At 66.1% G+C, this 110450-nt stretch carries 110 protein-coding genes and 1 tRNA gene (2 of these 111 only partly in view); 57 read left to right on the forward strand and 54 right to left on the reverse strand.

The genetic code is table 11. The features are described from left to right. The 4 genes from alaS to GU927_RS10990 form a co-directional block, all read left to right on the forward strand. Nucleotides 1-1271, forward strand: the 3' end of a protein-coding gene (alaS, locus tag GU927_RS10975) for an alanine--tRNA ligase (RefSeq protein WP_161762497.1). 1387 nt of this gene lie to the left of the window's left edge; only the last 1271 of its 2658 coding nucleotides appear in the window; its start codon lies off the left edge, out of view; it ends in the stop codon at nt 1269-1271. Between the two features lies 1 nt (nt 1272). Next, a complete protein-coding gene (locus GU927_RS10980; protein ID WP_161762498.1) occupies nt 1273-1563 on the forward strand; it encodes a DUF1330 domain-containing protein in 291 nt (96 codons plus the stop codon). A gap of 132 nt (nt 1564-1695) precedes the next feature. Further along, complete coding sequence (locus GU927_RS10985) at nt 1696-2490, forward strand: class II glutamine amidotransferase (RefSeq protein ID WP_161762499.1); 795 nt, start codon at nt 1696-1698, stop codon at nt 2488-2490. Nucleotides 2491-2632: 142 nt separating this feature from the next. Continuing rightward, entirely contained in the window at nt 2633-3517 is an 885-nt protein-coding gene (locus tag GU927_RS10990) for a LysR family transcriptional regulator (protein WP_161762500.1), read from the forward strand. Here the strand turns inward: GU927_RS10990 and typA are convergent. The 3 genes from typA to GU927_RS11005 form a co-directional block, all read right to left on the reverse strand. Further along, a complete protein-coding gene (typA, locus tag GU927_RS10995) occupies nt 3514-5331 on the reverse strand; it encodes a translational GTPase TypA (RefSeq protein WP_161762501.1) in 1818 nt (605 codons plus the stop codon). The genes GU927_RS10990 and typA overlap by 4 nt on opposite strands. Nucleotides 5332-5405: 74 nt before the next feature. Further along, nucleotides 5406-5945 (reverse strand): YitT family protein, encoded by a 540-nt coding sequence (locus GU927_RS11000; RefSeq protein WP_394357672.1) that lies wholly within the window; start codon nt 5943-5945, stop codon nt 5406-5408. A 320-nt stretch (nt 5946-6265) separates the two neighbouring features. Further along, nucleotides 6266-7480, reverse strand: coding sequence for an NADP-dependent isocitrate dehydrogenase (locus GU927_RS11005; RefSeq protein ID WP_161762503.1), 1215 nt, complete (start codon nt 7478-7480; stop codon nt 6266-6268). A 93-nt stretch (nt 7481-7573) separates the two neighbouring features. Here GU927_RS11005 and GU927_RS11010 point away from each other — a divergent pair, with 93 nt between their 5' ends. Beyond that, nucleotides 7574-8113 (forward strand): hypothetical protein, encoded by a 540-nt coding sequence (locus GU927_RS11010; protein WP_161762504.1) that lies wholly within the window; start codon nt 7574-7576, stop codon nt 8111-8113. Here GU927_RS11010 and GU927_RS11015 read toward each other — a convergent pair. From GU927_RS11015 to GU927_RS11025, 3 genes are read right to left on the reverse strand one after another with little or no spacing between them, the layout of a single operon-like run. Beyond that, complete coding sequence (locus GU927_RS11015) at nt 8101-8691, reverse strand: HD domain-containing protein (RefSeq protein ID WP_161762505.1); 591 nt, start codon at nt 8689-8691, stop codon at nt 8101-8103. The two genes, GU927_RS11010 and GU927_RS11015, sit on opposite strands and share 13 nt — an antisense overlap. Then, entirely contained in the window at nt 8691-8954 is a 264-nt protein-coding gene (locus GU927_RS11020; protein ID WP_161762506.1) for a hypothetical protein, read from the reverse strand. Before GU927_RS11020 ends, GU927_RS11015 begins: the two co-directional genes overlap by 1 nt. Continuing rightward, nucleotides 8954-9613 carry an alpha/beta hydrolase gene (locus tag GU927_RS11025; protein ID WP_161762507.1) on the reverse strand — a complete coding sequence of 220 codons (660 nt, stop codon included), beginning with the start codon at nt 9611-9613 and terminating at the stop codon, nt 8954-8956. Before GU927_RS11025 ends, GU927_RS11020 begins: the two co-directional genes overlap by 1 nt. A 153-nt stretch (nt 9614-9766) precedes the next feature. Between GU927_RS11025 and GU927_RS11030 the strand changes: the two genes are divergently transcribed. The 10 genes from GU927_RS11030 (at nt 9767) to GU927_RS11075 (ending at nt 17871) form a co-directional block, all read left to right on the forward strand. Next, on the forward strand, nt 9767-10255 hold the full coding sequence (locus GU927_RS11030; RefSeq protein WP_161762508.1) for a Fe-S cluster assembly transcriptional regulator IscR: 489 nt from the start codon (nt 9767-9769) through the stop codon (nt 10253-10255). Between the two features lie 105 nt (nt 10256-10360). Beyond that, nucleotides 10361-11392, forward strand: coding sequence for a cysteine desulfurase family protein (locus tag GU927_RS11035; protein WP_161762509.1), 1032 nt, complete (start codon nt 10361-10363; stop codon nt 11390-11392). A 43-nt stretch (nt 11393-11435) separates the two neighbouring features. Further along, nucleotides 11436-12953 (forward strand): Fe-S cluster assembly protein SufB, encoded by a 1518-nt coding sequence (gene sufB, locus GU927_RS11040; protein ID WP_161762510.1) that lies wholly within the window; start codon nt 11436-11438, stop codon nt 12951-12953. A gap of 60 nt (nt 12954-13013) precedes the next feature. Continuing rightward, a complete protein-coding gene (locus GU927_RS11045; protein WP_161762511.1) occupies nt 13014-13325 on the forward strand; it encodes a heavy metal-binding domain-containing protein in 312 nt (103 codons plus the stop codon). Nucleotides 13326-13366: 41 nt separating this feature from the next. Continuing rightward, the gene (gene sufC / locus GU927_RS11050) at nt 13367-14122 is read left to right on the forward strand and encodes a Fe-S cluster assembly ATPase SufC (protein ID WP_161762512.1); all 756 of its coding nucleotides are present in this window, start codon (nt 13367-13369) and stop codon (nt 14120-14122) included. Continuing rightward, the gene (gene sufD / locus GU927_RS11055; protein ID WP_161762513.1) at nt 14122-15408 is read left to right on the forward strand and encodes a Fe-S cluster assembly protein SufD; all 1287 of its coding nucleotides are present in this window, start codon (nt 14122-14124) and stop codon (nt 15406-15408) included. Before sufC ends, sufD begins: the two co-directional genes overlap by 1 nt. A 3-nt stretch (nt 15409-15411) precedes the next feature. Beyond that, nucleotides 15412-15945, forward strand: a complete 534-nt coding sequence (locus GU927_RS11060; protein WP_161762514.1) for a YIP1 family protein — start codon at nt 15412-15414, stop codon at nt 15943-15945. Beyond that, the gene (locus GU927_RS11065; protein ID WP_161762515.1) at nt 15926-16510 is read left to right on the forward strand and encodes a YIP1 family protein; all 585 of its coding nucleotides are present in this window, start codon (nt 15926-15928) and stop codon (nt 16508-16510) included. The genes GU927_RS11060 and GU927_RS11065 overlap by 20 nt, the downstream gene beginning before the upstream one ends. Further along, nucleotides 16507-17730, forward strand: coding sequence for a cysteine desulfurase (locus GU927_RS11070; protein WP_161762516.1), 1224 nt, complete (start codon nt 16507-16509; stop codon nt 17728-17730). The genes GU927_RS11065 and GU927_RS11070 overlap by 4 nt, the downstream gene beginning before the upstream one ends. Nucleotides 17731-17794: 64 nt before the next feature. After that, nucleotides 17795-17871: transfer RNA gene (locus tag GU927_RS11075), tRNA-Arg, on the forward strand. A gap of 9 nt (nt 17872-17880) precedes the next feature. On the opposite strand, the gene GU927_RS11080 is transcribed toward GU927_RS11075, so the two are convergent. Continuing rightward, nucleotides 17881-18891: a LacI family DNA-binding transcriptional regulator gene (locus GU927_RS11080; RefSeq protein WP_161762517.1), complete on the reverse strand. Its 1011-nt coding sequence runs from the start codon at nt 18889-18891 to the stop codon at nt 17881-17883. Nucleotides 18892-19117: 226 nt separating this feature from the next. Between GU927_RS11080 and rpe the strand changes: the two genes are divergently transcribed. Next, nucleotides 19118-19807, forward strand: coding sequence for a ribulose-phosphate 3-epimerase (gene rpe, locus GU927_RS11085; RefSeq protein ID WP_161762518.1), 690 nt, complete (start codon nt 19118-19120; stop codon nt 19805-19807). Between the two features lie 22 nt (nt 19808-19829). Here the strand turns inward: rpe and GU927_RS11090 are convergent, their stop codons facing one another. After that, nucleotides 19830-21002: an NAD(P)/FAD-dependent oxidoreductase gene (locus GU927_RS11090; RefSeq protein ID WP_161762519.1), complete on the reverse strand. Its 1173-nt coding sequence runs from the start codon at nt 21000-21002 to the stop codon at nt 19830-19832. Between the two features lie 128 nt (nt 21003-21130). On the opposite strand from GU927_RS11090, the gene GU927_RS11095 reads away from it, so the two are divergent. Next, the gene (locus GU927_RS11095; protein ID WP_161762520.1) at nt 21131-21928 is read left to right on the forward strand and encodes a helix-turn-helix transcriptional regulator; all 798 of its coding nucleotides are present in this window, start codon (nt 21131-21133) and stop codon (nt 21926-21928) included. 365 nt (nt 21929-22293) lie between these two features. Here GU927_RS11095 and tsf read toward each other — a convergent pair whose 3' ends face one another. The 3 genes from tsf to GU927_RS11110 form a co-directional block, all read right to left on the reverse strand. Next, nucleotides 22294-23190 carry a translation elongation factor Ts gene (gene tsf, locus GU927_RS11100; protein ID WP_161762521.1) on the reverse strand — a complete coding sequence of 299 codons (897 nt, stop codon included), beginning with the start codon at nt 23188-23190 and terminating at the stop codon, nt 22294-22296. A gap of 71 nt (nt 23191-23261) precedes the next feature. Next, nucleotides 23262-24020, reverse strand: a complete 759-nt coding sequence (rpsB, locus tag GU927_RS11105) for a 30S ribosomal protein S2 (protein WP_161762522.1) — start codon at nt 24018-24020, stop codon at nt 23262-23264. Between the two features lie 235 nt (nt 24021-24255). Continuing rightward, nucleotides 24256-24807 (reverse strand): GNAT family N-acetyltransferase, encoded by a 552-nt coding sequence (locus GU927_RS11110; RefSeq protein WP_161762523.1) that lies wholly within the window; start codon nt 24805-24807, stop codon nt 24256-24258. A 66-nt stretch (nt 24808-24873) separates the two neighbouring features. Between GU927_RS11110 and GU927_RS11115 the strand changes: the two genes are divergently transcribed. The 4 genes from GU927_RS11115 (at nt 24874) to GU927_RS11130 (ending at nt 28007) form a co-directional block, all read left to right on the forward strand. Next, the gene (locus tag GU927_RS11115) at nt 24874-25770 is read left to right on the forward strand and encodes a PfkB family carbohydrate kinase (protein ID WP_161762524.1); all 897 of its coding nucleotides are present in this window, start codon (nt 24874-24876) and stop codon (nt 25768-25770) included. After that, the gene (locus GU927_RS11120; protein WP_161762525.1) at nt 25767-26351 is read left to right on the forward strand and encodes a DUF1349 domain-containing protein; all 585 of its coding nucleotides are present in this window, start codon (nt 25767-25769) and stop codon (nt 26349-26351) included. The genes GU927_RS11115 and GU927_RS11120 overlap by 4 nt, the downstream gene beginning before the upstream one ends. A gap of 1 nt (nt 26352) precedes the next feature. Then, a complete protein-coding gene (locus GU927_RS11125) occupies nt 26353-27264 on the forward strand; it encodes a pseudouridine-5'-phosphate glycosidase (RefSeq protein ID WP_217765597.1) in 912 nt (303 codons plus the stop codon). Nucleotides 27265-27326: 62 nt separating this feature from the next. Continuing rightward, the gene (locus GU927_RS11130) at nt 27327-28007 is read left to right on the forward strand and encodes a DUF502 domain-containing protein (RefSeq protein WP_161762526.1); all 681 of its coding nucleotides are present in this window, start codon (nt 27327-27329) and stop codon (nt 28005-28007) included. Nucleotides 28008-28019: 12 nt separating this feature from the next. Here GU927_RS11130 and GU927_RS11135 read toward each other — a convergent pair whose 3' ends face one another. From GU927_RS11135 to GU927_RS11145, 3 genes are all read right to left on the reverse strand, one after another. Then, complete coding sequence (locus GU927_RS11135) at nt 28020-28214, reverse strand: hypothetical protein (RefSeq protein ID WP_161762527.1); 195 nt, start codon at nt 28212-28214, stop codon at nt 28020-28022. Between the two features lie 59 nt (nt 28215-28273). After that, complete coding sequence (locus GU927_RS11140; RefSeq protein ID WP_161762528.1) at nt 28274-28804, reverse strand: hypothetical protein; 531 nt, start codon at nt 28802-28804, stop codon at nt 28274-28276. Between the two features lie 97 nt (nt 28805-28901). Continuing rightward, a complete protein-coding gene (locus tag GU927_RS11145; protein ID WP_161762529.1) occupies nt 28902-29675 on the reverse strand; it encodes a 3-hydroxybutyrate dehydrogenase in 774 nt (257 codons plus the stop codon). Nucleotides 29676-29939: 264 nt separating this feature from the next. Here GU927_RS11145 and GU927_RS11150 point away from each other — a divergent pair, with 264 nt between their 5' ends. From GU927_RS11150 to GU927_RS11160, 3 genes are read left to right on the forward strand one after another with little or no spacing between them, the layout of a single operon-like run. After that, nucleotides 29940-31751: an extracellular solute-binding protein gene (locus tag GU927_RS11150; RefSeq protein ID WP_161762530.1), complete on the forward strand. Its 1812-nt coding sequence runs from the start codon at nt 29940-29942 to the stop codon at nt 31749-31751. An 8-nt stretch (nt 31752-31759) separates the two neighbouring features. Next, complete coding sequence (locus tag GU927_RS11155; RefSeq protein WP_161762531.1) at nt 31760-31879, forward strand: entericidin EcnA/B family protein; 120 nt, start codon at nt 31760-31762, stop codon at nt 31877-31879. A 55-nt stretch (nt 31880-31934) separates the two neighbouring features. Continuing rightward, nucleotides 31935-32399, forward strand: coding sequence for a four-helix bundle copper-binding protein (locus tag GU927_RS11160; protein ID WP_217765598.1), 465 nt, complete (start codon nt 31935-31937; stop codon nt 32397-32399). 102 nt (nt 32400-32501) lie between these two features. On the opposite strand, the gene GU927_RS11165 is transcribed toward GU927_RS11160, so the two are convergent. After that, on the reverse strand, nt 32502-33125 hold the full coding sequence (locus tag GU927_RS11165; protein ID WP_161762532.1) for a helix-turn-helix domain-containing protein: 624 nt from the start codon (nt 33123-33125) through the stop codon (nt 32502-32504). Nucleotides 33126-33188: 63 nt separating this feature from the next. Between GU927_RS11165 and GU927_RS11170 the strand changes: the two genes are divergently transcribed. From GU927_RS11170 to GU927_RS11180, 3 genes are all read left to right on the forward strand, one after another. Then, entirely contained in the window at nt 33189-34709 is a 1521-nt protein-coding gene (locus GU927_RS11170; protein WP_161762533.1) for a class I adenylate-forming enzyme family protein, read from the forward strand. 3 nt (nt 34710-34712) lie between these two features. Further along, a complete protein-coding gene (locus GU927_RS11175) occupies nt 34713-35381 on the forward strand; it encodes a DsbA family oxidoreductase (protein WP_161762534.1) in 669 nt (222 codons plus the stop codon). A 169-nt stretch (nt 35382-35550) separates the two neighbouring features. Further along, nucleotides 35551-36765 (forward strand): multidrug effflux MFS transporter, encoded by a 1215-nt coding sequence (locus tag GU927_RS11180; protein ID WP_232489195.1) that lies wholly within the window; start codon nt 35551-35553, stop codon nt 36763-36765. A gap of 20 nt (nt 36766-36785) precedes the next feature. Here the strand turns inward: GU927_RS11180 and mfd are convergent, their stop codons facing one another. Together mfd and GU927_RS11190 are read right to left on the reverse strand one after the other, a co-directional pair. Further along, on the reverse strand, nt 36786-40229 hold the full coding sequence (mfd, locus tag GU927_RS11185; RefSeq protein ID WP_161762535.1) for a transcription-repair coupling factor: 3444 nt from the start codon (nt 40227-40229) through the stop codon (nt 36786-36788). A 61-nt stretch (nt 40230-40290) separates the two neighbouring features. Continuing rightward, on the reverse strand, nt 40291-40800 hold the full coding sequence (locus GU927_RS11190; RefSeq protein ID WP_232489196.1) for a component of SufBCD complex: 510 nt from the start codon (nt 40798-40800) through the stop codon (nt 40291-40293). A gap of 140 nt (nt 40801-40940) precedes the next feature. Between GU927_RS11190 and hemB the strand changes: the two genes are divergently transcribed. Together hemB and GU927_RS11200 are read left to right on the forward strand one after the other, a co-directional pair. Next, nucleotides 40941-41954 carry a porphobilinogen synthase gene (gene hemB, locus GU927_RS11195; protein WP_161762537.1) on the forward strand — a complete coding sequence of 338 codons (1014 nt, stop codon included), beginning with the start codon at nt 40941-40943 and terminating at the stop codon, nt 41952-41954. A gap of 139 nt (nt 41955-42093) precedes the next feature. After that, entirely contained in the window at nt 42094-42648 is a 555-nt protein-coding gene (locus tag GU927_RS11200) for a lipid-binding SYLF domain-containing protein (protein ID WP_161762538.1), read from the forward strand. A gap of 30 nt (nt 42649-42678) precedes the next feature. On the opposite strand, the gene GU927_RS11205 is transcribed toward GU927_RS11200, so the two are convergent. Continuing rightward, entirely contained in the window at nt 42679-43542 is an 864-nt protein-coding gene (locus GU927_RS11205; RefSeq protein ID WP_161762539.1) for an NAD(P)-dependent oxidoreductase, read from the reverse strand. Nucleotides 43543-43624: 82 nt separating this feature from the next. Between GU927_RS11205 and GU927_RS11210 the strand changes: the two genes are divergently transcribed. The 3 genes from GU927_RS11210 (at nt 43625) to GU927_RS11220 (ending at nt 48243) form a co-directional block, all read left to right on the forward strand. Further along, a complete protein-coding gene (locus GU927_RS11210; protein ID WP_161762540.1) occupies nt 43625-46093 on the forward strand; it encodes a penicillin acylase family protein in 2469 nt (822 codons plus the stop codon). An 89-nt stretch (nt 46094-46182) separates the two neighbouring features. After that, the gene (locus tag GU927_RS11215) at nt 46183-47004 is read left to right on the forward strand and encodes an FAS1-like dehydratase domain-containing protein (RefSeq protein WP_232489197.1); all 822 of its coding nucleotides are present in this window, start codon (nt 46183-46185) and stop codon (nt 47002-47004) included. Between the two features lie 3 nt (nt 47005-47007). Beyond that, nucleotides 47008-48243: a CoA transferase gene (locus GU927_RS11220; protein WP_161762542.1), complete on the forward strand. Its 1236-nt coding sequence runs from the start codon at nt 47008-47010 to the stop codon at nt 48241-48243. Nucleotides 48244-48308: 65 nt separating this feature from the next. Here the strand turns inward: GU927_RS11220 and hflX are convergent, their stop codons facing one another. Further along, on the reverse strand, nt 48309-49511 hold the full coding sequence (gene hflX, locus GU927_RS11225; RefSeq protein WP_232489205.1) for a GTPase HflX: 1203 nt from the start codon (nt 49509-49511) through the stop codon (nt 48309-48311). Here hflX and GU927_RS11230 point away from each other — a divergent pair. Continuing rightward, nucleotides 49413-49667, forward strand: a complete 255-nt coding sequence (locus tag GU927_RS11230) for a hypothetical protein (RefSeq protein ID WP_232489198.1) — start codon at nt 49413-49415, stop codon at nt 49665-49667. The genes hflX and GU927_RS11230 overlap by 99 nt on opposite strands. Here the strand turns inward: GU927_RS11230 and hfq are convergent. The 3 genes from hfq to trkA all read right to left on the reverse strand — a co-directional run bounded on the left by hfq (nt 49649) and on the right by trkA (nt 52934). After that, the gene (gene hfq / locus GU927_RS11235) at nt 49649-49882 is read right to left on the reverse strand and encodes an RNA chaperone Hfq (protein ID WP_023664101.1); all 234 of its coding nucleotides are present in this window, start codon (nt 49880-49882) and stop codon (nt 49649-49651) included. The two genes, GU927_RS11230 and hfq, sit on opposite strands and share 19 nt — an antisense overlap. Before the next feature lie 161 nt (nt 49883-50043). Then, nucleotides 50044-51558 carry a potassium transporter TrkG gene (locus GU927_RS11240; RefSeq protein ID WP_217765599.1) on the reverse strand — a complete coding sequence of 505 codons (1515 nt, stop codon included), beginning with the start codon at nt 51556-51558 and terminating at the stop codon, nt 50044-50046. Further along, a complete protein-coding gene (trkA, locus tag GU927_RS11245; RefSeq protein WP_161762543.1) occupies nt 51558-52934 on the reverse strand; it encodes a Trk system potassium transporter TrkA in 1377 nt (458 codons plus the stop codon). The genes GU927_RS11240 and trkA overlap by 1 nt, the downstream gene beginning before the upstream one ends. Nucleotides 52935-53040: 106 nt before the next feature. Here trkA and GU927_RS11250 point away from each other — a divergent pair, with 106 nt between their 5' ends. Beyond that, entirely contained in the window at nt 53041-53442 is a 402-nt protein-coding gene (locus GU927_RS11250) for a nuclear transport factor 2 family protein (RefSeq protein ID WP_161762544.1), read from the forward strand. A gap of 7 nt (nt 53443-53449) precedes the next feature. Here the strand turns inward: GU927_RS11250 and GU927_RS11255 are convergent, their stop codons facing one another. From GU927_RS11255 to dusB, 6 genes are all read right to left on the reverse strand, one after another. Then, on the reverse strand, nt 53450-53881 hold the full coding sequence (locus GU927_RS11255) for a nuclear transport factor 2 family protein (protein WP_161762545.1): 432 nt from the start codon (nt 53879-53881) through the stop codon (nt 53450-53452). A 239-nt stretch (nt 53882-54120) separates the two neighbouring features. Continuing rightward, on the reverse strand, nt 54121-55545 hold the full coding sequence (ntrX, locus tag GU927_RS11260; RefSeq protein WP_161762546.1) for a nitrogen assimilation response regulator NtrX: 1425 nt from the start codon (nt 55543-55545) through the stop codon (nt 54121-54123). Further along, a complete protein-coding gene (locus GU927_RS11265; protein ID WP_161762547.1) occupies nt 55545-57803 on the reverse strand; it encodes a sensor histidine kinase NtrY-like in 2259 nt (752 codons plus the stop codon). The genes ntrX and GU927_RS11265 overlap by 1 nt, the downstream gene beginning before the upstream one ends. Before the next feature lie 103 nt (nt 57804-57906). Further along, nucleotides 57907-59271, reverse strand: coding sequence for a response regulator (locus GU927_RS11270; RefSeq protein WP_161762548.1), 1365 nt, complete (start codon nt 59269-59271; stop codon nt 57907-57909). Further along, a complete protein-coding gene (locus GU927_RS11275; protein WP_161762549.1) occupies nt 59271-60374 on the reverse strand; it encodes a two-component system sensor histidine kinase NtrB in 1104 nt (367 codons plus the stop codon). Before GU927_RS11275 ends, GU927_RS11270 begins: the two co-directional genes overlap by 1 nt. Next, nucleotides 60371-61357, reverse strand: a complete 987-nt coding sequence (gene dusB / locus GU927_RS11280) for a tRNA dihydrouridine synthase DusB (RefSeq protein WP_161762550.1) — start codon at nt 61355-61357, stop codon at nt 60371-60373. The genes GU927_RS11275 and dusB overlap by 4 nt, the downstream gene beginning before the upstream one ends. Before the next feature lie 190 nt (nt 61358-61547). On the opposite strand from dusB, the gene GU927_RS11285 reads away from it, so the two are divergent. From GU927_RS11285 to GU927_RS11295, 3 genes are read left to right on the forward strand one after another with little or no spacing between them, the layout of a single operon-like run. Beyond that, nucleotides 61548-62678: a bifunctional 2-C-methyl-D-erythritol 4-phosphate cytidylyltransferase/2-C-methyl-D-erythritol 2,4-cyclodiphosphate synthase gene (locus GU927_RS11285; RefSeq protein WP_161762551.1), complete on the forward strand. Its 1131-nt coding sequence runs from the start codon at nt 61548-61550 to the stop codon at nt 62676-62678. After that, complete coding sequence (locus GU927_RS11290) at nt 62675-63160, forward strand: phosphatidylglycerophosphatase A family protein (RefSeq protein ID WP_232489199.1); 486 nt, start codon at nt 62675-62677, stop codon at nt 63158-63160. Before GU927_RS11285 ends, GU927_RS11290 begins: the two co-directional genes overlap by 4 nt. A gap of 7 nt (nt 63161-63167) precedes the next feature. Continuing rightward, on the forward strand, nt 63168-63638 hold the full coding sequence (locus GU927_RS11295) for a CinA family protein (RefSeq protein ID WP_161762552.1): 471 nt from the start codon (nt 63168-63170) through the stop codon (nt 63636-63638). Nucleotides 63639-63665: 27 nt separating this feature from the next. Here the strand turns inward: GU927_RS11295 and GU927_RS11300 are convergent, their stop codons facing one another. Next, nucleotides 63666-64121 (reverse strand): type II toxin-antitoxin system RatA family toxin, encoded by a 456-nt coding sequence (locus GU927_RS11300; protein WP_161762553.1) that lies wholly within the window; start codon nt 64119-64121, stop codon nt 63666-63668. A gap of 73 nt (nt 64122-64194) precedes the next feature. On the opposite strand from GU927_RS11300, the gene hpt reads away from it, so the two are divergent. From hpt to GU927_RS11320, 4 genes are all read left to right on the forward strand, one after another. Next, the gene (hpt, locus tag GU927_RS11305) at nt 64195-64734 is read left to right on the forward strand and encodes a hypoxanthine phosphoribosyltransferase (RefSeq protein ID WP_161762554.1); all 540 of its coding nucleotides are present in this window, start codon (nt 64195-64197) and stop codon (nt 64732-64734) included. Nucleotides 64735-64737: 3 nt separating this feature from the next. After that, nucleotides 64738-64905 (forward strand): hypothetical protein, encoded by a 168-nt coding sequence (locus tag GU927_RS11310; RefSeq protein ID WP_217765600.1) that lies wholly within the window; start codon nt 64738-64740, stop codon nt 64903-64905. 77 nt (nt 64906-64982) lie between these two features. Then, complete coding sequence (locus tag GU927_RS11315; RefSeq protein ID WP_161762555.1) at nt 64983-65867, forward strand: c-type cytochrome; 885 nt, start codon at nt 64983-64985, stop codon at nt 65865-65867. A 91-nt stretch (nt 65868-65958) separates the two neighbouring features. Then, nucleotides 65959-66840 (forward strand): hypothetical protein, encoded by an 882-nt coding sequence (locus GU927_RS11320; protein ID WP_161762556.1) that lies wholly within the window; start codon nt 65959-65961, stop codon nt 66838-66840. Nucleotides 66841-66911: 71 nt separating this feature from the next. Here the strand turns inward: GU927_RS11320 and lipA are convergent, their stop codons facing one another. Continuing rightward, nucleotides 66912-67862: a lipoyl synthase gene (gene lipA, locus GU927_RS11325; protein ID WP_161762557.1), complete on the reverse strand. Its 951-nt coding sequence runs from the start codon at nt 67860-67862 to the stop codon at nt 66912-66914. Between the two features lie 177 nt (nt 67863-68039). Between lipA and GU927_RS11330 the strand changes: the two genes are divergently transcribed. Continuing rightward, nucleotides 68040-68609 (forward strand): hypothetical protein, encoded by a 570-nt coding sequence (locus tag GU927_RS11330; protein ID WP_161762558.1) that lies wholly within the window; start codon nt 68040-68042, stop codon nt 68607-68609. 3 nt (nt 68610-68612) lie between these two features. Here the strand turns inward: GU927_RS11330 and GU927_RS11335 are convergent, their stop codons facing one another. Beyond that, nucleotides 68613-69737: a DUF6456 domain-containing protein gene (locus GU927_RS11335; RefSeq protein ID WP_161762559.1), complete on the reverse strand. Its 1125-nt coding sequence runs from the start codon at nt 69735-69737 to the stop codon at nt 68613-68615. Between the two features lie 208 nt (nt 69738-69945). Here GU927_RS11335 and GU927_RS11340 point away from each other — a divergent pair, with 208 nt between their 5' ends. Next, on the forward strand, nt 69946-70248 hold the full coding sequence (locus tag GU927_RS11340) for a DUF6477 family protein (RefSeq protein WP_232489200.1): 303 nt from the start codon (nt 69946-69948) through the stop codon (nt 70246-70248). 40 nt (nt 70249-70288) lie between these two features. Here the strand turns inward: GU927_RS11340 and GU927_RS11345 are convergent, their stop codons facing one another. From GU927_RS11345 to GU927_RS11355, 3 genes are all read right to left on the reverse strand, one after another. Beyond that, entirely contained in the window at nt 70289-71836 is a 1548-nt protein-coding gene (locus GU927_RS11345) for a trimethylamine methyltransferase family protein (RefSeq protein WP_161762680.1), read from the reverse strand. A gap of 208 nt (nt 71837-72044) precedes the next feature. Beyond that, nucleotides 72045-72653, reverse strand: coding sequence for a peptidylprolyl isomerase (locus GU927_RS11350; RefSeq protein ID WP_161762560.1), 609 nt, complete (start codon nt 72651-72653; stop codon nt 72045-72047). Beyond that, complete coding sequence (locus GU927_RS11355; RefSeq protein WP_161762561.1) at nt 72643-73152, reverse strand: peptidylprolyl isomerase; 510 nt, start codon at nt 73150-73152, stop codon at nt 72643-72645. The genes GU927_RS11350 and GU927_RS11355 overlap by 11 nt, the downstream gene beginning before the upstream one ends. Before the next feature lie 140 nt (nt 73153-73292). Between GU927_RS11355 and GU927_RS11360 the strand changes: the two genes are divergently transcribed. The 5 genes from GU927_RS11360 to GU927_RS11380 all read left to right on the forward strand — a co-directional run bounded on the left by GU927_RS11360 (nt 73293) and on the right by GU927_RS11380 (nt 76786). Next, on the forward strand, nt 73293-74483 hold the full coding sequence (locus tag GU927_RS11360) for a phosphoglycerate kinase (protein WP_161762682.1): 1191 nt from the start codon (nt 73293-73295) through the stop codon (nt 74481-74483). Nucleotides 74484-74540: 57 nt separating this feature from the next. After that, complete coding sequence (locus tag GU927_RS11365) at nt 74541-74771, forward strand: BON domain-containing protein (protein ID WP_161762562.1); 231 nt, start codon at nt 74541-74543, stop codon at nt 74769-74771. 139 nt (nt 74772-74910) lie between these two features. Further along, complete coding sequence (locus GU927_RS11370) at nt 74911-75840, forward strand: class I fructose-bisphosphate aldolase (RefSeq protein WP_161762563.1); 930 nt, start codon at nt 74911-74913, stop codon at nt 75838-75840. Nucleotides 75841-75940: 100 nt separating this feature from the next. After that, a complete protein-coding gene (locus GU927_RS11375) occupies nt 75941-76333 on the forward strand; it encodes a phospholipid-binding protein (protein WP_161762564.1) in 393 nt (130 codons plus the stop codon). 150 nt (nt 76334-76483) lie between these two features. Next, nucleotides 76484-76786 (forward strand): FtsB family cell division protein, encoded by a 303-nt coding sequence (locus GU927_RS11380; protein WP_161762565.1) that lies wholly within the window; start codon nt 76484-76486, stop codon nt 76784-76786. A 27-nt stretch (nt 76787-76813) separates the two neighbouring features. Here GU927_RS11380 and phoB read toward each other — a convergent pair whose 3' ends face one another. The 7 genes from phoB to GU927_RS11415 all read right to left on the reverse strand — a co-directional run bounded on the left by phoB (nt 76814) and on the right by GU927_RS11415 (nt 84026). Then, a complete protein-coding gene (gene phoB / locus GU927_RS11385; protein WP_161762566.1) occupies nt 76814-77497 on the reverse strand; it encodes a phosphate regulon transcriptional regulator PhoB in 684 nt (227 codons plus the stop codon). Further along, complete coding sequence (gene phoU, locus GU927_RS11390; protein WP_217765601.1) at nt 77494-78204, reverse strand: phosphate signaling complex protein PhoU; 711 nt, start codon at nt 78202-78204, stop codon at nt 77494-77496. The genes phoB and phoU overlap by 4 nt, the downstream gene beginning before the upstream one ends. Before the next feature lie 12 nt (nt 78205-78216). Next, nucleotides 78217-79011 carry a phosphate ABC transporter ATP-binding protein PstB gene (gene pstB / locus GU927_RS11395; protein ID WP_161762567.1) on the reverse strand — a complete coding sequence of 265 codons (795 nt, stop codon included), beginning with the start codon at nt 79009-79011 and terminating at the stop codon, nt 78217-78219. Between the two features lie 11 nt (nt 79012-79022). Then, the gene (gene pstA / locus GU927_RS11400) at nt 79023-80348 is read right to left on the reverse strand and encodes a phosphate ABC transporter permease PstA (RefSeq protein ID WP_161762568.1); all 1326 of its coding nucleotides are present in this window, start codon (nt 80346-80348) and stop codon (nt 79023-79025) included. After that, nucleotides 80345-81805 carry a phosphate ABC transporter permease subunit PstC gene (gene pstC, locus GU927_RS11405; protein WP_161762569.1) on the reverse strand — a complete coding sequence of 487 codons (1461 nt, stop codon included), beginning with the start codon at nt 81803-81805 and terminating at the stop codon, nt 80345-80347. Before pstC ends, pstA begins: the two co-directional genes overlap by 4 nt. 25 nt (nt 81806-81830) lie before the next feature. Then, on the reverse strand, nt 81831-82883 hold the full coding sequence (locus tag GU927_RS11410; protein WP_161762570.1) for a PstS family phosphate ABC transporter substrate-binding protein: 1053 nt from the start codon (nt 82881-82883) through the stop codon (nt 81831-81833). Nucleotides 82884-83003: 120 nt separating this feature from the next. After that, nucleotides 83004-84026 carry a sensor histidine kinase gene (locus GU927_RS11415; protein WP_161762571.1) on the reverse strand — a complete coding sequence of 341 codons (1023 nt, stop codon included), beginning with the start codon at nt 84024-84026 and terminating at the stop codon, nt 83004-83006. A 73-nt stretch (nt 84027-84099) separates the two neighbouring features. Between GU927_RS11415 and GU927_RS11420 the strand changes: the two genes are divergently transcribed. Then, nucleotides 84100-84486, forward strand: a complete 387-nt coding sequence (locus GU927_RS11420) for a hypothetical protein (RefSeq protein WP_161762572.1) — start codon at nt 84100-84102, stop codon at nt 84484-84486. 1 nt (nt 84487) lies between these two features. Here GU927_RS11420 and iolB read toward each other — a convergent pair whose 3' ends face one another. The 8 genes from iolB to GU927_RS11460 form a co-directional block, all read right to left on the reverse strand. Continuing rightward, the gene (gene iolB, locus GU927_RS11425) at nt 84488-85303 is read right to left on the reverse strand and encodes a 5-deoxy-glucuronate isomerase (protein ID WP_161762573.1); all 816 of its coding nucleotides are present in this window, start codon (nt 85301-85303) and stop codon (nt 84488-84490) included. Nucleotides 85304-85373: 70 nt separating this feature from the next. After that, on the reverse strand, nt 85374-86270 hold the full coding sequence (iolE, locus tag GU927_RS11430) for a myo-inosose-2 dehydratase (protein ID WP_161762574.1): 897 nt from the start codon (nt 86268-86270) through the stop codon (nt 85374-85376). Nucleotides 86271-86284: 14 nt separating this feature from the next. Further along, on the reverse strand, nt 86285-88114 hold the full coding sequence (gene iolD / locus GU927_RS11435) for a 3D-(3,5/4)-trihydroxycyclohexane-1,2-dione acylhydrolase (decyclizing) (RefSeq protein ID WP_161762575.1): 1830 nt from the start codon (nt 88112-88114) through the stop codon (nt 86285-86287). Then, the gene (locus tag GU927_RS11440) at nt 88111-90030 is read right to left on the reverse strand and encodes a bifunctional 5-dehydro-2-deoxygluconokinase/5-dehydro-2-deoxyphosphogluconate aldolase (RefSeq protein ID WP_232489201.1); all 1920 of its coding nucleotides are present in this window, start codon (nt 90028-90030) and stop codon (nt 88111-88113) included. Before GU927_RS11440 ends, iolD begins: the two co-directional genes overlap by 4 nt. Nucleotides 90031-90142: 112 nt before the next feature. Next, a complete protein-coding gene (locus GU927_RS11445) occupies nt 90143-90952 on the reverse strand; it encodes a MurR/RpiR family transcriptional regulator (protein ID WP_161762577.1) in 810 nt (269 codons plus the stop codon). Nucleotides 90953-91116: 164 nt separating this feature from the next. Next, complete coding sequence (locus GU927_RS11450; RefSeq protein ID WP_161762578.1) at nt 91117-91641, reverse strand: gamma carbonic anhydrase family protein; 525 nt, start codon at nt 91639-91641, stop codon at nt 91117-91119. Next, nucleotides 91638-92273, reverse strand: coding sequence for a guanylate kinase (gmk, locus tag GU927_RS11455; protein WP_161762684.1), 636 nt, complete (start codon nt 92271-92273; stop codon nt 91638-91640). Before gmk ends, GU927_RS11450 begins: the two co-directional genes overlap by 4 nt. Before the next feature lie 2 nt (nt 92274-92275). Then, nucleotides 92276-93175: a YicC/YloC family endoribonuclease gene (locus GU927_RS11460; RefSeq protein ID WP_161762579.1), complete on the reverse strand. Its 900-nt coding sequence runs from the start codon at nt 93173-93175 to the stop codon at nt 92276-92278. A 191-nt stretch (nt 93176-93366) separates the two neighbouring features. On the opposite strand from GU927_RS11460, the gene GU927_RS11465 reads away from it, so the two are divergent. After that, the gene (locus tag GU927_RS11465; protein WP_161762580.1) at nt 93367-93969 is read left to right on the forward strand and encodes a PAS domain-containing protein; all 603 of its coding nucleotides are present in this window, start codon (nt 93367-93369) and stop codon (nt 93967-93969) included. Between the two features lie 54 nt (nt 93970-94023). Here the strand turns inward: GU927_RS11465 and GU927_RS11470 are convergent, their stop codons facing one another. After that, the gene (locus GU927_RS11470; protein ID WP_161762581.1) at nt 94024-95394 is read right to left on the reverse strand and encodes a class II 3-deoxy-7-phosphoheptulonate synthase; all 1371 of its coding nucleotides are present in this window, start codon (nt 95392-95394) and stop codon (nt 94024-94026) included. Nucleotides 95395-95552: 158 nt separating this feature from the next. Here GU927_RS11470 and GU927_RS11475 point away from each other — a divergent pair, with 158 nt between their 5' ends. Continuing rightward, a complete protein-coding gene (locus GU927_RS11475) occupies nt 95553-96569 on the forward strand; it encodes a GlxA family transcriptional regulator (RefSeq protein WP_161762582.1) in 1017 nt (338 codons plus the stop codon). A gap of 39 nt (nt 96570-96608) precedes the next feature. On the opposite strand, the gene GU927_RS11480 is transcribed toward GU927_RS11475, so the two are convergent. Then, complete coding sequence (locus GU927_RS11480) at nt 96609-97721, reverse strand: PQQ-dependent sugar dehydrogenase (protein ID WP_161762583.1); 1113 nt, start codon at nt 97719-97721, stop codon at nt 96609-96611. 175 nt (nt 97722-97896) lie between these two features. On the opposite strand from GU927_RS11480, the gene GU927_RS11485 reads away from it, so the two are divergent. The 6 genes from GU927_RS11485 (at nt 97897) to GU927_RS11510 (ending at nt 105739) form a co-directional block, all read left to right on the forward strand. Further along, nucleotides 97897-99078: an ABC transporter substrate-binding protein gene (locus tag GU927_RS11485; protein ID WP_161762584.1), complete on the forward strand. Its 1182-nt coding sequence runs from the start codon at nt 97897-97899 to the stop codon at nt 99076-99078. Nucleotides 99079-99209: 131 nt separating this feature from the next. Beyond that, the gene (locus GU927_RS11490; protein ID WP_161762585.1) at nt 99210-100001 is read left to right on the forward strand and encodes an ABC transporter ATP-binding protein; all 792 of its coding nucleotides are present in this window, start codon (nt 99210-99212) and stop codon (nt 99999-100001) included. Then, complete coding sequence (locus GU927_RS11495; RefSeq protein ID WP_161762586.1) at nt 99994-100704, forward strand: ABC transporter ATP-binding protein; 711 nt, start codon at nt 99994-99996, stop codon at nt 100702-100704. The genes GU927_RS11490 and GU927_RS11495 overlap by 8 nt, the downstream gene beginning before the upstream one ends. 3 nt (nt 100705-100707) lie before the next feature. Next, on the forward strand, nt 100708-101718 hold the full coding sequence (locus GU927_RS11500; protein ID WP_161762587.1) for a branched-chain amino acid ABC transporter permease: 1011 nt from the start codon (nt 100708-100710) through the stop codon (nt 101716-101718). Next, nucleotides 101715-103013 (forward strand): branched-chain amino acid ABC transporter permease, encoded by a 1299-nt coding sequence (locus GU927_RS11505; RefSeq protein ID WP_161762588.1) that lies wholly within the window; start codon nt 101715-101717, stop codon nt 103011-103013. Before GU927_RS11500 ends, GU927_RS11505 begins: the two co-directional genes overlap by 4 nt. A 299-nt stretch (nt 103014-103312) precedes the next feature. Continuing rightward, the gene (locus GU927_RS11510; protein ID WP_161762589.1) at nt 103313-105739 is read left to right on the forward strand and encodes a GcvT family protein; all 2427 of its coding nucleotides are present in this window, start codon (nt 103313-103315) and stop codon (nt 105737-105739) included. Nucleotides 105740-105782: 43 nt separating this feature from the next. On the opposite strand, the gene GU927_RS11515 is transcribed toward GU927_RS11510, so the two are convergent. The 3 genes from GU927_RS11515 to GU927_RS11525 all read right to left on the reverse strand — a co-directional run. Beyond that, nucleotides 105783-106925: a Coenzyme F420 hydrogenase/dehydrogenase, beta subunit C-terminal domain gene (locus tag GU927_RS11515; protein ID WP_332838502.1), complete on the reverse strand. Its 1143-nt coding sequence runs from the start codon at nt 106923-106925 to the stop codon at nt 105783-105785. A gap of 198 nt (nt 106926-107123) precedes the next feature. After that, nucleotides 107124-107612, reverse strand: a complete 489-nt coding sequence (locus tag GU927_RS11520) for a hypothetical protein (RefSeq protein WP_161762591.1) — start codon at nt 107610-107612, stop codon at nt 107124-107126. A gap of 183 nt (nt 107613-107795) precedes the next feature. Next, on the reverse strand, nt 107796-110450 hold the 3' portion of the coding sequence (locus GU927_RS11525) for a vitamin B12-dependent ribonucleotide reductase (RefSeq protein WP_161762592.1). 1005 nt of this gene lie beyond the right edge of the window; only the last 2655 of its 3660 coding nucleotides appear in the window; the start codon falls outside the window, past its right edge; the stop codon is at nt 107796-107798.

The following is a 110450-nucleotide window of genomic DNA, read 5'->3' on the forward strand; positions in this document are numbered from 1 at the left end:
AGACGGCCGAGGGCGTGGTTCTGGCGCTGGTCAAGGACGGCGCGGGGATCGGGTCGGCCGAGACGGGAAGCACGGTTCAGATCGTGGTGAACCAGACGCCGTTCTATGGCGAGTCGGGCGGTCAGGTCGGTGATGCGGGCTGGGTGCGGACCCAGACGGGGCTGGCGCATGTGACCGACACCAAGAAGGCGGCGGGGGTGTTCATCCACGTGGCCGAGGTGGTGGAAGGCACCATCGTCAAGGGCCAGCCTGCCAAGCTGGAGGTGGAGCACAAGCGGCGCGGGGCGATCCGCGCGAACCATTCGGCCACCCACCTGCTGCACGAGGCGCTGCGCCGCGCGCTGGGGGATCATGTGGCGCAGAAGGGCAGCCTGAACGCGCCGGATCGTCTGCGGTTCGACTTCAGCCATTCGGCGGCGCTGTCGGCGGCGGAACTGGCGCAGGTCGAGGCCGAGGTCAACGACTTCATCCGCCAGAACAGCCCCGTCGAGACGCGGATCATGACGCCGGATGACGCGCGGGCTTTGGGCGCGCAGGCGCTGTTCGGCGAGAAATATGGCGAGGAAGTGCGCGTCGTGTCGATGGGCTGGCTGGACGGGTCGGGCAAGGGCGCGGACGGGCGGACCTATTCGCTGGAGCTCTGCGGCGGCACGCATGTGGGGCGGACGGGGGATATCGGGGCGTTTGTTCTGCTGGGTGACTCGGCCTCTTCGGCGGGTGTGCGGCGGATCGAGGCGCTGACCGGTCCGGCGGCATTGGAATATCTGCGGGTGCAGGATGCGCGGCTGGCCGATGTGGCAAGCGTGCTGAAGGCGCCGGTTGCCGAAGTGGTGGACCGTGTGAAGGCGCTGGCCGACGAACGCCGTGCGCTGCAGAACGAGGTTGCGCAGCTGCGGCGTGAGCTGGCGATGGGCGGCGGGGCCAAGGGTGGACCCGAGGCCAAGGATGTGGGGGGCGTGAAGTTCCTTGCACAAGTCCTGTCGGGCGTGTCGGGCAAGGATCTGCCCGCGCTGATCGACGAGATGAAGGCGCGGATCGGGTCGGGGGCGGTGCTTCTGATCGCGGATACGGGGGCGAAGCCTGCGGTCGCGGCAGGGGTCACGGCGGACCTGACGGGGCGGCTTTCGGCGGTGACGCTGGTCAAGGCGGCGGCCGAGGCGATGGGCGGCAAGGGCGGCGGTGGCCGTCCGGACATGGCGCAGGCGGGGGGCGCGGATATCGCGCTGGCCGATGCGGCGATTGCAGCGGCGGAAGCCGCGATCGGGGGTTGAGATGGCGACCGCGCTCTGGATTGCCCATGTGCATGTGACCGATACCGAGGCCTATGCGAAATACGCCAAGGGCGCGACCGAGGCGATTGCGGCGCATGGCGGCGTGTTTCTGGCCCGTGGCGGGCGCTATGTGCAGCTGGAAGGCAACGACCGGCCGCGCAATGTGGTGGCGCGGTTTCCCAGCCTTGAGCGGGCAGTAGAATGCTACAACTCGCCTGCCTATCAGGCCGCGCTGGCCTTTGCCAAAGGGGCCAGCGTGCGCGACCTGATGGTGGTCGAGGAGATCGAGTGAGCACCTTGCGCGGTTCGTCGCGACGTGTGGATAAAATGGCCCCTGCGGGGGCCGTTTTCGTGTTACGGTGCCGGAAAACAAGAATCCGAGGCGGAGCATGTTCGTTTTCCTGATCGTCCGGGGGTGCAGCTGATGTGCCGCTGGGCTGCCTATGTGGGGGCGCCGATCTTTCTGGAAGAGATCGTCAGCCGTCCCGGACATTCCCTGATCCATCAGAGCCATTGCGCCACGCAGTGCCACACGGCCATCAATGCCGACGGTTTCGGCGTGGCATGGTATGGCGAGCGGCCGGAGCCGGGGTTGTATCGCGACGTGATGCCCGCCTGGTCAGACCCGAACCTGCGCAGCCTGACGGCGCAGGTGAAATCGGGGCTGTTTCTGGCGCATGTGCGGGCATCCACCGGCACGGCGACGAGCCGGAACAACTGCCATCCCTTCACGGTGGGGCGGTGGTCCTTCATGCATAATGGCCAGATCGGCGGGTATGAGGCGTTCCGGCGCGATGCGGACATGATGATCCGCGATGATCTGTATCCCCATCGCAAGGGCGCGACGGATAGCGAGGCGCTGTTCCTGATCGCGCTGGCCGAGGGGTTGGAGGACGACCCGCAGGGTGCGCTGGAACGGGCGGCGGCGCGGGTGATCGCGCTGGCGCGGGCCAAGGGTGCGGCACCCCATCTGCGGCTGACGGCGGCGCTGTCGGATGGCGCGCGGCTTTACGCGGTGCGCTATTCCACCGATGCGCTGGCGCCGACGCTCTATCACCGCTGGTCGGACCGGCGGCAGGGGCGGGCCGTGGTGAGCGAGCCGCTGGAGCAGGACGAGGGCGACTGGACCGAGGTTCCAGCGGGGTCGTTCTGCACCTTCGAGGGGCGGGATGTGCAGGTCAGCGCCTTTCTTCCCGAAGCGGTGAGCGCGGCGGCCTGAGCCTGCGTGGCGTTTACGAAGGTTGACGGAACGGTCAAACTTACTAATCTCGGCCAATCCGCGCGGATTTGCGGGCGCGGCATAGCGAGTTCTGCCTTGTGCGAGTGAAAAAGTCCTTTCTCGCCCAAGGGGGTTCTCTGGCATGGCCGCGCCTTTTCCGGACTGGAATGACCTGCATGACATCCTGTTGATCACCGATGCCGGAAGCCTGTCGGGCGCGGCACGCATCGCGGGGATCAGCCAGTCCACCATGTCGCGCCGGTTGGCCGCGATCGAGGCCAACGGGCAGCCGGTCTTCCTGCGCGACGAGATGGGGCGGATGAAGCCCAATGCGCGGGGGCGGGAACTGGTGGCGGCAGCGCGCGAGATGGCGGCGGCCTATGATCGCGTCAAGGCGCGGCTGACGCAGGCGGCGCCACCGCTGCGGGTGGCGAGCTGCGCGATGCTGGCGGATGTGTTCCTGTCGGCGTGTCTGCCGGTCTGGGCGGCGCGGTCCGACAGCGCGGCGGAACTGTCGGTGCATGACGACCTGATGGCCCTGCCCGAGGACAGCTATGATGTGCTGGTGGCCCCGATGGCGGCCGCGCCCGAGCGGAGCACGGGCCAGATGCTGGGGCGGCTGGCGATGGCGCTTTATGCCGCGCCATCCTATGTGGCGCAGTATCGCATCCGCGGGCGGCTGGACACGCTGGAAGGCCAAGGTGTGATCCGCGCGTCCAAGGCGTTGGCCGATGCCGAGAGTTTCCGCTGGCTGGCGCGGCAGGGCGGCAATGTGACGATGCTGTCCCCGAACATTCCCACCATGGCCGAAGCCTGTGCAGCGGGTCTGGGAATCGCGCTGTTGCCGGTCGAGACGGCGGGGCAGGATGCGCGGCTCTTGCCGATCGACGGGCCGAAGTCGCCGTCCTGCGAGATCTGGGCGGTGGCGGATGCGGCAGGGGCGAATGACCCGCGCATCGCGGGCTTTCTGAAATGGGCGCGCGGGGAATTCCGCGCGTCCCATGCCGGTATGCAGGCGGCCGGTTAGGCCGATTTCGCCGCGCGCTTGCGCTCGTGCGGGTCGAGGACGCGCTTGCGCAGGCGGATGATCTTGGGCGTGACTTCCACCAGTTCGTCATCGTCGATATAGGCGATGGCCTCTTCGAGGCTGAACTTGATGTGGGGCGTCAGGCGCACCGCCTCGTCCGTGCCGGAGGCGCGGACGTTGGTGAGCTTCTTGCCCTTGAGCGGGTTCACCTCGAGGTCGTTGTCGCGCGAGTGTTCGCCGATGATCATGCCCTCATAGACGTTTTCCTGCGGGCCGATGAACATGCGGCCGCGGTCTTCGAGGTTCCAGAGCGCATAGGCGACAGAGACGCCGTTTTCCATCGAGATCAGCACACCCTGACGGCGGCCCTGGATCGGGCCCTTGTGCGGGACCCAGCCGTGGAAGATGCGGTTCAGCACGCCCGTGCCGCGCGTGTCGGTCAGGAACTGGCCGTGATAGCCGATAAGGCCGCGCGACGGGACATGGGCGATGATGCGGGTCTTGCCTGCGCCTGCGGGTTTCATCTCCACAAGGTCGCCCTTGCGTTCGCCGGTCAGCTTGTCGATCACAGCGCCGGAATATTCGTCATCCACGTCGACGATGACTTCTTCCACCGGTTCCATCCGCACGCCGTTCTCTTCCTTGAAGATCACGCGGGGGCGGGAGATCGAAAGTTCAAAGCCTTCGCGGCGCATGTTCTCGATCAGGACGCCCATCTGGAGTTCGCCGCGGCCCGAGACTTCGAACGCCTCGCCGCCGGGGGTGTCGGCGACCTTGATGGCGACGTTGGTTTCCGCCTCTTTCATCAGGCGGTCGCGGATGACGCGGGATTGGACCTTGTTGCCGTCGCGGCCAGCAAGGGGGCTGTCATTGATGCCGAAGGTGACGGTAATCGTAGGCGGATCAATGGGTTGCGCCGGAAGGGCGGTGTCGATTTCCAGCGCGCAGAGCGTGTCGGCCACGGTGGCCTTGGTCATGCCGGCAAGGGTGACGATGTCGCCCGCGACGGCCTCGTCTATGGCGGTCTGGGTCAGGCCGCGGAAGGCGAGGACCTTGGTGACGCGGAACTGTTCGATCCGGTCGCCGGTGCGCGACAGGGCCTTCAGCGTTTCGCCAACCTTCAGCGTGCCGGACTCGACGCGGCCCGTCAGGATGCGGCCGATGAAGGGATCGGCGGACAGTGTGGTGGCGAGCATCGAGAAGGGTTCGGTCTTGCGGGCGATCTGCTTTGGCTCGGGCACGTGGCGGACGATCAGGTTGAACAGGGCGTTCAGATCCTTGCGCGGACCATCAAGGCTTTCATCCGCCCAGCCGGCGCGGCCCGAGGCGTAGAGATAGGGGAAGTCGAGTTGTTCGTCATTCGCGCCGAGATTGGCGAAAAGATCAAACACTTCGTTAAGGGCGCGGTCGGGTTCGGCGTCCGGCTTGTCGACCTTGTTGAGCACCACGATCGGGCGCAGGCCAAGGGCGAGGGCCTTGGAGGTGACGAATTTCGTCTGGGGCATCGGGCCTTCTGCGGCGTCGACCAGCAGGACGACACCGTCGACCATGTTCAGGATGCGTTCGACCTCGCCCCCGAAATCGGCGTGGCCGGGGGTGTCGACGATGTTGATCCGCATCCCGTCATGTTCGACGCTGGTGCATTTGGCGAGGATGGTGATCCCGCGTTCGCGTTCGATGTCATTGCTGTCCATCGCGCGTTCGGTCACGGCCTGATTGTCGCGGAAGGAGCCGGACTGTTTCAGCAGCTCGTCGACGAGGGTGGTCTTGCCATGGTCGACATGCGCGATGATGGCGATGTTGCGAAGCTCCATCGGGGAGATCTCTTTCAGCTTTTTCTGCGGTTGCGAGGGGCCATACAGGGTTTGGGACCGCTTGGCGAGTCCCGTCACGCGGCGATGTAGCGGTCGCGGCGATGGTTGATGGCGAGGAAGAGGGAATAGGTGGCCGCGCCGAGGAAGGACCAGAGCAGCGTGGCAGGCGGCAGGATCAGGGCGGCGGCGGAGAAAAGGACAATGTCCACAGCGAGTTGGCTGTATCCGGCGGGGATGGCGAAGCGGTCCTGGAGGATCAGCGCGGGGATGGAGAAACCGCCGAAGCTGCCACCGTGGCGGACCACGGCGAGGGCGGCGATGCCGAAGAGGATGCCGAAGAGGAGGGCAGCGAAGGCGGGCTCCATCGGACCCAGCACCATCCAGCGCGGAAGGATGTCGGTGAGGACCGAGAGCGCGGCGGTGGAGATGAGCGTCCTGAGCGCGAAGCGGCGGCCGAAATGCCACCAGCCGAGCGCGAGGAAGGGCAGGTTGAGGGTGAAATAGACCTGCGAAAACGGGAGGTTGCCGGTATAGGCGAGCAGGACGGCAAGGCCCGTCGTCTGGCCCGTGGCAAAGCCCATATGGGTGAGGATGTGGATGCCCAAGGCCGCCATGACAATGCCGAAGGCAATGCCCTGGGCGTCTTCGAGAAGGGTGTGGCGGCGGGGATCGGTCATGGAATGGGTCATATACATTGACGCATTATAAGTCAATCCATCTGACCCAAATGCCCGCGAAAGCGACGGGGCCGGATCTGGCGATCCGGCCCCGTTTGTCCCGTGCCGATTGTTGTGCCGATGGCTGTACCGCATCCTGTCAGCACGCAGCGGGCGGCGCGGTCACGGGTTGGAAAGCCCCGCCCCGGGCTTGATCCGGGGCCTGCGCCGCAGCGGGGGGGAGGCCCCGGGTCAAGCCCGGGGCGCGGTGTCCGCCGTCAGCCTGCCAGCGCCTTGTTGAGGTATTCGTCAACCTTTTCCAGATAGCCCATGGTGGTGAGCCATTTCTGGTCCGGTCCGACGAGCAGGGCGAGGTCCTTGGTCATCCAGCCATCCTCGACCGTCTGGACGGTCACCTTTTCCAGCGTGGTCGCAAAGGTCATCAGCGCGTCGTTGCCGTCGAGTTTCGCGCGGTGCTTGAGCCCGCCGGTCCAGGCGTAGATCGAGGCGATGGAGTTCGTGGAGGTCTGCTTGCCCTTCTGGTGTTCGCGGAAATGGCGGGTGACGGTGCCGTGCGCCGCCTCGGCCTCGACCACCTTGCCGTCGGGGGTGAGCAGGACGGAGGTCATCAGGCCGAGGCTGCCGAAGCCCTGTGCCACGGTGTCGGACTGCACGTCGCCGTCATAGTTCTTGCAGGCCCAGATATAGCCCCCCGACCATTTCAGCGCCGAGGCCACCATGTCGTCGATCAGGCGGTGTTCGTAATGGATGCCGGCGGCCTTGAAGCGGTCCTCGAATTCTTCGGCATAGACCTTGGCGAAGAGGTCTTTGAAGCGGCCGTCATAGGCCTTGAGGATGGTGTTCTTGGTGGAGAGATAGACGGGCCAGCCCTTCATCAGGCCGTAGTTGAAGGAGGAGCGGGCGAAGTCGATGATGGAGTCGTCGAGGTTGTACATCCCCATCACCACACCGGCGGAGGGGGCGTTGTAGACCTCGCGCTCGATCACCTCGCCATCCTCGCCCACGAATTTCAGGGTGAGCTTGCCCTTGCCCGGAAAGCGGAAGTCGGTGGCGCGGTACTGGTCGCCAAAGGCGTGACGGCCAACCACGACGGGTTTCGTCCAGCCCGGGACAAGGCGGGGGACGTTGCGGCAGATGATCGGTTCGCGGAAGATCACGCCGCCGAGGATGTTGCGGATCGTCCCGTTGGGGGATTTCCACATCTGTTTCAGGCCGAACTCCTCCACCCGCTGTTCGTCGGGGGTGATGGTGGCGCATTTCACGCCGACGCCGTGCTGGCGGATCGCATGGGCGGCGTCGACGGTGATCTGGTCCGAGGTGCGGTCGCGCTCTTCGATGCCGAGGTCGTAGTAGAGCAGGTCGATGTCCAGATAGGGCAGGATCAGCTTCTTCTTGATGAAGTCCCAGATGATGCGGGTCATCTCGTCGCCGTCGAGTTCGACGACGGGGTTTGCCACCTTGATCTTGGTCATGGGTTGCCCTTTCACTTTGCAGGAATGGCCGCGCCGGTCGGGTGACCGGAGTGCATGCGGGTTCGGTATGCAACGGTATACAGTGAGGGGTCAATGGGTGATTTGTCGCAGATCGAGGCGGAGATGGCGCGGTATCGGGCGGAGTCAGCCGAGCATGTGGCCCAGTTGGCGGCGGCGCGCCGGGTGCGGGTGATGTGCGATTATTCGGCGGATGGTGTCTGGTCGAAGGGTGGGGGAAGTTTCGACTGCACCGCGCTGCCGATCACGCCGCAACTGGTGTGGCGGATCCGGCAGTGGCAGGTGGACTATGAGCGCTCCGGTTACTGGACGGGGGAGTTCGGGCTCGAGGGCGGGTTGGAGGCGTTCGCGGAAACGGGCCTGCACATCGCGATCGAGATGAAGCGGCAGTTGCCCGACTGGACGATTGTCTATTCGGATGCACGGCGGCGCGCGCCAGAGGCGTCTGCGACGGAGTTGGCTGACATCCGTGCCACGTTGACCGAGGGAGACGATCTCGAGCGGGCTCTTGAGGCCGCGCAGCTTTACACCGACAGGTTTCGCGCGTGGTTCGAATATGAAATAACGTCCGACGTTGTGGAAAGCGGGACGCCACCAGACAATTACCCGAAATAGGGCCGCACCCTTTCGCGGACCCATGCCCAGAGGCGGGGGGCGCCGCGTTCGATCTTCGTTCCCACCCTGTTCTGCAATTGGTCGAAGGTGACGTCGTAGGTCACCCATGTGCCGCCGCCGGATTGCAGGTTGGCCATGACGGGCTGCACGCGGTCTAGCGATTTGGCGAAGCGGGCGTCGGGGGTTTCGGCGGCCTCGAATTCGTCCCAGAGGGCGCGGAAGTCGCGGGCGAGGTCGGGGGGGAGGAGGCCGAAGATGCGGTCGGCGGCGCGTTGTTCGGCGGCCTGCGTTTCCGGCGCGGCATGGGCGGTGCCGTTGGCGGAATGGATCGGCACGTCGCCCACGTCGATTTCCACGAGGTCGTGGAGGAGGAGCATGCGGATGACGCGGTTGATGTCGACGCCCGCCTCGGCCTGATCGGCAAGGGTGAGGGCGTAGAGCGCGAGGTGCCAGCTGTGTTCGCCCGAGTTCTCCGGACGCGAGCCGTCGACAAGCGTGGTGGCGCGCAGGACGGATTTGAGGCGGTCGGCCTCGTTCAGGAAGGCGAATTGGGCGGTCAGGCGGTCGTCGGGCGTCATCAATGGCCGCTGTCGGGGCCGCGCGGGGCCTGCGGGGCCGCCCCGCCGGAGCGTTTGGCGGCCAGCATGCGGGCGAGGAAGTCGCGCCCGCGCTTTTCGGCCAGGCGGACGCGGACCGAGGTCATGAAGGCCTCTTGCGTGGTGGGCGAAAGCTCGCCCAGCACCTTGGACATCTTTTCGTAGAACCGGTCGTCGCCCAGTTCCGCCTGCGCCTCGAGCACATCGCGGGCGAGGGCGTCGGCCAGATCCTCGATCACGCCCATCAGCGCGAGCCTTCCGTCAGGCGGCGGCGGACATAGTCGGACACCGTGTCGATCATCGGCTTCATATGCGCCTCTTCATCCTTGAAGAAGTGGTCGGCGCCGTCGATTTCGGTGTGGGTGATGGTGATGCCCTTCTGTTCATGCAGTTTGGAGACCAGTTGCTTGGTGTCCTTGGGCGGGGCGACGCGGTCGGCCGAGCCGTTGATGATGAGGCCCGAGGAGGGGCAGGGGGCGAGGAAGGAGAAGTCGTAGAGGTTCGCGGGCGGGGCGACCGAGACGAAGCCGGTGATTTCGGGGCGGCGCATCAGGAGCTGCATCCCGATCCACGCGCCGAAGGAGAAGCCCGCGACCCAGCAGTGTTTCGCGTTCTGGTTCATCGATTGCAGGTAGTCGAGCGCCGAGGCCGCGTCGGAGAGTTCCCCGATGCCCTGATCGTATTCGCCCTGCGACCGGCCCACGCCGCGGAAGTTGAAGCGCAGGACGGTGAAGCCCAGATTGTAGAAGGCGTAATGGAGGTTGTAGACCACCTTGTTGTTCATCGTCCCGCCATATTGCGGGTGGGGATGCAGCACGATGGCGATGGGGGCGTCACGGTCCTTTTGCGGGTGGTAGCGTCCTTCGAGCCGGCCTTCGGGGCCTGCGAAAATCACTTCGGGCATTCGTGTCGCCTGTCTTTCCTGGAGCGATTTGTTGACGAATTCGCTCGGATTATTTAGAACGGTTCCAAGACGCGTCCTGAGGGGCGCGGTCCGGGGTCGGTTTCAGGTAATGGGCCGATGTTCCCGCGTCAATGTTTTTGGAAGGTTTGGCCCATGAAACTGTCGACGAAGGGGCGCTATGCGATGGTGGCGCTGGCCGATCTGGCGCTGGTGGAGGCGCAGAGGGCGGGCAAGGCGGGCGGGGATGATCTGGTGTCGCTGGCCGAGGTGGCCAAGCGGCAGGATATCAGCCTGCCCTATCTGGAACAGCTGTTCGTGAAGCTGCGCCGCGCGGGGCTGGTCGAGGCGGTGCGCGGGCCGGGGGGTGGCTACAAGCTGGCGCGCAGTCCGGATGCGATCCGCGTGTCGGATGTGCTGGAGGCGGTGGAGGAGACGGTCGATGCGCTGCATACCGGCGCGGGCGTGTCGGGCGGCGTGTCGGGGACGCGGGCGCAGAGCCTGACCAACCGGCTGTGGGAGGGGTTGAGCGCGCATGTCTATGTCTTCCTGCACCAGACGCGGCTGTCGGATGTGATCCGCAACCAGATGACGCCGTGCCCCGCGGTGCCGGCGCTGTTCCGCGTGGTGGACGAGGATGCGTGACGGGCGCGTCTTGGGCGGGCGTCGGCACGGGGGGCTGTCTGCCCCCCGCGGCGCGTGCCGCGCCTCCCCCCGAGGATATTTGAGAACGGCTGAAGGAGCAGGGGCGTGAGGTCTCGAGTCTATCTGGACTGGAACGCGACGGCGCCTTTGCGGGATGAGGCGCGGGCGGCCATGATTGCGGCCATGGATGTGGTGGGCAATCCGTCCTCCGTCCATGCCGAGGGGCGGGCGGCGCGGGCGCTGGTGGAGAAGGCGCGGGCGCAGGTGGCGGCGGCGGTGGGGTGCAAGCCCGCCGAGGTGGTCTTTACCAGCGGCGCGACGGAGGCGGCGGCGGTGCTGGGGCGGTTGCCGGTGGGGATGGTCGAGGTGGAGCCTACGGCGCATGACTGCCTGTGGTCGCAGCGGCGCGCGGGGCAGGGGAGCCGTGCCATAGGCTGGGGCTATGCCAATAACGAGACGGGATTGATCGTGGAGCCGCCCGCGCGGGCGGAGGGCGAGATCCTGATGCTGGACATCGTGCAGGCGGTGGGGAAGGTGCCTTTCTCCTTTGCCTGGAGCGGGGCCGAGATGGCGATCGTGTCGGCGCACAAGTTCGGCGGGCCGAAGGGGGTGGGCGCGCTGATCATCCGCGACGGGGTGGAGACGCAGCCCGTGCTGACGGGGGGCGGGCAGGAGATGGGCCGCCGTGCGGGGACCGAGAACATAATCGGCATCGCGGGCATGGGTGCCGCCGCCGAGGCCGCGCAGCGCGATCTGGAGGCGGGGGTCTGGGAGCGTGTGGCGGAACTTAGAAATATTCTAGAATCCACATTGTCCTTGGCTGGAAACAATACTATTTCCGTCGGGAAAGGCCGCGCGCGCCTGCCCAACACGCTGTGCCTGATCGCGCCCGGGTGGAAGGGCGAGACGCAGGTCATGGCGATGGATCTGGCCGGGTTCGCGATTTCGGCCGGATCGGCCTGTTCGTCGGGCAAGGTGCGGGAAAGCCGCGTGTTGCGGGCGATGGGATATGAGGGGGCTGAGGCGGCATCCGCGATACGCGTGTCGCTTGGGCCGGAGACGACGGAGGAGGCTGTGCTGCGTTTTGCCGAGGTGTGGAGCGCGCAGTATGCCAAGGCCCTGAACAGGGCCGCGTGAAGCTGGAATGCGGGGTGCGAGCCCCAGCCGTGGAGATGGACCGATGACCGAAGCCGCGCTGAAGGAAGCCGAGATCCGTGACGGGGTCGATCGCGAGACGATCGAGACCGTGCAGGCGATGGCGGGCAAGTACAAATACGGCTGGGAAACCGAGATCGAGACGGAATATGCGCCCAAGGGTCTGTCCGAGGATATCGTCCGGCTGATTTCGGAAAAGAACGGCGAGCCGGAGTGGATGCTGGACTGGCGTCTGGCGGCCTATCGGCGCTGGGAGAAGATGGAAGAGCCGCGTTGGGCGATGCTCAACTATCCCGAGATCGACTATCAGGACCAGTATTACTATGCCAAGCCGAAGAGCATGGCGGTGAAGCCCAAGAGCCTTGACGAGGTGGACCCGAAGCTTCTGGCGACCTATGCCAAGCTGGGCATCCCGTTGAAGGAGCAGGCGCTGCTGGCCGGTGTCGAGGCGCCGGAGGGCGAGCGGAAGGTGGCGGTGGATGCCGTGTTTGATTCCGTGTCGGTGGGCACGACCTTCAAGGCCGAGCTGGCCAAGGCGGGGGTGATCTTCTGTTCCATCAGCGAGGCGGTGCGCGAGCATCCGGAGCTGGTGAAGAAATATCTCGGCTCGGTCGTGCCGCAGTCGGACAACTTCTTTGCGACGCTGAACAGCGCCGTGTTTTCGGACGGGTCCTTCGTCTACATCCCCGAGGGCGTGCGCTGCCCGATGGAGTTGAGCACCTATTTCCGCATCAATGCCGAGAATACGGGGCAGTTCGAGCGGACGCTGATCATCGCGGACAAGGGGAGCTATGTGAGCTACCTTGAGGGCTGCACGGCGCCGAAGCGCGATACGCACCAGCTGCACGCGGCGGTGGTGGAGATCGTGGTGCTGGACGATGCCGAGGTGAAGTATTCCACCGTCCAGAACTGGTATCCGGGCGACGAGAACGGCAAGGGCGGCATCTACAACTTTGTCACCAAGCGGGCGGATTGCCGGGGGGACCGGTCCAAGGTGATGTGGACGCAAGTTGAGACGGGGTCGGCGATCACGTGGAAATATCCGTCCTGCATCCTGCGGGGGAATGACAGCCAGGGCGAGTTCTATTCCATCGCCATCGCCAACAATGCCCAGCAGGCGGATACGGGGACCAAGATGGTGCATCTTGGGAAGAACACGAAGTCGCGGATCGTGTCGAAGGGCATCAGCGCGGGGCGGGCGCAGAATACCTATCGGGGGCTGGTGTCGATGCACCCGAAGGCCACGAATTCCCGCAACTATACCCAGTGCGACAGCCTGCTGATCGGCGACAAGTGCGGGGCGCATACGGTGCCCTATATCGAGGTCAAGAACAACTCGTCCCGCGTGGAGCATGAGGCGACCACGTCCAAGGTGGACGAGGACCAGCTGTTCTATTGCCGGTCGCGGGGCATGGACGAGGAAGAGGCGGTGGCGCTGGTGGTCAACGGCTTCTGCAAGGAAGTGCTGCAGGCGCTGCCGATGGAGTTTGCCATGGAGGCGCAGAGCCTTGTGGCGATTTCGCTGGAAGGCTCGGTGGGGTGAGCAAAAATCTTTGAAGATTTTTGCAAATTTCTTCGAAGAAATTTGCGGGGAGCGTGAGCGATGATCGTGACGACGACGCCTTCGGTCGAGGGCTACCAGATTGCGGACTACCTTGGCATCGTGACGGGCGAGGCGATCATGGGCGCGAATATCGTGCGCGATCTGTTCGCGGGAATCACCGACATCATCGGGGGCCGATCGGGCGCCTATGAGGCGAAGCTGGCCGATGCGCGGGAAACCGCGCTGCGCGAGATGCAGGACAAGGCGCGGGCGCTGGGGGCCAATGCGGTGGTCGGCGTCGATCTGGATTACGAGGTCATCGGCCAGATGCTGATGGTGTCGTCGAGCGGCACGGCCGTGCGGTTGGGATAAGGCGCCCTGCGGGGCCATGGCGGATAGAGACGGGACAGAAGATGCTGAATATCAAGAACCTGCACGTGAAGCTGGAAGAAGAGGACAAGCAGATCCTGAAGGGCGTGGACCTGACGGTGAAGGCGGGCGAGGTCCATGCGATCATGGGGCCGAACGGATCGGGCAAGTCGACGCTGTCCTATGTGCTGGCGGGGCGCGAGGGCTATGAGGTGACGGAGGGCAGCGCCACGCTGGAGGGCGAGGAACTGCTGGAGATGGAGCCCGAGGAGCGGGCGGCGGCGGGGCTGTTCCTGGCGTTCCAGTATCCGGTGGAAATTCCGGGGGTGGGCAACATGACCTTCCTTCGCACGGCGGTGAACGCACAGCGCAAGGCGCGCGGCGAGGAGGAGATGTCTGCGGGCGATTTCCTGAAGGTCGTGCGCGAGAAGGCGAAGAAGCTGAAGATCGACGCCGACATGCTGAAGCGGCCCGTCAATGTGGGCTTTTCGGGCGGCGAGAAGAAGCGCAACGAGATCCTCCAGATGGCGATGCTGGAGCCGAAGATGTGCATCCTCGACGAGACCGACTCGGGTCTGGACGTCGATGCGATGAAGCTGGTGTCGGATGGCGTGAACGCGCTGCGTGACGAGGGGCGGGCGTTTCTGGTGATCACGCATTACCAGCGGCTTCTGGACCATATCAAGCCGGACGTGGTGCATATCATGGCGGCGGGCCGGATCATCAAGACCGGCGGGCCGGAGCTGGCGCTGGAGGTGGAGCATAACGGCTATGCCGACCTGCTGGCGGGGGTGCAGTGATGGCGCTGCCGCAGGCAAAGCAGGACGCGCTTGCCGCGCGGATCGCGGGGCTGTCCTTTGCACGCGAGGGCTGGCTGGGCGCGGCGCGGGCCGAGGCTCTGGCACGGCTTTCGGCGATGGGGCTGCCGGGCAAGCGGGACGAATACTGGCGCTATACCGATCCGGCGGGGCTGACCGTGGCCGAGGCGCCGCGGGCGGCGGTCTTTGACGCAAGCGACGAGCGTCCGCTGTTCGACGGGATCGACCGGCTGAAGATCGTCTTCGTGGACGGGGTCTTTGATCCGGCGGCGTCGGATGACCTTCGTCTGGCGGGGGTGGAGATCGAGCGTCTGGCCACTGCGGGTGGCGCGGATATCCATTGGGCGCGCGATCTCTATGGCGTGTTGGAGGGGCGGGGGCAGGTGCCGGTGCAGCGGCCCTTGGCGGTGCTGAACACGGCCTTTGCGACGGATGGTCTGCTGATCCGCGTGACGGGGAAGGCGGCAAGGCCTGTTTCTCTGATTTATGTCCATAATTCCGATACTTCGGATGCGATCCTGCATCATTGCGTGAAGGTCGAGGCGGGGGCGGAGATCACCATTCTGGAGAACGGGCCGGCGGCGGCGCGGTTTTCCAAGGTGATGGAGGTCGAGGTCGCCGAAGGCGCGCGCTTCCACCACATCCGCGCGCAGGGGCGCGATCACGAGCGGCGCGCGGTCACGCATATCTTTGCGCGGCTGGGGGCGGGGGCGCTGTTCAAGTCGTTCACGCTGACGGCCAATGGCGTGCTGACGCGCAACGAGGCGATCATCGAGCTCAACGGCGACGAGGCGGTGGCCCATGTCGCGGGGGCGGCGGTGGGGGATGGCAATTTCCACCATGACGACACAGTCTTTGTCACCCATGCGGCGGAACGTTGCGAGAGCCGTCAGGTCTTCAAGAAGGTGCTGAAGAACGGCGCGGTGGGGGTGTTCCAGGGCAAGATCCTTGTGAAGCCCGGTGCGCAGAAGACGGATGGCTATCAGATCAGCCAATCGCTGCTGCTGGACGAGGACAGCCAGTTCCTTGCCAAGCCGGAGCTGGAAATCTATGCCGATGACGTGAAGTGTTCGCACGGGTCGACATCGGGGGCGATCGACGAGGTGGCGCTGTTCTACCTGCGGTCGCGCGGGGTGCCGGAAAAGGTGGCGCAGTCGCTGCTGGTGCTGGCCTTTCTGGCCGAGTCCATTGCCGAGATCGAGGACGAGGCGATTGCCGAGGATATCCGGTCGCGGCTGGAGGGGTGGCTGGCCCGCCACGAGCACTAGGGGATGCCCGTCGTTCCGGACATTCTGGCGTCCTGGCGCAGGCCGCGCGCGGTGATCGCGCGCAAGCTGGCCGACGGGGTGCGCGAGGATCGGGCGATTGCCACCGTGATGGGGGCGTGCGGGCTGATCTTCGTGGCGCAATGGCCCGGACTGGCGCGCGAGGCGCATCTGACGCGCATCGCGGCCGAGATGGCGGGAACGCCGCTGGATCAGGTGCCGAGCCTGCAGGCGCTGATGGGGGCGCGGCTGCTGGCGCTGGTCTTCATCGCGCCCTTGGTCTTTTACGCGCTGGCGGCGGCGAGCCATCTGGTGGCACGGCTGTTCGGGGGCAGGGGGACCGGCTTTGGCGCGCGAATGGCGCTGTTCTGGGCGCTGTTCTGCACCACGCCTGCGATCCTGTTGCAGGGGCTGGTCGGCGGGTTTCTGGGCGCGGGGGCGGCGGCCACGGTGGTGGGGCTGATGGTGCTGGCGCTGTTTCTGTATCTGTGGGTCAACATGCTGATCGAGGCGGAGAGACATGCAGCTGACGGTCGGTAATCTGGCGGGACTGGTGCGGCTGACGCTGGGCGATCCGCGGCTGGCGGCGCGGGCGGTGATGGCGCAACCGCTGCCGGTGCAGGCGCGCTGGGGGGCGCTGATCCTGACCGCGGTGCTGTCGGCCTTTCTGATGCAGGCGGTGACCGCGCTTTTGCCGCCGCTGCCGGGGCCAGATGGCGAGGCGGTGACGCCCATCGGCCCCGCGATCTGGGCGGGGATGGTGGCGTCGGGAATGGTGATGACGGTGCTGCTGGTCCATCACGTCGGGCGCTGGCGGGGCGGGTCGGGCCAACTGGGCGATGCGGTGCTGCTGGTCGCGTGGTTGCAGTTCATCCAGTTGCTGACGGTGCTGTTGCAGATCGTGGTCATGCTGGTGCTGCCCTTTGCGGCGCCGCTGGTCGAGATCGGGGGCGTGCTGCTGTTCCTGTGGTTGCTGGTGCATTTCGTGGCCGAGCTGCACGGGTTCCGGTCGATCGGGCTGGTGTTTCTGGGGGTGGTCGTCACCTTCGTCGCGGCGGTGTTCACGCTGTCCGCGCTGCTGCTGATGCTGGGGGTGGGGCTGTGAGCTTTGACGTCGAAAAGGTCCGCGCCGACTTTCCGATCCTCGCGCGGCAGGTGAACGGCAAGCCGCTGGTCTATCTGGACAACGGGGCGAGCGCGCAGAAGCCGCGCGCGGTGATCGAGGCGGTCACGCAGGCCTATTCGATGGAATATGCCAATGTGCACAGGGGTTTGCATTACCTGTCGAACCTTGCGACCGAGAAATACGAGGCCGTTCGGGGCATCGTCGGGCGGTTTTTGAACGCCGACCCCGAGGAGATCGTCTTCAATTCCGGCACGACCGAGGGGATCAATCTGGTCTCTTACGCCTGGGCCGCGCCGCGGTTGCAGGCCGGCGACGAGATCGTTCTGTCGATCATGGAGCATCACGCCAATATCGTGCCGTGGCATTTCCTGCGCGAGCGGCAGGGGGTGGTGCTGAAATGGGTGGAGTGTGACGCGAAGGGCGATCTGGACCCGCAGGCGGTGATCGATGCGATCGGGCCGCGCACGAAGCTGGTCGCCGTGACGCATATGTCCAACGTGCTGGGCACGGTGGTGGATGTGGCGGCGATCTGTGCGGGGGCGCGGGAGAAGGGCGTGCCGGTGCTGGTGGACGGGTCGCAGGCATCGGTGCACATGCCCGTGGATGTGCAGGCCATCGGCTGCGATTTCTATGCGATCACGGGGCACAAGCTCTATGGGCCGTCGGGATCGGGCGCGATCTTCATCAAGGCCGCGCGGATGGCGGAGATGCGCCCCTTCATCGGCGGGGGCGACATGATCCGCGAGGTGGGGCGCGATGCCGTGACCTATAACGACCCGCCGATGAAGTTCGAGGCGGGCACGCCGTCCATCGTGGCGCAGATCGGGTTGGGTGTGGCGCTGGAGTATATGATGGGTCTTGGGATGGCGAATATCGCCGCCCATGAGCGGGCCTTGCGCGACTATGCGCGGGCGCGTCTGGCGGGGCTCAACTGGTTGAGCGTGCAGGGGAATTCCGACACGAAGGGGGCGATCTTTTCCTTCACCATGGCGGGGGCGGCGCATGCCCATGACATCTCGACCATCCTTGACAAGCGGGGGGTTGCGGTGCGGGCGGGGACGCATTGCGCCATGCCGTTGATGGAGCATATGGGCGTCGGCGCCACCTGCCGCGCGTCCTTTGGCCTGTACAATACCAAGGCCGAGGTGGATGCGCTGGTCTCGGCGCTGGAGCTGGCGAACGAACTTTTCAACGGCTGATCGGGGCAGGGGGCGGATAGGCGGTTGCATCCCCCCCGGCTTTTCGGTAATCGGACGCTACAGCGCACCCATAGCTCAGCTGGATAGAGTGTTGCCCTCCGAAGGCAAAGGTCGCACGTTCGAATCGTGCTGGGTGCGCCAGATTTCCCCTTAATAGGACCGCAGTTCCGTCTGGACCACGCGGCGCAGGTCAAGCGGGTCTTCGCCTGCGAGACGGCGCAGGAGCAGGTCGGCCAGCGCATGGCCCACACTGTGGCGGGCGTAGAAGGACGTGGTCAGCGGCAGGCCCAGATAGGCGCCGAGATTGGTGGCGGCGCGCAGGGTGAAGCCGCGGGTCGCGGGGGAGAGGCCGGTATCGCGCAGGCCCGCGAGGGTGCCGAAGAGGAAAATCTCGTTCGAGCAGACGAAGCTGTCGGGGGTGGTGTCGGCCAAGGATGCGGCCACGGCGCGGCGGATGGCGGCGGCATCGGTCGGGCAGTGCAGGACGAGGGCGGGGTCGAAGGGAATGTCGGCCTCGGCCAGGGCGTTGCGGTAGCCCGTGAGGCGTTCGCTGGCAAAGTTCAGGGCGGGCGATGCCTCGACAAGCATGGGGCGGCGGTAGCCGCGTGCAAGGAGCGAGGCGGTGCCCTGATGGGCGGCGTGGATGTTGTCGATTTCGAAATAGGGATGGGTGGCGTCGGGTCCGGTCCGGCCGAAGGTGACGAAGGGCAGGTTCAGCCGTTCGAGCAGGGCGACGCGGGGGTCGTCGGGTTCGATATGGTCGATGATGACGCCGTCGGCGGGGTTGTCGCGCAGGATGGCGGCAAGGCGGGCGGGGCTGCGGTCGTCGATATGGATGGGCAGGCTGTGCAGGATGTAATCGGTGCCCGCAAGTCGCGACTGCATGCCCGAGAGCAGGCCCGAGGTGCCGGGATCGCCGACCTCGGCATCGTCGGAGGAGCCGAGGAGCGCGAGCAGCGTCATGGTGCGTCCTGTCCGCAGGCGCAGGCCGTCGCGGTTGCGGACATAGCCCAGTTGCTGCGCCGTGGCGCGGACACGTGCGACGGTCTGCGGGCTGATCTTGTGGCCATCGCGGAGCGAGCGTGCGACGGTCGTGACGGACAGTCCCAGCCGCGCGGCGATCTGTTTCAGGGTTGCGGGTTTGGTTGGCAGGCTGTCCATCAGGCGACCGGTAGGGGAAGGGCAATCGTACCGGGCCGGAGCCTGCGGCAGTGGGTAACGTGGGTGCGGAAATTCAATTATCAATATGGGAGAAAGGACCCATACGTTATACGCATAATCAATATTATGTAATATACGACATGCAGCAGAGGCGTTCTGGCCTTGCACCAGACTTTGCGCTAGAAGCGGCGCAACGCCAACCCCTGCTGGATATCCGGAGCCTGACATGGCCTTTTCCCGCGCGATCAAGATCGCCCCTTCGATCCTTTCTGCCGACTTTGCCAATTTCGGCGCCGAGTGCCGCGCGATCGAGGATCAGGGCGCGGATTGGGTGCATGTGGATGTGATGGACGGGCATTTCGTGCCGAACCTGACCTTTGGCCCCGCGATGTGCGCGGCCATCCGGCCGCATATCAGGGGCGTGATGGATGTCCATCTGATGATCGCGCCGGTCGATCCCTATATCGAGGCCTATGCCAAGGCCGGTGCCGATGTGATCACCGCGCATCTGGAGGCCGGACCGCACATCCACCGCACGCTGCAAGCCATCCGGAACGAAGGGAAAAAGGCGGGTCTTGCGCTGAACCCCGGCACTGGGATCGATGCGGTGGCGCATCTTTTGGACATGGTCGACCTGATCTGCGTGATGACGGTCAATCCGGGCTTTGGCGGGCAGAAATTCATTCATTCCCAAGTGGATAAGGTGCGTTCCTTGCGCGCCATGATCGGTGACCGGCCCATCCATATCGAGATCGACGGTGGCGTGACGGTGGAAACCGCGCCGCTGGTTGCGGCGGCGGGGGCGGATGTGCTGGTGGCGGGGTCGGCCGTGTTCAAGGGCGGGTCGGTGGCCAATCCTGCGCCCTATGGCGAGAATATCCGCGCGATCCGCAAGGCGGCAGAGGCGGCGCTGTAGGACCGCGCCACCCTGCCCCGTTTCAGACCACGGCCGCCTCGGCGAAGGAACGGCCTTCGATCATGCGTTCGACCGAGAGGTCGGACAGATCGAGCGTCTGCCAGTTTCCGGTAAGGATGTGTTCGGCCAGACCCCGCCCCACGGCGGGCGACTGTTGCAGGCCGTGGCCTGAAAAGCCGTTGACGAGGTAGAGGTTCGGCAGGGCCGGATGCGGTCCGAGGACGGCGTTCTGGTCCAGCACGTTATAGGCATAGTGGCCGACCCAGTGGCGGATCACCTTGACCGCGTCGAAGCCCGGCGCGCGGTGCCAGAGGGCGGGCCAGATCACCTCTTCCCACAGGTGCAGGTCGGGGTCGAAATCATCGGCATCGCAGGGGCCGTCATCGGCGGGCACGGTGGCGGTGATCCATTGCTGGTGTTCGGGCCTGATCCAGTAGTCGCGGTCGATCATCAGGGGCGCCGAGGGGATGCGGGCATTGGGCGCGTCGATGACGAAGACGGTGCGCTTGCGCGGTTCGATGGCGATGTCGAGGCCCGCCATGCGCAGGATCTGCGCGGCGCGGGGGCCTGCGGCGTTGACGGCGACGGGGGTTGCGACGTGCCCCCCCTGCCCCAGCGTGACCCCCGTGATGCGGCCGGATTCGACGGTCAGGCCGGTGACGGTGCCGGTGACGAAGCGCGCGCCCTGCGCCCGGGCGGCGGCGCGGAAGCCGTTGAGAAGGCCCATATTGTCGAAGAAACCTTCGTCTCGCGGGCCGAAGCTGGCACCGGTCAGGTCTTGGGTATTGAGCCACGGAAAGCGGGCGGCGGTCTGTTCGGGTGTCCAGATTTCGGTCGCGGCGCCGTGGTCGCGTTGCAGGGCGGCGAGGTCGGTGAGGGTTTGCAGCCCCTCGGCCGTGCGGGTGAGGAAGAGATAGCCGTTTTCGCGCAAGGACAGGTCGGGGATGCCGACGTCATGGCCGAGATGCGACTGGAAGTTCTTGATGAACTGGATGCCGAAGCGCGAGATTTCGACATTCACGGGGTTGGAGAATTGCTGCCGGATGCCTGCCGCGGCCAGCGCGGTGGAGGCACGGGCGAAGGTGGGGTCGCGTTCGACGACCAGCACGTCCAGGCCGGGCTGCAGTCTGGTCAGCCAGAAGGCGACGGAGGCCCCCATGACCGCACCGCCGATCACCACCACGTCAGCCTTCATGATCCGTTAACTCCGTTGCGACTCGGTCGCCTTTCTCTCGACAGGCGGGCCAGTGATTGGTTAGACAGGATGCGGGGCAAGGACAACCCGCGGCGGGGGACTGGCGCGGGTCACTGGGGATACAGAACGTGAGCGAGGTTCTTCCTCTGCTGGCGCGGATTGCCGAGGCGACGACGGTCGGTCAGGTCTGGGATACCGCGACGGCGTTTTTCGCGGGTCTCGGGTTTGGCCGCGTCAATTATGGCTATACGCGCTTTCTGAATGACCGCTCCATCGGCAGCCCCGAGGATGTGGTGTTCCTGACCACGGCCGATGCGGAATATGCGCGGCGCTATTTCTCGGGCGGGCTTTATGCGCGCACGCCGGTCTTTCACTGGGCGCAGCGCAATACGGGTGGCTGCACCTGGGCCTGGGTGAAGGGCGCGATGGAGCGGGGCGAGCTGAGCGAGGACGAGGTGGCGGCGGTCCGGCAGAATCTGGCCATGGGGATTTCGGCGGGGATCACGGTCAGCTTTCCCGAGACATCGACGCGGGCCAAGGGGGCGCTCGGGTTGATCGCGGATCCCGGGATGGATCACGCGGCGGTGGAGGCGATCTGGTCGGCGCGGCGGGACGAGATCATGGCGGTGGCCAATATGATGCATCTGAAGATCGTCCACCTGCCCGGCACCAGCCGCGGGCGGCAGCTGACCCAGCGCCAGCGCGAGGCGCTGGAATGGGTGGCGGATGGCAAGACGATGCAGGATATCGCGGTGCTGATGGATGTGTCGCCCGCGATGGTGGAAAAGCACCTGCGTCTGGCGCGCGAGGCGCTGGATGTGGAAACCACCGCGCAGGCCGTGGCGAAGGCGGCGCTGCTGAACCTGATTTTCCAGAAGGATGAGGGGGTTGGCCAAGACGCCAAGCCTGCGGCCGCCGCAAGGTAGGGAATCCCCTACTTTGCTTACCTTACGTTAACGGGTGATATGCCCCCACGTTCCGAGAGTGGTGGCTTCGGCCAGGAACGGCAGGCAGGGTGAACGGCGCGATTTCCACCGCATCTTGCCTGCAAGACCGTCTTTCCCCCGGAGGGGCGGTCCTCCCTGTCGTCGGACCGGCGGAAATTTCCCGCCGCCGGGTCGGCAAAGTTCGGTGTCCGCTGCCGAATCCCCACGGTATGGCACCTTGTGACGCGGTGCAGTCGAAAGACTGCACCGTTTTTCTTTGCGCCATATCCCCGCGCCTGTGGCGGCTGAAAAGGAAAAGGCCCGCCCCTTTCGGGACGGGCCTTTGTCCTGGCAGGAAGCGGGGATCAGCCCTGAAGCGCCTTGGCGACTTCGGCGGCGAAATCCTCTTCCTTCTTCTCGATGCCTTCGCCGACGGCCATGCGGACGAAGCCCACGACTTCGACGCCCGCATCCTTGGCGGCCTGCGCCACGGTGATGTCGGGGTTGATGACGAACTTCTGGTTCAGCAGCGTCGATTCCTCGAAGAACTTCTTCATCCGGCCCGGGATGATGTTGTTCTGGATCACGGCTTCGGGCTTCGGCTTGGCCGAGGCCGCGTTTTCTTCCAGCGCCTTGGCGGTCTGCACGGCGAGTTCGCGGGCGACGACTTCGGGGTCCATGTCGGCTTCGGACAGCGAGACCGGCGAGGTCGCGGCGATGTGCATCGCGATCTGCTTGCCGATGCCGTTGTCGGCACCCTTCAGCGCCACGAGCACGCCGATGCGGCCGAGGCCGTCGGCAGCGGCGGTGTGGACATAGGCCGCGACCGCGTCACCGGCGACCGAGGCCATGCGGCGCAGGGTCATGTTTTCCCCGATGGTGACGATGGCGTCGGTGAGCGAGGCTTCGACGGTCTTGCCGTTCAGCGCGGCACCCTTGAGCGCCTCGAGGTCCGACACGCCGAGGGCGGCGGTGGTGATGCCGCGGACGAGCGCCTGGAAGTCGGCGTTCTTGCCGACGAAGTCGGTTTCCGAGTTCACCTCGACAGCCACGCCCTTGCCGCCCGAGACGGCCACGCCCACCAGACCTTCGGCGGCGACGCGGTCGGCCTTTTTCGCGGCCTTGGCCAGACCCTTGGTGCGCAGCCAGTCGACGGCGGCTTCCATGTCGCCGTTGGTCTCGGTCAGCGCCTTCTTGGCATCCATCATCCCTGCGCCGGTCGAATCGCGCAGTTCCTTCACCATGCTTGCGGTGATCGTCATGTCAGACTCCTGAAATTCGAGAATGGCCCGGGAGGTATACCCCCCGGGCAAATCGCCGGTAACGGCGGGGATCAGGCTTCGGCGACGGCTTCTTCTTCCGGCGCGGTTTCCAGCGCGCCGAGGTCGATGCCGGCGGCGCCGAGCTGTGCGGACATGCCGTCAAGCGCCGCGCGGGCGACGAGGTCGCAGTAGAGCGCGATGGCGCGCGCCGCGTCGTCGTTGCCGGGGATCACGTAGTCCACGCCCTTGGGCGAGCAGTTGGTGTCGACCACGGCCACGACCGGGATGCCGAGCTTCTGCGCCTCGAGGATGGCGAGGTCTTCCTTGCCCACGTCGATGATGAAGATCAGGTCCGGGGTGCCGCCCATCTCACGTATGCCGCCCAGCGAGGCCTGAAGCTTGGCCTGCTCGCGTTCCATGTTCAGACGCTCTTTCTTCGTCAGGCCTTCGGCGCCATGGGCCATCAGCTCGTCGATCTGCTTCAGGCGCTGGATCGATTGCGAGACGGTTTTCCAGTTGGTCAGGGTGCCACCGAGCCAGCGGTGGTTCATGTAGAACTGGGCGCACTTTTCGGCGGCTTCGGCGATCGGCTTCTGGGCCTGACGCTTGGTGCCGACGAAGAGGATGCGGCCGTTCTTGGCGACGGTGTCGCGCACGACCTTCAGCGCCTGTTCCAGCATCGGAACGGTCTGCGTCAGGTCGATGATGTGGATGCCGTTGCGGTCCCCGTAGATGTATTCGCCCATCTTGGGGTTCCAGCGTGCGGTCTGGTGGCCGTAGTGGACGCCAGCTTCAAGCAGCTGACGCATGGAGAACTCGGGAAGAGCCATGTCCTATTCCTTTCCGGTTTAGCCCTTGGCGCGACTGCTTCACCCCTTGCGGGGCAACCGGCGGACCGGACGGGATTTCTCCCCGCCGAGCCCAAGCCGCGCCTGTGAAGTGCGCGTGCCTTTAGGGGGTTTTGGCGGGATGTGCAAGTGGGGTCTGGGATTTGCGGGGATGCAGGCGGGGTGGGGGCAGAAATCCGCAATGGTTTTTGCCGGTTGCCTCGAAGAAGAGTGCCGCTCAGCGGGCGAGGAGGAGCCAGTGGAAAAAGGCGGGCTGCCAGTGGATGTCTCCCTGTGCGGGGCGTCGTGCCTGTTCGGTGAAGCCCGCGCTGCGGTAGAGCGACAGGGCGGGGGCGTTGTCGGAACCGGTGATGAGGGCCTGCGGCCCCTGCCCCGCCTGCGCGAGCAGGAGGCGGGCAAAGCCGCGGCGGCGGAAGGCGGGAAAGACGGCGATGGCGTTGATGTAGAGCGCGCCGCGCGGGGCGAGGTTTTCGAGATCGACCAGCGGGCGGGCCGTGGCGGGCAGGTCGGCGGCGGGAAGCGGGTCGGGCGGCAGGGGCCAGCACATCACCATTCCGGCGGGATCGCCCGCTTCGGTCAGGATGCGGGTATTGCGGTAGCTGAACCCGCCCGCCTCGCGCTGTGCGCGGGCGATGGCGAAGGCGTGGAGGTCCTGCCCCGCGGGCACCAGCGCGGCCCAGAGCGCGCGGGCCATGCCGTGGCTGGCCATGTCCATCAGCGCCACGATGGTGGCGGCGTCATCCTTGGTGGCGGGGCGCAGGTCAGGCATGGGCCTTGGTGTGGCACGATGCGGGACGGGTTGAAAGCCCCTGCCCTTCGCCTCTAGATGGGCGGCATGAGCGCGACACCCGACATCCTCTGCATCGGTTCGGTCCTGTGGGACATCATCGGGCGTTCCGCCATCGTCATGCGGCAGGGGTCGGACGTGCCGGGGCGGATCACGCGGCTGCCGGGCGGGGTGGCGATGAACATCGCCATGACGCTGGCGCGGCTGGGGCTGCGGCCTGCGGTGCTGACGGCCGTCGGGCGGGATGCGGCGGGGGACGAGCTGGTGGCGGCCTGCGACCGGCTGGGCGTCGAGACGGGCTTTGCCTATCGGTCCGACGATCTGCCGACGGACCAGTATATGGCGGTGGAGGGGGCGAACGGGTTGATCGCCGCCGTGGCGGATGCCCATTCGCTGGAGGCGGCGGGGGACAAGATCCTGCGGCCGCTGGCGGACGGCACGCTGGGGTCGGCGGGCGACCCGTGGCGGGGGCTGATCGCGCTGGACGGAAACCTGACGGTGCAGTTGCTTGCCGAAGTCGCGGCCTCGCCGCTGTTTGCCGGGGCGGATCTGCGGGTTGCGCCCGCCTCGCCGGGCAAGGCAGAGCGGCTGGTGCCGCTGATGGGGCATCCGGGGGCGACGCTTTACGTCAATCTGGAGGAGGCGGGGCTGATCGCGCGCGAGGTCTTTGCCGATGCGGGGGCGGCGGCAGAGGGGCTTCTGGCGCGGGGGGCGGCCCGGGTGCTGGTCACCGATGGCGGGCGGGCCTGTGCCGAGGGGACGCGCGGCGCGGGCGTGATCGTGGATGCACCGCCCAAGGTGATGGTGACGCGGGTGACAGGGGCGGGCGATACCTTCATGGCCGCCCATATCGTGGCCGAGCGGCGCGGGGCGGACCGGCGGGCGGCGCTGGCCGCGGCGATCCGTGCGGCGGCGACCTATGTCAGCGGGGAGATGCCGTCATGAGCAGCCGGTTCGCGCGGATGACATGGCTGAACCCGCCGGAAGAGGCGATGGAGATGGCCGGGGGGATCGAGGTCGTCACCGGCGAGAGGACGGATTTCTGGCGCGAGACCTTTTACGGCTTCGTCCGGGACAACGGGCATTTCCTGTGGGAGGCCGTGCATGGCGACTTTACCGCCGAAGTCACCATCGCGGGGAAGTACCGCGCGCTTTACGATCAGGCGGGGCTGATGATGCTGCTGTCGGACCAGCACTGGATCAAGTGCGGGGTCGAGGTGAATGACGGGGTGCCGGTGTTTTCCACCGTGGTGACGAACCTGCGGTCGGATTGGGCGACGATGCCTCTGCCCTTTGATCCCGCGCGGGTGCGGCTGCGGCTGTCGCGACATGGCGATGCGGTGCGGGTGGATGTGGCGCGGCCCGAGGGCGGCTGGCTGCTGGCGCGGCTGGGCTATCTGCCGGCGGGGTTGCCGGCCAAGGTGGGGATCATGGCCTGTTCGCCCGAGCGGGCGCGGTTCCGCGTGCAATTTTCGGATTATCGCTGCGGTCCCGCCATTGCGCGCGACCTGCATAATGGAGAATGAGATGGATGTTCTGACCTTTGCGCCCGACGTGGCGCGCGCGCTGAAGGATGGCGCGCCGGTGGTGGCGCTGGAATCGACGATCATCACGCACGGGATGCCGTTCCCTCAGAATGTCGAAACCGCGCGGGCGGTGGAGGCCGAGGTGCGCGCGCAGGGTGCGGTGCCTGCGACCATGGCGGTGATGGGCGGGCGCATCCATGTGGGCCTGACCGAGGGCGAGCTGGATGCGCTGGGTCAGGCGAAGGATGTCGCCAAGATTTCGCGCGCGGATATCGCGGCCTGCATCGCCTCGGGGCGGACGGGGGCGACGACGGTGGCAGCGACGATGATCTGCGCGCGGCTGGCGGGGATACCGGTCTTTGCCACGGGCGGGATCGGCGGCGTGCATCGCGGGGCGGAGACGAGTTTCGACATCAGCGCCGACCTGCCCGAGCTGGCGCAGACGGCGGTGACGGTGGTTGCGGCGGGGGCGAAGGCCATTCTGGACCTGCCCAAGACGCTGGAATGGCTGGAGACGGCGGGGGTGCCGGTGATCGCCTATGGTCAGGACCAGTTCCCCGCCTTCTGGTCGCGGGAGTCGGGGCTGAAAGCGCCCTTGCGGATGGACAGCGCCGATCAGATCGCGGCGGCGGCGCGGATGCGGGCTGCGCTGGGGCTGCCGGGCGGGCAGCTTGTGGCCAATCCGATCCCCGTGGAGGCCGAGATTTCGCGGGCCGAGATCATGCCGGTGGTCGAGGCCGCGCTGGCCGAGGCGGCGGCGCAGGGGATCGCGGCCAAGGCGGTGACGCCCTTCCTGTTGCAGCGCATCTTCGAACTGACCGAGGGGCGGTCGCTAGAGGCCAATATCGCCCTTGTGATGAACAATGCCCGTCTGGGCGCGGCGATTGCGGGGGCGATGGCGCGGGGGGCGTGAATCCTTGGGTTGTGCGGTGGGCTTTCGGTTCCTAGATTGGCCCCAACAGGGGAACCGGAACAATGAGTGACATCACGCCGCCGAAGCGGAGCCTTCTGGGCGCGCTGCGGGCGAGTTTTCTGACGGGGCTGGTCGTCGTGCTGCCGACCGGATTGACGCTGTGGCTGATCTGGTCGGTCGTGGGCTGGCTGGACGGGTGGATATTGCCGCTGATCCCCGCCGCCTATCAGCCCGAGGCGATCGTCCACCGCCTGTTCGGACCCGAGGCGAATTTCCCCCTGCGCGGTGTGGGTGTGGCGGTGTTTCTGGTCTTTACCGTGCTGGTGGGCTGGATGGCGCGGGGATTCATCGGGCGGTCGCTGATGCGGCAGGCCGAGGTTCTGGTGGACCGCGTGCCGGTGGTGCGGTCGGTCTATGGCGGGTTGAAGCAGATCACCGAGACGGTTTTCGCGCAGAAGGAAAAGACCTTCGACCGGACCTGTCTGGTGGAATTCCCGCGCAAGGGCGCATGGGCGGTGGGTCTGGTCGCGTCATCGCCCAAGGGCGAGATCGCGGCGAAGCTGCCCGGGGACGAGATGATCGCGGTCTTCGTCGCGCTGACGCCGCTGACATCCGGTGTGCTGATCTATGTGCCGCGGGCGGATGTGGTGTTTCTGGACATGAAGCCGGACGAGGCGGCCAAGCTCGTGGTATCGGGCGGGCTGGTCTATCCGGCGGTGAAGGAGGCGGTCGCGGTCAAGTGACCGGGGGCCGGGTCAGGGCTTGGCGATCTTGACGATATTGGCGAGCCCCTCGTAAGGCGCGTCGCGGACGATCTCTTCGACCGTGCGGGCGGGTGCCTTGGGGCGGGTGTCGCGGTAGGCAAGAACCGAAAAAGCCGCTGCGCCGATGCTTCCACCCGCCACGATGGTGGCGATGAGTGTTTCGATTGCGATCGGGGTTTCGAACATCAGGCCACTCCCTACCGGTCTACGGGATCAAGGTAGTAAGTTTGGCAGACATTTCCACCTCAATTACGGTTCGATTTGGGAGGATCGGCAGAGTCTGGCCGGATATCCGCGAGGGTTTTCAGAAGATCGCCTGCAAGATCACCGTTCCGTTTTGCCGCCGAACGGCGCGAGGCGTTGCGAAGTCTGAGCCATGTGATCAGACCAAGCGTGGCTGTCCCGATCAGCACGGCCGGAACCGCAACGACTGGCGACAGGGTTCCGGTCAAGGTGCTGCCAAGGGCCAGCACGACGAGGCTTCCGGTAAAGCCCTGCATCCAAGGGCCAACTGCGCTGTCCCGTCCCGCCAGCCCTTCGCTGTTCGACAGGTTCTGGGTTGCAAAGGTGCGGAGGCGGTCGGACAGCACCACGCGCAGGTCGGGGTCGTTGGCCTGTCGCAGCGCCATGAGGAGGGTGCTCCGCTCTTGCGGGGTCTGGCAGACCGCTTCGATGAGCTGGGTCAATTCGGCTTCGTCGACCTCTTCGCGCAGGGAAATCTTCTGCACGAGGGCGACAAGCGCCGTGGCTGCGCTGCGCGGAAGGTCCTTGGCCAAGGCGGCACCTGTGTCACTCGTTACTTGCACCTGCGCCGGTGGTCTGGCGCAGGTGTATCGTGGCCTGCGGGCGCCGTGGCGTCCAGCCGGTATGGGATCAGAGCGCGGTCCAGCCGCCGTCGACGCTGATCGTGGTGCCGGTGACCTGATCGGCGGCGGGGGAGCAGAGATAGACGGTGGTGCCGCCGATCTGTTCCACGGTGGCGAACTGGCGCGAGGGCTGGCGGGTGAGCATCACTTCGCGGATCACGGTGTCGCGGTCCATGTTGTGGACCTTCATCTGGTCGGGGATCTGCGCCTCGACCAGCGGGGTCAGGACATAGCCGGGGCAGATGGCGTTGCAGGTGATCCCCTGCCCCGCCGTTTCCAGCGCGGTGGTCTTGGACAGGCCCACCACGCCGTGCTTGGCGGCGATATAGGCGGATTTGTAGGGGCTGGCCGTCAGGCCATGGGCCGAGGCGATGTTGACGATGCGGCCCCAGCCGCGGGCACGCATGCCGGGAAGCGCCGCGGCGGTGGTGTGGAAGGCAGACGACAGGTTGATCGCGATGATGCGGTCCCATTGCGCCACGGGGAATTCGTCGATGGGGGCCACATGCTGGATGCCTGCGTTGTTCACGAGGATGTCGCAGCCCCCTGCCCGTTCCACCAGCGCGCGGCAGGCGGCACCGTCGGCCATGTCGGCGGCGATGTAGCGGGCGGTGATGCCATGTTCTGCCCCGATGCGGGCGGCCAGCGCGTGGTCCTCGGGGCGGTCGGTGAAGCTGTTGAGCACGATGTCCGCACCGGCCCGCGCCAGTTCAATTGCCACACCCAGACCGATGCCCGAATTCGAGCCGGTGATGACGGCGGTCTTGCCCTTCAGGATCATGGTTGCCCCCTTTGCTGCACCTGCAAAGGTTTGTCATGCGGCGGCTGCGAAATCCACCGTCAGGGGAGCGTGGCGCATAAAAAAACGCCGGCGCGAGGCCGGCGTTCAGTTATTGAGGCAGGTTTCATACAGGCAAGAAACCTATCGAGCAGTGCCCCTTATATACGCGCCCTGTTGCCGGTATCCAAGCTAAAAGTTTGAAATGGCAGGCAAGCGCGCTTAGGGTCGCGCACAAGGAAAACAGGGCTCGAGGGGTCTGAGGTGATGCGACAGGGGTTCAGGACGGGTCTGCGGGGTTTGCTCGCGGTGGTTGCAAGCGTGGCGATTCCCGCTATGGCTGCGGGGGATACGCATGGCATAGCTATGTATGGCAAGCCTGCCCTCCCCCCTGATTTTGTGTCGTTGCCCTATGCCAACCCCGACGCGCCGAAGGGCGGAAAAATCGCCTTCGGGGAAAGCGGGGGGTTCGATTCGCTCAACCCGTTCATCGTGAACGGCATCGCTCCGGCGGGGATCACCAACCATACGATCGAGACGCTTCTGGGCCGGTCCTTCGACGAGCCCTTCTCGCTTTACGGGCTTCTGGCCGAATCGGTTGTGACCGACGAGGACCGGACCTTCGTGGAATTCACCCTGCGGCCCGAGGCGCGATTCTCGGACGGGAGTCCCGTGACGGTGGAGGATGTGATCTGGTCCTTCGAGACGCTGGGGACCAAGGGGCAGCCGCGCTATGCGGCGGCCTATGGCAAGGTCGCGAAGGTGGAGAAGGTGGGAGAGCGCGGGGTCCGCTTTACCTTCAATACGGTGGACAGGGAGCTGCCGCTGATCCTGGGGCTGCGGCCGATCCTGAAACAGGCGCAGTGGGAGGGGAAGGATTTTACCGCCTCGACACTCGAGGCGCCCGTCGGGTCGGGGCCCTATGTGGTGGCGGAGTTCGAGCCGGGCAAGTTCATCACCTATCGCAAGAATCCCGACTGGTGGGGGGCGGAGCTGCCCTTCAACCGCGGGCAGCATAATCTGGACGAGATCCGCTATGACTATTTCGGGGATGCGGGCGTGGTGTTCGAGGCCTTCAAGGCGGGCGAGATCACGAGCTGGCGCGAGACGAACCCCGTGAAATGGGAGCAGCAATACGACTTTCCCGCCTTGGCGGCGGGGGATGTCGTGAAGTCGGTCATCCCGCACAGCCGCCCTTCGGGGATCGAGGGTTTCGTGATGAACACGCGAAAGCCCATCTTCGCCGACTGGCGGGTGCGCGAGGCGCTGATCACGGCCTTCAACTTCGAACTGGTGAACAAGACGCTGAACGGGGGCATCCCGCCGCGCATCCAGAGCTATTTCTCGAACTCGCCGCTGGGCATGACGCCCGGCGCGCCGGCCGAGGGGAAGGTTGCAGACCTGCTGGCGCCTTTCGCGGACAGCCTGCTGCCCGGCGCGCTGGAGGGGTATGCCCTGCCCGCGGGCGACGGGACCGAGGCCAACCGCAAGGCGATCCGCACCGCGACGGACCTGCTGGAGCAGGCGGGGTGGACGGTGCAGGACGGGGTTCTGAAGAACGACAAGGGAGAGCCCTTTGCCTTTGACATCCTGATCACCAACGGGGCGGATGACATCATCGGGGCGGCCACGATCTATGTCGAGGGGTTGAAGCGGCTGGGGATCGAGGCGCGGGTGGTGACGGTGGATTCCGCGCAGTACAAGGAACGGACGACGAATTACGACTTTGACATGACCCATTATGTGCGGTCGCTGTCGCTGTCGCCGGGCAATGAACAGACGCTGTACTGGGGGTCGGCGGGCGTGACGGAGCCGGGGACGCGCAACTGGATGGGGATGAATTCCCCCGCGGCCGAGGCGATGATTGCGACCATGGTGGCGTCGAAGAACCCCGACGATTTCGTCGCGGCGGTGCAGGCGCTGGACCGCGTGCTGACGAGCGGGCGCTATGTTATCCCGATCTGGTATTCGGATGTGTCGCGCCTCGCCCATCGCAAGGAGCTGAAATATCCGGAGCGGCTGCCGCTCTACGGGGATTGGCCGGGCTTCCAGCCCGAGGTCTGGTGGTATCAGGAATGAGGACAGGCATGAGGAAGATGGGTCTTCTGGGCGCGCTGCTGGCGGCGCTGGCAGGGTGCGCGACGGTCGAGGGCGCGGGGCAGGATATCAGCGCGGGCGCGCGGGCGGTGGGCAACCTGTTCGACTAGCGGAACCTGTCGGCGGCGCGGGGGGTTCCGACCGGAGAACCGGAAGGAGGCCCAGATGCGCGCCGAAGAGATCATCGCGACCCATCCCGATGTGCAGGGCAAGGTTGCCCAGAACCTGATCGCGGCCATTGCCGAATGCCTGAGCTGTGCACAGGTCTGCACATCCTGTGCGGATGCCTGTCTGGCCGAGGACCATATGGAGCGGATGCGCCAGTGCATCCGGCTTTGTCTGGATTGCGCCGATGTCTGCGTGGCGACCGGACTGACGGCGACGCGGCGGACCGGATCGAACGAGGCGCTGATCGCCGAGATGCTGGCGGTCTGTGCCACGGCCTGCCGGTTGTGCGGGGATGAATGCGCGCGGCACGCCACGATGCACGAGCATTGCCGCATCTGCGCCGAGGCCTGTCTGGCCTGCGCGCAGGCCTGCCAGCGGGCGATCGGGGATGTGGGCGGCGGGCCGTCGGATGCGGTGGGGGACGAGGGGCCGCTGGGCGACAATGCGGATGCGCCGGTGTAGCGATTCCTGACGCAGAAATCGCGGCGGAATTTGACGCAAATTCCGCAGGGAACCCGAATTCTGCGCCAGAATTCGGCGCGAAATCTGCGCCAGATTTCGCGTTCAGGTGAGCGAGGTCACCCAGAGGATCGTCGCATCCTCTTCCGACAGGCTGATGACGTTGTGGCCCATGCTGGCGTCGTAATAGGCGCTGTCGCCGCGGCGCAGGTCCACGGGTTCGTAGAATTCGGTATAGAGCCGGATCGCGCCGGTCAGGACGTACAGGAATTCCTCTCCGTCGTGGCGGACCCAGCCTTCGAATTCCTCGAAATCGCGGGCGCGGATGCGGGCGCGGTAGGGCAGCATCTGTTTGCGCGTCAGCGCCCCGCCGAGCAGTTCGTGTTCATAAGTTGCGGTCGCGTGGGCCTGCCCTTCGCCCTGTTTCGTCACTGCCATGCGACCCGATACCTGTGCCTTGGACGGCGGCGTGAAAAGCTGCGGGACGCTGATCGCCAGACCTTCGGCCAGTTTCTTGAGCGCCTCGTAGGTGGGCGACATCTGGCCGTTCTCGATCTTCGACAGAGTCGAGCGGGCAAGACCCGCCTGTGTGGCGGCCTGTTCCAGCGTCCAGCCGCGCGCCTTGCGAAGGTCGCGGACCCGTTCGCCGAGGTTCAGGGGGGCGACATGGGGTTCGGACCCGTTCTCGCGGGCGATGCGGATGAGGGATTTCGGGTCTGATCCGGCCATGTCTGCCCCTTACTGTGTCGCGCCCATGCTTGCAACCGCGCGCTGCGGGTCTAGAAAGGCGGGATGCTGTCCGAGATCGACGATGGCCCCTGGCCGCCCTGCCCCGCGCCCTTCAACCTTGCCCGCCATGTGCTGGAGCGGTCGGCGGCGCGTTTTCCCGACCGGATGGCGCTGCAGATCGTCAGCCCCAAGGGGGCCGAGCGGTGGAGCTATGCGCGGCTGATGGCGGCGGTGCGGGGCTGCGGGACGGGGTTTCTGGCGCGGGGCTTGCGGCCCGGGGATCGCGTGTTGTTGCGGCTGGGGAACGAGGTGGCCTTTCCGGTGGCCTTTCTTGGCGCGGTGGCGGCGGGGCTGGTGCCGGTGCCGACCTCGGCCGCGCTGACGGTGGCGGAGGTCACGCGGATGGCCGCCGTGGTCGCGCCCGCGCTGGTCGTCGCGGGGGACGGCGTGGCGCTGCCCGATCCCCTGCCCTGCCCCGTGGTGACGGCGGCGGAGGCGCTGGGCTGGGAAGGGCTGGCGCCCTGCGACTGGGACATGGGCGATCCGGAGCGGCTGGCCTATGCGGTGTTCACGTCCGGCACGTCGGGGCGGGCGCAGGCGGTGGGGCATGCGCATCGGGCGATCTGGGCGCGGGGGATGATGCATCGCGGCTGGGAAGGGTTCGGCGAGGGGGACCGCGTGCTGCATGCGGGGGCGTTCAACTGGACCTATACGCTGGGGACGGGATTGATGGACCCGTGGACGGTGGGGGCGGTGGCGATGGTGCCTGCTGCGGGGGTGGAGGCGTCGGCGCTGCCATTGCTGTTGAAGCGCTTCGACGTGACGGTCTTTGCCGCCGCACCGGGGGTTTACCGGCAGATGTTGCGGGGGGCGATGCCTGCCCTGCCGAAGCTGCGGCACGGGCTGAGCGCGGGCGAGGCGATGGGGGCGGAGGTACGGGCCGCGTGGGAGGCCGCGACGGGGCGCGCGGTGCATGAGGCGTTGGGGATGACGGAGGTGTCGACCTATATCTCGGGCGCGCCCGACCGGCCGCAGGTGGCGGGGACGGCGGGATGGGTGCAGGCGGGGCGGCGCGTGGCCGTGCTGGGCGAGGATGGGTTACCCGTGCCGCGGGGCGCGGTGGGGGTGCTGGCGGTGCACCGGTCGGACCCGGGGCTGATGCTGGGCTATCTGGGGGATGAGGCGGGGACGGCGGCGCGGTATCGGGGGGAGTGGTTCGTTACCGGCGATCTGGCCGAGATGACGGCGGAGGGCGCCGTGATCTATCGGGGCCGCGCGGATGATCTGATGAATGCGGGAGGATTCCGCGTGTCGCCGCTGGAGGTGGAGGGGGTGATGGCCGCCTGTGCGGGCATCGTCGATTGCGCGGTGGCGGAGGTGGAGGTGAAGGCGGGTGTGCGGGTCATAGGCTGTTTCTATGTCAGCGATAACCCGATCCCCGAGGCCGATCTGCAAGCCCATGCCGGAGGCATCCTTGCGCGCTGGAAGCAGCCGAGGCTGTGGTGCCGGGTTGACGCCCTGCCCCGTTCGGCGAACAACAAGCTGAACCGTCGCGCCCTGCAGGGCCTGTTGCCGAAAGGGTGAGCCATGATCCGTCTTGATATCTTTTCCGACCCCGTCTGCCCCTGGTGCCTGATCGGCAAGACCAACCTTGACCGCGCGCTGGAAAGCCGCCCCGGGCATCCGTTCCGGATCGAGTGGCATCCCTTCCAGCTGAATCCCGACATGCCGAAGGAGGGCGTGGATCAGGTGGAGTATCTGGCGGGCAAGTTCGGTGGCAAGCAGCGGGCCATCCAGGCGATGTTGCAGGTGGCCGAGCATGCGAAGAAGGCCGGGGCCGAGATCGACATGGAGAAGGTGAAGCGCCTGCCCAACACGCTGGACGCGCATCGGCTGATCCATTGGGCGGGGATCGAGGGCAGGCAGACGCCGATGGTGGCGCGGCTGTTCCGCGCGCATTGGCGCGATGGCGAGGATATCGGGGACCATGCGACGCTGGCGCGGCTGGCGGGCGAGGTGGGGCTGGATGCGGCGGCGGTGGCGCGGCTGCTGGCGTCGGATGCCGATGCCGAGGATATCGCGGCGCGGGATTATGACGCGCGGAAGAAGGGGGTCAGCGCGGTGCCGACCTTCCTGATCGCGCAGCAATATGTCGTGCAGGGCGCGCAGCCGGTGGAGGTCTGGCAGCAGGTGATCGACGAGCTGGTGGAAAAGCTGGCGACCGAGGCTCGGACTGACGACGCGCCCCGGGCTTGACCCGGGGCCTCTTTTTCGACCGGCGCGTCCGCATCGACCGGAGGCCCCGGGTCAGGCCCGGGGCGGGGTCGGGCGGGGGCAACCGGTGCGCCCGCCTGTGCGCAAGATGTCGCGGCCTTGTGCGCGGGGGGTGGTGGTCCGCCCTGTCCTGCCATGCTAAGCGGCGCAGATGGCACAGATATCCACCCCCACCGTCGCGCCCCGCATGGGGCAGGTCGAATTCATCGGGCTGATCGCGGTCCTCTTCGCCACCATCGCCTTTTCCATCGACGCGATGCTGCCCGCCCTGCCCGAGATCGCGGCAGAGCTTTCGCCCGAAGCGCCCAATGCGGCGCAGCTGATCCTGACCTCCTTCGTGCTGGGCATGGGGATCGGGACGCTGTTTGCGGGGCCGCTGTCGGATGCCTTTGGCCGACGGCCGGTGATCCTTGCGGGGGCGGCGCTTTACTGTGTGTCGGCGCTGGTCGCCTATGTCTCGCCCACGCTGGAGGGGGTGCTGGTCGCGCGGCTGTTGCAGGGTTTGGGGTCGGCGGGGCCGCGGGTGGTGTCGCTGGCGCTGGTGCGCGACCTGTACAAGGGGCGCGAGATGGCGCGGGTCGTCAGTTTCGCGATGATGATCTTCACGCTGGTGCCGGCGGTTGCGCCCTTCATCGGGCAGGGGATCATCTGGGTGGCGGGATGGCGGGGGATCTTCCTTGCCTTTGTCGTCTTTTCGGCGCTGTCGATGCTGTGGTTCTGGCTGCGCCAGCCCGAAACGGTGCCCGCCACGGCGCGGCGGCCCTTGCGGTGGCAGGTGCTGCGGGCGGCCTTTGTCGAGGTGCTGTCGCATCGTGTGGTGGTGCTGTCCATCGCGGTGCAGACGCTGGTTTTTGCCTGTCTCTTCGCCACGCTTTCGGCCACGCAGCCGATCCTTGACCAGGTCCATGGCGAGGGCGAGCGGTTCCCGCTGTGGTTTGCGCTGATCGCGGTGGTGTCGGGGACGGCGAGCCTTATCAACGCGCGGCTGGTCGTGCGGTTGGGGATGCGGCGGATGGTGACGGTGACGCTGGGGGCGCAGGTGGTGTTTTCGGCCGTGATGCTGGCGGCCAAGGCGGGGGGCGTCTGGCCGCCAGCACTTGCCTTTCCGGCGCATCTTTTGTGGACGACGGGGGTGTTCTTCATGGTGGGGCTGACCATCGGCAACCTGAATGCGCTGGGGCTGGAGCCGGTGGGGCATATCGCGGGGATGGCGGCGAGCGTGATGGGGGCGATTGCCACGGTTGCCTCGGTCGTGCTGGCGGCGCCTGTGGGGTTGATGTTCGACGGGACGGCCTATCCGCTGATGGGCGGGGTGGCCGTGTTTGCCCTTGCGGGATGGGGGTTGATGCGGGTGATGCCGCGGTAGAATGGGCAATATTGCCCATCCTACGCCTTCGGCTTGACCACCTTTTCCGCAAGATCCTTGGCGATGGCGAAGGCGCCCTTGATGCGGTCGCCTTCGGTCTTCCAGTCGCGGGACAGGACGATCTTGTTGCCCTGCACGCGCGCCATGGGATCGGCCTTGATGAAATCCACCAGCCCCGCCGGATTGGCGAATTTGTCGTTGTGGAATTGCACGGTGGCCCCCTTCGGCCCGGCATCCAGACGGCTGATTCCAGCGCGTTTGCACATCGACTTGATCCGCATGATGAGCAGCAGCGTGTTCACCTCGCGCGGGAGGGGACCGAAACGGTCGATCAGTTCGGCGGCGAAGCCTTCGAGTTCCACCTTGGTCGTGAGGGTCGTCAGGCGGCGATAGAGGCCGAGGCGGATGTCGAGGTCGGCGATGTAATCCTCGGGGATCAGCACCGGCACGCCGAGGTTGATCTGCGGCGCCCATTGGTCGTCGAGCGCGGCGGGACCGGCGAGTTCGCCGGATTTCAGCTTGGCGATCGTGTCTTCCAGCATCTGCTGGTAAAGTTCATAGCCGACTTCCTTGATATGGCCGGACTGTTCCTCTCCCAAGAGGTTCCCCGCCCCGCGCAGGTCGAGGTCGTGGGAGGCGAGGTTGAAGCCCGCGCCGAGGCTGTCGAGGCTGCCCAGCAGGCGGAGGCGTTTCATCGCCTGCGGGGTCAGGGGCGCGCGGGGGCGCGTGGTCAGGAAGCAATAGGCGCGGGTCTTGGCGCGGCCCACGCGGCCGCGGATCTGGTAGAGTTGGCTGAGGCCGAACATGTCGGCGCGGTGGATGATCATCGTGTTGGCGGTGGGGATGTCGAGGCCGGATTCAACGATGGTGGTGGAGAGCAGCACGTCATATTTGCCGTCGTAAAATTCGTTCATCTTCTCGTCGAGGTCGCCCGCGGCGAGTTGGCCGTGGGCGATGACATAGGTGACTTCCGGCACGTGGGTGCGCAGGAAATCCTCGATCTCGGGCAGGTCGGCGATGCGGGGGACGACGATGAAGGATTGGCCACCGCGATAGCGTTCGCGCAAGAGCGCCTCGCGCAGGGTGACGGGGTCGAATTCGCTGACATAGGTGCGGATCGCAAGGCGGTCGACGGGGGGGGTTGCGATGATGGAGAGGTCGCGCACGCCGGTGAGCGAGAGTTGCAGGGTGCGCGGGATGGGGGTGGCGGTCAGGGTCAGGACGTGGATTTCCGACCGCATCTCTTTCAGCCGTTCCTTGTGGGCGACGCCGAAATGCTGTTCCTCGTCGATGATGAGGAGGCCCAGCGATTTGAAGCGGATGTCCTTGGCGAGCAGCGCATGGGTGCCGACGCAGATGTCGACCGTGCCTGCGGCCAGACCTTCGCGCGTGGCCTTCGCCTCTTTGGCCGAGACAAAGCGCGAGAGGGGTTTGACGGTGATGGGAAAGCCGCGGAAGCGTTCGGCGAAGCTGCGGTAGTGCTGGCGGGCCAGCAGCGTGGTGGGGCAGACGACGGCGACCTGCATGCCGGCCAGGGCGGCGACGAAGGCCGCGCGCATGGCAACCTCGGTCTTGCCGAAGCCCACGTCGCCCACGATGAGGCGGTCCATGGGGCGGCCGGATTCCAGATCGGCCACGACATCGGCGATGGCGGAAAGCTGGTCGTCGGTTTCCTGCCACGGAAAGCGGGCGGCGAAGGCTTCCCACAGGGAATGGGGCGCCTCCAGTATCGGCGCATGGCGCAACGCGCGTTCGGCGGCGATGCGCATGAGGCGGTCGGCGATTTCGCGGATGCGTTCCTTGAGTTTCGCCTTCTTGGCCTGCCATGCCCCGCCGCCGAGGCGGTCGAGAAGCCCCTCTTCATGGCCGTAGCGGGAGAGGAGTTCGATATTCTCGACCGGCAGGTAGAGTTTCGCGCCTTCGGCATATTCCAGCGCCACGCAGGCATGGGGGGCCCCGAGCGCGGTGATGGTTTCGATGCCGAGATAGCGGCCAACCCCGTGTTCGACATGCACCACAAGGTCGCCGGGGGTGAGGCTGTCGACCTCGCGCAGGAAATTCTCGGCCTTGCGCTTGCGTTTGGGTTTGCTGACCAGCCGGTCGCCCAGCACGTCCTGTTCGGAGATGACGGCAAGGCCCGGGGCGGTGAAACCAGATTCCAGTGCCCAGACGAGCAGGAACAATCCGCCTTTGCCGTCAGGCACTTCGCGCATGTCCTTGATGCGTTTTGCGCCGGTGACGCCCTGATCGAAAAGCAGCCCTTCGAGCCTTTCGCGCGCACCGTCGGACCATGAGGCGATGATGACGTGGCGGTCTTGAAGCAACTCCTTCACATGGGCGGACAAGGCCCCAAAAAGGCTTATGTTTTCCTGTTGGCGTTCGGGGGCGAAGTTGCGGCCCAGACGGCCGCCTGCATCCAGAACGCCCGGCCCCGGCGATTGCGGGTTGGGGGAAAGCTGGATCAGGCGGTGGGGGGCGGTCGCAGCCTCCCACGCTGGATCGTCGAGATAGAGAAGGCCGGGCGCGCAGGGTTTGTAGACGGAGTCGAGCCGCCCCTTGGCCGTCATCGCCTCGCGTCGGGCGTCATATTGATCCTCGATCCCTTCCCAGCGCGACAGGCGCGCGGGCGTGATCTGGTCATCCAGCATGACGGTGGCGTCGGGGAGATAGTCGAAGAGCGTTTCCAGACGGTCGTGGAAGAAGGGTAGCCAGTGTTCCATCCCCTGATGCTTGCGGCCTGCGCTGACGGCCTCATACAGCGGGTCGTCCGATCCCCCTGCCCCGAATTCCAGACGGTAGGACTGGCGGAAGCGGGTGATGGCGGCCTCGTCCAGGATGATTTCGGACATGGGCGCGAAATCGACGGCGGTCAGCTTGTCGGTGGTGCGCTGCGTGTCGGGGTCGAAGCGGCGCGCGCCGTCCAGCACATCGCCGAAGAAATCCAGCCGGATGGGCGTGCGGTTGCCTGGCGGCCAGATGTCCACGATGCCGCCGCGCACGGCGAAGTCACCGGGTTCGGCCACGGTGGAGACGGGGGTGAAGCCCATGCGCGCGAGGAAGGATTTGAGGCGGCCCTCATCCACCCTGTCCCCCACGCGGGCGGAAAATGAGGCGCCGCGGATCACCTCGCGCGCGGGAAGGCGCTGGGTGGCGGCGTTGAGCGTGGTCAGAAGGACGAAGGGGCCCTTGATGCCGTCGGCCAGCGCGGCCAGCGTCGCCATGCGGCGGGCAAGGATGGCGGGATTGGGCGAGACGCGGTCATAGGGCAGGCAGTCCCATGCGGGCAGGTCGAGCACCAGCGCCTTGGGCGCCATGACGGCAAGGGCCGCCGCCATCGCCTCGGCCCGCTTGTCATCGCGGGCGATGTGGATGACGGGCGTGCCCTTGTCCAGTTCGCGGGACAGGAGGCGGGCGTCGAAGCCTTCGGGCGCGCCACCGAGGAGGATGCGGGAAGCTGTCTGCATGGCGCGTGACTTAACCGCCGGGGCGGCGGCGTCAACGGATTTCGGCGCGGTGCGGGGTCGGTCAGCCGAAGACGCCGCGGGTGACGTTCTGGAACATACCGAACATGCCGGTGAAGAAGATGGCGAACATGCCCACGGTCTGCAGCGCCATGCGGTGGCGGCGCAGGAGCGCGAGAAGGTCATCGCCCGTCAGCGCGTCGCGTTCTACCGCGCGGCTTGCGCGCAGGTTCAGAAACCCCACGAGCAGCAGCGGCACAAGCAGGCAGAGCAGCGCTTGGGCGAATTCGATGCCGTAGACCACGGCCAGAACCAAAAGGCCCGTGGTCAGGAAGGACAGGAAGGCCACGAGGAAAAGCCCCCCCATGCGCGTGATGTAGAGCAGGCGGCGGCAATAGATATGGGCCAGATGTTCGGTATCGGTCAGGGGCTGGCCACCTTCGCGCAGGGCGCGGCGGAAGAGATCGTGCGGCACGCCGAGGACGAAATGGCTGGTCGTGGACCACAGGACCGCCAGAGCGATCCAGAACCACAGGTTCGAGAAGGACCGCATGTCGATCACTTCGAAAATCATTCTGTACCAGTCCAAAACCCGCATCCCCGCCTGACACGCGCCCTGCCCCGTTCCATGATGGCTTGAGGCGCGCCCCTTTCTCTGGCAGGCAAGGGGACGGGGCGCAAGGCCCTGCTTGTCCCATCGCCGGAGCCCCGAGAATGCGCCCGATTTCCGCCCCCGCCCCTGCCGCCCGCTTCCGCCGGATGCGGCGCACCCCCGCGCTGCGCGCCCTGTCGCAGGAGACGCTGCTGGCGGTGGGCGACCTGATCTGGCCGGTCTTCGTGCGGGACGGGGCGGGGGTGCGCGAGTCCATCTCCTCGATGCCGGGGGTGGAGCGGCTGTCGGTCGATCTGGTGGTGAAGGCGGCGGAAGAGGCGGCGGGGCTGGGGATACCGGCGATCTGCCTGTTTCCCTACACCGATCCGGCGAAGAAGACCGAAGGCTGCGAGGAGGCGTGGAATCCCGACAATCTGGCGAACCGCGCGATCCGCGCGATCAAGGCGGCAGTACCTGAGATTGCGGTGATGACGGATGTGGCGCTGGACCCCTATAACGCCAACGGCCATGACGGGCTGGTGCGCGATGGCGTGATCCTGAACGACGAGACGATCGAATGTCTGGTGCGCATGGCGCTGGTTCAGGCGGAGTGCGGGGCCGATATCCTTGGCCCGTCCGACATGATGGATGGCCGGATCGGCGCGCTGCGCGGCGCGCTGGAGGGTGCGGGGCACAAGGATGTGGCGATCCTGTCCTATGCGGCGAAATATGCCAGCGCCTTCTATGGCCCGTTCCGCGATGCGGTGGGGGCGTCCGGCGCGCTGAAGGGGGACAAGAAGACCTATCAGATGAACCCCGCCAATTCCGACGAGGCGCTGCGACTGGTCGAACGCGACCTGCGCGAGGGGGCGGATATGGTGATGGTCAAGCCGGGGATGCCCTATCTGGATATCTGCCGCCGCGTGAAGGAGACCTTCGGCGCGCCGACCTATGCCTATCAGGTGTCGGGCGAATACGCGATGATCGCGGGCGCGGCAGAGCGCGGCTGGATCGATGGCGAGAAGGCGATGATGGAAAGCCTGATGGGGTTCAAGCGCGCGGGCTGCGACGGCATCCTGACCTATTTCGCGCCTGCGGTGGCGAGAAAGCTGCGCGCGGGCTGGAGCTGGGGTTGAGGGGGACGGGCTGTCCGACAGCTCGGCAAGGGTCCGCCTCGGCCCGTTCGGGGGCATGACAGACGGCGGGAATGGCGTTATCGTGTCAGGCGAGCGGGGTCATCAGAACCCCGCCAACGGGCAAGAGAGGGCGGTTTTCATGGAACGGATTTCGAGACGGGCGCTGCTGGCCGGGGCCGGTGCGGGCGCTATTCTGACGGCCTGCGGCAATGGCGTGGGCGGCAGCGGGGCGCAGCAGATCGATGCGCGGGTCGAGGCGACGCGGAGCTTCCTGTTCCAGCGCTATCCCGGCACGCAGGATCTGGCGAACCGCGCCTTCGGCGTGCTGTATATGCCGCTGATCACCGAGGCGGGGTTCTTCGTGGGCGGGGCCTATGGGCGGGGTGCCTTGCAGATCCGTGGCGTGACGGTGGATTACTATTCCTCGACCAAGGCGAGCTACGGGTTGCAGATCGGGGCGCAGCAATATGCCCATGCGCTGTTCTTCATGACCGAGGCGGCGCTGGCAGATTTCCGCGCCGGAAGCGGTTGGGCGGCGAGCGCGGATCTGAAATACGCCACCCCCGATCAGGGCGGCAGCATCGGCAAGGAAACGACCGAGATCGATCCGGTGATCGCGCTTGTCTTCGGTCAGCAGGGGCTGATCGCGGGGGCCACGCTGGCCGGCGTGAAATACACGCGGATCATTCCGTGACGGCGGGCGGGATGGGCAGAATTGCCCATCCTACCGAAGGCGGCGGATCAGGCTGGAGGTGTCATTCCGGCCGCCGCCCATGAGCTGGACATCCTTGTAGAACTGGTCGACCAGCGCGGTCACGGGCAGGCTTGCGCCGATCTCCTCCGCCGTCTTGAGGCAGATGGCGAGATCCTTTCGCATCCAGTCCACCGCGAAGCCGAAGTCGAATTCGTCCTTCAGCATGGTCTTGTGGCGGTTGACCATCTGCCATGATCCGGCCGCGCCCTGACTGATGACCTCGACCACGGCTTCGCCGTCGAGACCGGCCTTCTGGCCGAAGGCGAGCGCCTCGGACAGGCCCTGCATCAGGCCCGCGATGCAGATCTGGTTCATCATCTTGGCAAGCTGCCCTGCCCCGCTGTCGCCGATGCGGCGGCAGATGCGGGCATAGGCGGCCATGACGGGTTCGGCGCGGGCATAGTCAGTCTCGGACCCGCCGCACATGATCGAGAGCGCGCCGTTCTCTGCGCCGGCCTGACCGCCCGAGACGGGGGCATCGACATAACCTATGCCCTTGGCCGAAGCGATTGCCGCGACTTGATGCGTGACCTGCGCGGAAACCGTGGTGTGGTCGATGAAGAGCGTGCCTGCCGACATGGCGGAAAAGGCGCCGTCGGGGCCGGTGCAGACCTGTCGGAGATCGTCGTCATTGCCGACGCAGGCAAGCACGACCTCGGCCCCGCGGGCGGCCTCGGCCGGGGTGGCGGCGCTGCGCTGGCCATGGGCCGCGACCCATGCGGCGGCGCGGGCGGGGGTGCGGTTGTAGACCGTCACATCATGTCCCTTGGCCGCAAGGTGGCGCGCCATCGGACCGCCCATCACGCCCAGACCCAGAAACGCCAGTTTCGCCATCGTTCACCCCCGGTTGCATTGCCCTTTGGCCTGCGATGGACTAGGAAGCCATCCGGTTCCCGTCGTCAAGAACAGGCCCTAGATGTTCCTTGTCTTCCGCTGGATGTTGCGCCTGTTCACGGGTTTGGTGGCGCTGTCGCTGCTGGCGGGGGTGATCCTTTACTATTTCCTGTCCCGCTCGCTGCCCGACTATAACGAGGATTTCACCATCGCGGGCATCGAAGCCCCGGTCGAGATCGTGCGGAACAACGACAATGTCCCGCATATCTTTGGCCAGAGCGATCCGGATGTCTTTTTCGCGCTTGGCTTTGCCCATGCCCAGGACCGGCTCTGGCAGATGATGATGCTGCGCCGGACGGTGCAGGGGCGGCTGTCCGAGGCCTTTGGTCCGCGGACGGTGAAGGTCGACGAGCTGATGCGGCGCTATGACCTTTATACGCTGGCGCAGGAGTCGGTGGCGGTGCAGGACGCGGCCACGATGGCGGCGCTGGAGGCCTATGCGCGGGGGGTGAATGCCTGGATCGGGCAGGTGAACAAGGATGCGCGCGGGCGCGGGGCGCCGGAATTCTTCCTGTTCTCGAACGAGATCGCGGCATGGCAGCCCGCAGATTCGATCGCGATCCTGAAGCTGATGGCGTTGCAGTTGTCGGGGCAGTTGCAGGAGGAGGTGCTGCGCGCGCGCGTCTCGCTCTTGCTGCCGGCGGCGCGCGTAGGCGACATCCTGCCCGACGATCCGACGCAAGGCGTCATGGCCCTGCCGGAATATTCGCAGCTGGTGCCGGGAGTGGTGCCGAGTTCGGCGCCCTTGCGCGTGGCGGTGAACGATGTGCTGTCGCCTTTCCCCGAGCGGGGATTTGCGGGGGCATCCAATGCCTGGGCGGCAGCGCCTTCGCGGTCTGCGGCGGGGGGGACGCTTCTGGCCAATGATCCGCATCTGGGATTTTCCGCCCCGACCGTCTGGTATCTGGCGCGGCTGGAGTTGCAATCGGGCGCGGTGATCGGCGGGACGATCCCAGGGATTCCGGCGGTGCTGGTGGGCCGGTCGGCGGCGCTGGGATGGGGGCTGACGTCAAGCTATGCCGACGATCAGGACCTGTTCATCGAGGAGGTGAACCCCGCCAATCCCGAGCAGTACCGCACGCCGGACGGCTGGAAGGAGTTTGTCACGCGCCGGTCCATCATCACGGTCAAGGATGCCGCGCCCGTGACGATCACCCTGCGCTGGACCGACAACGGCCCCGTCCTGCCCGGCAGCCATTACGATATCGGGTCCGTCACGCCTGCGGGACATGTCGCGGCCCTGTCATGGACCGCGCTGACGGGGGCGGATACGTCGATGACGGCAGTGATCCGCATGATGGGCGCGGGATCGGTGGCCGAGGCGGTGGAGGCGGGGCGTCTGGTGGTGGCACCGGCGCAGAACGTGATGCTGGCCGACCAGTCCGGCGTGGCGCTGCAGTTGATGGGGGCCCTGCCCAAGCGCGACCCCGCGCACCAGAGCAAGGGGCGGATGCCCAGCCCCGGCTGGGTCGCGGCGAACCGCTGGCAGGGGGTATTGCCCTATGAGGACAACCCGCGCGAGGTGAGCCCGACATCGGGTCTTATCGGGAATACGAACAACAAGACGGTGGACCGGCCCTTCCCGCTGCATGTGTCCTATGACTGGGGCGATACGCAGCGCATCCAGCGCTGGCTGACATTGATGAAGGCGCGTGAGGTGCATACGCGCGAAAGCTTTATCGAGGCGCAGCTGGATACGGTCAGTTTCACGGCGCGCTCGCTCTTGCCGCTGATCGGGGCGGATCTGTGGTTCACGGGCGAAGCGGCACCCGACGGCACGCCCGAGCGGCTGCGGCAGCGGGCGCTGGAGATCCTTGCGGCATGGAATGGCGAGATGAGCGAGCATCTGCCCGAGCCGCTGATCTATCAGGCCTGGGTGCGCGCGCTGCAGGACCGGCTGATCCGCGACGAGCTGGGGCCGCTGGCCGATACCTTCACCCATGTGGAGCCGCTGCTGATCGAGCGGGTCTATCGCAATGTGGACGGGGCAAGCGTCTGGTGCGACGTGGTGCAGTCGGCGGTGGTGGAGAGCTGTTCCGATCTGGCGCGGATGGCGCTTGACGATGCGCTGCTGTCGCTTTCGGAAAGCTATGGGCCGAACCCCGAAAGCTGGCGCTGGGGCGATGCACATCAGGCGACGCATGACCATCCGGTGCTGGGAAGCCTGCCGGTGCTGCGCTATCTGGTCAACATGCGCCAGTCGACCAGCGGGGATGACCATACCCTGCTGCGCGGCAAGACAAAGGGCGAGGGGGCCAATCCTTTCCTGAACGTTCATGGCGCGGGGTATCGCGGAGTCTATGACTTTGCCGATCCCGATTCCTCGGTCTTCATCACCTCGACAGGCCAGTCCGGCCATCCGCTCAGCCGGTTCTATGACGATCTGGGAGAGCTGTGGCGGCGGGGCGAGTATGTGCCCATGTCGCTTGACCCCGATCTGGCGCGGGCGGCGGCGGTGGGGGTGACCGAGTTGATCCCCGCAGCGGAGTGACGCGCGCCCTGCCCTGCCCTTGACCTTTGCCCCGACCGGAACATTTCAGCGCAATAATATTGCGCGGAATGCGGAAACAGGGACAAAAGATGACCGGAGAGTTCGACCCCTGGGTGGGTCGGGTGGAAGAGGCAGCTGACCGCATCAGCCCGCGTCAGGCGCGGCAGATGGCGGCGACGCTGGATGTGGCGGGCGATTATGCGGACGGCGCGCCGCTGCCTGCGCTCTGGCACTGGATGGGCTGGACGCCGCTGGCGGCGATGGGCGAGCTGGGGCCGGACGGGCACCCCGCGCGGGGCGGGTTCCTGCCGCCCGTGCCGCTGCCGCGCCGGATGTGGGCGGGCGGGCGTCTGCGGTTCCATGCGCCGCTGCGGATTGGCGAGGAGATGGCCCGCCGGTCGGAAATCGTGAAGGTATCGGAAAAGACCGGAACGACGGGGCGGATGGTCTTTGTCACCGTGGCCCATCGCGTGCATGGCGCGGCGGGGCTGGCGATCGAGGAAGAGCAGGACATCGTCTTTATCGAGATGCCCGAACGCTTTACCCCGCCGCCGCCCGTGGCGGCCCCTGCGGCGGAGTGGTCGGCGCGGGTGGTGGTGGACGAGGTGCGGCTGTTCCGGTTTTCGGCGCTGACCTTCAACGCGCATCGCATCCATTTCGACCTGCCCTATGCGACGGGGGTGGAGAAATACCCCGGTCTGGTCGTGCACGGGCCGTTGCAGGCGATGCTGCTGATGGAGGCGGCGCGGGCGCGACGCGGGAGCGCGATGCCTGCGGGATACCGGTTCCGCGGGGTGCGGCCGGCCTTTCATTTCGACGCGCTGTCGTTGCAGGGCGCGGGCGAGGGGCTCGCGACGGTAAACGGGGACGGGCTGGTCTGCATGCAGGCCGATGTGGCTTGGGAGGGATAGGCGATGGCGGGCGTACTGGCAGGGATGCGGGTGGTGGAGGGGTCGGCCTTTGTGGCGGTGCCGCTGGCGGGAATGACCTTGGCGCAGATGGGGGCGGATGTGATCCGGTTCGACCGGCCGCAGGGGGGGCTGGACGCGCATCGCTGGCCGGTGACGAAAGACGGCACCAGCCTGTTCTGGGCGGGGCTGAACAAGGGCAAGCGGTCGCTGGCCGTGGATATGGCCCGCCCCGAGGGGCAGGAGATCATCAGCGAGTTGATCTGCGCGCCGGGGCCGGATGCGGGGATGTTCCTGACCAACCTGCGGGTGCGGGGCTGGATGGATTATCCGGCGCTGAAGGCGCGGCGGGAGGATCTGATCATGGTCAGCCTTCTGGGCACGCGGCGGGGCGAGCCTGCGGTGGATTACACGGTGAACCCGTCTTTGGGCTTTCCCATGGCGACGGGGGCCGAAGGGTCGGCCGAGCCTGTGGCGCATGTGCTGCCCGCGTGGGATTGCATCGCGGGGGGCATGGTGGTGCAGGCGCTGCTGGCGGCCGAGCGGCACAGGCTGCGGACGGGCAAGGGTCAGGTGGCGGAACTGGCGTTGAAGGATGTGGCGGCAGCGATGCTCGCCAATCTGGGGATCGTGGGCGAGGTGGTGGCCAATGGCGTCGACCGGCCCAAGGCGGGGAATTCGCTTTACGGTGCCTATGGGCAGGATTTCACGCTGGCCTGCGGGCGGCGGGTGATGGTGATCGGGCTGACCGACCGGCAGTGGCGCGGGCTGGTCAAGGTGCTGGGGCTGGCGCAGGAGGTGGCCAATCTGGGGCAGCGCATGGCGCTGGACCTGTCGAAGGAGGGCGACCGCTGGGAGGCGCGCAAGGAGATCACGGCGCTGTTCGCCCCGTGGTTCGCGGCACGGCGGCTGGAGGTGGTGGCGCCGCTGTTCGACGGGGCGGGGCTGACATGGTCGGTGTTCCGCAGCTTTGCACAGGCGGTGGCGGAGGATCCCGACCTGTCGGAGGAGAACCCGATGATGCGGGTGATCCACCAGCCGGGCGTGGGCGCGCTGCCGGTGCCGGGATCGCCGGTGACATTCTCGGACCTCGAACGGATGGGGCCCGTACCTGCGCCGGTGCTGGGCGAGCATACCGAGGCGATTCTGGCCGATGTGCTGGGGCTTGGATCGGGGCAGATCGGGCGGTTGATGGATGAGGGTGTGGTGTCGCAGGGGGTCGCGCCGAAACGGGCGGCGTGACGGCGGCCAACGGTGGACCGGGGGCCAGCCCCCGGACCCCCGGAGTATTTGCACCGAGATGAAGATCAGCCCAGATCGCGGTAGCGCTTTTCCTGCCGCGCGGTCCAGCGGACGGTGACGGCGAAGCCTGTATCGGTGGGATGTTCGGACAGGACCACGCCTTCGGCATGGAGCCATGCGCGGCGGCGGCCGTCGGTGAAGGGGACGGCAAGGGTGCGTTCGGTCTTTTCCTCGTCGAAAGCCGCCGAGATGGCGTCGAGCAGGCGCGGCACGCCCTCGCCCGTCAGGGCCGAGACGGGGAAGACGCGGTCGCGGGTTTCGGCCTGTTGCGTCAGCGCCTCGCGTTCCGAAGGGGCGACGAGGTCGAGCTTGTTCCAGATTTCGAACATGGCCGTGGCGGGGCCGACGCCCAAGGATTGCAGGATGTCGGCCACGTCGGCGGCCTGTTCGCCCGTTTCGGGATGGGCGATGTCGCGGACATGGAGGATGAGGTCGGCCTCGAGCACCTCTTCGAGCGTGGCGCGGAAGGCGGCGACGAGCTGGGTGGGCAGGTCCGAGATGAAGCCCACGGTGTCGGACAGGATGATCTTGCGCCCCGATGGCAGGGTGATGCCGCGCATGGTGGGGTCGAGCGTGGCGAAGAGCATGTCCTTGGCCAGAACCTCGGCCCCCGTGGCGCGGTTGAAGAGGGTGCTTTTCCCTGCGTTGGTGTAGCCCACGAGGGCCACGATGGGGAACGGCACCTTGCGGCGGGCGGCGCGGTGGAGTTCGCGGGTGCGGACCACCTTGTCGAGTTGCCGCTTCAGCCGGATCACCTGTTCGTCGATGGCGCGGCGGTCGGCCTCGATCTGGGTTTCGCCCGGACCGCCGACGAAGCCGAAGCCGCCGCGCTGGCGTTCGAGGTGGGTCCATGCGCGCACGAGGCGGGTGCGTTGATAGCTGAGGGCCGCGAGTTCCACCTGAAGCACGCCTTCGCGGGTGCGGGCGCGGTCGGCGAAGATTTCGAGGATCAGGCCGGTACGGTCGAGAAGCTTGACCCCCCATTCCTTTTCCAGATTGCGCTGCTGCACCGGCGAGACGGGGCCATCGACCAGAACGAGCGCGACGTCGTCTGCCTTGAAACGTGCCTTGAGGTCGTCGACCTTGCCCGAACCGAAGAGCATTCCGGGATGCACGCGCGGAAGACGGACGACTTCGCCGCCGACCACCTCGAGCTCTGGCAGGGCGTGGGCGAGGCTTACAGCCTCGGCCAGACCGTGTTCGGGCAGGCGACGGGATTTGTCGTTGCGGATGTCGGGATGCAGGACAAAGGCCCGCGTGGCGCGGGTCGCTGTCGAACGGTCGCGCTCCTCCCGTTTGAACAGGTGCGGGAGATCGTCATCCTCGTCTTCGGGCAGGTCGGGAATCAGTCTTCGCCTTCATAGAGGTTGATCGGAGCGCCCGGCATGATGGTCGAGATCGCGTGCTTGTAGACAAGCTGCGACTGGCCGTCACGGCGCAGGAGCACGCAGAAATTGTCGAACCAGGTGATCACACCCTGCAATTTCACGCCGTTGATCAGAAAAATCGTTACCGGAACCTTGGCTTTCCGGACGTGATTGAGAAAAGCGTCCTGCAAATTCTGTTTGTCGCCGGCCATTTTTTGTCTTTGCCTTTTTTCTTGGTCTTGTCGCGCGAGATGCCGGACCCCTGTTCCCTCAGCCCAGGTTGACGGCCCAACGCATCAAGTATGTAACGGGTTGCATACAGTTTCCAGCCCAAAAACAGAAGTTTAAGGCATCGCTTCCGACAGGCGGGGGTCTATTGCCGCCAACTGTCGGGGGCAAGCAGGACGAGGATTGCCAGAAGCTCCAGCCGTCCGATGACCATGGCCGTGGCGATGATGGTCTTGGCTGCGACCGAGAACTGGGCGAGCGGGATGGGATCGGCGCTGGCCACATCGGCAAGCGGGCCGCAGGTGCTGAGCGCGGAAAGGGTGAGGATGAGTGCGGTTTCGAAGGGGATGTCCACCAGCGCGAGGGCCGCGACGAAGGCCGCGATGGACAGGGCGAAGAGCATGAAGAAGATCCAGGCGACATAGGCCCCTTCGCGGCGCAGGCGGCGGGCGGATTGCCCTGCCCCGCCCACGCTGTTGGGATGGATCAGGCGTTCCAGTTCGCGTTCGCCGTGACGGAAGAGTGCGTAGACGCGCAAGAGTTTCACGCCGCCTGCCGTGGTGGCGATGCCGCCGCCGAATATGGCCAGTCCCGCAAGAACCAGTCCGGGGGTTTCCAGCCCCGACCAGTTGCGCGCGGTGACCCAGTCGGCCGAGGTGAAGCCGGTGGTCGTCAGGAAGGAGAGCGTGGTGAAAAGCGTGCCCCAGAGCGCGCCGAAGGCTGCGGGAAGGTTCGCGGCCTCGCTCTCGGGCGCGGCGATCCAGTGGCGCAGGAAGAGGATGGCGGGGATGGTGAGCAGGATCGCCAGCGCCATCCGCAGTTCCGGATCGTCGCGCAGTCCGGTCCCCGGATCGTAGTTGAAGGAGCCGGGCCAGAGACGGCGTGTGAGGGCCGCGAAGAGGACAAGGAAGATCGCGAGTTCTGCCGGGAAGGTGTGCCCTTCGGTGGGCAGGCCGCCTGTCGCGCTGATCCCCGAGGTGGAGATGGTGGAAAGCGCGTGGATGAAGGCCGGAAGGTTCGGCGTGCCCGCCATGAGCAACACGACCCAGAGGGCCACGGTGATGCCCGCATAGACGGGAAAGATCGCGGCGGCCTGACGGGCCACGCGTCGGGCCGGATCGGCGGTGGCGGTGATCTGGCTGAGCCCTTCCGAGCCGCGCCCGGGAACGCGGCCGGACATCACCTCCATCCCGCCCAGCGTCATGGGGGCGAGGATGGCGACGGCGGCGACGAGGATGAAGAAGCCGCCCATCCAGCCCACCTGCGCGCGCCAGAGGTGGATGCTGTCGGGCAGGCGGGGCGGGTCATAGGCCGTCAGGCCCGTGGTCGAGAAGGCGGAGACCATCTCGAGCCAGGCGTTGACCCAGGAGGTGTCGGGCATGGCCTGAACCAGTGGCAGCGCCATAAGGACGGGCAGCACCACATAGGCCGCCACGAGCGCGGCGAGGTTGGCGCGGGCGGGATTGCGCGCGCGCTGGTGCACGGTGGCGATGCCGATCATGGCGGTCAGGATCAGCAGGATGACGCCGGAATAGAAGAAGGCCCGTCCCGTTTCATGGTCGCGCAGGATCGCGGCATGGGCGGCGGGCAGCCACATCGACAGTGCGGTGATCCCCATGAGGAGGACCAGAAGCGGCAGTTCCGACAGGCGGCGCAGCATCAGAAGAAGTCGATCGAGACCTGCAGGAGGCGTTCGACCTCGCGCACGTCCTTGGCCATGGTGAAGAGCGCGATGACATCGCCCGCCTCGATCCGCGTGTCGCCGGTGGGTTTGACGACCTTTTCCCCCTTCATCAGCGCGCCGACGAGGACGCCTTCGGGAAATTCGATCTCGCGGATCAGGCGTCCGGCGAGGGGCGAGGTGGAGAGGACTTGCGCCTCGATCATCTCGGCCTCGGCATCGCCCAGCGAGTAGATGGCGCGCACCTTGCCGTGGCGGATGTGGCGCAGGATGGAGGACACGGTGGTGGCGCGCGGGTTGATGTAGGCGTCGATGTCGAGCGGGCCCATGAGCGGGGCAAGCGTGGGATCGTTGACCAGCGCGATGGACATGGGGCAGCCCGCCTGCTTGGCGCGGACGGCGACGAGGAGGTTGGTCTTGTCGTCGTCGGTGACGGCAAGGACGGCATCGGCGCGGTCGATGGAGGCTTCGAGCAGGATGTCCATGTCCATCCCGTCGCCGTTCAGGACGATCGTGCGTTCAAGGCTGTCGGCGGCGCGTTCGGCGCGGGCGCGGTTCTTTTCGATGATCTTGCAGCGCACGCGGTCGGTGCGGGATTCCAGCGCGCGGGCCACGCCAAGGCCGACATTGCCGCCGCCGATGATGACCACGCGTTCCTGTTTCTTGGTCTGCTTGCCGAAGATTTCCAGCGTGCGGTTCACATCCTCGGAATGGGTGAAGACGTAGATCTGGTCCTCGGCAAAGAGCTGGTCGCCGGGTTCGGGGGCGAAGAGCCGCCCCTCGCGCCGGACGCCCACGACGATGGCGCGCAGGGTGGAGAAGAGGTCGGACAGCTGGCGCAGGGGGGTGTTGAGGACGGGGCAATCCTCGTCGAGCTGGATGCCCAGAAGCTGGGCGCGGCCCAGCATGAAGCTTTCGGTGTCGAAGGTGGCGGGCGCGGCAAGGCGTTGCAGCGCGGCTTCGGCCACCTCGCGTTCGGGGCTGATAACCACGTCGATGGGCAGGTGGTCACGGCGGTAGAGGTCGGAATAGATGGCGTCGAGATAGGATTGCGCGCGCAGGCGGGCGATCTTGCGCGGGATCGAGAAGATGGCATGGGCAACCTCGCAGGTGACCATGTTCACCTCGTCGGAATGGGTGGCGGCGATGATCATGTCGGCATCGCGCGCGCCGGCCTTTTCCAGCACGTCGGGATAGGAGGCGAAGCCCACGACGCCCTGCACATCCAGCGTATCTGTCGCGCGGCGGACGAGATCGGCGTTGTAATCGACAAGGGTGACGTCGTTCTTTTCGCCCGAGAGTTGGCGGGCGATCTGCCAGCCGACCTGCCCCGCCCCGCAGATGATCACCTTCATGAATGCCTCCGGTTCATCGCGCCCTCTGATTGGCAGATGGGGGACGACGGGTCAATGGCGCGGGGAATCGTGCTATGCTTCGCTGCGGTCCGTACGGGAGGATAGTATGGCATTCGGAAGCGAGCATGACGCGGTGCGCGCCGTGGTGGTGGATTATCTGGAAGGGATGGTCTGGGGAGACGAGGAGAAGCTGCGGCGCGCCTTTCACCCCGGCGCGTTGCAGGTCGGCCATTTCGCCGAAACCTACGAGTTCTTTCCGCTGGAGGAGTTCATCCAGTGGATCAGGGACGAGGAAACGCAGCCCGCGGGCAGCACCTATGTGGCCGAGCTTCTTGCGATCGAGGTGACGGGGACGGTGGCGGTGGCCAAGGTGACCGACAGCTGTTTCGGGACGGATTTCACCGACTATCTGGTTCTGGTGAAGGACCGGCCCACACCGGACGGGCGGTGGCAGATCGTGACCAAGGCCTATCACGTCCATGCCGGGCGCGGATTGCCGCGCCGGTGAGGAGCGGTCAATGGCGGGTTGCGGGGACGCTGTCGCCCTGCCCTGCCGCATCCTCGAATTCCGTGCTGCCGGAGGCATAGATGGTGCGATTGTTGATCTGCCAGCGTCCGTTCAGGCGCGAGAGGGTCATGTAACTTATCAGCTCGCCCGCCGGATAGCGTTCGACCGTCTTGATGAAGGCGACGGGGCCGTTCTGGTCGAGTTGCACGATCTCGTACCGGCGGTTGACCTTGCGGCGCGGAATGGACATGCGGCGGCAGAAGTCGAGATATTCGGGCACGCCGCAGCGCACGAGGATTCCGTCCTGCTGGCCAGTGATCGTCGCGTCTGTGTGAAAGACGCTTCGGGCGAGTTCGAGGTCGCCGCGGATGATCGCCTCGACCATGTTATGCGCGACAAGTCGGAGTTCGATGTCGCTTTGCGTTCCGGAGTGACCCACGATGGCACCGGCCTATCAAACTGGTTTAACCTTGATGCGTCAAATCACCACAGGCCTATGCGAAAGTCAATGGAACGACCTTTGGCCTGCGGCCTCCGCGAAAGGTACAACCATAAACCTATACTAACGAGATATGCGATCGCCGGGTAATCCTGCAGGGAGCGGGACGCGGGCGAGTGTTGCCCCGCCCTGCAAAGGAAACGGCGAATATTTCTCGCAATGATAATCTCTGGCGGCGGTCAGACCTCTTCGCCCTCGTCCTCGTCCATATCTTCGTCCAGATGGGCGGTGCGGCCGCCCCCTTTGGCCGAAGTGACGACGCCGAGCGATTTGAGTTTGCGGTGGAGCGCCGAGCGTTCCATGCCGACGAAGCTGGCGGTGCGGCTGATATTGCCGCCGAAGCGGTTGATCTGGGTCAGCAGGTATTCGCGTTCGAAGACCTCGCGCGCCTCGCGCAGGGGAAGGGTTGCCATGGCACCGCCAAGGACGAGGCGGCCCGTGTCGCCTTCGGGTGTTTCCTGACCGGGGAGTTCGCGCGCCTCGATCGGGCCGGAGCCGTCGCCAAGGATCAGGACGCGTTCGATCACGTTGCGAAGCTGGCGGACATTGCCGGGCCAGGACATGGTCTGCAGCATCGCCTCGGCCTCGGTCGAGAGGGAGCGGAGAGGAAGGCCCTGCGTGCGGTGGAAGAGGTCGATGAAATGGCGCGTGAGGTCGGGGATATCCTCGCGCCGGTCCTCGAGGCTGGGCACGGAGATCGGGACGACGTTCAGGCGGTCATAGAGTTCCTGCCGGAAACGGCCCGAGGCGATTTCGGTCCGCAGGTCGCGGGTGGTGGAGGAGATGACGCGCAGGTCGACGCGGACCTTGTCGGTGCCCCCTGCCCGCGTGAATTGCTGTTCGGTGAGGACGCGCAGGATCTTCGACTGGGTGCCGACGGGCATGTCGGCCACCTCGTCGAAATAGACCACGCCGCCGTGGGCCTGTTCCAGCAGGCCCTTTTCCACCCCGCGCTCGGAGGTTTCGCGACCGAAGAGCACCTCTTCCATCCGTTCCGGTTCGATCGTGGCGGAGGAAACCGAGATGAAGGGGGCCGAGGCGCGGTTGGAATGGGCGTGGATGAAGCGGGCGGCCATTTCCTTGCCCGATCCGGCGGGGCCGGTGAGCATGACGCGGCCGTTGGATTTGGTGACCTTTTCCAGTTGCGCCTTGAGCGCCTTGAAGGCGGGGCTGGCGCCCAGCATTTCGGCCGAGGTCACGTCCTTGCGGCGGAGTTCGCTGTTTTCGCGGCGCAGGCGCGAGGTTTCCATCGCGCGGCTGACGACGACCATGAGCTGGTCGATGTTGAAGGGCTTTTCGATGAAGTCATAGGCGCCCTGCTTGATGGCGGCGACCGCGATCTCGATATTGCCATGGCCCGAGATGATGACGACCGGCACGTCGGGATTGTCGCGCTTGACCGTTTTGAGGATGTCGATGCCGTCCATGCGGCTGTCCTTGAGCCAGATGTCGAGGATCATCAGCGCGGGCGGTTCGGCGTTGATCTCGGCCATGCAGTCGTCGGAATTGCCGGCCAGACGGACCTGATAGCCCTCGTCCTTCAAAATGTCCGCGATCAGGTCGCGGATGTCTTTCTCGTCATCAACAATAAGGATGCTGCTCATTATCCCCCCTGTGCGGCCAATGCCGCGGGTTTGCGGGTGCGGACCTTGGGCGTGCGCGGCAGCCGGATTTCGGCCATCGCGCCCGCATGGTCATTGCCTTCGAAAACGGGTGCGTCGAGGAGGGCGAGGGTGCCGCCATGTTCCTCGATGATCTTCTTGACGATGGGCAGGCCAAGGCCGGTGCCCTTTTCACGGGTGGTCACGTAAGGTTCGAACAGGCGTGCGCGGTCGGGCGGCAGGCCGGTGCCGTTGTCCATGATGCGGATGACGGCGGCGTCGGGTTCGAGGTCGAAGGTGACGCGGATTTCGGGGCGGTGGCCGGAGGGCGCGCCCTTTTCGTGCAAAGTTTCAATCGCTTCGCCCGCGTTCTTGATAAGGTTTGTGAGCGCCTGACTGATCATCGTTGCGTCAAGCTCCATCACCACCGGCTCGGCGGGTAGCTGTTTGACGAAGGTCACGCCGGGCTGGCCGCTTTCCTGCAAAAGGACGGCGTCGCGGACCAGAAGGGCAAGGTCGTTCTCGCGCCGGTCGGGTTCGGGCATGCGGGCGAATTTGGAGAATTCGTCCACGATGCGGCGCAGGTCGTTGGTCTGGCGCACGATCACGTCGGTGTACTGGTCCAGATCGTCCGGTTCGGCCACTTGCGGGCGGAACTTGCGCTTGATCCGTTCGGCCGAGAGCGCGATGGGCGTCAGGGGGTTCTTGATCTCGTGCGCGATGCGGCGGGCGACATCGCCCCATGCGGCCATCCGCTGGGCGCTGACAAGGTCGGTCACATCGTCGAAGGCCACGACATAGCCTTCGAGGCCGCCTTCCTCGTTCCGGCGTTCGGAAAGGCGGACGAGCAGGCTTTCCAGCTTGCCCTTGCGGGTGAGGCGGACCTCTTCCTGCGCGGCGGGGCTGCCGCTGTCGAGGAGACGGTCGAAGAGCGGGCCGAATTCGGGCACGGCGACGGCAAGCGGCGTGTCGGCCCCTGCCCCCATGTCGAGCAGCCGTTCCGCTGCGCGGTTGGCAAAGTCGATGCGCCCGTCCGAATTCAGGCCGATCACGCCCGCGGTGACGTTGGAGAGCACCGAGTCGAACAGGCGGCGGCGGGCCTCGGTCTGGCTGTGGGATTGCACCAGAGCTTCGCGCTGGCCCTTTAACTGGCGGGTCATGTTGTTGAAGGAGCGGCCGAGCGAGGCGATCTCGTCCTCGCCGTCCTCTTCGCGGACTTGGATGTCGAGATTGCCTTCGCCGACGCGTTCTGCCGCCTCGGCCAGACGGCCCACGGGGCGGGCGAGACGTTCGGCGAACCACAGGCCCAGCCAGACCGCGGCAAGGATGAGGATCAGCGCGAAGCCGAGATAGAGCAGGCCGAATTCGAAGAGGAGCCGCCCGCGTTCGGATTCGAGCTGGTGGTAGAGCGCCACGGTTTCCCGCGTGCCGTCGAGCAGCGACAGGATCGAGCCGTCGACCGTGCGCGAGACATAGAGGTAGCGGTCGGCGAAGGCGTCGAGATGGACCAGCGCGCGGAATTCGTTGTTGGCCCAGTCCTGTATCAGAACCGTCTCGCCCGCGCGGGCGCGCTGGAGTTCCTCGGCCGCGGGCTGTTCGAAGTCGAAGAGGTAGCTGCGTTCACCGCGGGTCTTGAGCGTGCCCGCGCCGTCGATGAGGTATGCCTCTTTCAGGCCGCGCTGGATGGTGGCCTGTGCCTGCGTCAGAACGGGGCGCATCTGGCTGTCGTCGAGGAAGAACATCGACTGCTTGAAGAGGTTGACGTCCCGCGCAAGCGCCTCGGCATCCTCGATCAGGTCCTGACGGTGTTCCTGTTCATAGGCCTCGGCCGCCGAGAGGGAGGAGCCGACGACCGAGCGCACGCGGTCGGAGAACCAGCCTTCGAGGCCGAAATTCACCGTGATGACGGCAAAGACGGCGACGAGGACGGTAGGGATCAGGGCCACGACGGCAAAGACGAAGGTAAGCCGCATGTGGAGCCGCGATCCGGCCGAGCGGCTGCGCCGGTCCGCGACCATGCGGACGACGCGGGCCATGACGAGGGTGGCCACGACGAGGATATAGACGAGGTCGGCCAGAAGGATCAGGCGGAGCGAGGGGGAGTTCACACCCTGATTCAGCGGGCCGAGCGCGAGGAAGGTCGCCACCGCCAGAAGCGGGCCAAGGAACACCAGCCCGAAGGTCATGGTATTCTGGACCTGACGCTGGCGGCGCAGGCGGTTCAGCCGCGCCCAGGTGTTGCTGCCGATGCTGCGCTGCACGCGCGACCCACCCCTTCATCCGGCAGGACGATCCGTGCCCGCCGCCCACATCTTGTGGCCCGCCCCGCGGTGCGGCGGGGGGGACACGCTTGATGTTGCGGTTTTACATCAGCTTGCGGCGGCGTGTCACGCGGATATCGAGGTCGGTGATCTTCTTGCGCAAAGTATTGCGATTGATGCCCAGAAGGTCGGCGCATTTCGCCTGATTTCCCGCCGTGGCATCCAGCGCGATCTCGATCAGCGGCGTCTCCACCTCGCGCAGGATGCGCTGGTAGACGCCAGCGGGGGGCAGTTGGCCACCGTGCAGGTCGAAGTAGCGTTTCAGGTGGCGCGCGACAGAGGCGGAGAGTTTCTCGCCCTCGCCCCCGCCTTTGAGCGGTTCCATCGCGGGCTGGTTGCCGAGCACGGATTCCACCTCGGCCCGCGTGATTTCGGCCTCGGAGGAGGTGACCATCAGGCGGCGCAGGGTGTTTTCCAGTTGCCGCACATTGCCCGGCCAGGAATAGGCGCGGATCAGGTCGCGGGCATCGTTTGACAGGCGGCGCAGCGCGCCGAGATCGCGTTCGCCCTTTGCAAGGAAATGTTCGGCAAGAAGGGGGATGTCGTCCACCCTTTCGCGCAGAGAGGGGACGTGCAGGGTGACGCCGGAAAGGCGATAGAACAGGTCCTGCCGGAACTGCCCCCCCTCCATCCGCGCGGCAAGGTCGGTCTGCGATGTGGCCATGATGCGGGGCGCGTTGTCGCCGGCAAGGTCGAGCATCCGCACGATGCGGGCCTGCATGTCGTCGTCGTAATCGGCGACCTCGTCAAAGACCAGACTGCCGCCCCGCGCGCGCGACATCAGCGCCGAGGGGCCGTCCATACCGGCAAGGTCGGAGCCCTGCGCCACCACGAAGGGCTGGCTGCGGCGGTCGGAGAAATCGTGGATGGCCTTGGCGATCAGGCTTTTGCCTGTGCCGGATTCGCCGGTGACGAGGACGGCGAGGTCGGTGTTCATCACACGGGCGACAAGACGGTAGAGCGCCTGCATCGCGGGGGTGCGACCCACCAGCGGCAGGTCATCGCCCGCCTCGCGCGGTTGGGCGGGTTTCGCGGGGGCGCGGCGCTTCTGCTCCAGCGCGCGGGCGGAGCGTTTCATCAGGTCGGGCAGGTCGAAGGGTTTGGGCAGGTAGTCGAAGGCCTCGGCCTCGGCCGCCTGGATGGCGGTCATGATGGTGTTCTGCGCCGAGATGACGATCACCGGCAGGCCGGGGCGCATCTTGGAAATGCGGGGCAGCGCGTCCAGCCCGTTGCCGTCGGGCATGATGACGTCCGAGATCACGAGATCGCCCTTGCCTTCCTCGACCCAGCGCATGAGCGTCATGAGGCTGGAGGTCGCGTGGACCTTGCAGCCCGCCCGCGTCAGGGCCTGCGTCAGGACGGTGCGGATCGTGCGGTCGTCATCCGCGACAAGGACGGTTCCATCCATCAGGTCTTCTCCTTCTTGTCCTTCGGCACCATGGGCAGAGAGACGCGGAACACGGTGCGTCCGGGCACAGAATCCACGGAAATCCAGCCTTCATGGTCGGAAATGATCTTTGAAACGAGGGCGAGCCCGAGGCCCGTGCCGTTCTCGCGGCCCGAGACGAAGGGTTCGAAGATGTCGGCGGCGATGTCGGGCGGGATGCCGGGGCCGTCGTCGATGATCTCGATCTGCAAGGGCAGTGCGGCGGGGCGGCCATCCTTGCCGCGCAGGCGGAGCGAGAGGTCGTAGAATGTGTGCAGACGGATCGTCGTCCCCTCGCCCGCGCGCTGGCAGGCCTCGGCCGAGTTCTTGATGAGGTTGAGGAAGACCTGCATCAACTGGTCGGGATCGGCGAAGGTGGGGGGGAGCGAGGGGTCGTAATCCTCGGTGATCTGCATATGGGCGGCGAAGCCCACGAGGGCGGATTTGCGCGCGCGGTCGAGCGCGTCGTGGATGTTGACGGGGCGGCGTTCCGGCGGGCGCAGGTTGCCGAACTGTTCGACCTGTTCCAAGAGCTTTACGATGCGGCGGGTCTCTTCCACGATCAGGTCGGCCAGCTCGCGGTCTTCGGGGGCGAGGTTCATGCCCAGAAGCTGCGCCGCGCCCGAGATGCCCGCGAGGGGATTCTTGATCTCGTGCGCCAGCATCTCGGCCATGCCGATGGCGGATTTGGCGGCGGACTTCACACTCATGGAGCGACCCAGACGGTCGGCGATGTCGCGGGGCGAGATGATGAGGAGGATCACCTCGGCATTGTCGTGCATGGGGGCAACCTGGATGTTGCACTGCACGGGGGCGCGTTCGCCGGTCGTCACGTCCACGTCGTTGATGAACAGGGGCGACTGGTTGGCGCGGGCGCGGGCCAGCGCCTCGTCCATCGGGGCGTCGATGGCGAGACGGTCGAAGGCGGGCTGGCCCATCAGCGAGCGTGACGAGGCGTTGAGGAAAATTTCGCCCGCCGGATTTACTTCGGCGATCCGGTTGTCGGGGCCGATCAGCAGCGCGGGAAGCGGCAGCGAGGCCCAGACGACGCCCGGAACCGGGTATGGCGTGCGGTAGGGGGTCATGCGGCCACCCGTTTTCGGCCCGTATCGGCAAAACCCGCGCGGATCAGGCGCAGGACGGTCGCGGGATCGTCCGAGGTAAGCATGGCATGGCGCGGCGCATCCCCTTCGACGCTGTCGAGATACCAGCCCAGATGCTTGCGCGCGCAGCGCAGGCCGAGCGCGGGGCCGTAGAAGGACAGCATCGCCTCGTAATGTTCGGCCACCAGATCGGCGAGGGCCGCGCCTTCGGGGATGACCGGTGCGGGCGTGCCGTAGAGGGCATGGGCGATTTCGGCCAGCCGCCAGGGCGCGCCCTGCGCGCCGCGGCCCACCATGACCCCATCGGCACCCGAGAGCGCGAGGGCCTGGCGCGCCGTGGCGGCATCGACGATGTCGCCATTGGCGATGACGGGGATCGACACCGCCTCTTTCACCCGCGCGATGGCGGCCCAGTCGGCAGAGCCCTTGTAGAACTGGCAGCGGGTGCGGCCGTGGATGACGATCATCCGCACCCCTGCCCCTTCGGCCCGCCGCGCGAGGTCGGGCGCGTTGAGGAGCCTGTCATCCCAGCCGAGGCGGGTTTTCAGCGTGACGGGCAGGTTGACCGCCTTGACCACCGACTCGATCAATTCCAGCGCAAGGTCCAGATCGCGCAGGAGGGCCGAGCCGCAGAGGCCCGTGGTGACCCGTTTCGAGGGGCAGCCCATGTTGATGTCGATGATGCGCGCGCCATTCGCCTCCATCAGCCGTGCGGCTTCGGCCATCCAGTAGGGATCGCGTCCGGCAAGCTGGACCGAGGTGGCCTGTTCGCCAAAGCCCAGTTCGGCGCGGGCGCGGGCTTCGGGCTGGGCCTGCACGACCTCCTGGCTGGCCACCATCTCGGACACGACGAGGCCCGCCCCGAACCGCGCCACAAGGCGGCGGTAGGGAAGATCGGTGATCCCCGCCAAAGGCGCGAGGAGGACCGGCGGGGAAATCGTCTGGGGGCCGAGGCAGAGGGACAATTGCCTTTTCCTTGTGCGAATGGGTTGGTGTTGGGCCTGTCCGGTCGCAAAGCCAAGCACGGACGGTGGCAATATGGCTGAAAAACTGGCGTTGCACAAATTTTGGGCATCTTTGCCCGTATGCGCGCCAGATTGTCAGGCGGGGCGGTGTGGCGTAGGGAAGGGAAAAGCGCAAGGGAGAGTTGGGGCCATGACGACCGCAGCCGTGATCGTCGCCGCCGGGCGGGGCAGCCGCGCGGGGGGGGATGTTCCCAAACAGTGGCAAATGCTGGCGGGCCGTCCCGTGCTGGCGCATACGGTCGATGCCTTTCGCGGCGCGGTGGACCGGATCGTGGTGGTGATCCATCCCGACGACCGCGCGCGGGCCGGTGACGTTGCGGGGGGCTGTCTGCTGGTCGAGGGGGGCGCGACGCGCGATGCCTCGGTCCGCAACGCGCTGGAGGCGCTGGCGGAGTCGGGCGTGACGCGGGTTCTGATCCATGACGGGGCGCGGCCTCTGGTCCCGCAGGCGGTGATCGGGCGGGTGCTGGCGGCGCTGGAGGGCCATGCGGGCGCGGCCCCTGCCCTGTCGGTGACGGATGCGCTGTGGCGGGGCGATGCGGGGCTGGTGGCGGGCACGCAGGACCGCGCGGGGCTGTGGCGGGCGCAGACGCCGCAGGGCTTCCGGTTCGATGCGATCCTTGCCGCGCATCGGGCGCATGGCGGGGGCGCTGCGGATGATGTCGAGGTGGCGCGGGCGGCAGGGCTTGACGTGGCCATCGTCGAAGGGGATGAGGCCAATCTGAAGGTGACCTTCGCGGGCGATTTCGCGCGGGCCGAGGCAGTTTTGAAGGGGCGCGGCATGGATGTGCGGCTGGGGAATGGCTATGACGTGCACGCCTTCACGGCGGGGGACCATGTGTGGCTCTGCGGGGTGAAGGTGGCGCATGACAAGGCGCTGCTGGGTCATTCGGATGCCGATGTCGGGATGCATGCCCTGACCGACGCGATCTATGGCGCGCTGGCCGAGGGGGATATCGGGCGGCATTTCCCGCCGAGCGATCCGCAATGGAAGGGCGCGGCAAGCCATATCTTCCTGCGCCATGCGGCGGAACTGATGCGCGGGCGGGGCTATGAACTGGGCAATTGCGACGTGACGCTTGTCTGCGAGCGGCCGAAGATCGGGCCGCATGCGGCGGCGATGCAGGCGGCGCTGGCGGGCATCATGGGGGTCGATGCGGGGCGGGTGAGCGTGAAGGCCACCACGTCGGAACGGCTGGGCTTTACCGGGCGCGAGGAAGGCATTGCCGCGCTGGCGACGGCCTGTCTGGTGCGGGCATGATGCGGGCGGTCGCCACCTTCTTCGGGGTCGGGCTGCTGCGTCCCGCGCCGGGGACGTGGGGGTCAGCAGCGGCGGTTGCGCTGGGGCTGGGGATCGACCGGTTCGCGGGATTTCCGGGATTGGCGGTGGCAACCTGCGTGGCGCTGGGTGCGGGATTTGCGGCCTGCAAGGCGGTCTGCGGCCCCGGCGAGGACCCGTCCGAGGTGGTGATCGACGAGGTGGCGGGGCAATGGATCGCGCTGCTGTTCCCGTCCTTTGCCCTCTGGTGGCGGGATTTCGACGGCTGGATGCCCTATCCCGGCTGGGTCGCGGCCTTCGTCTTTTTCCGGCTGTTCGATATCTGGAAACCGGGCCCCGTGGGGTGGGCCGACCGGCGCGGTGACTGGGCCGGGGTGATGTGGGATGACGTCATCGCGGGGGTGATGGCGGGTGTCTGCGTGATGATTGCGGCGGGTGTGGCGCACGGGCTTCTGATGGGGTGAGGCGGCTATGGCAACGGCGGCAGAGGTCTTGCAGGCGGCGCGCTATTGGGGTGTGCGGATCGCGACGGCGGAAAGCTGCACCGGAGGGCTGATTTCCGGCGCGCTGACCGACGTGGCCGGATCGTCCGACGTGTTCGACCGCGGCTTCGTCACCTATTCCAACGCGGCCAAGCGCGAGATGCTGGGGGTCAGGACCGCAACGCTCGAGGCGCATGGCGCGGTGTCTGAGGATGTGGCGCGCGAGATGGCCGAGGGGGCGCTGGAGCGTTCGGCGGCGCAGCTGGCCGTGGCGGTGACGGGAATCGCCGGACCGGGCGGGTCGGAGTTCAAGCCCGAGGGACGGGTCTGTTTCGGGTTGGCACAGGCGGGAAAGCCGACGCTGGTCGAGACTGTGGAATTCGGGCCCATCGGGCGGGGCAAGGTGCGCGCGGCGACCGTGGAGCATGCGCTGGCCCTGTTGGCGCGGGCGCTGGCCTGAGGTGCGGGCCGGAGCACCCTGTACGGATCAGACCCTCGGCCCGTGAAGTTCCGCCGCGCGGCGTTCGAAGGCGCGCACGACGCGCTGCATGGCATCATTGAAGACCACGCCGATGATCCCTTGCAGGATCGCGTTGCGGAATTCGAAATCGACGAAGAATTCCACCTCGCAGCCGCCCTCGACATCGCGGAAGGCCCATGTGGATTTCATGTGCTTGAAGGGGCCGTCCAGATATTCGGTGTCGATCTTTCTCAGGTCAGGCCAGAGTGTGACGCGGCTGCCGAAGCGTTCGCGGAACACCTTGAAGGAGATCACCAGATCGGCCTCCATCACCTCGGACCCGTCGGGCATGGCCTTGCGCGAGCGGATGCGCGCGGCGGAGTTCCACGGCAGGAATTTGGGATAGGACGCGACGTCCGCCACAAGGTCGTACATCTGTTGCGCCGTATAGGGCAGGCGTTTGATTTCGTGATGGGTGGGCATGGGCAGGCGCCTGACCTTCGTGACAGTCTGCCCCGTATTGGTTAGAGCTTGGGAGGAAATCAAGGGGGGCAGGATGTCAGAGCGGCCATATGTCATAGACCAGATGATCAGCGCCAAGGCCATCGCGGCGCGGGTCGAGGCGCTGGCCGCCGAGATCACGGCGCATTATGCGGGTACCGACAAGCTGGTGGTGGTGGGGCTGCTGCGCGGGTCCTTCGTCTTTATCGCGGATCTGGTGCGCGAGATCGACCTGCCGGTGGAGGTCGATTTCCTCGAGGCGTCGAGCTATGGCGATGCGATGCATTCCAGCCGCGAGGTGCGCATCCTGAAGGACCTGCGGGGCGAGATAGCGGGGCGGGATGTGCTGGTGGTCGAGGATATCGTGGATACCGGTTTCACCCTGCATCACGTGAAGAACCTGCTCTTGAGCCGCGAGCCAAAGCGGCTGGAGGTTTGCGCGCTGCTGGACAAGCCGTCGCGGCGCGAGGTGGACATCAAGGCGACCTGGACGGGGTTCGAGATTCCCGACGAATTCGTGGTGGGCTACGGCATCGATTTCGCTCAGCGCAACCGCAACCTGCCCTATATCGGCAAGGTCCGCTTCACGGAGTAGCGCGTGACACCGATCTGGCTGATCCGCATGGCGCGCTGGGCGCGCAATCCGCCCTCGCCCGCGCGGGTGAAGCTGGTGGTGGGGGTGATTGCGCTTTGTCTGGTGGTCTTCGGCATCGAATGGCTGTTCGGCTGGCCCGAGGCATTGACCCCGCAAAAGGTGAAACCCTGAGGTCATCGCGACTTCGTCACTGGCCCCGCCGCGCAGGGCTGCGCTAGGCTGGCGGCGTTCTGGAGCGAGGTTTTGCAATGCGCGTTCTTCCGGCCCTTTCGGTTATGGTTCTGGCGGCGGCTGCGGGGGGATGGTGGATCACCGCGCCCGATCCCCTGCCGGCATCCACCTTTGACGGGTTGGCAGGTGATCCGGCGCGGGGCGAGACGGTCTTTGCCGCTGCCGGTTGCGCCTCGTGCCATGTGGCACCGGGCGCTGCGGAGGGGGCGGAGCTTGTGCTCGCGGGCGGGCAGCGGTTTCCGTCGGATTTCGGCACATTCGTCGCGCCCAACATATCGCCCTCGGCGTCCGGAATCGGGGGCTGGAGCGTGGCCGATCTGGGGAACGCTCTGATGCGGGGCGTGTCGCCGGAGGGGGCGCATTACTACCCTGCCCTGCCCTATGGGTCATACGCGCGGATGCAGCCGCAGGATGTGGCGGATCTCCACGCCTATATGCAGGGACTGCCGCCCTCGGATGCCGCGAGCCAGCCGCACGAGATCGGCTTTCCCTTCAGCATCCGACGCACGCTGGGCGTCTGGAAGGCGCTGTTCCTGACCGATGGATGGGTGATGCAGGGCGATCTGTCGCCCGAAGAGACGCGAGGGCGCGAGATCGTCGAGGCGCTGGCCCATTGCGGCGAATGCCACACACCGCGCAATGTGCTGGGCGGGGTGGATATGTCGCGCTGGCTGGCGGGCGCGCCGAACCCGTCGGGCGAAGGCAATATTCCCAATATCACGCCTGCCAAGCTGCGCTGGTCGCAGGGCGAGATCGTGACCTACCTGACGTCGGGCTTCACGCCCGAATATGATTCCGTCGGCGGGCACATGGCACATGTGGTGGAAAACATGGCCAGCCTGCCCGAAAGCGACCGGCGGGCGGTGGCGGCCTATCTGGCACGGGTTCCCGCCGCCGAATGATGGCGGGGGGCATCTGCTCTTCTGCTTGTGATTGCGGGGAATCCCCATACGTGGTAGCCCTGTAAAAAAACAGAGCAGCATGGTGTATCCAATGAACAGGCATTTCGGCGGCGCGCTGGCGCTGCTTTTTCTTGCATCACCCGTTCCGGCGCTTTCCCAAGGTCTGGAAGGCATGAGCTTCAACGGCGGGTTGGAATTCGAACATACGCGGCGCAACGGGGCGTCGGGGACCAATCTGTCGGGCGAGTTGTTCCTGCGCTATGAGGGCGGGTTGGGGTTCGAGCTGGGCGGGGACATCGACCACGATCTGGAGACGGGGACCGACCGGTCGGTGCCCTATGTGGCGCTGAGCTTCGGGATCGGGCCGGGCGAGCTGGCGGTCGGTGCGCCGCAGCCGGTGGCGGACATGATGGTGAAGATCCCCGATTTTGCCGGCATCCGCGAGTTGCAATGGGGCTATGACCAACGCACCACTTCGGTCGTCAGCGGTCTGGCCAAGGCCAATGGCGAGCAGGTCTATGGCGCGCGGCTGACGGCGGAGTCGGGCGCGCTGAGCTATGGCGCGTCGGTCCATCGCCTGACGGATACGAGCGGGCTGTTCTGGCAGATGGCCGGACAGTACGAGATGGGCAGCGGGACCGAGATCGAGGGCACGGTCGAGGGCGAGGATGGCAATCTGGCCGTGACGGTCGGGGCCAACCATCAGGCGGGCCAGTTCGACATGGGGCTTTACCTGACCAGCCAGCGGATCATCGGCACGACCGAGGCGGCGAGCGCCTTTGTCGGCTATTCGGTCAGCGATGCCCTGACGGTGCGCGGGCATGTGCGGGCCGAAGGGGGCGCGGTCGATGGCAATATGATCGGGGTCGAGGCGGAATATGGCTTTGGCAACGGTGCCTATGCCCAGTTCGGCGCGGCGGACGGGAACAACACCAGCATGACGCTGGATGCCTCGATCGGGTTCGAGTTCTAAGGGAAGAACGGCCTGCAAAGCATTGAAAAGGGTCGCGAAAATCGCGGCCCTTTTTGTTGGTTTCGACGCGGTCAGCCGCGGCCGAGTTTCGCGTTGCGCGCGTCCCTCAGGCGGGCAAAGTCATCGCCTGCATGATAGGACGACCGCGTCAGCGGCGTGGCAGAGACCATGAGGAAGCCCTTGCCATAGGCGGCCGTCTCATACCCTTTGAATTCGTCGGGGGTGACGAAACGGGCGACGCGGTGATGTTTCGGCGTGGGTTGCAGATATTGCCCGATGGTCAGGAAATCGACATCCGCCGCCCGCATGTCGTCCATCACCTGAAGCACGGCCTGCCGGTCCTCGCCCAGACCGACCATGATGCCGGATTTGGTGAACATGCCGGGGTCGAGTTCCTTGACCTTCTGCAAGAGCCGAAGCGAGTGGAAGTAGCGCGCGCCGGGGCGCACTTCGGGGTAGAGGCCGGGGACGGTTTCAAGGTTGTGGTTGAAGACGTCGGGCCGTGCCTCCACCACCGTTTCCAGTGCCGAGGGCGGGCATTTCAGGAAGTCGGGCGTCAGGATCTCGATCGTGGTGTCGGGCGAGCGGTGGCGGATGGCGCGGATGGTCTGGGCGAAGTGGTCCGCCCCGCCATCTTCCAGATCGTCGCGGTCGACACTTGTGACGACCACATGCTTCAGGCCGAGCTGTTCCACAGCATGGGCCACACGGCCGGGTTCGAAGGCGTCGAGCGTTTGCGGCTTGCCGGTGGCCACGTTGCAGAAGGTGCATCCGCGGGTGCAGATTTCGCCCATGATCATCATGGTGGCATGGCCCTGCGACCAGCATTCGCCCACATTGGGACAGCCCGCCTCTTCGCAGACGGTGACAAGCTTCTTTTCCCGCAGGATGTCGCGCGTGGCCTTGTAACCCGCCGAGGTGGGCGCCTTGACGCGGATCCAGGCCGGTTTCTTCGGCTGTTCATTGTCGGGGCGGTGCGCCTTTTCGGGGTGGCGCTGGTCGGGCAGCTTGAGGTCGCGCAACGGGTCATCCTCCCTTTCGGCGTGAGACAGACATAAGCGCGTTGCGCGGCAGGTGCAACGCGACTTGGTGCCGTGGCGGCATGGCGAACGGATGCAGGGGATGGAATTGATTCATGTCATGCAGCGCGATTGGCTGCTCTGACAGGGTGGCGAAAGGAATACGGGAGATTCGCCGAAATGACGCTGGCCGGACTGACCATCGCGCTGATGCTTCTGCTGCTGACGCCGGGACCGACCAATACGTTGATGCTGCTGGCGGGGGCCGAGCGGGGGCTGCTGCGGTCGCTGCGGCTGATTCCGGTGGAACTGGCGGCCTATCTGGCGGTGATTGCGCCGCTGGCAATGCTGGCCGAGGCGCTGGCTGGACAGATCGGGGTGTTGCGACCTGTGGTTGCCACGCTGGCGGGGCTGTGGGTGCTGTTTCTGGCGTGGAAGATGTGGCACCGCGAGGAGGCTTCTGCACGGGACGGCACCGTCACGGCCGCGCGTCTGGCCGTGACCACGCTGTTGAACCCGAAGGGGCTGGTGATGGGGCTGGTGCTGCTCCCCGCCGCGGGGGCGACGGGGGCTGCCTTCGCGGTGCTTGCGCTGTGCGTCGTGGCTGTTGCCGGTTTCTGGGCCTTTCTCGGCTGTTGCCTGCCGGGGGCCGAGGATGGCGAGGGGTTTCCCCCTCTGGTCGCGCGGGTGGCCGCGGTCTGGCTGGCGGCGCTGTCGGTGATCATCGTGGCGGGCGGCTTTACCGCCTGATCCCTAGCCGATCACCGAGCGCCCTACCCTTTCGTCATAATGCCGCTTGAGCCGCTGGAGCGCGATCCGCAGGACGATCTTGCCCGAACGCGCGGCCCAGCCCATGCGGCGTTCGGTGGTTTCGATGCCTTCCAGAAAACAGCAGACGCGCAAGGCCACATCGGCCAGACCGGGGCCAAGGTCACGCAGCGCCTCGGCCACGCGGTCACGCGCGGCGCGGGGGCCGTCGGCGATGCCGCTGTCGGGGCCGAAGCTGCCGCGATCCCCTGCCGCGAGGAAGCGGTCCCAGTTCTGGGCTACGCGCGGGCCCATCTGGGCCAGTTCGAAATCCTCGCGCAGGCGTTCGGCGATGCGGACGAGGTCATGCGACAGATAGGGCTTTCCGTCGCGGTCGAGCTTGCGGCCAAGCGCGGTGACAGGGCTTTCGGCTGCGTTATAGCGCAGGCGACGCGGGCCGTCCCCCGCGGGCGCGTCGCGTTCGGCCATGTCGCGATGCTGGGAGGCGTAGATGAACTGTGCCTCGCGTACGCCACCCGCGCGCATCTCGTCCTCGGCCAGCAGGCGGCGGAGGGCTCCGCGACCGGCAGAGGTGATGCGGTAGGCGGCAACCTTGCCCGGGCGATCGCAGGCGATCCAGTCCTTCAGGGCGAAGGCTTGCGCGATGTTGCGTTCGACCACGCAGAGGCGCGACTGGCGGCCGTCGGGCTGTTCGCGCAGGACCACGGCGCGATCGAGTTCGCTGGAAATGGCTAGCACCGAGCCGGGTTCGGCAAGTCGGCGCAGGACGCGGCGCGCCTCGGCGGCGAGGGTGGCGGCATCCTGCGGCAGGGCATCGGGGCGGGGATGGGCGGTCATGGCGGTGTTGTCCTTTGGGGACGCGCCCCCCTGCCCCCGACCCGCGCCCGCGGCACCGCGCAGCGCGTCGAGCGCCGCGTCAACCAGAGGGTCGTCACGGCGCGTCTCGCATTGGCGGACCTGACGCAGCACGGTCGAGGCCGCCACGCCATCACGGCGGGCAAGTTCGCGCAGCGAGGTGCCACCGGCGGTATGGTCAAGATAGTGGCGCACCGAAACGGGCAGCCATTGCGGCAGGGTATCGGAAACAGGGGGCAGCGTCGGGTGATGCATGTCTTGTCCTTCTCGCGCCCCGTTCAACAGGCCGGACAAGGCCGAAGCCGCGTCCGGTTGCCGGAAAATTAATGAATAACGGGCCGCAAACCGAGAATTGTTGCCCGAGTGTCAACAAAAACTTACACCTGCGCGCGCAACTCTGCAACTGCGCGCAACGCAGGGTTGCGCACCCCTAGGCTGGAAACGTCCAGTTCAGGAGGTTGCCATGTCCCGTCGTTCCGCCCTTGCCCAGACCCCGAACGTGCCCGAGAACATGCCGACAGACCGGCGTCCGCGGCTTTTGATGGCAGCGGCGCGGCACGGGTTGATGGAGTATCGCAGGGACCGTGACCTGCCGCGCCTGCTGCGCGGCGAGACACCGAAGGGAGGGGCCGTTCTGGAGCGGCTGGTGGCGCTGGAGGCCGAGACCGAGGCCGCGCGGCGCGAGGGGAGTCCGCAATGGAACAGCGTGCGCCATGTCGAATTGCTGATCGCGCTTCTGGCCGAACAAAGGTTGCGCGGGCTTTAGCCATGTATGCGCCCCCCGACCGGCGGGGGGCGCGGAGGGATCAGATGAAGGCGTCCGGCATGGAGGCCTTTTTCTTGGCCACATATTCGTCCAGCGATTCCCGGATGCCTTCGTCCAAGGCGGGTTGCTGGTAATCGGCCAGCTGCTTTTTCACCCGTTCGTTGGCCAGTTGCATCGTATCGCGGCTGCCTTCTTCGGCCCATGTCTCGAAGGGTTTGTAGTCGAAGAGGTCCGACCGCCAGAAGGCCGATTTGAAATTGGCCTGCGTGTGCTCGCAGCCCAGATAGTGGCCGCCCGGACCGACTTCGCGGATGGCGTCCATGCCCTGCCCGTTCTGGTCCATGAAGATGCCCTGCGCCAGATGGTGCAGCGTGCCGAGCTGGTCGGCATCCATGACGAATTTCTCGTAGGAGGAGACCAGCCCGCCTTCCAGCCAGCCGCAAGCGTGGAGCATGAAGTTCACACCCGCGAGCAGTGCCATGTTCAGGCTGTTGGCGGTTTCATAGGCGGCCTGCGCGTCGGGCAGTTTCGAGCCGCAGAAAGACCCGCCCGAGCGGTAGGGCAGACCCAGACGGCGGGCAAGCTGCCCTGCGCCATAGGTGATGTGTGCGGCTTCGGGGGTGCCGAAGGTGGGCGCGCCCGAGTTCATGTCGATGGAGGTCACGAAGGCCCCGAAGATCACCGGCGCGCCCTTGCGGATGAGCTGGCTGTAGGCCACGCCCGCCAGAACCTCGGCCAGGACCTGCGTCAGGGTGCCTGCGACCGTCACCGGCGCCATGGCCCCGCCCACGATGAAGGGCGACACGATCGCGGCCTGGTTCGCCTTGGCATAGACTTCCAACGCGCCCATCATGATGCTGTCGAAGGTGAGCGGCGAGTTGATGTTGATGAGCGAGGTCATCACCGTGTTCTGGTCGACGAAATCCGACCCGAACAGGAGTTTTGCCATCTCGACCGAATCCTCGGCGCGGCTGGGTTCGGTGACAGAGCCCATGAAAGGCTTGTCGGACAGCGTCATATGGGCGTGCAGCATGTCGAGGTGACGCTTGTTCACCGCCACATCGGTCGGCTCGCAGACCGTGCCGCCCGAATGGTGCAGCCATTTGGACATGTAGCCCAGTTTCACGAAGTTGCGGAAATCCTCGATCGTGGCATAGCGGCGGCCGCCTTCCATGTCGCGCACGAAGGGCGGGCCGTAGACGGGGGCCAGAACCAGATTGCGCCCGCCGATATCGACGTTGCGGGCCGAGTTGCGCGCGTGCTGGGTGAAGGTCGAGGGCGCGGTGGCACAGAGTTTGCGCGCCAGACCGCGGGGGATGCGGACGCGTTCGCCCTGCACGTCGGCACCGGCATCCTTCCAGCGCTTCAGCGCCTCGGGGTTCTCGGGGAAGTTGACGCCGATTTCCTCAAGGACGGTTTCGGCGTTCCATTCGATGATTTCGAGCGCCTCGTCGTTGAGGATCTCGAAGTTGGGGATGTTGCGCTGGATGAACTTCGCGGTGTCAAGGCTGACCGCGGTGCGTTCCGCCCGCCGTGCCGAACCGCCGCCGCCGCGCACCCGACGTCCTGCCCCTGCTGCAACATCCATGTCGCTCATCGCTGTCTCCATGCCTTTGCGCCGCCGGAAAAGGGCGCATCCTTTGACCCGCTTATGCGCCCAAATGAGGGTAAGCCGGTCGCCGAATCCGGCGCTTGAGGTGCAAAAACGACATGTCGGGAAACGGCCAGCGACCTTGCCGTCGCAGCAGGTGCGGAAGCGGGCGTGCGCCGCCGCGACGGCGCGCGCCCGTCCTGTGTCAGGGGGCTACGGTGACCTTGGCCATGTAATCCGGCGCGTCGACGGCGCCGTTTGCGTCGGGATCGCCCTTCTTGATGGCGTCCACCACCTCCATCCCTGCGATGACGCGGCCCACGACGGTGTATTGCCCGTCGAGATGCGGCGCGGGGGCGAACATGATGAAGAACTGGCTGTTGGCCGAGTTCGGGTCCATCGAACGCGCCATGCCCACGACGCCACGGTCGAAGGTCGCGGCCGAGAATTCGGCGGCGAGGTCGGGTTTCGTCGACCCGCCCATGCCCGCCTGTGCCAGATCCCCGCCGTTGCGGCCGAATTCGACATCGCCGGTCTGGGCCATGAAGCCTTCGATCACACGGTGGAAGACCACGCCGTCATAGGCGCCTTCCTGTGCCAGCGCGGTGATCTGGGCCACATGGGCGGGGGCAAGGTCCGGCGCCATGTCGATGGTGATGGTGCCTGTGGTGGAACCCGCCACCTCGATCACCAGATTGGGGCCGGGGCCGTCGGTGGCGTCCTGTGCGGTGGCGGTCTGGGACAGCGCGAAGCCGCCAAGCGCGGCAAGGCCGAGCGCGAAGAGCCCCCCTGCGATCAGACGGTCACGCGACATCGGCGGCCACCCGGACGGTGATCATGCGGTCGGGGGTCGCCGGCGGCTCGCCCCGCGTGATCTTGTCGACATGGGCCATGCCCGAGATGACGCGGCCATAGACCGTGTACTGGCCGTTCAGGAAATGGTTGTCGGTGAAGTTGATGAAGAACTGGCTGTTCGCGCTGTTCGGGTTCATCGACCGCGCAGCCCCCAGCGTGCCGCGGTCATGCGGGATGCGGCTGAATTCGGCCGGCAGATCGGGATAGGACGACCCGCCCGTGCCCGCGCGGCGCAGGTTGAAGTTGTTTTCCATGTTGCCGTTTTCCACATCGCCAGTCTGGGCCATGAAGCCCTCGATCACGCGGTGGAAGGCCACGTTGTCATAGGCCTTGTCGCGGGCAAGCTGCTTCATCCGTTCGCAATGCTTGGGGGCGATGTCGGTGAGAAGCTCGATCACCACCTCGCCGTCTTTCAGCGTCAGGATGATCGTGTTCTCGGGGTCTTTGATCTCGGCCATGGGGGTTCCTTCGGGTTTCTTGATGCGGGGAACCTAATGGCGCGGGCGGGCCAAGGAAAGGGGTGTGCGTTCCCGCGCGGTTGACGGGCGCGCCGAAGCGGCGGAAAGAGGGGCATGACTCGCGGGAACTGGAGGCGATGATGGGCTGGAAGACGCTGGATGACGTGGCACTGGCGGGCAAGACCGTGCTTGTGCGCGTGGACATCAACGTGCCGATGGAGGGCGGGCGGGTGACCGACGCCACGCGGATCGAGAAGATCGTCCCCACGGTCGAGGACATCGTCGCACGCGGCGGCAAGGTGGTGCTGCTGGCGCATTTCGACCGGCCCAAGGGCAAGGTCGTGCCCGAGATGAGCCTGCGCCATGTCGTGGGTGCGCTGGAGGCGGCGACGGGGCGGAAGGTCATATTTGGCGAGGATTGCGTGGGCGATGCCGCGCGGGCGGCGATTGCGGCGGCGGGTGCCGGGGATGTGGTCCTGCTGGAAAACACCCGTTTCCACGCGGGCGAAGAGAAGAACGACCCCGCGCTGGCGCAGGGGATGGCCGCGCTGGGGGATGTCTATGTCAACGACGCCTTCTCGGCCGCGCATCGCGCCCATGCCTCGACCGCCGGAATCGCGGGGCTGCTGCCCACCGCCGCGGGTCGGCTGATGGAGGCGGAGCTGCGCGCGCTGGAGGCGGCGCTGGGATCGCCCGCGCGGCCCGTGGTGGCCGTGGTGGGCGGGGCGAAGGTTTCGACCAAGCTCGACCTTCTGGGCAATCTGGTGACCAAGGTCGACCATCTGGTGATCGGGGGGGGCATGGCCAATACCTTCCTCGTCGCACAGGGGATCGAGGTCGGCAAATCGCTGGCCGAACGCGACATGGCCGATACGGCGCGCGAGATTCTGGGCAAGGCGAAGGTGGCGGGCTGCACGATCCATCTGCCGGTCGACGTGGTCGTCGCGCGCGAGTTCAAGGCGGGTGCCGCGAACGAGACGGTGGCGGTGACGGCCTGCCCTGCGGATGCGATGATCCTCGACGCCGGTCCGCAGACGGTGGCGGGGCTGGTAAAGGTGTTCGAGGGTGCCAAGACGCTGATCTGGAACGGGCCGTTGGGTGCCTTCGAGATCGAACCCTTCAACGCCGCGACCAATGCGGCGGCGCAGGCCGTGGCGCGGCTGACCAAGGCGGGTGGCCTGATCTCGGTCGCGGGCGGGGGCGATACGGTGGCGGCGCTGAACGCGGCGGGGGCAGCGGCGGACTTCACCTTCATCTCGACCGCCGGAGGGGCCTTCCTCGAATGGATGGAGGGCAAGGACCTGCCCGGCGTTGCGGCGCTGATGGGCTGACGGGAACGAAGCCCGCGCGGTGCGGTTTCCCCTGTCGCCAGACGGAAGGGGATGGGGATGCAGGACGACTCACTGCCGCCGCGTGCGGATCGGGCCATGATGGCGCGGGTCCTGTCCGCGCTGTCTGACCCGGAACTCGGGCTGGGGGACCTTCAGGTCGAGTATATCGAGGATACCATCGTCCTGCGCGGCCGCGCCCCGTCCGAGACGGCGCGAGAGGCCGCGGGGACCATCGCTCTCACCGTGGGCGGGGTGGCGGGCGTGTCCAACCGGATAAGCGTCGGATGAGGTTTCGCCATGGCCCGCGCGACCGGCGGAAAAAAGTGACGAAAGGCGGGGATGGTTGCGCTAACCTGTTTGCGAAGGCGATCCCGCTTGCCTAAACGGGCGCAAGGCCCGCGATTTGACCGAAAAGGGATGTGAGAGAATGCGCGCGACGAAGACCGTCCAGAAGATCCTGAGCAACTACGAGGGCGAGGCGCCCGGCGTGAAGGCGAACCTCTGCCGGATGCTGATGGAGGGCAAGCTGGGCGGGACGGGCAAGATGATCATCCTGCCGGTCGACCAGGGCTTCGAACATGGCCCCGCGCGGTCCTTCGCGGTGAATGCCGCAGGTTACGACCCGCATTACCACTATCAGCTGGCGATCGACGCGGGGCTGTCGGCCTATGCCGCGCCGCTGGCCAACCTCGAGGCGGGGGCGGACACCTTTGCGGGCCAGATCCCCACCATCCTGAAGATGAACCATGCCAACAGCCTGATGTCGGGCACGGCGGGCAAGAATCAGGCGGTCGTTGCCTCGGTCCAGGATGCGCTGCGGCTGGGCTGCTCGGCCATCGGGTTCACGATCTATCCGGGGTCGGACATGGCGCTGGACATGTACGAGGAGATCAAGGAACTGCGTGCCGAGGCGGCGGCCTGCGGGATTGCCACCGTGATCTGGTCCTATCCGCGCGGCGAGGCGCTGTCGAAAGAGGGCGAGACGGCCTTTGACGTGACCGCCTATGCCGCCCATATCGCGACCATGCTGGGCGCGCATATCATCAAGGTGAAGTTGCCGTCGGACTATCTGGAACAGGACGAGGCGAAGAAGGTCTACCTCAAACAGCAGATCGACGGGTCGACCATGGCCGCCCGCGTGCGCCACATCGTCGATGCCTGCTTTGCGGGGCGCCGTCTGGTGGTCTTTTCGGGCGGCGCGGCCAAGGGCGAGGATGCGGTCTATGACGATGCGCGCGCCATCCGTGACGGTGGCGGCAACGGATCGATCATCGGGCGGAACAGTTTCCAGCGGCCGCGGGCGGATGCGCTGGCCATGCTGAACAAGCTGGTCGACATCTACAAGGGTCGCGGCTGAGGCCGGTAAGCTCTCCGCGCTTGGCGCGCGGGCAATCCGGAGGCATTGTGAAGGGGCGTTCCGCGACGGGCGGGGCGCCTTCTTTGATTGCGGAGAGATCATGTTCAGACCGGTTCTGTTTGCTGCCGCCTTGTCCTGCCTTGCGCCCGCAGCCCATGCCTTCGAGATCGCCTTCACCTGGGACGGGTTGAAGCTGTGCAACACCGGCAATGCCAAAACGGTGAAAAGCCCCGCCTTCACCATCAAGGACGCCCCCGAAGGAACCGCCTTCATCAAGTTCCGGCTGGTGGACCGCGACGTGCCTTCGTTCAACCATGGCGGCGGCGTGGTGGCCTATGACGGCAGCGGAACGGTGCCCGCGGGCGCCTTCAGCTATAAATCCCCCTGCCCGCCCGGCGAGGTGCATACCTACGAGTGGACCGCCACCGCGCAGAGCAAGAAGAACGGCGGCAAACTTGGTGTGGCCAAGGCGAGCCGGACCTATCCCGAATAGCGGCACGGGCGCGGCGGGCTGTTGCGCGAAAGTCCCAATCGGCGGATGCGCTGCCAGAGGCGGGGCCGTGACGCTTGGCCCGCGCGCGGGAATGTGGTCAAGTCATCTTAACGGACCCCCGTCAAGAGGGGCCGATAGAGGCAAGAGCAGATGAACCAATCCTCGGCGCGCCCGTCCCTTGGGGCCATGGTCTATTTCCTGTTGGCCTTCACGCTGGGCAGTTACTTCACCTTTGCCGCCGTGCAGGGCGACTATGGGGTCTTCAGGCAAGTCGAGATCGCCGCCGAGGCGGAGGAATTGCAGGCCGAGCGCGACGCCCTCGCCGCCGAACTGGCCCAGATGCAGAACCGCACGAAGCGGCTGTCGGACGAGTTTCTGGATATCGACCTGCTGGATGAACAGGCACGGGAAGTGCTGGGTTATGTCCGCGCGGACGAGGTCGTCATCCACTGACAGCCCCGCACGGGGCCGTCCCCTGCCCTAGCCCAGAGAATAGCCGGCACCGCGTACCGTGCGGATCGGGTCGTCCCCGCCCTTTTCGGTAAGCGCCTTTCGCAGGCGACCCACATGCACATCCACGGTGCGGGTTTCGACATAGATGTCGCGCCCCCAGACACGGTCGAGCAAGGCCTCGCGCGTGAAGACGCGACCGGGTTTTTCAAGGAAGGTCGTGAGGAGGCGGAATTCGGTGGGGCCCAGCTTCACCTCGACCGCGCCCCGATGGACGCGGTGCGTTTCCGGATCAAGCCGGATGTCGCCATGTTCCAGCACCAATCCCACCGTCACGGGCCGCACGCGGCGCAGTTGCACGCGCAGGCGGGCCATGAGTTCGACCATGGAATAGGGTTTGACGACATAGTCATCCGCCCCCGTCTCCAGCCCGCGCACACGATCCACCTCTTCGCTGCGGGCGGAAATCATGACGACGGGAATCGACCGCGTCTCGGGGCGCAGCTTGATCCGGCGGCAGAGTTCGATCCCCGAAAGCTCTGGCATCATCCAGTCGAGAAGGATCAGGTCGGGCGGGGATTCCCGCAAGAGCAGTTCGGCCTCGGCCCCTGTGGCGGCGGTCTGGACGACGAAACCCTCGGCGGCAAGGTTGTAGGCCAGAACCTCGCGTTGGGCCGGTTCGTCCTCGACAAGCAGGACGCTGGGCTGGGTCATGCGCCCTGCCCGCCTGCGGTGGTACTGTCGATCTTGGGACGCGCCTCGCCGGGCAACTGTCCGGTGACGAGGTAGATCACCTGTTCCGCGATGCCGGTGGCATGATCGCCCACACGTTCGATGTTCTTGGCAATGAAATGCAGGTGCATCGCGGGGGTGATGTTGCGCGGATCTTCCATCATGTGGGTCAGGAGTTCACGGAAGAGCGCGTTGTACATCTGGTCGACGTCCTGATCGCGCTGGCGCACGTCTTCGGCCATGCGGGCATCGCGGGCGATATAGGCGTCGAGTGCGTCCTTCAGCAGCAGTGTCACCTGTTTTGCCATGCGCCGGATCGATCCGGTGGACCCCGGAAGCGCGGCCATCTGCGACAGCACCATCGACCGTTTGGCAAGGTTCTTGGCATAGTCGCCGCAGCGTTCGAGGTTGGCCGCAATCTTCATCACGGTCAGGATCGTACGCAGGTCCGAGGCAGCGGGGGCGCGGATCGCGATGACGCGGGCGCATTCGGCGTTGATCTGTTCCTCCAGCGCGTCGATGGCCTTGTCACCGGCGCGGACGCGCTGGGCCATTTCCTCGTCTCGGGTTTCCAGCGCCTCGGCCGCGTCGAGGATGGCAGCCTCGACCAGACCGCCCATGCGCATGACAAGGGCCTGGATGGATTCGAGGTCGCGGTCGAAGGCCGAGAGGATGTGGGATTGGGTCATGATGTCCTCGGATCAGCCGATGCGGCCGGTGATGTAGGCTTCGGTGCGGGGGTCGGTGGGGTTGGTGAAGATGTGCCCCGTCTCGCCGTATTCGACCAGATGGCCAAGGTGGAAGAAGGCCGTGCGCTGCGACACACGCGCCGCCTGCTGCATGGAATGGGTGACGATCACCACCGAGAATTGCGCGCGGAGTTCGTCGATCAGTTCCTCGACCTGCGCGGTGGCGATGGGATCGAGGGCGGAACAGGGTTCGTCCATCAGAAGAACCTCGGGGCTGGTCGCCACGGCGCGCGCGATGCAGAGGCGCTGCTGCTGGCCGCCCGAAAGGCCGGTGCCGGGGGCGGCGAGACGGTCCTTCACCTCGTTCCAGAGCGCTGCCTTCTTGAGCGAGGTTTCCACGATCTCGTCCAGTTCAGCCTTGCCGCGGGCGAGGCCGTGGATCTTGGGGCCATAGGCCACGTTGTCGTAGATGGATTTCGGGAAGGGGTTGGGCTTCTGGAACACCATCCCGACCTTGGCGCGCAGTTGCACCGGGTCGACGCGGGGGTCGTAGATGTCCTGACCGTCCATCTCGATCCGGCCCGTGACGCGGGCGGAGGCGACGGTGTCGTTCATCCGGTTCAGGCAGCGCAGGAAGGTGGATTTGCCACAGCCCGAGGGGCCGATGAAGGCGGTCACCGTCTTGTCGAGGATGTCGACATCGACATCCTTCAGGGCGTGATTGGTGCCGTAATGGACCTGCACGCCGCGGGCGGTGATCTTGGCTGTCTCGGTCACGACTTTCTCCGTCAGACGCATGTCGTTCATGGGGGACTCCGTTACCAGCGCCGCTCGAAGCGGCGGCGCAGGATGATGGCGAGCGCGTTCATGGCGAGCAGGAACACGAGCAGCACGATGATGGCGCCCGAGGCGCGTTCCACGAAGGCAGGATCGGCGCGCTGGGTCCAGCTGTAGACCTGCACCGGCAGGGCCGAGGCAGGGTCGAAGAGGCCTTCGGGCGGGGCCGAGGGATAGTCGCGCACGAAGGCCACCATCCCGATGAGGAGGAGCGGCGCGGATTCGCCAAGCGCGCGCGCAAGGCCGAGGATGGTGCCCGTCAGGATCCCCGGCATGGCAAGCGGCAGGACGTGGTGGAAGATGGTCTGCATCTTGGACGCCCCCACGCCGAGCGCGGCATCGCGGATCGAGGGGGGCACGGCCTTCAGGCTGGCGCGGGTGGCGATGATGATGGTGGGCAGCGTCATCAGCGTCAGCACCAGCCCGCCCACGATGGGCGCCGATTGCGGCAGGCCCGCGATGTTGATGAACAGGGCCAGCGCAAGGATGCCGAAGACGATGGAGGGCACGGCGGCGAGGTTGGCGATGTTGATCTCGATCAGGTCGGTCCAGCGGTTCTTGGGCGCGAGTTCTTCCAGGTAGATCGAGGCCGCGACGCCGATGGGCAGCGACAGGACCAGCACCACGATCATCATGTAGGCCGACCCGAGGATGGCCACGCCCAGACCCGCCGCCTCGGGCCGCAGTTCGGAGGCATCGGGGCGGGTCAGGAAACCCCAGTTGAGCCGCGTCTCGATCAGGCCCGCCGCCGCCATGCGGTCGGCAAGGGCAAGCTGTTCGGGGTTGATGTTGGCGTCGCGTGCGGCGCTTTCCATCGTTACGCGGCCCTTGAAATAGCCGTCGATGCGCGAGGTGGCGAAGGCCGGGAAGGTGATGGTCTGGCCCACCAGCGACGGGTCGGACAGCACAGCCTCGCGCAGGTCGGCGGGCGCCTCCTTGGACATCATTCCCATGATTTCCTTGGGTTTCAGATCGCCCGTGTCGACACCCTTTTCGGCCAGCGCCGCGATCAGGGCGGTCTGCATCAGCTTGCCATAGCCCAGTGTCGTGACCTTCTTCATCTCGTCCGGATTGCGATTGCCGGACTTGTCCAGCACGGCCGCATCCAGCGTGATCGGGATCGTCACATAGGTCTGGCGGAAGGACGACAGCCCGTTCCCGAGTACCGAGACCAAGAGGACGACCAAAGCGACAAGGCCGATGGCCACCGCTGCCATCCCCATCAGACGGAAGCGGCGTTCCGACGCGTTGCGCGCGCGGGTGCGGGCATCGGGGACCAGCAGCGATTTGGCGGGGGCTTGGGTCATTCGTACTGCTCGCGGTATTTGCGGACGATGTAGAGGGCGAGGATGTTGAGCCCCAGCGTGAAGACAAAGAGCGTGAGGCCGAGCGCGAAGGCGACCAGCGTCTCGGGGCTGGCAAATTCGGTGTCGCCTGTCAGCTGGCTCACGATCTTGACGGTGACGGTGGTCATCGCCTCGAACGGGTTGAGGTCGAGCTTGGCCGCGGCCCCTGCCCCGAGCACCACGATCATGGTTTCACCGATGGCGCGGCTGGCGGCCATGAGGATCGCGCCGACGATGCCCGGAAGGGCGGCGGGAAAGACGACCTGACGGATGGTTTCGGATTGCGTGGCGCCAAGGCCGTAGGAGCCGTCGCGCAGGGATTGCGGCACGGCGTTGATGATGTCGTCCGACAGCGAGGAGACATAGGGGATCAGCATGATCCCCATGACCACCCCCGCCGTCATCACCGAGGAGGAGCTGTCGCCAAGGCCCAGCGGTTGCGCGAACCAGTCGCGCAGGAACGGCCCCACGGTCATGAGCGCGAAAAGGCCGTAAACGATCGACGGAATGCCGGCCAGAACCTCGATCGCGGGTTTCGCGACCGCGCGCACGGCAGGGCTGGCATATTCCGACAGGTAAATCGCGGCCATAAGACCGATCGGCACGGCGACGAGAAGCGCGATGAACGAGACATAGAGCGTGCCCCAGAGCAGCGGCCAAAGCCCGAGGTCAGAGCCCCCGCCGAATTTCGGCGCCCATGTGAGCGACAGGAAGAAGTCGCGCGCCGGGTAAAGCTGGAAGAAATGCCAGCTTTCGAAGACGAGGCTGAAGATGATGCCGATGGTAGTCAGGATGGCGACAGAGGAAGCTGCCACCAGCAGGACGCGCACAAAGCGTTCCACCACATTGCGGGCGCGGAATTCAGGCGCGATACGCCAGAGCGCGAGCAGGAAGCCTGCAACCGCCAAGGCCAGAACCGCGGCCGCCATGATCTGGCCCCCGAGCGCGGTTTGCGCGCGCCAGACCTGCGCGGCCTCGGCGATATGGGGCAGGATGGGCGCGGCCAGAGCCACGCCGGTCTGTGCCAGACGCTCTTTCAGGGCATCGGGCTGTCCGACAAGCGCTGCGATCTCGCCTTCGGACGCCGCGCCTGCGACGGCCAGCGCATCCATGCCTTCGGCGATGCGGCGCACGTCGGACATCACCAGAACCAGCGATGATCCGGCGGTGATGTCTTCGGGCAGGATCAGCGCCGAGATGGAGCGTTCCACGATGGCGGGCTGCACGACAAGCCAGACAAGGCACAGCAGCAGCGCCGGCACCGTCGCGAATAGGGCGACCGTCTGCCCGTAATAGCCGGGCAGCGAATGCAGGTCGCGCGCATCCCCCCTGACGGCCGCAAGGGCGCGCTGGCGACCGGCCAGAAAGCCGAGCGCGCCAAGCGCCAGAAGGAGGAGAAGGAGAAGGCCAAGGCTCATGGTCCGGTCCTGTCGCGGGTTGGGGTCATTGGCTGAGCGGTTCCATCGGCTGTTCCGCGGCGACCATCGCCTGCGTCTTGTGGAGCTCGGGATCGGGGACAAGCCCGTAATCAGCAAGCGGGCCATCCGGCCCCGCCACCTCGTCCGACAGGAAGAAGGCGACGTATTCGCGCAGGCCGGGGATGACGCCCATATGCGCGAGCTTGACGTAGAAATAGAGCGGGCGGGACACCGGATATTCGCCGCTGGCGATGGTGTCGACCGAGGGGGTGACGCCCGACATCGTGTAGACGCGCAGGCGGTCGGTGTTGGACTGGTAGAAGGACAGGCCGAAGACGCCGATCCCCGTGGGATTGGCCTGCACGCGGGCGAGCGTTTCGGTGTAATCCCCGTCGATTTCCACCGCCAGACCGTCGGTGCGCAGGTCCAGACAGGCCTTTTCGGCCTCTTTCTTCACGGCCTCCTCGTCGCCGATGGCGGCGGCGGCATAGAGGTCGTAGGCACCGGTTTCCTTGCAGCCGGCCAGCAGGACGTTGTGGTCGAACACCTCACGCGTGCCGTGCTTCGATCCGGGGATGAAGGCGATGATCTCTTGCGGCGGCAGGGCGGGGTCCACCTCGGCCCAGTCGCGCAGGCGGTTCTCGACCAGCGCGCCGTCCTGCACGATGCGGGCGGACATGGCGCGGAACCAGTGGGCGGGGGTAAAGGCATATTCGGGCGCGTCGCGCAGCGCCGCAAAGACGATGCCGTCATAGCCGAAGCGGACCTCCATCACACCCGTCACGCCATTGGCGTTGCACAGGTCAAGGTCGGATTGCTTGATCCGGCTAGAGGAATTGGCGATGTCTATGGTCGCCTCGCCCAGACCTTCGCAGAGCTTCTTGCGCCCTGCCCCCGATCCGCCGCCCTCGACCACGGGCGTGGGGTGGTCGAAATTCTCGCCGAAGAGTTCGGCCACGATGGTGGCATAGGGCAGGACCGTCGACGAGCCCGCAATCTGGAGATTGTCGCGCGCCGCAGCGGGGCCACAGGCCAGCGCGGCCATCAGGGCGGACAGGAGGGGGAAGCGGATCGTCATGGGGGCCTCGGGTCAGACAAGGTTGGACGGGCCGCCCTTGCGGCGCCCTTTTGCAACGGCTTTGTAACAGTCGCATGACAAAGGCGGGAGGCGGCACGTCGCCCCGCAGGATGGACAGGATCAGGACTCGGGAAAAATCACGCTGAAAACACTGCCTTTTCCGGGTTCGCTTTCGATACGGATCCGGCCACGGTGCCGCTGGACGATGTGTTTCACGATGGCCAGACCCAGACCCGTGCCCCCCTTTTCACGCGAACGATGGCCATCGACACGATAGAATCGCTCGGTCAGGCGGGGGATGTGCAGAGGATCGATTCCCTCTCCCCGGTCGATCACATCCAGCCGCAGGCCGGAGCCATGGGGCAGCGCCTCGCGCGCGAGGTGCAGCGTGACATGCCCGCCGCCGCCGCCGTATTTGATCGCATTCTCCAGCAGGTTGACGATGACCTGCGTGATCTGGTCGGCATCGCCCGGCATCGGCAAGGGAGCGGGCAACCCCGTCACCTCGACCGCAACCCCTGACCCTTCGGCCAGCGGTCGCAATGTGGAGATGGCCCCTGCGACCAGCGCGGCCAGATCGACGCGCGCCGTGGGGCGGACCCGCTCTTGCGCTTCGACGCGGCTGAGGTGGAGCAGGTCACCGATCAGCCGGTTCATGCGTCCCGCCTCGCGCTCCATGATCGCCAGAAACCGCTCGCGTGCCGCCGGATCGTCGCGGGCTGCCCCGCGCAGGGTTTCGATGAAGCCCAGCACCGCGGTCAGCGGTGTGCGCAATTCATGGCTGACATTGGCCACGAAGTCGCGCCGCATCTGGCCCATCTGTTCGGCTTCGGTCACATCCTCAAAGGTCAGAAGGGCGTAGCCGCGTGCCGCAGGGGATACGGTGGCGCGATAGACCACGTCCTGCGACGGGCCGGGAATGGTATGGCGTGCGGTGCCGGTCGCTCCGTCGGCCAGAGCCGCCGAGATGGCCGATTGCAGGGCGGGCTGGCGCAGGGTCAGCAGATGGTGGCGCCCCTCGATCCCGGCACCGAACAGGGCCAGTGCGGCGGGATTTGCGGCCAGAATGCGCCCGTCCGGACCGATCGCGATGACCGGCAGGGGGATCGCAGCCACGATTGTCCGCACCAATTCCGCTTCCATGCCACTCTCCTGCCGTCTTCTGCCCGTCCTATCACGGCTTGGTATCGCCCGGACAGGTCGGAGGAAGGTCGGGATGCAAGGAACCGGACAGGAGCAGGCACCGCGCCGGGGCATCACCCCGAGACGGCGCATCCCACTGGCCGAGGCGGGCCCGTCGGGCATGGCCATCGTGCTGGGCGGGATCGTGCCGGACGGGGTGGATGGGATCGTGATCGACGGGCCCGAGGCGCTGGATCAGGTGCTGCTGGCAACGCTGGGCGCAGACCGAGTGGTCTGCCCGCTTTTTGCCGCGACGTTCGATGCCCTCGCCGTGGCGGCGCGGCTGGCGGGTTTGGGCTTTGGCGGACGGCTCTATGTCGTGGCGCCTGACCTGCCCAATCCGCGGATGGTCGAACGCGAGATCCGCGCGCAGGGCGGCGGGATCGAAGTCCGGCTGATCCCCGCCCGTCCTACCCCGTGACTCAGGCCTGCGGGGTGTCGCGCCGGTAGATCCAGTCGTGATCGGGGTCGTTCTGGAAGCGCCAGTTGCGCCGCGGTCCGGCCATGACGTTCAGATAGTACATGTCATAGCCATAGGGTGCGCCACAGGGGTGGTGCCCCTTCGGCACAAGCGTGACGTCATGGTCTTTGACCGCCATGGTCTGGTCCAGCGACCCGTCCTCGATATAGACCCGCTGGATGCCGAAGCCCTGCGCGGGGTTGAGGCGCATGTAATAGGTCTCTTCCAGATAGGTCATGCGGGGGAAGTCGTCCTCGTCATGGCGGTGGCTTGGATAGCTGGACCAGTTGCCCTGCGGGGTGAAGACCTCGGTCACCAGCAGACTGTCGGCGACGTCGCGCGCCTCCATGGCGATGTTGTTGATGTAGCGTGTATTCGCCCCCGTGCCGCGCGGGGTGAGTTCGATCCCCTCGGGGCCAAGGCGTCGCACCGGGTGGTTGCCCTTGCCCGGCGCGGTGCAGACGGCCAGCGTGCAGTCGGTCGTCGCCACGGCCTGCCAGTCGCTGCCGTTGGGAACATAGAGGCAATGCGGCGGGGTGCGTTCGAAGACGCTCATCCGGTCGCCAATCTCGCCTATGTCCTGCCCGCCTGCGGTGAGACGCGCCTTGCCCTCGACAAGGACAAGGATCGCCTCGCGGTCCCCCGTCGCTTCGGCCGCCGACTGGCCCGGCGTCAGGCGATAGAGGCCGAAGCCGACATAGCCCCAGCCCGCGCTTTCGGGGGTGATGTCATGGACCTTGCCGTTGGTGCCGACAGGTTTTCTCAGAAGATCGGCCATGCCTCTTCCCCGTTGTGCAAATATCCTCGGGGGGTGCGGGGGGCAGACGGCCCCCCGCACCGCCGTTTTGTCAAATGAGACCGGCTTCGCGCGACAGCCGCTTCAACGTCGCCAGACCCAGCGTCTGGTAAAGCAGCGGGTTGCGGATCTCGGGGTTCTGTTCGGCCTCGATCACGATCCAGCCGTCATAGCCTGCGCCGGCAAGGATCTTCAGCAGCGGGCCGAAATCGACTCCGCCTTCCTGATCGCCCGGCACGGTGAAGGCGCCTTCGACCACGCCCTTGAGGAAAGACCAGCCTTCCTTGCGGACCTTCTCCACCACGGCGGGGCGGATGTTCTTGGCGTGGAAATGGCGGACGCGGGCGATGTGTTTCGTCAGCACCGCCACCGGATCGCCGCCGCCAAAGGCACAATGGCCCGCGTCGAAGAGAAGGTGGGTATGCGGCCCTGTTGCGACCATGAAGGCGTCGATGTCGGCGGGGCTTTCGACGATGGTTCCCATGTGGTGGTGATAGACCAGCGTGATGCCCTGCCCCGCAAGATAGGCGGCGAAGGCTTCGAGCTTTGCGCCGAAGGCGACCATTTCGGCGGCGGTCAGCGTCGGGCGGTCGTTCACCGCGCGGGCGGCATCGCCATGGATGGCGTTCGACGTCTCGCAGACGATCATCACGCGGCAGCCGTTGTGTTTCAGCTTGGCAAGGTGGTGCTGGCATGCGGCGATCTCGTCCTCGACCGAGCGGATCAGGAGTTCGGTCGAATACCAGCCCGAGATGAACTTCAGCCCGTAAGAGCCGAGAAGCGCGCGCAATTCCTCGGGGTCGTCAGGCCAGCGGTGGCCGTTCTCGATCCCGTCGAAGCCGATCTGGCGACCGGCCTCGTCCAGGATGCGGGTGGTGGCGATGTTCGCGCCGATGCTGCGGTCGTCGTCATTGGCCCAGGCGATGGGGTTGGTTCCGAAAAGGATCATGTTCTTTCTCAATTTCAGCCGTCAACCGACTGCTTTGCCTTCATTTCTTCATACTTCGCACGCGCCGCGCGCACCGTTTCCCGCTCTGACACTTCGGGGACGCCCACGTCCCACCAGGTCCCGCCCGCCGCCGTGGACGGGCCGGGATCGGTGTCGATCACGATGACCGAAGGCACCTGCCCGCCGCGCATTGCGGTGATCGTCGCCTCCAGTTCGGCGACGGAGCCTGCCTTGACCGCCCGCGCGCCCATGCTGGCGGCGTGGGCGACAAAGTCGATGGCCGAGGGGTTCACGTGCCATGCGTCGTCCAGCAGGTTGTTGAAGGGCGCGCCGCCGGTGTGTTTCTGCAGGCGGTTGATGCAGCCGTAACCGCGGTTGTCGGTGATGACGACGGTGAAGGGCACGCCCATCATCACGGCGGTCGCCAACTCGCTGTTGGCCATCATGTAGGACCCGTCGCCCACCATGCAGACCACATCCGCATCGGGACGCGCCATCTTGATGCCCAAGGCCCCCGCGATTTCATAGCCCATGCAGGAAAAGCCGTATTCCATGTGATAGCCGCCCTGCGCGGCATCCCAGATCTTGTGCAACTCGCCCGGCATGGTGCCGGCCGCGCCCATCACGATGGTGGCCGGAGTAGAGGAGCGCTGCACCGCGCCGATCACCTGCATGTCGGTGGGAAGCTGGTTGCCCGACGCGGGGGCGGCCTTCACCGCGGCCTTGGCGGCGGCCCAGTCAGATTTCAGCGCGGCATCTGGCGCGGCAAAGCGCAGGCCTTTCATCCCCGCGCCCAGTTTTTCCAGCGCGACCCTGGCATCTGCCACAAGGCTCATCGCACCATGCTTGCCCGCGTCATAGGCCTGCACGTTGATCGCAAGGATGCGCCGCGCGGGGTTCTTGAACAGCGACCACGAGCCGGTGGTGAAATCCTGAAACCGCGTGCCGAGGCCGATCACCAGATCCGCCCCCTCGCAGACGATATTGGCGGAGGAGGAGCCGGTGACGCCGACAGGTCCGAAATTCTGTTCGTGGTCATGGGCCAGCGCGGATTTGCCGGCCTGCGTTTCCACCACCGGAATCCCGTGTTCGGTGGCAAAGGCGGCCAGCGCGGCCTCGGCCTCCGAATAGATCACGCCACCCCCCGCTACGATGACGGGCTGTTTTGCGGCGCGGATCGCTGCGATGGCGGCCTGAAGCTCTGCCTGATCCGGCTCGGGCCGGCGGATGCGCCAAACCTTGGGGGTGAAGAAGGATTCGGGGTAGTCATAGGCTTCGGCCTGCACGTCCTGACAGAAGGCCAGCGTGACGGGGCCGCATTCCGCAGGGTCCGTCATCACACGCAGGGCGCGGGGCAGCGCGGTCAGGATGTGTTCGGGCCGCGTGATGCGGTCGAAATAGCGGCTGACGGGGCGGAAGCAGTCATTGGCGCTAACCGTACCATCCGCGAAATCCTCGACCTGTTGCAGGACCGGATCGGGGGCGCGGTTGGCGAAGACATCGCCGGGGATGATGAGCAGCGGCAGGCGGTTGACATAGGCCAGCGCGGCGGCGGTCACCACATTGGTGGCGCCCGGGCCGATGGAGGTGGTCACCGCCATGGCCTTTTGCCGCTTCATCGCCTTGGCATAGGCGATGGCGGTATGGGCCATGGTCTGTTCGTTGTGCCCGCGCCATGTGGGGAAGACATCGCGCGCGCCATGCAGCGCCTCGCCCAGACCCGCCACGTTGCCGTGGCCGAAGATGGCCCAGATGCCTTCGATGAAGCGGGTGCCGTCCTCGGCCTGCTGGTTGGCAAGCCAGCGGACCATGGCCTGCGCGGCGGTGAGACGGATCGTTGTCATGCGGCGATATCCTTCTTGGCGCGAGCCTCGTCCCAGATGGCGCAGAGGCGGCTGTAACGGTCCGCCATCATGGCGACGGCGGCATCATCGGAAATCTGGCCTGCCAGCCAGCCACGGGCGGCATCGGCAAAGATCGTGCGCCCCACGGCAAAGCCTTTCACCAGATCGTGCCGCGCGGCAAGCGCGAGCGAGGCGGCAAGCTGATCCTCCGGCGCGTCGAGACCCAGCACGACGATGCCGCGCACATGCGGGTCGTTGCGGGTGATGGCGGCGCAGGCATTTGTCCATGCGGCGTCGGTGGCGAAGGGTTCCAGCTTCCACCAGTCGGGGAAGATGCCGAGGTCATAGAACCGCTGTATCACCAAGGCCGAGGTCATGTCGTCCACCGGCGCGACCTTGGAGGGGATGATTTCCAGCAGCATTTCCAGCCGGTTGCGGCGGCAGGCGTGGAACAGGCGGGTGACCGTTTCCTCTTGCCGGGCCTTGGTCGCGGCATCGTCATCGGGATGGTAGAAGCACAACACCTTGACCACATGTTCCAGCGGCCATTCCGACAGGCCGCCGAAATCGGGCCCGATTTCCGGTTCCAGCGTCAGCGGGCGCGAGCCGGGCCATTCGACGGGCCGCCCGATCCACAGACCGGTTCCCGCGGCGGCATAAAGCGCATGGCGGCCAAGGCGCGAGTCGCAGAGGATGCCGTGGCCCGGCCGGCCGTCCGCGACGGTCAGGGCGGCGGTCAGGCAGAGTTCCTTGAAGGCGCCGATCTTCGCAGGCGTGGCGCCGTCCATCTGTTCCAGCTGCATGCGGTGGTCGAAGGCGAAGACCCGCATCGTGGACCAGTCCTTGTGGCGGTTCGTCGCCCAGTGGACCTGTTCCAGTGCCGCATCCTTGCGCAGCGCCTTTTCGACGACGCCGCGTTGCAGGAAGAACTGCAGCTCTTCCCATGAAGGATAGGCGGGGGTGCAGCCGTGGCGCGACACGGCGAAGGCCCCGCAGGCATTGGCGTATTTCAGCGCGATAGGCCAAGGTTCGCCGTCCAGCCAGCCCTTCAGCAGGCCGGACATGAAGCCGTCGCCCGCGCCAAGGACGTTGAACACCTCGATCGGGAAGCCGGGGCCGGTTTCGCCCTCGTCAAGGCTGTCGGGGATCGCGCCGGTGAAGGCGACCGCGCCCATCGGGCCGCGTTTGCATACGAGCGTGGCCTTGCTGACGGCGCGGACGGCGCGCAGGGCGGCGATGGTGTCGGTGCTGCCGCCGGCGATGTGGAATTCCTCTTCCGTGCCGACGATCAGGTCGAAGAAATGCAGCGTCGATTGCAGTTTCGCCGTGACGGCGGCAGATTCGATAAAGCGGTTTTCGCCATCGCCATGGCCCGACAGGCCCCAGAGGTTCGGGCGATAGTCAATGTCCAGCGCGGTTTGCAGACCGTGCTTGCGGGCCAGTGTCAGGGCCTTCAGCACCGCGGCCTCAGTCCGGGGATGCGAAAGGTGCGTGCCGGTGGCGACGACCGACCGCGCGCTGGCGATGAAGGCTTCGTCGATGTCGTCTTCGCACAGCGCCATGTCGGCGCAGTTCTCGCGGTAGAAGATCAGGGGAAACTGCTTCTCGTCGCGGATGCCCAGCAGGACGAGGGCGGTCAGGCGTTCGGGGTCTGTCCTGACGCCGCGCACATCGACGCCTTCGCGCGCCAGTTCCTCGCGGATGAAGCGGCCCATATGCTCGTCGCCCACACGGGTAATGAGCGCCGATTTCAGGCCAAGACGCGCGGTGCCTGCCGCCATGTTGGTCGGGCTGCCGCCGATATATTTCTGGAAGGAGCCCATATCCTCCAGCCGGCCGCCCACCTGCGCGCCGTAGAGGTCGACCGAGGAGCGGCCAATGGTGATGACGTCGAGCGTCTTGGCGGAGTGGGACACCGTTCTCTCCTCCGGTTCCTCCACGCGATGGCGCGGAGATTCGGTTCTGTTCATATTTTGGAATTTTTATTCCATAGTCGGGAAAAGTGGAAGGGCTTTCTTGACCCCTGCCCTATCCGCGCGCCGAACCCACGGCCACGGCCAGCGCGATCGACAGGGCCAGTGTCGCGGACAGCGAGCGGAAGGCACCGAAGTCGACCTCGGGCACGGTCAGCACCGTGCTGGACAAGCGGGCGAGCGGGCTTGTCAGGCGGTCGGTGATGCCGATCACAGGCAGTCCGCGCGTCTGGGCATCCTGTGCCAGAGCAAGGGTTTCGTCGGAATAGGGGGCGAAGGTGATCGCGATACATGCATCCCCGGCGCGCAAGGCATGGCGGTGGTCCAGCTTTCCGGTGCCGTCGTGCAGCATGGCCGGAACCTGCATCTTCTCGAAGACATAGGTCAGATAGCTGGCAACGGGATAGGCGCGCCGCAGGCCAACGACATGCAGCGTCCCCGCATCCGTCAGTTGCGCCACAGCCTGTGAAAGTGCGGCCTCGTCGACCGATTTCGCCAATTGCTCCAGCGACAGACGCCCCGCCTCGACGAATTCCGCAAGCAGGGCTGCGGGGCTTCCTGCGCCGTTTTCCTTCAGGTTGCTCAGGCGGGTGGAATAGTCCGGCCAGCCGGGCGCATAGGCATCGCGAAAAAGCTTCTGCATTTCGGAAAAGCCGGAAAACCCGAGGATCTGGCAAAAGCGCATCAGTGCCGAGGGCGGCACGTCCGCCCCTGCGGCCAGTTCGGCGACGGTCGAGACAGCGATGCGGTCGGTATTCGCGGCGATGTAGTCAGCGCATTGGCGCAGGCGTTTGGGCAGGGCATCGGTCACGTCGGCCAGACGGTTGCGGAAATCCTCGATGGTGGCGGGGGGCGTGACGGTCATGATGTCCCTTCGGTTTCCAAGGGAAGCTAGCAGCGTGGAACGAATATTCCAACCATTTGTGGAACGCGATGTCTGACGCAGACATCGCGCCGGAATTTCGCGCAAATTCCGGGCGCCCGGCAGATCATGCGGTTTCTGCGCCAGAAACCGCCGCGAAATCTGCGTCAGATTTCGCTGACGCGCAGGCCCGCGCGAAACCGCAGCGCATTGGCGCGGTAGCCTGCGGCGGATTTCAACAGCCGATCCCGCGCTGCTTCGTCCAGTTCGCGGATCACTTTGCCGGGGCTGCCCATGACGAGCGATCCGTCGGGGATCTCTTTCCCCTCGGTCACCAGCGCGCAAGCACCGATCAGGCAGCCGCGCCCGATCCTCGCCCCGTTCAGGATCGTGGCGCCCATGCCGATCAGCGACCCCGCGCCGATCGTGCAGCCATGCAGCATGGCCTTGTGGCCGATGGTGCAATCCGGCCCGATCACCAGAGGATAGCCCATGTCGGTGTGCAGCACGCAGTTTTCCTGCACGTTGGACCCTGCGCCGATGCGGATCTCCTCGTTATCGCCGCGCAGCGTCGCGCCGAACCAGACCGAGGCGCCCGCCTCAACCACCACGCGGCCGATGATGTTGGCATCGGGGGCGATCCATGCGTCGGGGTGGATCTCGGGCGTGATGCCGTCGAGGGAATAGATCATCGCGCCTCGAATTCCTTGTTCAGGGTGCGGACGAAATCGGACAGGCCGGGTTGGCGGTCGCGGCGCATCCGTTCCGATTGCAGGATGGTTTTCAGCTGTTCGAAGGTCGCGTCGAGGTCGCGGTTGACGAGGACATAGTCATATTCGGCCCAATGGCTGATCTCGTCGCGGCTTTTGGCCATGCGGCCTGCGATCACCTCGTCGCTGTCCTGCGCGCGGGTCCGCAGGCGGCGGTCGAGTTCGGCGATGGAGGGGGGCAGCACGAAGATCGACACGACATCGCGGCCAAGGGCCGAGTTGCGGATCTGCTGGCCGCCCTGCCAATCGATGTCGAAGACGGTGTCGCAGCCGTCCTTCATGTTCGCCTCCACCGGCCCGCGGGGGGTGCCGTAGAAGTTCCCGAACACCTCGGCATGTTCCAGCATCTGGCCGTCGCGCACCATGGTTTCGAATTCGGCGCGGCTGCGGAAGAAATATTCGCGCCCGTCCGCCTCGCCCGGTCTGGGCGCGCGGGTGGTGGCCGAGACGGAGAAGCGCATGGTCGCATCCCATGCCATCAGCATCCGCGTCAGCGTCGACTTGCCCGCCCCCGAGGGCGAGGAAAGGATGAGCAGAAGCCCCTTGCGCGCCATGGTCATTCCACGTTCTGAACCTGTTCGCGCATCTGATCTATGACCGTTTTGAGGTCAAGCCCGATGCGGGTGAGCGAGAGCGCCTGCGCCTTGGAGCAGAGCGTATTCGCCTCGCGCATGAACTCCTGCATGAGGAAGTCGAACTTGCGCCCGACAGGGCCGCTTTCGTCCAGAAGGGCGCGGGCGGCGGCGACATGGGCGGTCAGGCGGTCCAGCTCTTCCGTCACGTCGTTCTTGACGGCGATCAGGGCAAGCTCCTGCGTCAGCCGCGCCTCGTCCACGCCGTCGGTGTTGGCGATGACCTTGGCCAGAGCATCGCGCAACGCGGCGGCGGTGGCATCGCGGCGGGCCTCGGCCTCGGTCGCGGCCTCGGCGGCGAGGGTGGCGATGCGGTCAAGCTGGGTCGCGATGACGTCATGCAGGGCGGCCCCTTCGGCGGCGCGCATGGCGTTGAAGTCGGACAGGAGGGCGGGCAGATCGGCAAGGATCGCGCTCCGCAGCGGGGCCGTATCCTCGTCGGCGGAAGTCGTGTCGAGCACGCCGCGGATGGACAGCACATCGGCGGCATTCGGCTGTGCCAATGTCACCCCCGCCGCCATGGCCGCATTCTCCACCTCGGCCAATGCCGAAAGAACGGCGGACAGGACAGGCGGGTTCACGCGCAGCGTCGCCTCGCCCTCGCCCATGCCATCGCGGCTGACCCGCAGCGAGAGAGAGACATTGCCCCGTCCAAGCGCGCGGCCCAGCTCGGCACGAAGGGCGGCTTCCAGACCGTCGATCCAGTCGGGCACCCGCAGCCGCAGATCCAGCCCCTTGCCATTGACCGAGCGCAGGTCCCAGCTCCAGCCGTAGCCGGCCCCCTGCCCCTTGCGCGCGGCGAAACCGGTCATCGAGACGGTCATGTCTGCCCCCCTGCCCCGATGCGGGGCGTGTTAACCCTTTGTTCATCATTCGCTGCCGCTGCGCCGGAATGGGCATAATATGGCCCTGCGGACTAAGCGGACGGGCGATGCGTCCGTTCTGGGGCGTAACAGAGCGGCGCGGGGCCGACAACTGGCGCTGCGCCCCGCTGGGGCCGGATCGGATACGGGCAATGACTGGCGATTTCGCGGGCAAGGCAGGGTGGGCAGGACAAGCGGTGGCAGACCCGTCACCGGCGGCCCTGCTGCGGCGTCACTGGCAGTCGCTGCGCGGCGATGGCGGCGCCCCGCCGCAGCGTGAACGGATCGTGCCGCGCCAGTTGGCGCCCATGCTGGAACATTCGCTGCTGGTGGAACGGGCGGCGGGCGGGGCGGTGCTGATCCGCCATGCGGGGCTGATGGTCTGCGCCGTCCACGGGCTGGACCTTGCGGGGCGGCCGCTGTCGGTGCTGTTCGAGGCGGGCGCGCGGCTGCGGATGCTGGAGGCAGTCGAGGCGGTGCTGGACGGGCTGCAGACGGTCGAGATGGCGCTGCATTCCGAACGCGGCATGGCGCGGCCCCCGCTGCGGGCGCGGCTGACGCTGTTGCCGCTGGCGGGGCGCACGGCGGCGGATGCGGCGGCGATCGGCTGTCTTGATCTGGAAGGGCCGCCCGTCCTGCCGCCGCGCCGGTTCCGGATCGAGCGGGTGCTGGGCGAACCGCTTGCCCCGCGCGGCGACGGGCGCGGTGCGGGGGCGTCGGGGGCGGGTCCGGTTCTGATCTGGTCGCGGCCATGAAAAGGGCGGCAGGTCCGGAACCTGCCGCCTAACCGGATGCCGCGCGGCGCGCTGTCAGAGCGCGATGCGCTTTTCCCCCGCGCGCAGCGCCGTCAGTTCCTCGGCCACGAGGAAGGCCAGTTCCAGCGACTGCGACGCGTTCAGGCGCGGGTCGCAGGCGGTGTGGTAGCGGTCCGACAGATCCTCGTCCGTCACGGCGCGCAGGCCGCCGGTGCATTCGGTCACATCCTTGCCCGTCATCTCGAAATGCACGCCGCCGGGGATCGTGCCCTCGGCCTTGTGGATGGCGAAGAATTCGCGCACCTCGCGCAGGACCGAATCGAAGGGGCGGGTCTTGTAGCCCGTTGACGACTTGATCGTGTTGCCGTGCATCGGATCGCAGGACCAGACGACATTGGCGCCTTCGGCCTGTACGGTCTTGATCAGGCGCGGCATGTGTTCGCCCACCTTGCCCGCGCCGAAGCGCGCGATCAGGGTCAGGCGGCCCGCCTCGTTCTGCGGGTTCAGCTTGGCCATGAGGACCTTCAGATCCTCCGCCGTGGTGGAGGGGCCGCATTTCAGACCGATCGGGTTCAGCACGCCGCGGCAGAATTCGACATGCGCGCCGTCCGGCTGGCGCGTGCGGTCGCCGATCCAGATCATGTGACCCGACCCCGCAACCGGCTGGCCCGAGATGGAATCGATGCGGCAGAGTGCCTCTTCGTATTCCAGAAGCAGCGCTTCGTGGCTGGTGTAGAAATCGACCGTGGCCAGCGTATGCGCGGTTTCGGCGTTGACGCCGGCCGCGTTCATGAAGTCGAGCGCGTCGGAGATGCGGTTTGACAGTTCGCGGTAGCGTTCGGCCTTGTCATGTTCGGCAAAACCCAGCGTCCAGGAATGGACGCGGTGGATGTCGGCAAAGCCGCCGGTCGAGAAGGCGCGCAGAAGGTTCAGCGATGCCGCGGCCTGCGTATAGGCCTGCAGCATCCGGTTCGGATCGGGCATCCGCGCCTCGGGCGTGGCGTCGAAGCCGTTGATGATGTCGCCCTTGTAGCTGGGCAGTTCGACGCCGTTGATGACCTCGGTCGGGGCGGAACGCGGCTTGGCGAACTGGCCCGCCATGCGGCCCACCTTGATGACCGGCACCTTGGCGCCATAGGTCAGCACGACCGCCATCTGCAGCATGACACGGAAGGTGTCACGGATGTTGTCGGCGCTGAATTCGGCGAAGGATTCCGCGCAGTCGCCCCCTTGCAGCAGGAACGCCTTGCCCTCGGCAGCAAGGGCGAGCTGCTTTTTCAGCTTGCGCGCCTCGCCCGCAAAGACGAGCGGCGGATATTTCGCAAGCTGCGCCTCGGCGGCGTTGAGTGCGGTCATATCCGGATAGTCGGGCATCTGGATCCGCGGTTTTGCGCGCCAATCCGACTTGGTCCAGCCCTTGCTCATCGGTCTTCTCCGAAAGTTTGCGGTAACGGGCGCGGTATAAGCAGTCCGGCGGCATATGCAAAGGGAGAAACTGGCATGATATCCGTCGGGATTGCCCTTGCGGTGAAATTAGTTTCCTGATTGGCTGACGCCGAATACCGACGCATTTAGGTCGCACAATGTCCACCGCACCCAAGAAGGCCCAGCAGGTCGCCAAAGGCGCCGCCCCGCGGCGGTTCGTCTTTCTGTTGCTGGACCGCTTTACCATGCTGTCCTTTGCGAGTGCCATCGAACCGCTGCGTATCGCCAACCGCATCACGGGCGAGACGCTGTACACGTGGAAGCTTGCCGGTGAGGGCGGCGAGACGGTCACCTGCTCCAACGGGGCGTCCTTCAGGCTGGACATGGGTCTGGACGAGATCGAGCGCGAGGATACCGTTCTGGTCTGCGGCGGGGTGGATGTGCAGAAGGCCACGACGCGAGGCATCCTGAACTGGCTGCGGCGCGAGGCGCGTCGGGGCGTGACAATGGGGGGCCTTTGCACCGGGGCGCACGCGCTGGCCAAGGCGGGGCTGCTGGATGGCAAGAAGGCCACGATCCACTGGGAAAACCAGGACGGGTTCCTAGAGGAATTCGAGGAGGTGAAGCTGACAAAGTCGGTCTTCGTGATGGATGGCAACCGCTGGTCCACCGCGGGGGGGACGGCATCCATCGACCTTATGCTGAAGGTGATCGCGGCGGATCATGGCGAGGATATCGCCAACACCGTTGCGGACCAGTTGATCTATTCGACCATCCGCACCGATCAGGACACGCAGCGCCTGTCGATTCCCACGCGCATCGGCGTGCGCCATCCGAAGCTGTCGCAGGTCATCCAGATGATGGAGGGCAACATCGAAGACCCGATGTCGCCCGCCGATCTGGCCGAGGAGGTGGGGATGTCCACCCGCCAGCTCGAACGGTTGTTCCGCCGCTATCTGAACCGCAGCCCCAAGCGGTATTACATGGAACTGCGGCTGCAGAAGGCGCGCAACCTGTTGATGCAGACGGATATGAGCGTCATCAACGTGGCCTTGGCCTGCGGCTTTGCCTCGCCCTCGCATTTCTCGAAATGCTACCGCGCGCATTACAACACCACGCCCTACCGCGAGCGTGGCACGCAGGGCGGCGGCACCGGCGTCCGGCTGTCGATCTGACCGAAAGGGCCCCGTCTTTCTGACAGGCGGAACCGTACGTTATTCCTCGCGTGACAGGCGGTAGATCGCCCCGTCATGAACCGACAGGAACCAGATGGAGCCGTCGGGGGCCTGCACTACGTCGCGGACGCGGCCGGTTTGTGGCGCGGCGATCCGCTCTTCCGCAAAGCCGGAGTCGGGATCGAGTCGGCTGATGAAGTCCGAGTTCAATGATCCGGTGAAGAAATCCCCCCGCCATTCCGGAAACATCGTGCCGTCATAGATCATGAGACCCGACGGGGCGATGGACGGAACCCAGTAGTGGACCGGCTGCTCCATCCCCTTGCGCTGCGTGCCCTCGCCGATCTGCCCGCCGCCGTAGTTCTCGCCATAGCTGATCACCGGCCAGCCATAGTTGCGGCCCTGCCGGATCAGGTTCAACTCGTCCCCGCCCTGTGCGCCGTGTTCGACAAGCCAGAGCCGCCCCTGCCCGTCCATTGCCGCGCCCTGCGGATTGCGGTGACCTAGAGAGTGAAGGCCGGCCACGGCCCCGCCCGAGGCGGCATCGGCTTTGCCGTCGGCGGACAGACGGATCACCTTGCCCTCGGCGCGCGCGGCATCCTGCGCCTCATGCCCGTCGGGGCCCGTGCCGCGGTCGCCGGTCGTGAAATAGACCGACCCGTCGGTTCCCTCGACCAGCCGTGAACCGAAATGGCGACCGCCACCGTCCGCCTGCCCCTGCCAATGGATCGTGAACCCCTCGATCCGCGTGTTGTCTGCGGACAGAAGGCCGCTTCCGGCCGCCGTGGCCCCGCCACCGTCCAGCGGGATGGCAAAGGTGAGCCAGATCCGTCGTGACTGCGCGAAGTCACGCGGGATCATCACGTCGAGCAGCCCGCCCTGCCCTTCGGCCCAGACCGCAGGCCCCCCCGCCACCGGGCGCAATTTCCCGTCCTGCACCAGCAGCAGGCGACCGTCACGCTCGGTCACCACGGGTGTGCCGTCGGGAAGGAAATCTATCGCCCAAGGCTCGTCCAGACCGGTCACGACAGGATCGATCCGCGCCGGACCGGCGCTTGTGCCGATAGCCCCTGCCAGCGCGGCCGTGCCGCAAAAGGCCAGCAGGACGGTGGCGGCAACTGTCTGGCGTATCGGACGAATCTCCCTTTTCATTGAAAGCTGGCCGCCCGACGCCACCTGTCGAGGGCTGCTCACAGCTTTCTGATCCGGCGCGAGGGCGGAAACGCGACGCAGCGGGCCATTCCCGATGCGAAAGGGGTGCTTTTCTTTTGATCAATCGCACACTAGGTTCGCTCCTCAGGACAATGATCCAATCAGGGAGCAACCCATGAAGAAACTGCTGCTGGCCACCACCGCGACCGCCCTCATGGCGGGTGCTGCTTCGGCCGAAGACGTCAAGCTCGGCATCCTCCTCGGCTTCACCGGCCCGCTGGAATCGACCGTTCCGGACATGGCCAAGGGCGCCGAATTCGCCGTGAAGGAAGTCAACGACTCGGGCAAGTTCACGCTGGGCACCGTGACCACCGTGAACGGCGACACGACCTGCGTCGATGCGGCGGCGGCGACCGCTGCTGCCGAACGTCTCGTGACCTCGGATGGCGTCAAGGCCATCGTGGGCGGCGACTGCTCGGGCGTGACCGGTGCGGTGCTGCAAAACGTGGCGCGTCCGAACGGGATCGGGATGATCTCGCCCTCGGCCACCTCGCCCGCGCTGTCGACCGCCGAAGATGACGGCCTGTTCTTCCGCACCGCCCCGTCGGATGCGCGTCAGGGCGAGATCATGGCCGACATCCTGTCGGAAAAGGGCATCAAGTCGGTTGCGGTGACCTACACCAACAACGACTACGGCAAGGGTCTGGCTGACAGCTTCGGCGCGGCTTTCGCGGCCAAGGGCGGCTCGGTCACGATCTCGACCCCGCATGAAGACGGCAAGGCCGACTATTCGGCAGAAGTTGCCTCGCTGGCGGCTGCCGGCGGCGAGATGCTGATCGTTGCGGGCTATGTCGACCAGGGCGGCAAGGGCGTGATCCAGGCGTCGCTCGACTCGGGCGCCTTCTCGTCCTTCTACCTCGTGGACGGCATGTATGGTGATAGCCTGATCGAAGCCATAGGCGAACCGCTGAACGGCTCGTTCGGCGCGGTTCCCGGCACGGATTCGCCCGGCGCTGCCGCCTATGAAGAAGCGGCCAAGGCTGCAGGCTTCGACGGTTCGAACGCTTTCTCGAAGGAAAGCTATGACGCTGCCGCGCTGATCCTGCTGTCGATGGCGGCTGCCAACTCGACCAACTCCAAGGATTGGTCGGCCAAGGTGATGGATCTTGCCAATGCTCCGGGCGAGCCGATCCTGCCCGGCGAACTGGGCAAGGCTCTGGAACTGATCGCTGCCGGCACCGACATCGACTATGTCGGCGCAAGTGCCGTCGAACTCGTGGGCGCGGGCGAGTCCGCCGGTGCCTATCGCGAGTACGAGATCAAGGAAGGCAAGATCGAGACCGTCAAGTTCCGTTGAGGAACCGTTAACGGTTGACGAAAGGGTGCGGCCCGGGCATAGGCCCGGGCCGTTGCCTTAGACACGCATCCCGCGGCGCAGAGGCCCATAAGGGCACGGGTCGAACCGGCGGGAGACAGGGGATAGACCACATGATCGTTGTCGAGAACCTTCACAGGCATTTCGGCGGCTTCCGCGCCGTCGACGGAGCCTCGCTGGAGATCCGGACGGGAAGCATCACGGGCCTGATCGGCCCCAATGGCGCAGGCAAGACCACACTGTTCAACGTGATCGCAGGGCGCCTGCCGCCCACCTCGGGCCGCGTCCTGATGGATGGCGAGGACATCACCGGACTGCCGCCGCACGAGCTGTTCCACAAGGGCCTGCTGCGGACCTTCCAGATCGCGCATGAATTCGGGTCGATGACCTGTCTGGAGAACCTGATGATGGTTCCCGCGCGGCAAAAGGGTGAGACGCTGATGAACGCGTGGTTCAACCGCGCCGCTGTTGCGGAAGAGGAAGAGCGCATCCGCCAGAAGGCCAAGGACGTGTTGGAATTCCTGACGATCAGCCATCTGTCCGAACAGAAGGCGGGCCAGATCTCGGGCGGGCAGAAGAAGCTGCTGGAGCTGGGCCGCACGATGATGGTCGATGCCAAGATCGTCTTTCTGGACGAGGTGGGCGCGGGCGTGAACCGCACGCTGCTGAACACCATCGGCGATGCCATCGTGCGCCTGAACAAGGAGCGCGGCTATACCTTCTGCGTGATCGAACACGACATGGATTTCATCGCCCGCCTCTGCGATCCGGTCATCTGCATGGCCGAGGGCAAGGTGCTGGCACAGGGGACGGTCGACCAAGTGAAGAACGACGAGCGCGTGATCGAGGCCTATCTCGGCACCGGCCTGAAGAACAAGGTCAAGGAGGAGGCCGCCCATGGCTGAGCCCTTCCTGATCGGCGAGGCGATGACCGGCGGCTATGGCGGCGCGGACATCCTTCATTCCTGCACCATCGCGGTGGAAAAGGGCCAGATCGCCGTGATCGTCGGCCCCAACGGCGCGGGCAAGTCCACGGCCATGAAGGCCGTCTTCGGGATGCTGAAACTGCGCGCAGGCCATGTGAAGCTGGACGGCGAGGACATCACCGCCCTGACCCCGCAGGCCCGCGTGGCCAAGGGGATGGGGTTCGTCCCGCAGACCCACAACATCTTCACCTCCATGACGGTGGAGGAGAATCTGGAAATGGGCGCCTTCATCCGCACCGACGATTTCGCGGATACGATGGCGCAGGTCTATGACCTGTTCCCGATCCTGAAGCAGAAGCGGTTGCAGCCCGCGGGCGAATTGTCGGGCGGCCAGCGCCAGCAGGTGGCCGTGGGCCGCGCTCTGATGACGAAGCCGAAGGTCCTGATGCTGGACGAACCCACCGCAGGCGTCAGCCCCATAGTGATGGACGAACTTTTCGACCGCATCATCGAGGTGGCGCGGACCGGCATCTCGATCCTGATGGTCGAACAGAACGCACGTCAGGCGCTGGAGATCGCGGACAAGGGCTATGTCCTTGTGCAGGGCGCAAACCGCTTCACCGACACCGGAAAGGCGCTGCTTGCCGATCCGGAGGTCCGCCGTTCCTTCCTCGGGGGTTGAGAGATGGATATCCTGAACGCCCTCGTGGCCTTTCTGAACTTCGTCTTCGTGCCGGCGCTGGCCTATGGCTCGCAACTCGCGCTGGGGGCGCTGGGTGTGACGCTGATCTACGGCATCCTGCGCTTTTCCAACTTTGCCCATGGCGACACCATGGCCTTCGGGACGATGGTGACGATCCTTGTGACATGGTGGATGCAGTCCGTCGGCATCACCTTCGGCGTCCTGCCGACCGCACTTCTGGCCCTGCCCTTCGGGATCGCCGCGACGGCGGCCTTCGCCTTGGGGACGGACCGCGTGATCTACCGTTTCTACCGCAAACAGAAGGCAGCGCCGGTCATTCTCGTGATGGTGTCACTGGGTGTGATGTTCGTGATGAACGGCATCGTGCGCCTGATCATCGGGGTGGAGGACCAGAATTTCGCCGATGGCGGGCGGTTCCTGATTTCCGCCGGTGATTTCAAGGAAATGACCGGTCTGGCCGAAGGTCTGGCGATCAAGGGCACGCAGGCGGTGACAGTGGTCACGGCGATTGTGGTGATGGGGCTCTTGTTCTGGTTCCTGCAGAAGACGCGCACGGGCAAGTCGATGCGCGCCTTTTCGGATAACGAGGATCTGGCGCTGTTGTCGGGCATCAACCCCGACCGCGTGGTGCAGATCACGTGGATCATCGCGGCGGCGCTGGCGACCATCGCGGGGGTGCTCTACGGGCTGGACAAGTCCTTCAAGCCCTTCACCTATTTCCAGCTTCTGCTGCCGATCTTCGCGGCGGCCATCGTCGGCGGCCTGGGGTCGCCCATCGGGGCCATCGCGGGCGGTTTCGTCATCGCCTTTTCCGAGGTGATGGTGACCTATGCCTGGAAGAAGGTGGTGACCTATCTGGTTCCCGAAAGCATGGCGCCGGACGGGCTCGTGCAGCTCATGACCACGGATTACAAATTCGCGGTCAGCTTCGCGATCCTCATTCTCGTCCTGATCTTCATGCCCACGGGCCTGTTCAAGGGGAAATCGGTATGAACCGGAACCTTGCGCTTTTCGCGGGGGTCGCCCTGCTGTTCGTCCTGACGGGCGTGTTCCAGAGCTGGAACCTTGCCCTGTCGATCCTGAACCTGTCGCTCATCAGCGCCATCATGGCGCTGGGGGTGAATATCCAATGGGGTTATGCGGGCCTGTTCAATACGGGCATCATGGGTTTTGCCGCGCTGGGCGGTCTGGCCGTGGTGCTGGTGTCGACGCAGCCGGTGGTCGAAGGATGGCAGGCGGGCGGCACCGGCATTCTGGCGGGGCTGTTCCTCGGCGCGGCCTCGATCGCGGCGGCGATCTTTGCCTATAACCGCCTGCCCAAGGGGCGGGTGCGGACATGGGGAACGCTGGCCATCGTGGTGGGCGGGTTCTTCCTGTTCCGCGCGGTTTTCGACCCGGCCGTCACGGCGGTCGAGGCATTCAACCCCGCCACGGCGGGCAACCTTGGCGGTCTGGGCCTGCCCGCGACTCTGGCATGGCCGGTGGGCGGGCTGCTGGCCGCTGGCGCCGCATGGGCCATCGGCAAGATCGCGCTGGGGCTGCGGTCGGACTATCTGGCCATCGCCACGCTGGGCATCGCGGAAATCGTCATCGCGGTGATGAAGAACGAGGACTGGCTGGCGCGCGGGGTGAAGAACATCATCGACATGCCGCGCCCCTGGCCCGTGCCCTATGAGGTGCAGTTGCAGCAATCGGCAGGCTTTGTCGACTGGGCGACGCGCTGGGGCTTCGATCCGGCAACCGCGTCCTCGATCGTCGTCAAGCTTTGCTATGTGGCGATGTTCGGGGCCGTCCTTCTGGCCGTGATCTGGCTGTCGGAGCGCGCCTTGAACAGCCCGTGGGGCCGCATGATGCGCGCCATCCGCGACAACGAGGTGTCCGCCGCCGCGATGGGCAAGAACGTGACCCGTCGGCATCTGCAGGTCTTCATCCTCGGCTCGGCCGTCGTCGGCATTGCGGGCGCCATGTATACCAGCATGAACGGCATGCTGGCACCGGGCGAGTATAACCCGCTGCGCTTTACTTTCCTGATCTGGGTGATGGTGATCGTCGGCGGATCGGGCAACAACTGGGGCGCAGTTCTGGGCGGCCTGCTGATCGGCTGGCTGTGGCTGATCGTGGAAAGCGTGGGTCCGGCCGTCATGGGGGCGCTGGTCGCCGGCCTGTCGGACGGGCCGCTCAAGACCCACCTGATCGACGCGGCACAGCACATGCGCCTGCTGACTATGGGTGTGGTCCTTCTGCTGGTTCTCCGGTTCAGCCCGCGCGGACTGATCCCCGAGAAATAAGGGAACCCACCCAGATCGAAAGAGGGGGCGAAGTTCACTCTTCGCCCCATTTCCATTTTCCGAACTTCTGCAGTCTCCCCGTGCAACGGCCCCCGGCCACGCCAGCAGACAGCAGGAAGCGTGATCGAAACCGCCACCCGCGCCCCTGACCCGTCACGTCAGGCGGTGGACGACCAACGCATCGGGCCGAGGCACCCGACAAGCCTCGCGCATTTTCCGACACATTTCTGTCGCGGATCAACATGCCACTGCGTCCCGCTTGCGGCCAATCTGCCGTCAATCAAGCGAGGGAGTCCCCCATGAAAACCCATACCCGAGTGCTCGTGATCGGCGGCGGTGTCGTCGGCTGCTCGGTCCTTTACCACCTGACCAAGCTCGGCTGGTCCGACGTCATGCTGGTCGAACGCTCCGAACTCACCTCGGGCTCGACCTGGCACGCGGCGGGGGGCTTCCACACCCTGAACGGCGATACCAACATGGCCGCGCTTCAGGGTTACACCATCCGGCTTTACAAGGAGTTGGAGGCGATCACCGGCATGTCCTGCGGCCTGCACCATGTGGGCGGCATCACGCTGGCCGACAACGAGGCGCGGTTCGAACAGTTGAAAGCCGAACGGGCCAAGCACCGCTACATGGGGCTGGATACGGAAATCCTCGGGCCAGAGGAAATCCGCAAGCTGACCGACGGCATGGTCAACCTCGAAGGCATCATCGGCGCGCTTTATGATCCGCTGGACGGCCACCTCGACCCGTCGGGGACCACCCACGCCTATGCCAAAGCCGCGCGCATGGGCGGGGCGGAAATCGTGCTGCACAACCGCGTGCTGGAAACCAACCCGCGCCCCGACGGGTCGTGGGAAGTGGTCACGGAAAAGGGCACCATCATCGCCGAACATGTCGTCAACGCCGGCGGCCTCTGGGCGCGCGAGATCGGGGCGATGGCGGGCGTCTACCTACCGCTGCTGCCGATGGCGCACCAATACCTTGTTACCGACGACATTCCCGAGATCATGGAGATCCTGAAATCGGGCCGCGAATTCCCGCATGTGATGGACCCCGGCGGAGAAAGCTATCTGCGGCAGGAAGGGCGCGGCCTCTGCATCGGCTTCTATGAAAAGCCCTGCGAGCCGTGGTCGGTCGACACGACCCCGTGGGATTTCGGCCACGAGTTGCTGAACGAACAGTTCGACAAGATCGAGGATTCGGTCAACTTTGCCTATCGCCGCTTCCCCGTGCTGGAACGGTCTGGGGTGAAGCGCGTGATCCACGGCCCCTTTACCTTTGCCCCCGACGGCAACCCGCTGATCGGCCCCGTGCCGGGCCTGCGCAACTACTGGTCGGCCTGTGCCGTCATGGCGGGCTTCAGCCAGGGTGGCGGCATGGGTCTGGCGCTGGCGCAATGGATGATCGAGGGCGAGGTCGAACGCGACCCGCGCGGCTTCGACGTATCGCGCTTCGGCAACTGGACAAGCCCGGGCTATACGGTCCCGAAGGTGATCGAAAACTACCAGATGCGCTTCTCGGTCAGCTACCCGAACGAGGAACGCCCTGCCGCCCGCCCCTTCCGCACCACGCCGATGTACGAGGTGTTCGATGGCATGAACGCCGTCTGGGGCCAGCAATACGGGCTGGAAGTGGTCAACTACCACGCCCTGCCCGGCGAGCCGCGCTATGAGGAACCGTCCTTCAAGCGGTCGAACGCATGGGAAGCGACGCGTCAGGAAGTGCTGGCCGTGCGCGAAGGCGTCGGCATCAACGAGGTGCAGAACTTCGGCAAGTACCGCGTCACCGGCCCCAATGCCCGCGCATGGCTTGACCGCATCATGGCGGGCCTGATCCCGAAACCGGGCCGCCTGTCGCTGACGCCGATGCTCGCCCATTCGGGCAAGATAATCGGGGATTTCACGGTTTCCTGCCTGTCGGAAACCGAATTCCAGCTTACCGCCTCATACGGCGCGCAGGGCTGGCATTCGCGCTGGTTCGAACAGAACCCGATGGACGGGGTGACGGTCGAGAACATCTCGGACACCCGCTCCGGCTTCCAGATTGCCGGCCCGAATGCGCGCGAGCTTCTGTCCCGCGTCACCCGGGCGGATGTCAGCGCGGAAGCCTTCAGGTTCATGGACGTCCGCCGGATGACCGTGGGCATGGCCAATTGCATCGTCCAGCGCGTCAGCTATACGGGCGATCTGGGCTTCGAGATCTTCACCGACCATATGTCGGTGCGGCACCTTTGGGACGTGCTGACAGCGGCGGGCAAGGATCTGGGCATCCGGCCATTCGGGATGCGGGCGATGATGTCCCTGCGTCTGGACAAGTGGTTCGGGTCCTGGGGGCGAGAGTTCAGCCCCGACTATACCCCTGCCGAAACAGGTCTCGACCGCTTTATCCGCTGGAACAAGGCGGCAGACTGGATTGGCAAGGCCGCCGCCACCGCCGAAAAGGCTGCAGGGCCAAAGCGGCGTCTGGTGTCCTTCGTCGTCGATGCCAAGGATGCCGATGTGGTGGCGTGGGAACCGATCTGGCTGGACGGCGCGGTGGCGGGCTTCTGCACCAGCGGCGGCTTCAGCCACTGGACCGGCAAGTCGGTCGCCATGGGCTTCCTGCCCGCCGACAAGGTGAAGGACGGTCTGGGCTGCGAGATCGAGATTCTGGGCGAACGGCGCAAGGCGACCGTCCATCTCTCGTCGCTGTGGGATGGTGACGGCGCGCGGATGCGTGGCTGATCATGGATGGCTCCGCCGGAGGGCCGACAGGCCGTTCGGCGGATCATTCTTCGGGGCGTTCGCCCTGTTTCGGGATCAGGCCATAGGGCGCCACCAGACGCCAGACATGGTCCGGAACCATGTTCTTGATCCGCGCCGGAAAGGACCGGCGCAGATGCAGGACGGTTTCGATGGCCTTCATCTCGACCCGGGCGCGGGCAAATTCCAGCCCGCGCGGGCCTAGGCGCGGTTGCAGGAAGGCGACGATGGGGCGCGCCCAGTCGGGCATGGCGCGCAGCGGCAGGCCACCCGCTGCCCGTTCCGTATTGGCGAGGAACCCCCTGACCGGCGCGGCGCGCTTGCCCTTGTCGGTCAGGGGCGACAGGGTAAGCTGGTCGGCCAGCAGCGCCAGCACCTCTTCCCCGCGGTCATTTCGCGCGATGATCCACTGGTCACCATCGCCCCCCATGTATCCCACGGTGATATCGGCCAGACGGTTCGTGTAGTCCACGCAGGTCTTGCAGGTCATGGGAAAGAAATCGGCGGGCAGCTTGGACAAGGGCAGTTTCAGGAAGGGCACAGTGCGGGCGGGACGCCCGTCGTCATAGCGCAGTTCGACACGGTAATCGGCGCGGAACTCCAGATAGCTGATCCGGTCGGGGCGCGGGTCGATCTGGGCGAGGAAATGGTGGAAATTCTCTGTCGTGGTGTTGTCGGAACAGGGGGTGCCGATGGCATAGATGCGCTCGAACCCCAGTTCCGTCTCGATCGCGCGCAGCGCATGGATCTGGCAGGGAATGCCCACGACGGCGATACGCCTGTGGCCTGCAGCGGCAGCGGGTTCCAGCAAGGCCAGCGTCGGGCCAAAGCCCATCCGCATCCCGCGCACGCGGCGCAGTTCGGCCGGATCGGTTACGATGACAGGCAGCGGCTTCCAGCGGTCCTTGGGATCGGGGGCAGTGGCCAGCACCGCCGTGACCGCCCCCGTTTCCAGCAGGCGCGCGGCGAGCGCGGTGGTGATGCCGGTCCATTGCGCGCCATCCAGCGGGCGCGTCATCCGCGCGCGCAGCATCCGGCGGGTGACGCCGAAGAAAGCCTCTTCCCCCTGCCCCGGCCGTGCACTGCGGCCGTGGGTCTGGACCTCGCGCGCGGGATAGTCCGGTGCGATGAACTGGCAGGCCTTTCCGCAGGCCTTGCCGTCCCCCATGCGCGACACGCCGCAATCGGTGCAAAGCCCCGGGCGGGGCGCGCCACCGATGAGCGGGACAACGAAACCGCTGGAAGGCGGAAGGGGACCGTCGGGCATGGCGCAGCTTTCAGGGCCGGAGTGGCCCTCTGCGGAACCTAGCGCGACGGGTGCAGGGCGTCCAGAAAAACTGTCAATCCAAGTTGACAGTTGTCAGAGTCATGCCGTGGCGTGCAGGTCATGCAACAGGTCGGCAAGGCATGTGGCCCGCGTTTCCCGCCCCGAAATCAGGGCGACACTGCGGCGCGCGGCCTCGATATCCGTCAGGCGCAGGCCGTCCAACTGCCCGCGAAGGCACTGGTCCGTCAGCAGGACCTTCGCCTGCGCCTGCATCAGCAGGCGGTGATGCACCGTGCGTTGCGCCTGCTGCCATGCCGCACCGTCGGTATGCCTGCTGAAGCCCCAGAGGCGGATGGGAAAGGGATCGGTGGCACAGCCCCGCGTCCGGCTCCACACACTCAACCCGCCACAGGGATCCTGGGCATCGTCCTCGTCATCGACCGTTTGAAGGATGACATCCGAAAGCGTCCCGACAGATGCCACGCTCTGCACCGTCGCCCCGCGGCGTCGGGGCGCGGACCAGTCGAGCGTGACGATGGGCGCGAGCAGGGCCGAACAGAGCGTGAGGCGCGAAAGGGTTTGCGACATCTTCGGCACTCCTTGCCCTTGCCCCGATCGGGCACGCCGCGCAAGTAGAACACTCAACCATAAGTTTAAATCTGTCCTGCCGACGGTCACATGAACCAAAGTATGGCCCCCGTTCAAACCTGGACAAAAACAAAGGGCGGCGCCGGTATGCGCCGCCCTTCGATACTGCCTTATGTGCTCTGCTCAGCTGCAGCCCGAGGTGCCGCCGCAGGTGTTGCACTTCATGCAGGTGCCGTTGCGGACCAACGTATAGTTGCCGCATTCGCCACAGGGGTCGCCCTCGTAGCCCTGCATCTTGGCCTTGGTGCGGGCGTCCATGCTGACGGTGCCGGTGGCCAGCGCCGTGGTCGACTCGGCCACCACCGCCGAAAAGGCCGTGGCATCGGCATTGGTCTGGAAGGCCGTCGCCGCGCCGCCCTGGAACACCACCAGTTCCTGCGGCAGACGCTTGCGCAGATAGCCGGTCGAGGAGATCGACTTCAGCATCTCGATCGATTTCGAGGCGGCCGTATCGCTGACTTCCCCGAAGTTGCGCTTGCCCTCGTCATCGCCGCGGCCCAGATCGTCAAAGGCCGCACCCTGCGGTTTGACATGGGCAAGGTCCGTGCGGTCCAGATAGCTGATCGCCAGTTCGCGGAAGATATAGTCGAGGATCGAGGTCGCGTTCTTGATCGAGTCGTTGCCCTGCACCATGCCCGCCGGTTCGAAGCGGGTGAAGGTGAAGGCCTCCACGAATTCCTCCAGCGGGACGCCATATTGCAGGCCCACGGACACGGCGATGGCGAAGTTGTTCATCATCGCGCGGAAGCCTGCACCTTCCTTGTGCATGTCGATGAAGATCTCGCCCAGACGCCCGTCGCCATATTCGCCGGTCCGCAGATAGACCTTGTGACCGCCGACGATGGCCTTCTGGGTATAGCCCTTGCGACGCTCGGGCAGCTTTTCGCGGTGGGTGCGGATGATCTCCTTCACCACGATCTTCTCGACGATCTTTTCGGCCAGAACGGCGGCCTTTTCCTGTGCCGAACCGGTGGCGAGGATTTCCTCGGCCTCTTCGTCATCCTCGACCAGCGCCGCCGCCAAGGGCTGCGACAGCTTCGACCCGTCGCGATAGAGCGCGTTGGCCTTGATGCCCAGCGAATGCGACAGTTCATAGGCCGCCAGCGTTTCCGCAATGGTGGCCGAGTTCGGCATGTTGATCGTCTTGGAGATCGCGCCCGAGATGAAGGACTGCGCGGCAGCCATCATGTGGATGTGGCTTTCCACCGACAGATAGCGCGTGCCCTTCTTGCCGCAGGGGTTGGCGCAGTCGAAGACCGGATAGTGTTCCGGCTTCAGGAAGGGCGCGCCTTCCAGCGTCATGGTCCCGCAGACATGGTCGTTGGCGGCGTCGATCTGGGCTTTGGTAAAGCCGAGGTGACGCAGCAGGTCGAAGGTCGGGTCCGCCAGTTTCTCGGCCGGAATGCCCAGCGTGCCCTTGCAGAACTCTTCCCCCAGCGTCCACTGGTTGAACACAAAGCGGATGTCGAAGGCCGACGGCAGCGCCGCATCAATCTTTTCCAGCTCGCGCGGGCCAAAGCCGTGGCCGATCAGCGCGGTCGGGTTGATGCCGGGGCAGTTGCCGATGGACCCGTGGCCCACGGCATAGGCCACGATCTCGGCGATCTGGGACGAGGAATAGCCCAGCGTTTCCAGCGCGGCAGGAACCGACTGGTTGATGATCTTGAAGTAGCCGCCACCGGCCAGCTTCTTGAACTTCACCAGCGCGAAGTCCGGCTCGATCCCCGTCGTGTCGCAGTCCATGACCAGACCGATGGTCCCCGTGGGGGCGATCACGGTCGTCTGGGCGTTGCGGTAGCCATGCGCCTCACCCAGGCTCAGCGCCTCGTCCCAGGCGGATTTCGCAAGGGAAACAAGCGTTTGATCGGGGCAGTTCACCTGATCCAGCGCGACGGGGTTGACGTTGACCTGCTCGTAACCCGCAGTCTCGCCATAGGCGGCGCGGCGGTGGTTGCGGATCACGCGCAGCATGTGCTTGGCATTGCGCTGGTAGCCCGGGAAGGCACCCAGTTCGGAGGCCATTTCCGCCGAGGTGGCATAGGTGATGCCCGTCATGAGCGCGGTCAGCGCCCCGCAGAGCGCGCGGCCCTCCTTGCTGTCATAGCCGAGGCCCATGTTCATCAGCAGGCCGCCGATATTGGCATAGCCAAGGCCCAGCGTGCGGAAGTCATAGGAGAGCTGCGCGATTTCCTTCGACGGGAACTGCGCCATCATCACCGAAACTTCCAGCGTCACCGTCCACAGACGGGTGGCGTGGATATAGGCATCCGCGTCGAACTTGCCGTCCTTGTAGAAGGTCAGCAGGTTCATCGACGCAAGGTTGCAGGCCGTGTCGTCAAGGAACATGTATTCCGAGCAGGGGTTCGATCCGCGGATCGGCCCGTCCTCGGGGCAGGTGTGCCAGGCGTTGACGGTGTCGTGGAACTGGATGCCCGGGTCTGCGCAGGCCCATGCAGCATGGCCCACCTGATCCCACAGCTCGCGCGCCTTGATGGTCTTGGCGGTCTTGCCGTCCGTGCGGCGGATCAGCGCCCAGTCCTCGTCGTTCTTCACGGCGTTCAAGAAGGCATCCGTCACGCGGACCGAGTTGTTCGAGTTCTGGCCCGAAACGGTGATGTAGGCCTCGGAATCCCAGTCCACATCATAGGTGGGGAATTCGATCGAGGTGAAGCCCTGCTTTGCATATTGCAGGATGCGGTTGGTGTAGGTGTCGGGGATCATGGCCTTCTTGGCCGATTTGATCGCCGCCTTCAGCGCCGCGTTCTTGGCCGGATCGAC

It is taken from the genome of Paragemmobacter amnigenus, assembly GCF_009908265.2.
GTDB lineage: Bacteria > Pseudomonadota > Alphaproteobacteria > Rhodobacterales > Rhodobacteraceae > Paragemmobacter > Paragemmobacter amnigenus.

Excerpts from the sequence above, each read along its gene's own strand:
- GU927_RS10980 (WP_161762498.1), top strand. The coding sequence starts at position 1,273 with ATGGCGACCGCGCTCTGGATTGCCCATGTGCATGTGACCGATACCGAG.
- GU927_RS10985 (WP_161762499.1), top strand. The coding sequence starts at position 1,696 with ATGTGCCGCTGGGCTGCCTATGTGGGGGCGCCGATCTTTCTGGAAGAG.
- GU927_RS10990 (WP_161762500.1), top strand. The coding sequence starts at position 2,633 with ATGGCCGCGCCTTTTCCGGACTGGAATGACCTGCATGACATCCTGTTG.
- typA (WP_161762501.1), bottom strand. The coding sequence starts at position 5,331 with ATGGAGCTTCGCAACATCGCCATCATCGCGCATGTCGACCATGGCAAG.
- GU927_RS11000 (WP_394357672.1), bottom strand. The coding sequence starts at position 5,945 with ATGGCGGCCTTGGGCATCCACATCCTCACCCATATGGGCTTTGCCACG.
- GU927_RS11005 (WP_161762503.1), bottom strand. The coding sequence starts at position 7,480 with ATGACCAAGATCAAGGTGGCAAACCCCGTCGTCGAACTCGACGGCGAC.
- GU927_RS11010 (WP_161762504.1), top strand. The coding sequence starts at position 7,574 with ATGGGTGATTTGTCGCAGATCGAGGCGGAGATGGCGCGGTATCGGGCG.
- GU927_RS11015 (WP_161762505.1), bottom strand. The coding sequence starts at position 8,691 with ATGACGCCCGACGACCGCCTGACCGCCCAATTCGCCTTCCTGAACGAG.
- GU927_RS11020 (WP_161762506.1), bottom strand. The coding sequence starts at position 8,954 with ATGGGCGTGATCGAGGATCTGGCCGACGCCCTCGCCCGCGATGTGCTC.
- GU927_RS11025 (WP_161762507.1), bottom strand. The coding sequence starts at position 9,613 with ATGCCCGAAGTGATTTTCGCAGGCCCCGAAGGCCGGCTCGAAGGACGC.
- GU927_RS11030 (WP_161762508.1), top strand. The coding sequence starts at position 9,767 with ATGAAACTGTCGACGAAGGGGCGCTATGCGATGGTGGCGCTGGCCGAT.
- sufB (WP_161762510.1), top strand. The coding sequence starts at position 11,436 with ATGACCGAAGCCGCGCTGAAGGAAGCCGAGATCCGTGACGGGGTCGAT.
- GU927_RS11045 (WP_161762511.1), top strand. The coding sequence starts at position 13,014 with ATGATCGTGACGACGACGCCTTCGGTCGAGGGCTACCAGATTGCGGAC.
- sufC (WP_161762512.1), top strand. The coding sequence starts at position 13,367 with ATGCTGAATATCAAGAACCTGCACGTGAAGCTGGAAGAAGAGGACAAG.
- sufD (WP_161762513.1), top strand. The coding sequence starts at position 14,122 with ATGGCGCTGCCGCAGGCAAAGCAGGACGCGCTTGCCGCGCGGATCGCG.
- GU927_RS11060 (WP_161762514.1), top strand. The coding sequence starts at position 15,412 with ATGCCCGTCGTTCCGGACATTCTGGCGTCCTGGCGCAGGCCGCGCGCG.
- GU927_RS11065 (WP_161762515.1), top strand. The coding sequence starts at position 15,926 with ATGCAGCTGACGGTCGGTAATCTGGCGGGACTGGTGCGGCTGACGCTG.
- GU927_RS11080 (WP_161762517.1), bottom strand. The coding sequence starts at position 18,891 with ATGGACAGCCTGCCAACCAAACCCGCAACCCTGAAACAGATCGCCGCG.
- rpe (WP_161762518.1), top strand. The coding sequence starts at position 19,118 with ATGGCCTTTTCCCGCGCGATCAAGATCGCCCCTTCGATCCTTTCTGCC.
- GU927_RS11090 (WP_161762519.1), bottom strand. The coding sequence starts at position 21,002 with ATGAAGGCTGACGTGGTGGTGATCGGCGGTGCGGTCATGGGGGCCTCC.
- tsf (WP_161762521.1), bottom strand. The coding sequence starts at position 23,190 with ATGACGATCACCGCAAGCATGGTGAAGGAACTGCGCGATTCGACCGGC.
- rpsB (WP_161762522.1), bottom strand. The coding sequence starts at position 24,020 with ATGGCTCTTCCCGAGTTCTCCATGCGTCAGCTGCTTGAAGCTGGCGTC.
- GU927_RS11110 (WP_161762523.1), bottom strand. The coding sequence starts at position 24,807 with ATGCCTGACCTGCGCCCCGCCACCAAGGATGACGCCGCCACCATCGTG.
- GU927_RS11115 (WP_161762524.1), top strand. The coding sequence starts at position 24,874 with ATGAGCGCGACACCCGACATCCTCTGCATCGGTTCGGTCCTGTGGGAC.
- GU927_RS11120 (WP_161762525.1), top strand. The coding sequence starts at position 25,767 with ATGAGCAGCCGGTTCGCGCGGATGACATGGCTGAACCCGCCGGAAGAG.
- GU927_RS11125 (WP_217765597.1), top strand. The coding sequence starts at position 26,353 with ATGGATGTTCTGACCTTTGCGCCCGACGTGGCGCGCGCGCTGAAGGAT.
- GU927_RS11130 (WP_161762526.1), top strand. The coding sequence starts at position 27,327 with ATGAGTGACATCACGCCGCCGAAGCGGAGCCTTCTGGGCGCGCTGCGG.
- GU927_RS11135 (WP_161762527.1), bottom strand. The coding sequence starts at position 28,214 with ATGTTCGAAACCCCGATCGCAATCGAAACACTCATCGCCACCATCGTG.
- GU927_RS11145 (WP_161762529.1), bottom strand. The coding sequence starts at position 29,675 with ATGATCCTGAAGGGCAAGACCGCCGTCATCACCGGCTCGAATTCGGGC.
- GU927_RS11150 (WP_161762530.1), top strand. The coding sequence starts at position 29,940 with ATGCGACAGGGGTTCAGGACGGGTCTGCGGGGTTTGCTCGCGGTGGTT.
- GU927_RS11155 (WP_161762531.1), top strand. The coding sequence starts at position 31,760 with ATGAGGAAGATGGGTCTTCTGGGCGCGCTGCTGGCGGCGCTGGCAGGG.
- GU927_RS11160 (WP_217765598.1), top strand. The coding sequence starts at position 31,935 with ATGCGCGCCGAAGAGATCATCGCGACCCATCCCGATGTGCAGGGCAAG.
- GU927_RS11165 (WP_161762532.1), bottom strand. The coding sequence starts at position 33,125 with ATGGCCGGATCAGACCCGAAATCCCTCATCCGCATCGCCCGCGAGAAC.
- GU927_RS11170 (WP_161762533.1), top strand. The coding sequence starts at position 33,189 with ATGCTGTCCGAGATCGACGATGGCCCCTGGCCGCCCTGCCCCGCGCCC.
- GU927_RS11175 (WP_161762534.1), top strand. The coding sequence starts at position 34,713 with ATGATCCGTCTTGATATCTTTTCCGACCCCGTCTGCCCCTGGTGCCTG.
- GU927_RS11180 (WP_232489195.1), top strand. The coding sequence starts at position 35,551 with ATGGCACAGATATCCACCCCCACCGTCGCGCCCCGCATGGGGCAGGTC.
- mfd (WP_161762535.1), bottom strand. The coding sequence starts at position 40,229 with ATGCAGACAGCTTCCCGCATCCTCCTCGGTGGCGCGCCCGAAGGCTTC.
- GU927_RS11190 (WP_232489196.1), bottom strand. The coding sequence starts at position 40,800 with ATGATTTTCGAAGTGATCGACATGCGGTCCTTCTCGAACCTGTGGTTC.
- hemB (WP_161762537.1), top strand. The coding sequence starts at position 40,941 with ATGCGCCCGATTTCCGCCCCCGCCCCTGCCGCCCGCTTCCGCCGGATG.
- GU927_RS11200 (WP_161762538.1), top strand. The coding sequence starts at position 42,094 with ATGGAACGGATTTCGAGACGGGCGCTGCTGGCCGGGGCCGGTGCGGGC.
- GU927_RS11205 (WP_161762539.1), bottom strand. The coding sequence starts at position 43,542 with ATGGCGAAACTGGCGTTTCTGGGTCTGGGCGTGATGGGCGGTCCGATG.
- GU927_RS11210 (WP_161762540.1), top strand. The coding sequence starts at position 43,625 with ATGTTCCTTGTCTTCCGCTGGATGTTGCGCCTGTTCACGGGTTTGGTG.
- GU927_RS11215 (WP_232489197.1), top strand. The coding sequence starts at position 46,183 with ATGACCGGAGAGTTCGACCCCTGGGTGGGTCGGGTGGAAGAGGCAGCT.
- GU927_RS11220 (WP_161762542.1), top strand. The coding sequence starts at position 47,008 with ATGGCGGGCGTACTGGCAGGGATGCGGGTGGTGGAGGGGTCGGCCTTT.
- GU927_RS11230 (WP_232489198.1), top strand. The coding sequence starts at position 49,413 with ATGCACGCGCGGAAGACGGACGACTTCGCCGCCGACCACCTCGAGCTC.
- hfq (WP_023664101.1), bottom strand. The coding sequence starts at position 49,882 with ATGGCCGGCGACAAACAGAATTTGCAGGACGCTTTTCTCAATCACGTC.
- GU927_RS11240 (WP_217765599.1), bottom strand. The coding sequence starts at position 51,558 with ATGCTGCGCCGCCTGTCGGAACTGCCGCTTCTGGTCCTCCTCATGGGG.
- trkA (WP_161762543.1), bottom strand. The coding sequence starts at position 52,934 with ATGAAGGTGATCATCTGCGGGGCGGGGCAGGTCGGCTGGCAGATCGCC.
- GU927_RS11250 (WP_161762544.1), top strand. The coding sequence starts at position 53,041 with ATGGCATTCGGAAGCGAGCATGACGCGGTGCGCGCCGTGGTGGTGGAT.
- ntrX (WP_161762546.1), bottom strand. The coding sequence starts at position 55,545 with ATGAGCAGCATCCTTATTGTTGATGACGAGAAAGACATCCGCGACCTG.
- GU927_RS11270 (WP_161762548.1), bottom strand. The coding sequence starts at position 59,271 with ATGGATGGAACCGTCCTTGTCGCGGATGACGACCGCACGATCCGCACC.
- GU927_RS11275 (WP_161762549.1), bottom strand. The coding sequence starts at position 60,374 with ATGACCCCCTACCGCACGCCATACCCGGTTCCGGGCGTCGTCTGGGCC.
- GU927_RS11285 (WP_161762551.1), top strand. The coding sequence starts at position 61,548 with ATGACGACCGCAGCCGTGATCGTCGCCGCCGGGCGGGGCAGCCGCGCG.
- GU927_RS11290 (WP_232489199.1), top strand. The coding sequence starts at position 62,675 with ATGATGCGGGCGGTCGCCACCTTCTTCGGGGTCGGGCTGCTGCGTCCC.
- GU927_RS11295 (WP_161762552.1), top strand. The coding sequence starts at position 63,168 with ATGGCAACGGCGGCAGAGGTCTTGCAGGCGGCGCGCTATTGGGGTGTG.
- GU927_RS11300 (WP_161762553.1), bottom strand. The coding sequence starts at position 64,121 with ATGCCCACCCATCACGAAATCAAACGCCTGCCCTATACGGCGCAACAG.
- hpt (WP_161762554.1), top strand. The coding sequence starts at position 64,195 with ATGTCAGAGCGGCCATATGTCATAGACCAGATGATCAGCGCCAAGGCC.
- GU927_RS11315 (WP_161762555.1), top strand. The coding sequence starts at position 64,983 with ATGCGCGTTCTTCCGGCCCTTTCGGTTATGGTTCTGGCGGCGGCTGCG.
- GU927_RS11320 (WP_161762556.1), top strand. The coding sequence starts at position 65,959 with ATGAACAGGCATTTCGGCGGCGCGCTGGCGCTGCTTTTTCTTGCATCA.
- GU927_RS11330 (WP_161762558.1), top strand. The coding sequence starts at position 68,040 with ATGACGCTGGCCGGACTGACCATCGCGCTGATGCTTCTGCTGCTGACG.
- GU927_RS11335 (WP_161762559.1), bottom strand. The coding sequence starts at position 69,737 with ATGCATCACCCGACGCTGCCCCCTGTTTCCGATACCCTGCCGCAATGG.
- GU927_RS11340 (WP_232489200.1), top strand. The coding sequence starts at position 69,946 with ATGTCCCGTCGTTCCGCCCTTGCCCAGACCCCGAACGTGCCCGAGAAC.
- GU927_RS11345 (WP_161762680.1), bottom strand. The coding sequence starts at position 71,836 with ATGGATGTTGCAGCAGGGGCAGGACGTCGGGTGCGCGGCGGCGGCGGT.
- GU927_RS11350 (WP_161762560.1), bottom strand. The coding sequence starts at position 72,653 with ATGTCGCGTGACCGTCTGATCGCAGGGGGGCTCTTCGCGCTCGGCCTT.
- GU927_RS11355 (WP_161762561.1), bottom strand. The coding sequence starts at position 73,152 with ATGGCCGAGATCAAAGACCCCGAGAACACGATCATCCTGACGCTGAAA.
- GU927_RS11360 (WP_161762682.1), top strand. The coding sequence starts at position 73,293 with ATGGGCTGGAAGACGCTGGATGACGTGGCACTGGCGGGCAAGACCGTG.
- GU927_RS11365 (WP_161762562.1), top strand. The coding sequence starts at position 74,541 with ATGCAGGACGACTCACTGCCGCCGCGTGCGGATCGGGCCATGATGGCG.
- GU927_RS11370 (WP_161762563.1), top strand. The coding sequence starts at position 74,911 with ATGCGCGCGACGAAGACCGTCCAGAAGATCCTGAGCAACTACGAGGGC.
- GU927_RS11375 (WP_161762564.1), top strand. The coding sequence starts at position 75,941 with ATGTTCAGACCGGTTCTGTTTGCTGCCGCCTTGTCCTGCCTTGCGCCC.
- GU927_RS11380 (WP_161762565.1), top strand. The coding sequence starts at position 76,484 with ATGAACCAATCCTCGGCGCGCCCGTCCCTTGGGGCCATGGTCTATTTC.
- phoB (WP_161762566.1), bottom strand. The coding sequence starts at position 77,497 with ATGACCCAGCCCAGCGTCCTGCTTGTCGAGGACGAACCGGCCCAACGC.
- phoU (WP_217765601.1), bottom strand. The coding sequence starts at position 78,204 with ATGACCCAATCCCACATCCTCTCGGCCTTCGACCGCGACCTCGAATCC.
- pstB (WP_161762567.1), bottom strand. The coding sequence starts at position 79,011 with ATGAACGACATGCGTCTGACGGAGAAAGTCGTGACCGAGACAGCCAAG.
- pstA (WP_161762568.1), bottom strand. The coding sequence starts at position 80,348 with ATGACCCAAGCCCCCGCCAAATCGCTGCTGGTCCCCGATGCCCGCACC.
- pstC (WP_161762569.1), bottom strand. The coding sequence starts at position 81,805 with ATGAGCCTTGGCCTTCTCCTTCTCCTCCTTCTGGCGCTTGGCGCGCTC.
- GU927_RS11410 (WP_161762570.1), bottom strand. The coding sequence starts at position 82,883 with ATGACGATCCGCTTCCCCCTCCTGTCCGCCCTGATGGCCGCGCTGGCC.
- GU927_RS11415 (WP_161762571.1), bottom strand. The coding sequence starts at position 84,026 with ATGGAAGCGGAATTGGTGCGGACAATCGTGGCTGCGATCCCCCTGCCG.
- GU927_RS11420 (WP_161762572.1), top strand. The coding sequence starts at position 84,100 with ATGCAAGGAACCGGACAGGAGCAGGCACCGCGCCGGGGCATCACCCCG.
- iolB (WP_161762573.1), bottom strand. The coding sequence starts at position 85,303 with ATGGCCGATCTTCTGAGAAAACCTGTCGGCACCAACGGCAAGGTCCAT.
- iolE (WP_161762574.1), bottom strand. The coding sequence starts at position 86,270 with ATGATCCTTTTCGGAACCAACCCCATCGCCTGGGCCAATGACGACGAC.
- iolD (WP_161762575.1), bottom strand. The coding sequence starts at position 88,114 with ATGACAACGATCCGTCTCACCGCCGCGCAGGCCATGGTCCGCTGGCTT.
- GU927_RS11445 (WP_161762577.1), bottom strand. The coding sequence starts at position 90,952 with ATGACCGTCACGCCCCCCGCCACCATCGAGGATTTCCGCAACCGTCTG.
- GU927_RS11450 (WP_161762578.1), bottom strand. The coding sequence starts at position 91,641 with ATGATCTATTCCCTCGACGGCATCACGCCCGAGATCCACCCCGACGCA.
- gmk (WP_161762684.1), bottom strand. The coding sequence starts at position 92,273 with ATGGCGCGCAAGGGGCTTCTGCTCATCCTTTCCTCGCCCTCGGGGGCG.
- GU927_RS11460 (WP_161762579.1), bottom strand. The coding sequence starts at position 93,175 with ATGACCGTCTCGATGACCGGTTTCGCCGCGCGCAAGGGGCAGGGGGCC.
- GU927_RS11465 (WP_161762580.1), top strand. The coding sequence starts at position 93,367 with ATGACTGGCGATTTCGCGGGCAAGGCAGGGTGGGCAGGACAAGCGGTG.
- GU927_RS11470 (WP_161762581.1), bottom strand. The coding sequence starts at position 95,394 with ATGAGCAAGGGCTGGACCAAGTCGGATTGGCGCGCAAAACCGCGGATC.
- GU927_RS11475 (WP_161762582.1), top strand. The coding sequence starts at position 95,553 with ATGTCCACCGCACCCAAGAAGGCCCAGCAGGTCGCCAAAGGCGCCGCC.
- GU927_RS11480 (WP_161762583.1), bottom strand. The coding sequence starts at position 97,721 with ATGAAAAGGGAGATTCGTCCGATACGCCAGACAGTTGCCGCCACCGTC.
- GU927_RS11485 (WP_161762584.1), top strand. The coding sequence starts at position 97,897 with ATGAAGAAACTGCTGCTGGCCACCACCGCGACCGCCCTCATGGCGGGT.
- GU927_RS11490 (WP_161762585.1), top strand. The coding sequence starts at position 99,210 with ATGATCGTTGTCGAGAACCTTCACAGGCATTTCGGCGGCTTCCGCGCC.
- GU927_RS11495 (WP_161762586.1), top strand. The coding sequence starts at position 99,994 with ATGGCTGAGCCCTTCCTGATCGGCGAGGCGATGACCGGCGGCTATGGC.
- GU927_RS11500 (WP_161762587.1), top strand. The coding sequence starts at position 100,708 with ATGGATATCCTGAACGCCCTCGTGGCCTTTCTGAACTTCGTCTTCGTG.
- GU927_RS11505 (WP_161762588.1), top strand. The coding sequence starts at position 101,715 with ATGAACCGGAACCTTGCGCTTTTCGCGGGGGTCGCCCTGCTGTTCGTC.
- GU927_RS11510 (WP_161762589.1), top strand. The coding sequence starts at position 103,313 with ATGAAAACCCATACCCGAGTGCTCGTGATCGGCGGCGGTGTCGTCGGC.
- GU927_RS11515 (WP_332838502.1), bottom strand. The coding sequence starts at position 106,925 with ATGGGGGACGGCAAGGCCTGCGGAAAGGCCTGCCAGTTCATCGCACCG.
- GU927_RS11520 (WP_161762591.1), bottom strand. The coding sequence starts at position 107,612 with ATGTCGCAAACCCTTTCGCGCCTCACGCTCTGTTCGGCCCTGCTCGCG.